This is a genomic window from Methanothermobacter sp. K4, assembly GCF_022014235.1.
Lineage (GTDB): Archaea > Methanobacteriota > Methanobacteria > Methanobacteriales > Methanothermobacteraceae > Methanothermobacter.
In genome coordinates this window covers 134,834-221,903 of the sequence record NZ_JAKLTD010000002.1, presented here as the reverse complement: position 1 = coordinate 221,903, position 87,070 = coordinate 134,834, and the positions used below count along the sequence as shown (strand labels likewise).

General features: G+C 49.6%; 61 protein-coding genes and 1 pseudogene. 30 read left to right on the top strand and 32 right to left on the bottom strand.

Annotated elements, in window-relative coordinates:
• Positions 1-435, bottom strand: a 435-nt coding sequence (locus L5462_RS04790; RefSeq protein WP_237779676.1) for a hypothetical protein, incomplete at its 3' end; no start/stop codon positions are given.
• Between the two features lie 216 nt (positions 436-651).
• Complete coding sequence (locus tag L5462_RS04785; RefSeq protein WP_237779675.1) at positions 652-3,045, bottom strand: UvrD-helicase domain-containing protein; 2,394 nt, start codon at positions 3,043-3,045, stop codon at positions 652-654.
• Between the two features lie 302 nt (positions 3,046-3,347).
• On the opposite strand from L5462_RS04785, the gene L5462_RS04780 reads away from it, so the two are divergent.
• Complete coding sequence (locus L5462_RS04780; RefSeq protein WP_237779674.1) at positions 3,348-5,000, top strand: helix-hairpin-helix domain-containing protein; 1,653 nt, start codon at positions 3,348-3,350, stop codon at positions 4,998-5,000.
• A 10-nt stretch (positions 5,001-5,010) separates the two neighbouring features.
• Positions 5,011-7,122: a response regulator gene (locus L5462_RS04775; protein ID WP_237779673.1), complete on the top strand. Its 2,112-nt coding sequence runs from the start codon at positions 5,011-5,013 to the stop codon at positions 7,120-7,122.
• A 214-nt stretch (positions 7,123-7,336) separates the two neighbouring features.
• Here the strand turns inward: L5462_RS04775 and L5462_RS04770 are convergent, their stop codons facing one another.
• On the bottom strand, positions 7,337-8,614 hold the full coding sequence (locus tag L5462_RS04770; protein ID WP_237779672.1) for an amino acid permease: 1,278 nt from the start codon (positions 8,612-8,614) through the stop codon (positions 7,337-7,339).
• Between the two features lie 63 nt (positions 8,615-8,677).
• Here L5462_RS04770 and L5462_RS04765 point away from each other — a divergent pair, with 63 nt between their 5' ends.
• The 3 genes from L5462_RS04765 (at position 8,678) to L5462_RS04755 (ending at position 17,382) form a co-directional block, all read left to right on the top strand.
• A complete protein-coding gene (locus tag L5462_RS04765) occupies positions 8,678-11,968 on the top strand; it encodes a helicase-related protein (RefSeq protein ID WP_237779671.1) in 3,291 nt (1,096 codons plus the stop codon).
• Positions 11,969-11,970: 2 nt separating this feature from the next.
• Positions 11,971-14,628: a DUF1156 domain-containing protein gene (locus L5462_RS04760; RefSeq protein WP_237779670.1), complete on the top strand. Its 2,658-nt coding sequence runs from the start codon at positions 11,971-11,973 to the stop codon at positions 14,626-14,628.
• 63 nt (positions 14,629-14,691) lie between these two features.
• Positions 14,692-17,382, top strand: a complete 2,691-nt coding sequence (locus L5462_RS04755; protein ID WP_237779669.1) for an ATP-binding protein — start codon at positions 14,692-14,694, stop codon at positions 17,380-17,382.
• A 98-nt stretch (positions 17,383-17,480) separates the two neighbouring features.
• Here L5462_RS04755 and L5462_RS04750 read toward each other — a convergent pair whose 3' ends face one another.
• On the bottom strand, positions 17,481-18,803 hold the full coding sequence (locus L5462_RS04750; RefSeq protein ID WP_237779668.1) for a hypothetical protein: 1,323 nt from the start codon (positions 18,801-18,803) through the stop codon (positions 17,481-17,483).
• Here L5462_RS04750 and L5462_RS09305 point away from each other — a divergent pair.
• From L5462_RS09305 to L5462_RS04715, 7 genes and pseudogenes are all read left to right on the top strand, one after another.
• A pseudogene (locus L5462_RS09305) lies at positions 18,685-18,984 on the top strand (zinc ribbon domain-containing protein); the annotation flags it as partial. The gene L5462_RS04750 and the pseudogene L5462_RS09305 sit on opposite strands and share 119 nt — an antisense overlap.
• A 48-nt stretch (positions 18,985-19,032) precedes the next feature.
• Complete coding sequence (locus tag L5462_RS04740) at positions 19,033-19,356, top strand: heavy metal-binding domain-containing protein (RefSeq protein ID WP_237780020.1); 324 nt, start codon at positions 19,033-19,035, stop codon at positions 19,354-19,356.
• A 119-nt stretch (positions 19,357-19,475) separates the two neighbouring features.
• Positions 19,476-20,525 (top strand): DNA double-strand break repair nuclease NurA, encoded by a 1,050-nt coding sequence (locus L5462_RS04735; RefSeq protein WP_237779667.1) that lies wholly within the window; start codon positions 19,476-19,478, stop codon positions 20,523-20,525.
• A complete protein-coding gene (locus tag L5462_RS04730; RefSeq protein WP_237779666.1) occupies positions 20,525-22,042 on the top strand; it encodes an ATP-binding protein in 1,518 nt (505 codons plus the stop codon). The genes L5462_RS04735 and L5462_RS04730 overlap by 1 nt, the downstream gene beginning before the upstream one ends.
• 10 nt (positions 22,043-22,052) lie before the next feature.
• Complete coding sequence (locus tag L5462_RS04725) at positions 22,053-23,309, top strand: DNA repair exonuclease (protein WP_237779665.1); 1,257 nt, start codon at positions 22,053-22,055, stop codon at positions 23,307-23,309.
• A gap of 72 nt (positions 23,310-23,381) precedes the next feature.
• Positions 23,382-25,895: an AAA family ATPase gene (locus L5462_RS04720; protein WP_237779664.1), complete on the top strand. Its 2,514-nt coding sequence runs from the start codon at positions 23,382-23,384 to the stop codon at positions 25,893-25,895.
• A 510-nt stretch (positions 25,896-26,405) separates the two neighbouring features.
• On the top strand, positions 26,406-26,894 hold the full coding sequence (locus L5462_RS04715; protein WP_237779663.1) for a hypothetical protein: 489 nt from the start codon (positions 26,406-26,408) through the stop codon (positions 26,892-26,894).
• Positions 26,895-27,008: 114 nt separating this feature from the next.
• Here the strand turns inward: L5462_RS04715 and L5462_RS04710 are convergent, their stop codons facing one another.
• From L5462_RS04710 to L5462_RS09300, 5 genes are read right to left on the bottom strand one after another with little or no spacing between them, the layout of a single operon-like run.
• The gene (locus L5462_RS04710) at positions 27,009-27,353 is read right to left on the bottom strand and encodes a hypothetical protein (RefSeq protein WP_237779662.1); all 345 of its coding nucleotides are present in this window, start codon (positions 27,351-27,353) and stop codon (positions 27,009-27,011) included.
• Positions 27,354-27,403: 50 nt separating this feature from the next.
• Positions 27,404-28,270 (bottom strand): thiamine pyrophosphate-dependent enzyme, encoded by an 867-nt coding sequence (locus tag L5462_RS04705; RefSeq protein WP_237779661.1) that lies wholly within the window; start codon positions 28,268-28,270, stop codon positions 27,404-27,406.
• A complete protein-coding gene (locus L5462_RS04700; protein ID WP_237780019.1) occupies positions 28,267-29,940 on the bottom strand; it encodes a 2-oxoacid:acceptor oxidoreductase subunit alpha in 1,674 nt (557 codons plus the stop codon). The genes L5462_RS04705 and L5462_RS04700 overlap by 4 nt, the downstream gene beginning before the upstream one ends.
• Before the next feature lie 49 nt (positions 29,941-29,989).
• Positions 29,990-30,481, bottom strand: a complete 492-nt coding sequence (msrA, locus tag L5462_RS04695) for a peptide-methionine (S)-S-oxide reductase MsrA (protein ID WP_237779660.1) — start codon at positions 30,479-30,481, stop codon at positions 29,990-29,992.
• Between the two features lie 9 nt (positions 30,482-30,490).
• Positions 30,491-31,054 carry a class III signal peptide-containing protein gene (locus L5462_RS09300; protein ID WP_370637012.1) on the bottom strand — a complete coding sequence of 188 codons (564 nt, stop codon included), beginning with the start codon at positions 31,052-31,054 and terminating at the stop codon, positions 30,491-30,493.
• A gap of 47 nt (positions 31,055-31,101) precedes the next feature.
• On the opposite strand from L5462_RS09300, the gene L5462_RS04685 reads away from it, so the two are divergent.
• From L5462_RS04685 to L5462_RS04670, 4 genes are all read left to right on the top strand, one after another.
• Positions 31,102-31,341 carry a hypothetical protein gene (locus tag L5462_RS04685; protein WP_237779659.1) on the top strand — a complete coding sequence of 80 codons (240 nt, stop codon included), beginning with the start codon at positions 31,102-31,104 and terminating at the stop codon, positions 31,339-31,341.
• Positions 31,342-31,359: 18 nt separating this feature from the next.
• Positions 31,360-32,571 carry a Mur ligase family protein gene (locus L5462_RS04680; RefSeq protein ID WP_237779658.1) on the top strand — a complete coding sequence of 404 codons (1,212 nt, stop codon included), beginning with the start codon at positions 31,360-31,362 and terminating at the stop codon, positions 32,569-32,571.
• 168 nt (positions 32,572-32,739) lie between these two features.
• On the top strand, positions 32,740-35,736 hold the full coding sequence (locus L5462_RS04675; protein ID WP_237779657.1) for a Mur ligase family protein: 2,997 nt from the start codon (positions 32,740-32,742) through the stop codon (positions 35,734-35,736).
• Positions 35,714-37,534: an NTP transferase domain-containing protein gene (locus L5462_RS04670; RefSeq protein WP_237779656.1), complete on the top strand. Its 1,821-nt coding sequence runs from the start codon at positions 35,714-35,716 to the stop codon at positions 37,532-37,534. The genes L5462_RS04675 and L5462_RS04670 overlap by 23 nt, the downstream gene beginning before the upstream one ends.
• Positions 37,535-37,636: 102 nt before the next feature.
• Here L5462_RS04670 and L5462_RS04665 read toward each other — a convergent pair whose 3' ends face one another.
• The 9 genes from L5462_RS04665 to L5462_RS04625 form a co-directional block, all read right to left on the bottom strand.
• Positions 37,637-37,852, bottom strand: a complete 216-nt coding sequence (locus L5462_RS04665) for a hypothetical protein (protein ID WP_237779655.1) — start codon at positions 37,850-37,852, stop codon at positions 37,637-37,639.
• Positions 37,853-37,876: 24 nt separating this feature from the next.
• The gene (locus L5462_RS04660) at positions 37,877-38,566 is read right to left on the bottom strand and encodes a DUF169 domain-containing protein (protein ID WP_237779654.1); all 690 of its coding nucleotides are present in this window, start codon (positions 38,564-38,566) and stop codon (positions 37,877-37,879) included.
• Positions 38,567-38,575: 9 nt separating this feature from the next.
• Positions 38,576-38,758, bottom strand: a complete 183-nt coding sequence (locus L5462_RS04655; RefSeq protein ID WP_147671907.1) for a hypothetical protein — start codon at positions 38,756-38,758, stop codon at positions 38,576-38,578.
• 185 nt (positions 38,759-38,943) lie between these two features.
• On the bottom strand, positions 38,944-39,630 hold the full coding sequence (locus L5462_RS04650) for a hypothetical protein (protein WP_237779653.1): 687 nt from the start codon (positions 39,628-39,630) through the stop codon (positions 38,944-38,946).
• A 111-nt stretch (positions 39,631-39,741) separates the two neighbouring features.
• Positions 39,742-40,296: a pseudomurein-binding repeat-containing protein gene (locus L5462_RS04645; RefSeq protein WP_237780018.1), complete on the bottom strand. Its 555-nt coding sequence runs from the start codon at positions 40,294-40,296 to the stop codon at positions 39,742-39,744.
• 1 nt (position 40,297) lies between these two features.
• Positions 40,298-40,993: a PsbP-related protein gene (locus tag L5462_RS04640; RefSeq protein ID WP_237779652.1), complete on the bottom strand. Its 696-nt coding sequence runs from the start codon at positions 40,991-40,993 to the stop codon at positions 40,298-40,300.
• A gap of 33 nt (positions 40,994-41,026) precedes the next feature.
• Positions 41,027-41,341 (bottom strand): DUF4064 domain-containing protein, encoded by a 315-nt coding sequence (locus L5462_RS04635; protein ID WP_237779651.1) that lies wholly within the window; start codon positions 41,339-41,341, stop codon positions 41,027-41,029.
• A 15-nt stretch (positions 41,342-41,356) separates the two neighbouring features.
• Positions 41,357-41,833 (bottom strand): hypothetical protein, encoded by a 477-nt coding sequence (locus L5462_RS04630; RefSeq protein ID WP_237779650.1) that lies wholly within the window; start codon positions 41,831-41,833, stop codon positions 41,357-41,359.
• Positions 41,834-41,864: 31 nt separating this feature from the next.
• On the bottom strand, positions 41,865-42,191 hold the full coding sequence (locus L5462_RS04625) for a DUF2085 domain-containing protein (protein ID WP_237779649.1): 327 nt from the start codon (positions 42,189-42,191) through the stop codon (positions 41,865-41,867).
• Between the two features lie 435 nt (positions 42,192-42,626).
• On the opposite strand from L5462_RS04625, the gene L5462_RS04620 reads away from it, so the two are divergent.
• Together L5462_RS04620 and L5462_RS04615 are read left to right on the top strand one after the other, a co-directional pair.
• A complete protein-coding gene (locus L5462_RS04620) occupies positions 42,627-43,220 on the top strand; it encodes a CRISPR-associated transcriptional regulator Csa3 (protein ID WP_237779648.1) in 594 nt (197 codons plus the stop codon).
• A gap of 48 nt (positions 43,221-43,268) precedes the next feature.
• The gene (locus L5462_RS04615) at positions 43,269-44,135 is read left to right on the top strand and encodes an ATP-binding protein (protein WP_237779647.1); all 867 of its coding nucleotides are present in this window, start codon (positions 43,269-43,271) and stop codon (positions 44,133-44,135) included.
• Between the two features lie 29 nt (positions 44,136-44,164).
• On the opposite strand, the gene L5462_RS04610 is transcribed toward L5462_RS04615, so the two are convergent.
• From L5462_RS04610 to L5462_RS04600, 3 genes are all read right to left on the bottom strand, one after another.
• Entirely contained in the window at positions 44,165-48,622 is a 4,458-nt protein-coding gene (locus tag L5462_RS04610) for a cobaltochelatase subunit CobN (protein ID WP_237779646.1), read from the bottom strand.
• Between the two features lie 293 nt (positions 48,623-48,915).
• Positions 48,916-50,055, bottom strand: coding sequence for an ARPP-1 family domain-containing protein (locus L5462_RS04605; protein ID WP_237779645.1), 1,140 nt, complete (start codon positions 50,053-50,055; stop codon positions 48,916-48,918).
• A gap of 267 nt (positions 50,056-50,322) precedes the next feature.
• Positions 50,323-51,162, bottom strand: a complete 840-nt coding sequence (locus tag L5462_RS04600) for a hypothetical protein (RefSeq protein ID WP_237779644.1) — start codon at positions 51,160-51,162, stop codon at positions 50,323-50,325.
• Positions 51,163-51,768: 606 nt separating this feature from the next.
• On the opposite strand from L5462_RS04600, the gene L5462_RS04595 reads away from it, so the two are divergent.
• On the top strand, positions 51,769-54,570 hold the full coding sequence (locus L5462_RS04595) for an ATP-dependent DNA helicase (RefSeq protein WP_237779643.1): 2,802 nt from the start codon (positions 51,769-51,771) through the stop codon (positions 54,568-54,570).
• 3 nt (positions 54,571-54,573) lie between these two features.
• Here L5462_RS04595 and L5462_RS04590 read toward each other — a convergent pair whose 3' ends face one another.
• Both L5462_RS04590 and L5462_RS04585 read right to left on the bottom strand, forming a co-directional pair.
• Positions 54,574-55,035 (bottom strand): hypothetical protein, encoded by a 462-nt coding sequence (locus L5462_RS04590; RefSeq protein WP_237779642.1) that lies wholly within the window; start codon positions 55,033-55,035, stop codon positions 54,574-54,576.
• Positions 55,035-55,586: a PsbP-related protein gene (locus L5462_RS04585; protein WP_237779641.1), complete on the bottom strand. Its 552-nt coding sequence runs from the start codon at positions 55,584-55,586 to the stop codon at positions 55,035-55,037. Before L5462_RS04585 ends, L5462_RS04590 begins: the two co-directional genes overlap by 1 nt.
• A 73-nt stretch (positions 55,587-55,659) precedes the next feature.
• On the opposite strand from L5462_RS04585, the gene L5462_RS04580 reads away from it, so the two are divergent.
• Both L5462_RS04580 and L5462_RS04575 read left to right on the top strand, forming a co-directional pair.
• Positions 55,660-55,986: a YbjQ family protein gene (locus L5462_RS04580; protein WP_237779640.1), complete on the top strand. Its 327-nt coding sequence runs from the start codon at positions 55,660-55,662 to the stop codon at positions 55,984-55,986.
• Entirely contained in the window at positions 55,987-56,649 is a 663-nt protein-coding gene (locus L5462_RS04575; protein WP_237779639.1) for a heavy metal-binding domain-containing protein, read from the top strand.
• A 171-nt stretch (positions 56,650-56,820) separates the two neighbouring features.
• On the opposite strand, the gene L5462_RS04570 is transcribed toward L5462_RS04575, so the two are convergent.
• Complete coding sequence (locus L5462_RS04570; RefSeq protein ID WP_237779638.1) at positions 56,821-57,582, bottom strand: potassium channel family protein; 762 nt, start codon at positions 57,580-57,582, stop codon at positions 56,821-56,823.
• Positions 57,583-57,840: 258 nt separating this feature from the next.
• Here L5462_RS04570 and L5462_RS04565 point away from each other — a divergent pair, with 258 nt between their 5' ends.
• Together L5462_RS04565 and L5462_RS04560 are read left to right on the top strand one after the other, a co-directional pair.
• Entirely contained in the window at positions 57,841-58,866 is a 1,026-nt protein-coding gene (locus L5462_RS04565) for a H(2)-dependent methylenetetrahydromethanopterin dehydrogenase-related protein (RefSeq protein ID WP_237779637.1), read from the top strand.
• An 11-nt stretch (positions 58,867-58,877) separates the two neighbouring features.
• Positions 58,878-59,225 (top strand): roadblock/LC7 domain-containing protein, encoded by a 348-nt coding sequence (locus L5462_RS04560; protein ID WP_237779636.1) that lies wholly within the window; start codon positions 58,878-58,880, stop codon positions 59,223-59,225.
• Positions 59,226-59,248: 23 nt separating this feature from the next.
• On the opposite strand, the gene L5462_RS04555 is transcribed toward L5462_RS04560, so the two are convergent.
• Together L5462_RS04555 and L5462_RS04550 are read right to left on the bottom strand one after the other, a co-directional pair.
• On the bottom strand, positions 59,249-60,838 hold the full coding sequence (locus L5462_RS04555) for a DUF2357 domain-containing protein (protein WP_237779635.1): 1,590 nt from the start codon (positions 60,836-60,838) through the stop codon (positions 59,249-59,251).
• A gap of 113 nt (positions 60,839-60,951) precedes the next feature.
• On the bottom strand, positions 60,952-63,090 hold the full coding sequence (locus L5462_RS04550) for an McrB family protein (RefSeq protein ID WP_237779634.1): 2,139 nt from the start codon (positions 63,088-63,090) through the stop codon (positions 60,952-60,954).
• A gap of 49 nt (positions 63,091-63,139) precedes the next feature.
• Between L5462_RS04550 and L5462_RS04545 the strand changes: the two genes are divergently transcribed.
• Entirely contained in the window at positions 63,140-64,915 is a 1,776-nt protein-coding gene (locus L5462_RS04545) for a DUF4007 family protein (RefSeq protein WP_237779633.1), read from the top strand.
• Here the strand turns inward: L5462_RS04545 and L5462_RS04540 are convergent.
• The 6 genes from L5462_RS04540 to L5462_RS04515 all read right to left on the bottom strand — a co-directional run bounded on the left by L5462_RS04540 (position 64,908) and on the right by L5462_RS04515 (position 75,804).
• Complete coding sequence (locus tag L5462_RS04540; protein ID WP_237779632.1) at positions 64,908-67,820, bottom strand: hypothetical protein; 2,913 nt, start codon at positions 67,818-67,820, stop codon at positions 64,908-64,910. The two genes, L5462_RS04545 and L5462_RS04540, sit on opposite strands and share 8 nt — an antisense overlap.
• Positions 67,821-67,855: 35 nt before the next feature.
• Positions 67,856-69,586, bottom strand: coding sequence for a DrmB family protein (gene drmB, locus L5462_RS04535; RefSeq protein ID WP_237779631.1), 1,731 nt, complete (start codon positions 69,584-69,586; stop codon positions 67,856-67,858).
• Positions 69,587-69,588: 2 nt separating this feature from the next.
• Complete coding sequence (gene drmA / locus L5462_RS04530) at positions 69,589-73,314, bottom strand: DISARM system helicase DrmA (RefSeq protein ID WP_237779630.1); 3,726 nt, start codon at positions 73,312-73,314, stop codon at positions 69,589-69,591.
• A complete protein-coding gene (locus L5462_RS04525; RefSeq protein ID WP_237779629.1) occupies positions 73,295-73,843 on the bottom strand; it encodes a DNA glycosylase in 549 nt (182 codons plus the stop codon). The genes drmA and L5462_RS04525 overlap by 20 nt, the downstream gene beginning before the upstream one ends.
• Before the next feature lie 122 nt (positions 73,844-73,965).
• Positions 73,966-75,210: a DNA cytosine methyltransferase gene (locus L5462_RS04520; protein ID WP_237779628.1), complete on the bottom strand. Its 1,245-nt coding sequence runs from the start codon at positions 75,208-75,210 to the stop codon at positions 73,966-73,968.
• Positions 75,211-75,327: 117 nt separating this feature from the next.
• Entirely contained in the window at positions 75,328-75,804 is a 477-nt protein-coding gene (locus tag L5462_RS04515) for a thermonuclease family protein (protein ID WP_237779627.1), read from the bottom strand.
• Between the two features lie 141 nt (positions 75,805-75,945).
• Here L5462_RS04515 and L5462_RS04510 point away from each other — a divergent pair, with 141 nt between their 5' ends.
• From L5462_RS04510 to L5462_RS04485, 6 genes are all read left to right on the top strand, one after another.
• Positions 75,946-78,423: a DEAD/DEAH box helicase gene (locus L5462_RS04510; RefSeq protein WP_237779626.1), complete on the top strand. Its 2,478-nt coding sequence runs from the start codon at positions 75,946-75,948 to the stop codon at positions 78,421-78,423.
• 14 nt (positions 78,424-78,437) lie between these two features.
• Entirely contained in the window at positions 78,438-79,352 is a 915-nt protein-coding gene (locus tag L5462_RS04505) for a ribonuclease H-like domain-containing protein (protein ID WP_237779625.1), read from the top strand.
• A gap of 86 nt (positions 79,353-79,438) precedes the next feature.
• The gene (locus tag L5462_RS04500) at positions 79,439-79,750 is read left to right on the top strand and encodes a hypothetical protein (protein WP_237779624.1); all 312 of its coding nucleotides are present in this window, start codon (positions 79,439-79,441) and stop codon (positions 79,748-79,750) included.
• Positions 79,750-80,076 carry a hypothetical protein gene (locus L5462_RS04495; RefSeq protein WP_237779623.1) on the top strand — a complete coding sequence of 109 codons (327 nt, stop codon included), beginning with the start codon at positions 79,750-79,752 and terminating at the stop codon, positions 80,074-80,076. Before L5462_RS04500 ends, L5462_RS04495 begins: the two co-directional genes overlap by 1 nt.
• A 96-nt stretch (positions 80,077-80,172) precedes the next feature.
• On the top strand, positions 80,173-84,975 hold the full coding sequence (locus L5462_RS04490; RefSeq protein ID WP_237779622.1) for a DUF3320 domain-containing protein: 4,803 nt from the start codon (positions 80,173-80,175) through the stop codon (positions 84,973-84,975).
• 39 nt (positions 84,976-85,014) lie between these two features.
• Complete coding sequence (locus L5462_RS04485) at positions 85,015-86,982, top strand: histidine kinase dimerization/phosphoacceptor domain -containing protein (protein WP_237779621.1); 1,968 nt, start codon at positions 85,015-85,017, stop codon at positions 86,980-86,982.
• The last annotated feature ends 88 nt before the right edge of the window (positions 86,983-87,070 follow it).

Genomic DNA, 87,070 nt, shown 5'->3' with positions numbered 1-87,070 from the left:
TTCTTTTTCGTCTGGTTGGTCCTGTTCTAGTTGGTTTAGTAGTTCCAGTATTTCTTTTTCGTCTGGTTGGTCCTGTTCTAGTTGGTTTAGTAGTTCCAGTATTTCTTCGTCGGGGTTTTTCTTCCTCTTTATGTATTCTTCATAAAATTCGTATTCCTCATCAATGTATTCATCCATATACTCTGGATCCATCAGGTATTCCTCTGGAGCGAGGTCAGATTCATCATAATCAGGTTCGGGGTCCATCACGTCGTCAGGTTCATCCATCATTCTTGGCATCGGTTCTTCATAAGATTCGTCATCTTCCACATAACATTCGTCATCTGAAGTCTCCGGCTCGTTCAGATCCCAGACTGGCATTTCTGAGTTATCCAGGCAAGGTGCTCCAATACTTTCAAAGAAGTCTATTAACTCACCGAGGTTCAGCATTCTCATAAAACACCCCCTTTTATACATTTCAAATATTGGTATTTATCTTTTATTTTTTAGTTGCAATATGCAAAGTTTTTATATCAGTTTGGGGGTGGTAGGTTGATGTTATGACTTTAAGGAACATGTTTTAATTACACGTGATCCTCTGAAATGAATACTGGAATACCTGAATAAAATAATTGAAGAGCTGGCTTAAATTGAATGCCATTACTGAGTGAATCACCCTTCATGGGGTTCCAGTATTTTCTGAACAGTTTCAAGTCCATCAAATGGCACCAGGAGTTCAGCCCTTTCTGTATGGTGGTAGGAACAGTAACGGGCCTGACCTGTTTCATCATCCCTTCCATTGTAGAAGTAGCAGATGTCATCAACGTTGATTATAAGAGGTAATAGCTCCATGTGATCCCTCTTGTGCTCTGTTACAAGATAGATCCTGCTGCTGTCCATGGGCTCATTGCTCTTTATCTTCACTGCCCTGAACGGAAATTTTGTTGACATGTACCTCTTAACGGTGTATTCATAGACCCCACCATTCAGGACGCCCTCACCTGGAATAACAAGAGATGTTCTACTGTAAATATCACCCATAATATCCCTGAGTTCCAGCAGATAACCTATCAGTATACTGTAACGTTTCCTGTACTCATCCTCAGATACACGGGGCCCATGACCCTCCCATGTGTTCCGGTATCTTGAAACTTTCCTTAGAATTGTCGGGATATCAGGATCCGAGAGTACCCTGAGGAACTCATCATCAGGTTTTCCGAAGGATTTGCGGATCTGATTCCTTGTGTAATTATCATTAAGAGCCATTCTAAGTATTCTACTTAATTTAAACAGTTTTGTTGTCCAGTTCCCAAAGGTCGGCCTGTAAAACCACTCTTCCATTGAATCACTTAGAGATTCCCTCAATTTTTCCTGGAAGAGTATACCATAGGATGAAAGGCCACTCAGTATAAGATTGAAATTGAACTCCGATAGCACCTCAAAGAATTGCAGAAGATATTTGACCCGGGTCTCGTACTTATCAGATGCCAGACCCGCCCATATAACTGATGCAAGTGGAAATGGAAGTTTTTCAGCCCATTTTTCAACTTCAAAGTCGCTTTCATCCTCTGAAACATCCTGGGGGATGTCAATGTTCTCCTCCATGTCCTCGCCGAGGTGATGGTATCTTTCAGCGGTGTTAAGTATTATGAGGTTCTGCATGGTCCTTGTTATGGCGGTATATATCACCGAGTCGAGGTTTTCACCGTGACTCCACTTTTCAGGAATCCAGATTATCACGTTTCTCGCTTCCCAGCCTTTAAAGCTGTGTATGGTACTTATCTTCATTCTATTATCTGAGGCAAATATTCTCTTATTGGAATTTTTATCATTCTCCCTAAATAGGTGATCTGTTTTCTTATTGTATGCTCTGAAAAATTCTGCAACCCGCAAGCCCATCTCATTTGTGGGTACAAGTACCACTATGTCAGAGTCATTGGCACCTTTGTTCTTAAGTGACATGTAGGCCTCAAATATCTCAGCGTCCCAGTCATCGGGATTCACATTCTTCCATATGACGGAGCTTTCACTGAAGAGTGTTTTCTGGCTGACGTCAAACTGGCTTTTATTCAGTTGAAGGAATGATTCCCCAAATTTACATGCGAATTCAGATATTTCTGGCGGTAACCTGTGGATGGTTCGAAGCTCCCTCCATTTACCCCTGAATTTCACCCTGCCTGCACCGGACATATCATCAACCCATCCAAGGTCCCTTTCATAGATATTCTGTGTTTTATCACAGACAAAAAAAAGCTCGTCCCTGTCTGTGAGGAAATTTGATAGTAGATCATACCATTCCCATTCAAAATCCTGACCCTCATCAATCAGTATTGCATCAAACCTGTAATCTGATATGTCATAATCCCAGATTGACTCAAGGAGGCATTCGACGGGGTCCTGGGAGTCGCAGGGGATTCTAAGCTCATTTATAATGTCTGAACAGAAACCATGAAAGTGCCTGAATGTGAGGAGTGACCAGTCAAAGTTGTAGGGGGTCTTATCCACCATCTCCCTTATGTGGTACCATAATGTGCGGTTGAATGTGACTATGAGGACCCTGTGACCTTCTGCAGCGAGTTTCGCTGCTCTATGGGCTATTACAAGAGTTTTACCACTTCCCGCGACACCTTTGAGTCTTCTATGGCCTGGTTCTGGGTTTGCATGCCTCTGCTGCTCTTCTGTAAGATGGATTCCTGTTCTTTTGTCCCTGTGGTATGGTGGTATTATCCATGATTCAAGTTCCGAAGCCCATTCTGGTCTCATATATCTACTTTTCTTGTACCTTAATGCTGGTATTATGAGTTCAAGGCAGTCTTCAGAGAGGGAGTCATATCCAGCGCAGCTTACATATCTCTCATAACCGTTGAATGTTTCCTCAACATCATCAGTTTTCATCCCATCAACATATATTCCCATCCTTACGATACCGTAAATTTTCCGGTCTTCATCTGTCATCTCCCCCATGGATGGGATTAGCTGCTGTATAATCTTCTTTTTGTAGTATTCAAGGCGCTTTATTTCGGTTTCAGGGTCTCCATCTGCATCATCGAGGACACTGTAAACCATGATCCCCACCATGGGATTAACGAGAATAAGGTCGGGTCTGGAACCATTGAGGTGGGGTTTAAAATACAGCTTCCAGTCATCTGGAAGTTTTTCCCTGAGAAAAGAGATGAATCTTTCTTCACCAGAGCTCAAGTTCCTCGTCTTCTCCTGTGGAATATAAACCCTCCCTTCACTCAACAAACAACCCCCTGTTTATTGAAGAATATTCATGTTTCATTTTCACATTCATAGGTTAAATACTTGCTACCATTGACGCCATCAATCTAAACGGTTAACTAATAATTCACAATACATATATTCTTATGAAGAACCATCTGGTGGCCCATATTCTGAACCGTGTTGCTGACTACATGGAACTCAGGGGCGATGAATTCAGGACAAAGGCCTACAGGAGGGCCGCGAGGACAGTGGAATTTCTAGGGGAGGACATAGAGGATGTGGCAGCCCAGGGGAGACTTAGGGAACTCCCGGGTATAGGGGAGAACATCGCTGCAAAGATAGAGGAGATACTATCCACGGGTTCACTCTCACTCCTTGAGAGACTGGCTGGGGAATACCCGGTGGACCTTGACTCCCTCCTCTCGGTGGAGGGTGTGGGTCCCAAGACTGTTAAACTCCTCTACGAGGAACTGGGGATAAAGACACTGGACGACCTTGAGGAGCAGGCAAGGAGGCACCGTATAAGGAGGCTCAGGGGGATGGGTGAGAAGAGGGAGGCCATGATACTCCGTAACATTGAACTTGCAAGGTCAAGGATCTCCAGGAGACCCCTAGCCTACGTGGTCCCCCTTGCATCCAGGATAAAATCAGAGCTCCTTGAACTTGAAGGTGTCAGGAGGGTTGAGGTGGCAGGCTCCATAAGGAGGGGCCGGGAGACCGTAGGGGACATCGACATACTGGTGACAGCCACCAACCCGGAGGGTGTCATGGACCACTTCACCTCCATGGACCTGGTTGAGGAGGTCGTGGTTAAGGGCCCCAGGAAGTCAACCGTCCGCCTCAGGGAGGGCCTTGACTGTGACCTCAGGGTCTTCGATGACGAGGTCTTTGGCTCGGCACTCCTCTACTTCACAGGCTCATGGGAGTTCAACGTGGAGCTACGGAGGATAGCAATCTCCTCCTCAATGAAGCTCAGTGAATACGGCCTATTCAGGGGGGATGAGAGGGTCGCCGGGAGGACAGAGGCCGAGGTCCTGGAGGCACTTGGCCTGACGTACATTGAACCTGAGCTCAGGGAGAACCGTGGCGAGGTGGCCGCAGCATTAGAGGGGAAACTCCCTGACCCTGTAAACCTCTCAGATATCAGGGGAGACCTCCACATGCACAGCCTGTTCAGTGACGGCATCGATGCAATGGAGTACATGGCAGAGTACGCATCCATCCTGGGGAGGGAGTACATTGCCTTCACTGACCATGCAAGGTACATCGATGACATTGATGCTTACATGAGGGCCGCCGATCGTATCGAGGACGTGGAGGTCCTTGCAGGTGTTGAGGTCAACATACTCCATGATGGAAGCCTCGAGGTCCCGGATAGAATCCTGCAGGACTTTGACCTGGTGGTTGCAAGCATCCATGACCCAGGGAACATCACAGAGAGGCTACTCAGGGCAATGGAGCATGACCCTGTGAATATAATAGGCCACCCCACCGGCCGCATACTCGGGTCACCCGAACCAGTCGTTGACATGGAGAGGGTTGTTGAACGTGCCTCTGAACTTGGAGTTGCCCTGGAGGTGAACTCCAACCCCCTCCGACTGGACCTAAGGGACACCCATGTCAGGATGGCGGTTGAGGCAGGCTGCAGGATCGCAATAAACAGTGACGCCCACTCAAGGGGGGCCCTTGAGAATATCAGGTGGGGTGTTATAACCGCAAGGCGCGGCTGGGCAGAGTCAGACGATGTAATAAACACCATGGGTATCAGAGGGCTCAGAAGGTGGCTTCGCGGGTAGGGTGAGGGTTATGACATCAATTCTGATCGTGGAGGACGAGGCACTCATAGCATCAGACCTTCAGATGAGACTGGAGGATATGGGTTATGATGTGGTGGGTGTTGCAGCTACAGGTAAAGGGGCCCTCAAGCTGATAGCAGAGAAGAGACCCGACCTTGTGCTCATGGATATAGTTCTGAGGGGTGAGATGGATGGTGTGGATGTGGCCCGTAGGATAAGGGACCTCAGGGTCCCGGTGGTGTTCCTCACAGCCTACTCTGACCCTGAGACCATAGGGAGGGCCAGGAGGGCCGGGGCCTACGGTTACCTCCTCAAACCCTACGATGACCGCACACTTAAGGTGACAGTTGAAACAGCACTCAAACGTTACCGGGCGGATATAAGGGACCTCCTGAAGGTTCCCAAGGAGAGGAAGACCGGGGCAGTCCCGGGGGTCCTTGTGGTGGAGGATGAGGCTATAGTCGCAGCCGACCTTTCACATAAACTGGAGGAGGCAGGGTTCAGGGTAGTTGGTGTTGAGGATACAGGTGAGGGTGCTATTTCAGCGGCCTCAGAACTCGAACCTGACGTTGTGATCATGGACGTCTACCTCAGGGGTGAGATGGATGGTATAGAGGCCGCGGAGGTGATACAGGGTGAGCATGGCATTCCAGTAATATACCTCACAGCATACTCCGATGACTCAACCCTCTCCAGGATACTCGAGACGGAACCCTACGGTTACCTCCTCAAGCCCTTCAGCACCGAGCAGCTGAGGGCCGAGATCGAGGTGGTCCTCCAGACCATAAGGGACATGGAGGATTACTCAAGGAGGATGCATGAGGTCATCGTCACCAAGGCCGAGGAGATGAAGATAGAGAAGACCGGTGTCTTCTTTGTATCCTCGGTGATACTGGGACTTGCAGCCTACGGCTTCATAACATGGAGCATGACCTGGCTCATGTACACACTATTCATCCCCGTAGTTTACAGCCTCCTGCACCTTACCTTCAGCTTCAGGGACCCTGAAATACCCCTTTCTGATTCAATGCCCATGGTGAGCATCATAGTCCCCGCCAACAACGAGGAGAACACAATTGAGAGGTGTGTTGAGACCCTCTCATCACTGGACTACCATGTTAACGGGAGGAGGAACTATGAGATCATAGTTGTGAATGATGGTTCAACGGACCGTACCGGTGAGATACTCGAGGATCTCGTGAGGAGGTACAGGCACCTGAAGGTTGTAACAAGGAGGGCCCCCTTTGCATTCAATGGTAAGGGGTACGCCCTTAACGATGGCGTCACAATGGCCGAGGGAGACATCATAGCGGTCTTTGATGCCGATGCAAGGGTTGAACCGGACTTCCTCAGGAACATAGTACCCTACCTTGATGGGGATGATGTGGCCGGCGCCCAGTCCCGGGTGAGGATGTACAATGCAGATGAGAACCTCCTCACCAGGATGCAGGACATTGAGTTCGCCATATTCGGCAACGTGATAATGAGGTCAAGGATGAACATGGATGTCCCGACCTTCCTTGGGGGTAACGGCCAGCTGGTCAAGAGGAGGGTGGTTGAGGAGATAGGGGGTTGGGATGGCTACGCTGTCACAGAGGACCTCAACCTCAGCGTCAAGCTGATGCTCAGGGGGTACCATGTCAGGTACTCCCCTGAGGCTGAGGTCTTCCAGGAGGCTGTGAGTGAGTGGCCGGCCTTCTTCAGGCAGAGGACCCGCTGGCTCACAGGTAACCTTGAAACCCTCTTCGTATACCTTGCACCGATGATCGATGCCCCCATAGGACTTCACAGGAAGCTCGACGCAATCTTCTACCTCTTCTCAATGTTATTCATAGGATTTGTGATGCTGGGGTACGTTGTGTTCATCCTGAACCTGGCAGGCTTTGGATTCAGGATGGAGGCTCCCTTCATAATTGGACTCATATCCACCATAGCATTCTTCCCCCTCGCAGTGAGCGGTATAAAGATGGACGGCTACAGCGTCCCCCGCACCCTTGTACTGGCCATTGAGTACTGGGCTTACTGCCTCTACCTCCTGCCCCTCTTTGTCATTGCAGCACTTCACATGCTGCGGAGGCGTGAGAGGCGCTGGGCCAAGACGGTACACAGGGGTGAGGGCTGACCATGTCATGGTATCGCAGGTATAGAAGCTTAACACACCCCTGAGCATCCCTGGATATTGAGCTGCTTTACGCAGCCCCCATCAAGCTGACTTTATGATTAAGGTCGTTTATCTCCTTCCAATAAGCAATTCACCACTCCTCCCATCAAGCTGACTTTATGATTAAGGTCGAAAACCACTGGACCTCCGCGGTGATCTGTGTGATAAAATCCATTCAGTCCCGCTTCAGGTTCTTCCTCCCGAAGACCAGGTACAGTGGCACACCCCCCATGATGAGGAGCAGCCCTGCGAAGATTGTCCAGGTCGTGGTGTTCAGAAGGAGGTAGATACAGATAAGGACGCCCAGAACACTCTTCATGGGAACAGGACGCCCCTCCCTCCTTTTGAGTACACCCAGGGAAATACATGTAGCAGTATAGGGAATCAGCAGAGTCAGAACAGAGAGTTCAATGAGCCCCGAAGCTGTGCCGGTTAGCGCCGCCAGGAGGGCTGTGAGGTTCTGGACAAGGATGCTGATGTGGGGCGTCCCGAACCTCCCATGCACCCTGGAAAGGAAACCCGGAAGGAAGCCGTCAGAGGACATTGCAAAGAGCAACCTTGCAGTTGTGAGCATCCCGGCCTCCTCTGAACCTGCAATTGAAAATACAGCACCTGCGGTAAGTATGAGGGCCCCAAGACCACCAAGGAGACTGTAACCCGCAACGGTGAGGGGTGCGCTTGAGGCTGCAAGCACCCTCCATGGTACAAGGCCAAGTATAACAGCATTGGTGAGGAGGTAGAATAGCATCACAAAGACCATACCCAGTGTTATGGCGAGGGGTATGTTTCTCTCGGGATTTTTAACCTCATCTGCAGGGACCGTCACAAGCTCAAACCCGACGTAGGCCCAGAACACAAGTACGGTGACACCGCCAAGGGCACCGAGGCCCATGGGTGCCAGGGGAGTGTAATTACCTGTAAGGGTTGTCGGGTGGAGGGCGAGGTACACCACCCCCAGGATGGCAAAGAGGAGCACAGGCGCCACCTTGAGGACCGTCAGGATATCATTCACCTTACCCGCCCTCCCAACCCCTGAAATGTTTATGAGGGTGAGTGAGACGATGAACAGGACCTTTATCAGGGCCTCCCAGATGGCATTCAGGGGGATGAAGTATTCGAGGTAGTAGACGAAAGCTATGGGGAACACCGCTATGGCGATCCACGAGGAAACCCAGAGCGACCATCCGGTTATGAAACCCGCGAAACGTCCAAGGGTTTCACCTACATAGGTGTAGGGGCCCCCGGTCACAGGGAGGATCCTGGAGGCCTCAGAGAATACAAGTGCAATAACCACTGCCATGAGGCCGGCCAGGAACCAGGCCAGTATGGAGGCCGGGCCAAGGCTACCTGCACCATAGGCAGCCACGATGTAGATGTCGGCCCCCACTATGGTCCCGATTACAAGGTTGATGGTGTCAAAGAGGGTGAGTTCCCTCCGCAGCGGGTTCTTCATGGATTAAATTAAGTGAGATAACCTTAATAGTTGTTCCCGGGGACCGGATGGAAACATTTATAGATGCAGGGAATAAATGAAAAAATTGGACACTCTAACCTTGAGCTTAAGGTATTAAGAGATTACATTTACAGGGGTGGTAGTCTGATAGAGGAGGGATCTGTGATAAGGGGCCCCTTCTGGCCGGAAACGGTCAGGGTGCTGAAGGCAGTGGATGGTGGAGAAAGCATAATAATCTACGGTGTTACAGTCAATACCGGGTCCCCTGTGAGCACAATACTGACCATGGAGGACCTTGAAAGGGTTGAATTCGTGAGAACGGCAGACTTCAGGGCTGATCCACATGAATTCTTCATGGGCATAGAGGCATACCGCCTCAGAAACGCCTCCCTCTTTGACGGCTACCTTGCAATGAACACATCCCGGATAGACCCCCTCCCATTCCAGCTTGAGGCGGTGTACCGCTACGCCCTCAGCATGCCCCGCATGAGGTTCATGATAGCCGACGACCCGGGCGCAGGTAAGACCATAATGGCCGGGATGATCATAAAGGAACTGAAACTCCGGGGAGCCGCCAGCAGGGTCCTCATAGTAACACCTGGCCACCTCAAGGCCCAGTGGCAGCGTGAAATGAGGGAGAAATTCCAGGAGCACTTCGTTGTCGTGGACCGATCATATATGAGGTCAAGGCAGGGTGAAAACCCATGGATGATTGAGAACAGCTACATAACCTCCATTGACTTTGCAAAGCAGGATGACGTGATGGCATCACTATCATCAACAAGGTGGGACCTTGTGGTTGTTGATGAGGCCCACAAGATGAGCGCAAGGGTCAGATCAGAAAACAAAACAGATAAAACAAGGAGGTACAGGCTCGGCCATATACTCTCCAGGACATCAGACCATATGCTCCTTCTCACAGCCACCCCACACAGCGGTGACCCCGATGCCTTCAGGCTTCTCCTGGACCTCCTCAGACCCGGATTCTTCTCAAACCCGGAACTCATACAGGAGGCAAGGAGAAACAGGGACAACCCACTCTTCATAAGGAGGGTGAAGGAGGAACTCAGGGACTTTGATGGGAAGCCCATATTCCCCAGGAGGTACACCCACACCCACAGCTTCAACCTCAGCGACAGGGAGATGGAACTCTACAATAAGATCTCACGCTACATAACAGAACAGTACAACCGGGCCATCTCAACCGACAGGAGGGCCCATGTATTTGCAATGATGCTCCTCCAGAGGAGGATGGCATCAAGCATATACGCGGTTATGATGTCCCTCAGGAGGAAGAGGGAAAGATGCCTCCAGCTAATGGAGGACCTTGAATCCGTGTCCCGGATAGAGGTTCCCGGTGACTACAGCGACCTGGAGGAGAGGAAGATCTGGGAGATCGAAAGAATCCTCGAGGGAAGCACACTGGCGGAGTCCCTCCCTGAACTCAAAGCAGAAGTGAGGACCCTGGAGGGACTTATAGAGGATGCAGAGAGACTCCTGGAATCAGGGACCGAGACCAAGCTCGGGGAGCTTCAGAGGATCCTGGAGGAGATAGGTGATGAGAAGATACTCATCTTCAGCGAATCAAAGGACACCGTCGACTACCTCCTTGAGAGGATAGAGTCCTGGGGGTACAGCGTGTGCACCATTCACGGTGATATGGGCATGGATGAGCGCATAGCCGCCGAGGAGGACTTCCGGAGGAACCGGCAGGTTATGGTTGCAACCGAGGCCGCGGGTGAGGGTATAAACCTCCAGTTCTGCCACATAATGGTCAACTATGACATCCCCTGGAACCCCAACCGCCTTGAGCAGAGGATGGGGAGGATACACCGGTACAAGCAGAGGAGGGACGTCCACATATACAACCTGGTGGCCGGGAACACCAGGGAGGGCCTCGTGATGAGGAGGCTACTTGAGAAACTTGACAGCATCCGCCAGGACATAGGATCAGATAAGGTCTACGATGTGATCGGTGAGATATACACCGAACGCGACATTTCAGGCATAATAGAGAAGACCCTCAGGGGTGAATTGAGGGACGACGAGATAGATGAACTCCTCAAACCATCCGAGGATATCCTTGAGAGGATAATGGATGAGCAGCTTGCAGTTGAGGTCGACTACACCCGCATGAGGGACATAAAGCGCATAATAAAGGAGCGGAAACTCGCACCGGAGTACGTTGAGGAATTCTTCAGAACGGTATTCAGAAGGATGGGGTGGAAGTACACCGAAAGGAAGGGCCTCTACACCATCAGGACACCCCATGAACTGCTTCGCATCTGGAACGATGAACTCAGAAGGAGGTACGGGACACTGAGGAGGGAGTACAGGAACCTCACCTTCAACCCGAGGACAGATGAACACGAGTTCATATCCTTCGGCCACCCCCTCCTCGAGGCCACCATAAGGTACACAGGTAAGAGGTTTGGAGACGCGCTCCTCCAGGGCTCAACCTTCAGGGACCCATCAGGGAGATACAGGGGAACCATATGGTTCTACAGGGGAAGGGTCACAGATGGGAGGAACGAACCCGCAGGTGAAAGGGTCTTCGCCCTCCAGGACACCGGAGAGGAGGTGGTGGAGGTGAGTCCAATGATCCTCTGGGACCTTGTACCCGACAGCCACCCGGTCGAGGATGATGTGAGCGAGGATCGGGCCAGTGCAGCCGCAACCAGGGCCTTGATGAGGTACATGGATAAACTGAGGGATGAGAGGAAGAAGAGAACCGGCATAAAAAGGAAGTACGGCTTGAGATCCATACAGTACCTCATAGACACCTCCCAGGCAAAACTCATCGAATACTACAGGCGCCTCGATGAGGGGGAGGACATGGGCATAGCCATAAGAAATGAGGAGGAAAGACTCGAGGAGTACAGGCACAGAAAGAGGGAACTCGAAAGGGAGATGGAGATGGAGGAGACCCTCACAGCATCACCCCCCGAACTCCTTGGAATGATACACGTGGAGGCCCCTGAGATCCCCGGCAGGGAGGACATAGAGATGATAGGAATGAAGGTCACCATGGACCATGAGAGGAGCAATGGAAGGATACCCGAGGACGTATCAGGGGAGAACCTTGGATTCGATGTGAGGTCGACCTCAGAGTCAGAGGTCAGGTACATTGAGGTCAAGGCGAGAAGCGGAAGGGATAATATTGAGCTTACACAGAACGAGTGGCTCAAGGCCAGGAGGTTCAGGGAGAACTACTGGCTCTACGTGGTCTACAGTGCCACTGAGGACCCTGAACTCATCACCATCCAGGACCCATACGGTAAACTTGAACCGGTGAGGAGAGAGGAAGTGAGGTACATCGTACCCGGTGAACAGATAAGGAGAACGGAGGAATAATCATGGATGAGAGATTTATCGAGAGGACCTTCCCTGTTGCCAGGGTGAGTGAGAACTCTGCACGTGAGAAGAATATAAGGCATGGTCATATTTCCACCCTTCATATCTGGTGGGCCAGGCGACCCCTTGCGAGCAGCCGGGCCACCATCTACGCCAGTCTGATCCCCTCAGCGACGGATGACCTGGAGGAGGTCCGGGTTAAGGGGTTCATTGAGGAGTTGAGTGAATGGGAGAACAGCTTGAATCAGGGGATGATTGAGAGGGCCCGAAGGGATATAAGGGATTATCATGGCCGGCCACCCCGTGTACTGGACCCCTTTGGGGGTGGTGGCAGCATACCCCTTGAGGCCCTCCGTCTGGGGTGTGAGACCTACAGTATGGACCTTAATCCGGTGGCTGTCCTGATACAGAAGTGCACCCTTGAGTACCCCCAGAGGTATGGAGCTGATGAGTCATGGGCTGATGCTGAACCCAGGCTTCTGAGGGATGTTAAGAGGTGGGGGGAATGGGTCCTCAGGGAGGCTGAAGAGGAGCTTTCACGTTTCTACCCGGAGGATGATGATGGTTCAATCCCCGCGGCCTATATCTGGGCCAGGACACTACCATGCCAGAATCCTGACTGTGAGGCAGAGATACCCCTTATGAGACAGTACTGGCTTGCCAGGAAGAAGAACAGGAGAATAGCCCTTAAACCTGTGGTATCAGGTGGTGGGGTTGAATTTGAGATCATGGAGGACCCTGACTTTGACCCGTCTAAGGGGACCATTTCAAGGGCCATCGTAGAATGTCCGGTCTGCGGTTCAACCATACCCGCCAATGACACGAGGCGCCTCTTCCAGGAGGGTAAGGCGGGTGAGAGGCTCATCGCCGTGGCACTCACACATCCCAAGCGGAGGGGTAAAACCTATCGCCTTGCAACTGAAAAGGACCTGCAGGCCTACCTGGAAGCCAGGGAATACCTGGAAAAGAAAAGAAGTGAACTCATGGAGGAGTGGGGAATAGACCCGGTCCCTGATGAGCCAACACCCCTAGGGAAGGGTAGTGGGGCTGAAAGAGCATTTTCTGTTAGAAATTATGGTCTTGACACATGGGGTGATCTTTTCAATGCCCGGCAGAAACTTGCCCTCATCACCTTCACCGAGAAAATCCGCCAGGCCCATCAGAAGATGCTGGGGGAAGGATACCCGGAAGACTACGCAAAGGCAGTGGTGAGCTACCTTGGATTAGGACTGGACAGGATGGCTGATAGAAATGGTTCTCTCTCTATATGGAATAACATAGCTGAAAAACAAGAACACACATTTGGCAGACAAGCTTTGCCAATGGTTTGGGATTATGCCGAAACTAATGTTATAAAAGGCGTTCAAGGCTGGGTAAAACAGTTTTCATATACTATAAATACATTAGAAAAAATTTCAAGATTTTTTTCAAGAAGTTCCAACCCCATTTCTAATGTTGTTCAGGGTTCTGCGGTTTCTCTTCCCTTTGATGATAATTATTTCGACGCGGTTTTCACTGATCCCCCATATTATGATAATGTCCCCTATTCGTATCTTTCAGATTTCTTCTATGTATGGTTGAAGAGGGCGCTGGGTGATCTTTACCCTGACCTCTTCATGACACCCCTCACCCCTAAGAGGGGTGAGATGGTTGCCTACACCAATAATAAGAGTATGGATGAGGCCCGGGAGGAGTTCGAGTCCATGCTCAGGAACTCCTTCAGGGAGATACACCGCGTCCTCAGACCCGGCGGCATAGCCAATATCGTCTATGCCCATAAGACCACACATGGCTGGGAGACCGTTATAAACTCCCTCCTGGATTCTGGTCTGATGGTGACCGCGTCGTGGCCCATATTCACTGAGATGAGGGCGCGTATGCGTGCTCAGGGATCTGCGGCTCTTGCCTCTTCAATTTACATCGTGGCTCGTAAGCCTGATTTTGAGAAGAGCACCGGTTATTATGAGGAGGTTCTGGGTGAGCTGAAGGAGGTTCTGGGTGAGAAGCTGGATTACCTGTGGGGTGAGGGCATAAGTGGCCCGGACTTTTTCATAGCAGCTATAGGGGCCGGCCTGGAGGTTATAGGCAAGTACAGTGAGATCCTCAAGTACAATGGTGAGGTGATCCGGGGGTCCAGGTTACTGGATGATATACGTGCGGTTGCAGCTGACTTCGCCATAAGGAGGATCCTGGATAATGGGTTCGCAGAGGGCCTCTCAGCCCTCACAAGGTTCTACCTATTCTACCGGTGGAACTTCGGAAACTCCACCGTGGAATTCGATGAGGCGAGGAAACTCGCCGGCAGCCTCGGCATAGACCTCCAGAACACCAGGGCAGGCTTCATAAGGATACAGAGGGGTAAGGTCACCGTCCTGGGCCCCGACAAGAGGGAAGAGGACCATGACACCACAGAACTCATAGACGGACTCCACCTGGCAGCCAGATTATGGAGTGAGGGCAGGAGGGAGGAACTCCAGGAACTGCTCCTTGATACCGGCTACGGTACCGATGAAAGATTCTACCGTGTCGCCCAGGCCATAATAGAATTCCTACCAGACTGCAAGGAAAAACAGTGGCTCGAAGGACTCACAGTGAACAGGGACACCATGATAAAAAATCTCAAAGAAAAAACCAGACAGAAAACACTCAGGGACTATTAAAACACAATAAAAACCCTCAAAGAAGAAAAACCAGGTATAAATCAAATTAAGGAGGAGGTTGAGATGAAACCATTTGTGAGAATTGCTGAACCCCATGAGGATATAATGAGGGAAAAACTTCCCCTGGATGTGTTCGCAGCCAACCTCTGGAGCGTCCACATGGGGGATGCTCCAGCCGAGTACAGGGACCCTGAGGTCTTCTTCAGGAAAACCTACATGACCCGTGGACTCAGGAACATAATGGATATCGTTGGTGACAGACTCGAGGGCAGAGGCGGCGACCCGGTGATACAGCTCCAGACACCCTTCGGTGGGGGTAAAACCCACACCCTCATATCCCTCTACCACAGGGCAGCGGAGATGGGGGCCAGGACGGTTGTACTGGCAGGCGACGCCCTGGACGCAAGTGAAACCACACTCTGGGCTGAAATGGAGAGGCAGCTCCGTGGAGAGGTGAGGGAACTTTCAGGGATGACCTCCCCGGGCATGGATAAGATAAAGAGGCTCCTGGATGAGAACCAGCCTGTCCTCATACTCATCGATGAACTCCTGGAGTACACCGTGAAGGCCAGCGGGGTCACCGTGGGCGAGTCCACACTGGCCGCCCAGTTACTGGCATTCATGCAGGAGCTCAGCCAGGCGGCATCATCCCTTGAAAGGGTTGCACTGGTGGTGACGCTACCATCAAGTTCCCTTGAACACTACGATGAATCAGCAGAGAGGATGTTTCATCAGCTCACAAAGATCCTGGGGAGGACCGAGAAGATCTTCACACCGGTGGAGGATGATGAGATCTACTCTGTCATAAGGACGAGGCTGTTTAGGAGGATAGATGAATCAGCGGCAGCTGAGGTGATAGAAACCTTCATTGAAAAGGCAGAATCTGAGGGGATACTCCCTGAGGGCATTGATGCAGCAGAGTACCGTGAGGTATTCAGGAAGAGCTACCCATTCCAGCCTGAGGTCATAGACGTCCTCTATGAGCGCTGGGGTTCATTCCCCGAGTTCCAGAGGACGAGGGGGGTGCTCAGACTCCTGGCAATGGTCGTGAACCAGCTCAGATCATTGAACATACCTGTCATAAGGTTATCTGATTTCCCACTCGATTCAGGTAACCTCAAAAGGGAGTTCCTCAGGTTCACAGGCAGCAACTTCCAGAGCATCATAGCCTCAGATATAACATCCCCTGATGCCGGCGCAAGGATCATCGACCATAAACTCAAGGGCTACGAGCCCTACAGGATAGGGACAAGGATAGCCACGTCAATCTTCCTGTACTCGTTCTCAGGTGGTGGAACAAGGAACGGGGCAACCATAAGGGATATAAAGATGGCCTGCCTTGAACCCGAGATACCCATGTCCATCATAGACGAGGCCCTCAACAGCATGATCGAGAGGCTCTTCTACATACACAGGCAGGTGGACCTCTACTACTTCTCAGGGGAGGCCAACCTTAACTCCATAGTACTCAGGAAGAAGGAGAACATAAAGGACGAGGATGTCACTGAGGAGGAGAGGAGACTCCTGGGTGAGATAACAGGGAAGAAGATATTCAGCGTCTACATCTGGCCTTCATCAACATCCGACGTCCCGGATGACATGAAACTCAAACTCGTGATACCCGTGGACTCCACAGAATGCAGCAGCTTCCTGGAGGCCAAGGGTGGAAATCCAAGGGTCTACAGGAATACCATGATATTCCTGGTGGAGGACGATGCCCACAGGCACCAGCTTGTTGACCATATAAAGACGAAACTCGCATGGATGGCAGTGGAGTCAGACAGGCAGCTATCCCTCACAGATGAACAGAAGAGGGAGGTCAGGGAGAGGATAAAGGCACTCTCAGCGGAGGACAGGGAGAAGATAAGGAACCTCTACAGGATAGTCCTTGTACCATCACGGGCAGGACTCGAGAGGCTGGACCTGGGAATGGCAAGCTACGGTGCAGACATCAAGGTGGACTATGAGATAAAGAGCAAGCTCATGGAGGAGGACAAGCTCCTCGAATCCATGGAGCCAGTGATAATCGAGAGGAGGTACCTTGAGGGTGACTACATTGAGACCGAGAGGATACTGAAGAGCCTCTACACCACACCAGGTGCCATGAGGATAACCTCCCCTGAGGTACTCGGGGCCGCAATAAGGCTGGGTGTGAGAAGGGGACTGTTTGGTCTCGGAGTCCTTGACGGCGAACCCAACTGCACACATCTCAATGAGGACTGCACTGTATCCCTGAAGTCACCTGAGATAATAGTGAATCCAGAGCTCTGCGAGAAGTGCCCCCCGGATACCATAGAAGTGGATGTCAGTGAACTTGAAAAACTGGCCCAGGAGGAAAGGGCAACACGTGAAATACTTGAGGAGTATACAGAGAAGTATAGGGAGAAGGGATGTGAACCTGAAAGGGTTGAGGAGAAACTCAGAGAGACAATAGCTGAGGGTGTGAGGGCAGGTAAGTTCAGGGTCGATGGCAGGGAGGTGCCAGAGTTCGCACCGGATGAGAAACTGCAACCCATGGAAGAAAATGGAGATGGACCTATCAGGGGAATTGAACTGGAGTTCAGAGCCCCCCTCGACAACATGTTCGATATCATCAAGATCAAGAGGACCCTCAGCGAGGACTTCAGCAACCTGGATGCGGTGGCAGAGATAAGGATAGTGGCCAGTGATGGGGAGATGAAAGAGGAGAAGTATGACAGGATCCTTGAAACCTTTGAACAGCTCGGAATCGAGTTGAAGATTATACGAAGGTAGATATCCTGGTGGATAGGGAAAATCCACCGATCCCTCCTTATCATGGATTTAAGGTTTATCTACTAGCATTCAGGGTCCTCTTTTCCATTTATCATGATTTAGAGTGGATTTATAACAGCCACGGTTCTGTTTTTCAGGTCCCTCACAACAAACATTCCATTCTCATCATAGATATTCACCTCGTGAAGGGTCTCCCTGAATCCTGGGGGGGGACCGTAGTGTCCATTGGAGACCCTCCTACCTGTCATCCAGGCGACCTTATCGGCAACTGAACTTGAGGCCCATACCACATCATGGGGACCCGTATGTGTATCCAGGTACTCCTTAAGGGGGTAGTAGCGGTTTTCAAAGGGTATATCAATATCTGACCAGCCTATATCTGTGAGCAGGAGCTGCTCAGTGAAGACCGCTGCAGATGAGACTATGAGAATCCCGGTAACCAGCCTCACAGCCCCTGAGGGGTTCTCAAGTAACCGTGAGCCGGTGTATCCCCCCACAACCGCCAGGGGGAGTGCCACGTACTGCAGCCCCCTCGATAGATCATCAAAGATGACCTCAGCAAGGAGTACTATGAGAATGTAGGCCACCAGGGGCCTGAACTCCCTCCGCCCCTTCACAAGGTAGATCCCAGGGACCCCGAAGTATAGAAGTATGAGGAACACAAGCCAGCCGATACTGAAGTAGCCACCATTCACGGGCTCAGATGGGGCCCCCCGAGATGTGAGGAAGTATGCCCCCCATAATATGAAGGATGGGAGGAGCAGGAGGAGCACCCTGAGGTTCCTCCTCACACCATCTGCCAGCACCGCGGGGACGACTGTTATGAGTGCTATGAAGTGGGTCCAGAGTGCAAGGGTCCCTGTAACCGCTGCAGAGAGCCGGTTCTCTGACAGGAGGTAAACTGTGAGTACCAGAAGGACCGGTATGTAGGCTGCCGGCATTATAACTGAAAGGGTGTCTGGACGGGGAGATGCGAGTACCAGGGCACCTGCTATGAGCCCGGCCCTCTCACCGTACCACCTGGAGGCCACAAAGGATGCTGTAAACACTGTGAGGAGTATCTGCAGCATGCACATGATGGAGTGGGCAAACCTGACACCACCCAGTGTCCAGAAACCTGCCAGTATAACATGAAGCAGCGGCGGATGACCCAGGGGCCTCCCCATGGGATGGTAGACCAGGTAGTCCCAGATGAGGCCCTGGAATGGGTCAATCATTATTTCCCTTGCCCTAACGAGGTGGAAGTCCAGATCACCATGCGTGGGGAAGAGATAGTATGGTTTGATGATTAAAAGCAGTGCTATGATGACGAGGGGAATGTATGGTAGAATCGATGGGGGGATGCGTGCCCTGAGCATCTCCCTGATCCCACCGGCCCCTGAATCATGGATGGCGGATTTCATGGTAACCTTATTATACATCTGCAATAAAAATAATTATGGTGTTATTATGGTTACAAGTGAGGAGATGAAGAGGAGACTGGCTGAGAGGAGAGGTGGCGCTGTTTCAGCTTCCCCAAAAGAGTCATCAGCAGAGAAATTCTGTCCAAACTGTGGGAAGGAGTATGGAGCTGACTCAAACTTCTGTGACGAGTGTGGTACGAGGCTTGAGGAGCGAAGAGAAGCGCCTGCAGTTGAAAAGCATGGTGACGTGGTATACGTTACAAGCAACTACGTCCCGGGATACAGGGCTGTTGAAACACTTGGATTTGTTTATGGGCTGACAGTGAGGAGCAGGGGACTCGGGGGTCAGATAGGCGCAGGCTTAAGGTCCATTGTGGGTGGTGAGATCAAGGAGTACGTCACCATGATGGAGCACTCAAGGCAGGAGGCCCTTGAGAGGATGCTTGACCATGCCCGTGAACTCGGGGCCAATGCGGTTATAAGTGTCCGGTTCGACTCAGACTCCATCTCTGACATAATGCAGGAGATCCTGGCCTACGGCACAGCGGTCATAGTTGAACCGGAGGAGTAGGTAAGGCCTGGGATATCCCCGGACCGCTCAGATGACGGAACCATTCAATTAAAAACCACAAGCTATTTATAACATTTATTTCTTATTCAATATTAAACATTTACATGGGGGATTTTTTGTTGGACATTTTTGACAGGATTGCACAGACCCTTGAGAATAGAGTGAGGTCGGGGATTGGAAGACCCTACTTCAGGTCAGCGAAATACAGGGTGCATGAATTCAGCACCACTAACTTCACACCCATCGAGGGGGGAGATAAGCGGCTAGTGGCCTTCATAGACGGCGGAAACAGCCCCATACTGGAGGGACCAGGCATCTCGGTCCAGCTCAACAGGGTTGCCCTGGGTCTCTTCAGGGGAGGCCAGAGGGTCCAGCCAGAGATGCCATCGAGAATTGAGTTCTTCTCTGTCATGACCATGAACCCGGAGGAGGAGATGTGCATATTCCAGATACACCCCATCAGGGAGGAGTACCTGGAATTCCTCCCGGATGAGGATGACATGCACCTTGAACTTGAAGACACGGATACCGTTGAGGAGTCAACCCTCAAGGGCCTTCCCAGGCGGTTTGCAGAGTGGAGCATGGCACTGGCTGCCCTTGATGAACTTGATGCAGGGGATGTACTGGTTAGGGACGGTTCACTACAGGCGTCATTCGAGAAGGAAAACAGCTACATCAACAAGCTCGGGGATAGGGCAGGTGAGATCCATGTGACGGGGCTCTCAAAGACCTGCACCCTCTACACAACCACTTCAATTTCACTCCTCTCAGCCATCGGAAGGCTCGCATCAGAGCGGGGCCTTAAGGGGGCATGGTGCTACCATCCCATAGCCATCAGGACAGACAGGCCCACCACCCTCACGGCGGTTAAACTGAACCCTGCAGGGAGGATATTCCGCATGGACATACTGGGGGAGTATGATGGGGATGAGACACTGGACGTGGCATCCACCCTCTCACTGAACGCTAGGGACGCATGCTTCCCGGGCTACCCCTACGGGCTGGTGGACGTGGACATGAGGGCCCGTGTCTCAGGGGATGAAGTTGAAATCTACAGGAGAAGAGTCCTATCACAGATCAGGGATGGTAAAGTCCTTAGGGGCATAAAATATGAGACAGAAAGTCTCGACTACCACGATACACTTAACAGTTATGCAGGTGAGGATTGATGGAAATCGCAGGGCAGATAATAGGCGGCGAAACAGCCGCGGTACTCATAAGGCAGAAATCGGATGAACCAGTGGAACTCGGTGACCTCCTTGTCGCTGAGGGGGAAGGCTACACGATACTCCAGGTCAAGGACCTCAAATACAGGTCCCAGATACCCCAGGGGATGAGGGAACTTGCATCAGGTTTCAACCTTGAGGGTTACAGGGGGGACGTGGAGTTCCTTGAACCGGAACTACGTAACTACATCATCGCAGAGGCCCGCCCCATACTCCATGTGAGGGATGGGGAGCCAATGCTACCCAAACGCCTGCCGGGCTTCTTCAGGGAGGTCCGGAGGATAAGGGATGGGGACCTGGCCTTCCTTGAAAAGCCCCGCAACCCTGTATTCCTGGGGAATGTGAGGAGCGGTTCAAAGGTCCTTGAGACTCCGGTCTACATCGACGCACTGGACGCCATAACCCACCACATTCTCATACCTGCAACAACTGGTAGGGGTAAGAGTAACCTGGTGAAGGTCATGCTCTGGAGCCTGGCAGATATGGACCGTGTGGGCATGCTGGTGCTGGACCCCCACGACGAGTACTATGGCAGGAACGAGGCGGGGCTCGGAAAGCACCCATCAGGTAACGTGGTATACTACTCCCCGGATGCACCGGTCGGCGGAAACACCCTCGCAATAAACCTGAAGTCCCTGAGACCTGAACACTTTGAAGGTATAGTTCCCTTTTCAGATCCACAGGAGCAGGCAATTGCAAAGTACCACAGTATGTATGGAGAAGAATGGATCATCAAAATCGTTTCCGGTGACGGCGTTAAAAACGTGGATCCCAGGACACTGAGCGTCCTTCGAAGGGTCTTTGATGTGATACTCGGCGTCTACCTGGATGAGGACACAGGCGAGATAAAGTCCCGTGGAGGAGTATTCAGGGATGTGGGTGGCGAGTCAACCATAAAGGACATAGCAGGACACCTCGAAGATGGAAAGATAGTTGTGGTGGACACATCCCGGCTCATGGGTGAGGCGGAACTCCTCGTTGGGAGCGTGATATCCGGTGAGATCTTCAGGAGGTACCAGAAGTACAAGTCCACCGGGGAGCTCAGGAGAAAACCCGTCATAGGGATAGTGATAGAGGAGGCCCCCCGTGTCCTTGGAAAGGAGGTCATTGAGAGGCAGGGAAACAACATCTACAGCACCATCGCAAGGGAGGGACGTAAATTCAACATAGGCCTCGTCGCCATAACCCAGCTCGTAAGCCTCATCCCCAGGACAGTCCTTGCAAACATGAACACCAAGATAATCCTGGGGAATGAGATGGCCCAGGAGAGGGCTGAGATAATAGGAAGCGCATCCCAGGACCTCTCAGATGACAACAGGGCAATAGCAAGCCTGGATAAGGGTGAGGCCATAGTTAGCAGCATATTCACAAAGTTCGCGGTACCCGTGAAGATACCCCTCTTTGAGGATTTCACTGAATCCACGGATCATGATGATGAGGACATCGAATTCATAGGATGAGGTGAACCTGATGTACAGATTCGCGCACCTGTCAGACTGCCACCTGGGGGCCCAGAAACAGCCGGAGCTCAGGGAACTGGAATTCCAGGCCTTCAGGATGGCCCTGGATGATGCCCTGGAGAATGAGGTTGACTTCATGATAATAGCGGGGGACCTCTTCCACTCCAACATCCCAAACATGGAGACCGTCAAGAGGGCGACCCTGGAACTCAGAAGGGTCAGGGATGAGGGGGTCCCAATCTACGTCAACTATGGCAGCCACGACTACAGCCCATCAAACACCTCCATGATAGACATCCTGGAAACCGCGGGGGTCATAGAGAAGGTTGTGCGACCCATCCCCGGGAAGAAGCTGGGACTGGAGTTCACGGTGGATGAGAAGACCGGGGCAAAGATCACTGGACTGTCAGGGAGGTCAAGGGCACTGGAGGTCGACTACTTCAGGAGCCTTGACAGGGAGGCCCTTGAGGCCGAGGATGGCTTCAGGATATTCCTCTTCCACAGCGCCATAACCCAGTTCAAACCGGTTGATCTTGCAGATATGGAATCAGTGGACCTCAACCTCTTCCCACGTGGCCTTGAGTACTATGCAGGGGGCCACGTCCACAGGAAGGGCTGCTACATGGAGGAGGGCTACGGCCCCATAGTATACCCCGGGGCACTCTTCGGTTCATATGCAGGGGACCTTGAGGAGAACGCCAGGGGAGAGGATAGGGGGTACTACCTTGTTGAATTCAGTGAAAAGGCGAAAACCCCAGAGTTCAGGGTTATAAGGCCTGCTGACTTTGAGTACATGGAATGTGATGTGACAGGTAAGAATTCCCGGGACACAGCCCTCCTCATAGGTAGGGAAATGGGGGAACACGATGTTAAGGGAAAGGTTGTGATGTTCAAGATCAGGGGTGAGCTCAGTTCAGGGAGGACCTCGGACATAGACTCGGCATGGATAAGAAGGGAACTTGAATCCAGGGGCGCTCGTGTTGTCCAGATCAACAGACACGGCCTCAGCACCCGTGAGATACAGAAGGTGAGGGTCGCTGAGAGCGACATCCCCGCACTTGAGAGGAGGATCTTCAGGGAGAAACTCGCAGGACTTGACATCAGAAACAAAAGTCTCATGAAGAGGGGCGACTCATTGGCGGTTGACCTCCTCAGGAAACTTGAAAATGAGATGGCCCCCGGTGAGAAGAAGGAAGAATATGAGAGGAGGGTCATTGAGGAAGCAGAGGCCGTGATGGGGGTTAATCTGGATGATGATAACCGATAACCTCAGGAGAGATGATGGTGTTGACCTGCTCCGGGTGAATCCAGATAACTGATATGCTTGTGGTGATGCTCTTTGATTATCAATTCACTTGAAATCAGGAACATAAGGAGCTATGAATCAGGAACTGTCGAGTTTGATGATGGGGTGACCCTCTTTGAGGGTGATATAGGTTCAGGTAAGACGACACTTCTACTTGCAATAGAATTCGCGCTCTTCGGGCTGGGTGACCAGAGGGGTGACAGCCTTCTGAGGGCCACAGCAAATTCGGGTTCAGTCAAACTCACCTTCACTGTTGACGGTGCAGAGTACACCATCTACCGGGAACTTAAAAGGGCCGCCTCAGGGGTGCAGCAGGGGGAACTCTACATCAGAACACCCACAGGGAGAAGGAAACTCTCTGCAAAGGAACTGAAGGCCGAGGTACTCAGCATCCTGGGTTACAGGGAACCCCTGAATCCAAGGGCCAGGAGCAGGATATACCGTTACGCGGTATTCACCCCACAGGAGCAGATGAAGAGCATAATAGAGACCCGGAGCAGCGACCGGCTTGAAAGGCTCAGGAAGGCCTTTGACCTTGAAAAGTACAGCAGAGCAGCGGATAATGCAAAGCTACTCTCAAAAAAAATCAGAAGATCCGCACAGAGCCTCGAGGATAGATCCTACGACCTTGAGGATAAAAAAATGGAACTGGGGAATCTTATCAGTGAAAAGGGGGAACTGGAATCCACAAGGAAGGAGCTTGATGCTGAACTCAAAGTAATCGAGTCGGAGATCAGCAAACTCAGACTGGAACTTGAGGAACTCAAAAAGGAGGAAAACAGGATCAAAGCTGCCGAGGAGAAGATAGGATCTCTTCAGAATGAAATCGAAACTTTAAGTTTATCCTCAGAGAGGCTCAGGAGGAGAAACAGGGATATAGAGATGGATTATCAGAAATCCCTGGATGAACTTCAGAAGTGCCGGAAGATGAGGGATGAACTTCAGGAGGAATTCGATTCACTCAGAAAGGATATTGAGGAGATGGATAATGAAAGAGAATCCCTCAGAGAGGACTATGAAAGGTTCAGAGATGCTTCCACCAAACTTGAAGGTCTCAGGAATCAACTTGAGACCCTTTCAAATATCAGAGGTAGTATGGAACGTGAAATTGATGCGCTGCGTGTCGAGATTGACAGCCTCAAATCAGAGATAGGGGAGCTGGAGTCCCTCCAGGATCCAGGTTACAGCGAGGATGAAGTGAAATCTGAGATAAAAAAACTTGAGGGTGAGGTATCGAAGCTCCAGCAGGAGCTGGGTGCCATCTCCGGGAAGATAGATGACTACAGGTCCATCAGAGAGAGGAGTGTCTGCCCGACATGTGACCAGGAGGTTGACCCTGACTACATAAACGATAAACTCAGCGATGGCCTTGAGAGGAAAAGGTCAGTTGAATCCAGAATAAAGGAGCTTAACGCTGAGATAGGAAATAAAAATAAACTCTTTGAACGTATAAGGGAATACAGGAGGTCCCGGGAGGAACTCAGCAAACTTAGGGAGAACCTTAAGAGTAAGATGGCTGAATATGGGGAAAAGCAGAAGAACCTTGGGGATAATGGGAAGAGAATCAGAGACATTGAATCGGATATAAAAGAAAATGAAATGGTAATCAGTGATCTGAAGGGTGTGGAATCCAGTTTCAGAAAAATTGATGGTGATCTCAGAGACCTTCGTGAAAGGGAGAGGAAATGCTCTGATAGGCTCTCAAGGGTAAATTCAAAAATAGAGGGCCTTGAGGAAAGAATCCCTGAACTCAACCCTGAGACCAGCACTGAATACATGGAGAACCTCCAGAGGATTAATGAAAACGATGAAACCATCAAAGAAAAGGAAGCGGAGATAAAGAAAAATGAGGAGGCACTCAGAAACAGGGAGAAGGTGGAGGCCAGTATACAGGGTATCGGTGAAAAACTCCGTGAACTTGAAACCTTCAGGGATGAGAAAAAACAGAGGTTGGGATCAGTTGGGGGGAAAATCGAGGAAAAGGAGAAACAGATCAGGAACCTTGAGGCTGAAATTGATGAAAAGAAGAAACTCAGAAAACGTGCAGGTGAACTCAAGGACCATGTGACCTGGCTTGAATCATACTTCATCCCTGCACTCGCTGACATTGAGACCCATGTGATGGCACAGATAAACCATGAGTTCAATGAGAGGTTCCAGAAATGGTTCAGGGTCCTGGTGGATGACCCGGATAAATCGGTGCGGATTGACGAGGACTTCACACCCATCGTGGAGCAGGACGGCTACGAACAGAACCTTGAGTACCTCAGTGGTGGTGAGAGGACCAGCATAGCACTCGCATACCGACTCGCCCTCAACATGGTGGTCCAGAACCTCACAGATGTGAGGTCAGATATACTCATACTGGATGAGCCAACCGATGGGTTCAGCAAGGAGCAGCTCTACAAGCTCAGGGACATCTTCGATGAACTTGAGGCCAGACAGATAATCCTGGTATCCCATGAGGAGGAACTTGAAAACCTTGCAGACCACATATACAGGGTTGAAAAGTCCGATGGAGTATCCATCATCCAGAGGGCCGGCTAAATTTTTAAGGACCCATAGATAATTTTATTTCAATTTTTGACACTTTAAAGAGTTCTTCAGCTTCATATAAGTCTTTAAAATCATTTTAAATTCAAATTTTCATTTTAATGTTGCTTTTAATTTATTGAGCATTCTAGTTCTTCCTTTAACAGAAATAAGCTCTTTAAGTGGCCATTTATACAGGATTTATCTTCTGAATCTCCATTCTATCGGGGAGCCCCTCTGCCCCTAAACTCCGAATGGGATTCCATGATGGCCCCTATCTTCAAATAAAATGGGATGGATTCTCAGAGAATATCTGAATATTAGAAAAGGATTCTGGTGGCTTTTTTTGATTAAAGGAGCTCTCAGAGCTTTTATTTTATGGAAACATTTATATAGTATGATGATGTAACCATTGACTCAGTGTCCTAAGCGACCTGAAGGGTTAGTATTGGACATGGAGGCGATAGAATTACGCGATTCAAAGCAGTCACAGTGCTCTTTGCACTGATGTTCACTGTGGGTTCAGTGCCCATCAGTGAGGCAACAAATACTGGAACAGAAAACGCAAAAATAGTGTCAAAAACACAGACCATAAAGGCGGAACCTGTGAAGGTTGACGCCGCATACAAGTACAAGAAGTACAAGAAATATAAAAAGACCTACAGGAAAAAGGTCAGGGCTACATACCGTACCAGTGTGAAGAAAAGGTACTACAAGAAATATAAGTACTACAAGAAGAAGAGGGTACGGGCAGCCTACAGCACCAGCACATACCGCTATGATCCAGACATAGGGGACTGCTGGGCTATGAGTGAATACTTATATAAAAAACTCACATCAGCCGGGAAGAAGGTGCGTATAATACAGTACGCCACTAGCATGTCACCAAGACACCGCACAGTGCAGGTGTACAGCGGTGGATGCTGGGTTGACTATGACTACAGTGGCTACAACAGGATATACCACCCCACATCAAGGAAACCCGGCATGTTTGTGGTTAAATCATCGGCCTAGAGAGGCCAACCCCCTTTATTTTTTCATTCAGCTTTGATTCTTATTCTATGGATTCACCGTATCATGATTCCATAACTTGATTTTTTTATCCTTTGAATTCACGGCATCAATCATTCATCCTTGATTCGTATCCTCGGGATTAACTGCATCCTCAATGGCCTCCCCTATGCAGTGGGGATTCCATCCAACAATCTCAGAACTCACTTCTTCAAGTTCCACCGGCACATTCTCAAGGCCATAGGGCCTCACGGTTATTATGGGCTTGGAGAGTTTCACAGCCCTCTTCACATCATCCATTATTTTTTCCTTCATGGTTCCCCAGAGGCCAGCAAGGATTATCACAGCATCTGCATCCTCGAGGTCAGTCTGCCTCCACCTGAGACCCGAAAGACCTAGTTTCTCCCTGAAGACATGGTGGTCCTCAATGTCACCCTCTGTTATGTAAAGCCTGACTTCCATATCAGATTCTCCGGTGTAATAATTAAAAGCATGGTCAATTAAAATGCATACTAAAGCATCCTCTTTGATTCAATGAGGGCCTTCAGTTTAGCAGGGTCATGCCTCCTCCTCCAGAGGGGAGTTGCATCCCCACGGTATATACTGAGGTTCTCCTCAAAGGTCCCATCACCTTCAGCATGATAGATCACACCCAGGGGAAACTTCCCTGAACCGTAACCCTCAAGGGACTTCTCAAAGGCAACCATCCTGTCTGACGTGTCATGGTCACTGTAGTAGGTGTTCTCACGGAACCACTGGAACGTGTTGACACGGTTGAAGGTCACACAGGGCTGGAAGATATCCACCAGGGCATAGCCATGATGGCTGATGGCCTCAACAAGTATGTCCCTGGTCCTCTCAATGTCCCCTGCAAAGGCCCGGGCAACAAAGGTGGCCCCAAGGGCAATGGCCACTGCAAGGGGATTGAAGGGCTCCTCAAAGACACCATGAACCTGCACAGGGGTCCTGAAGCCTGGCTGACTGGTGGGGGACGCCTGCCCCTTTGTGAGACCATAGACCATGTTATTATGGACGATATTTGTTATATCAGGGTTCCTCCTTATGGTGTGCATGAAGTGGTTGCCTCCCTCACCGTACATGCAGCCATCACCGCTCACATCAATAACGGTGAGCTCCGGGTTCACAGCCTTTATAGCCACAGCAGCCGGGAGGGACCTCCCATGAAGGCCGTTGAAGTAGTTACATTTCAGGTACTGGGGGAGCTTCCCTGCCTGACCTATACCAGAGACAAGCACAAGCCTCTCAGGGGGTATATCAAGGTCTGCAAGGGCCATCTTGAGGGCCCGGAGAATCGAAAAGTTACCGCAACCAGGGCACCATGCCACGTCTGCCTCAAGGTCATAGTCCTCGGGTTTCATGCAAAAACCTCCCCTATGAATTTCCTTATCTCCTCAACACTGAAGGGCATACCATTGTACTTGTTGAGTCGATGGTCAACCTCAAAGCCGGCCTCAAGTTTAAGCAGATCAGCGAACTGTCCCCTGTAGTTGTTCTCAATGGTGGCTGTCACCTCAAATGACTCCAGAAGCTCACGGGTATCAGGTGCCAGGGGATAGACCTGACTGAAGTGCACCATGGTGACCTCGGCATCAGATGACCCGATGGCCTCCCTCACAGGCCAGTAGGTGGAACCCCAGCATATCACTGCACTGGAGTCGTCGCCCCACACCTCAGGTGCCAGTGCATCATCCCTGAGCATTTCAAGGCGCAGGTTCCGCTTCTCAACCATCCTGCTTCTTATATTGAGGTCCTCTGTTATGAAGCCGTCCTCGTCATGTTCATCTGAATCAACACGCACAAGTCCCTCACCGTAACCCGGAACCCCGCGGGGTGAGATACCATCCTCTGTGAACCTGAACCTCCTGTACCCGGCATCAGTCCCGCTAATATGATACTCCTCCTCCACACCGATTTCAGGTTCAGGGAGGTTGTAGTAGAGGTCCGCCAGGTACTGGTCTGATAGTATGAAGACGGGTACCTGGTACCTGTCTGCAAGGTTGAATGCATGTGCCGTTATCTCAGGAGCATCCTCCAGCTTTCCCGGGGCGAATATGGCCCTTGCAAACTCCCCTGGTCCCGAGTAGAGGGCCAGGTTCAGGTCCTCCTGGGCAGTTCTCGTGGGAAGCCCAACCGCAGGCCCCGGCCTTTGACCAATGTATATCACAACAGGCGTCTCTATCATCCCTGCAAGGCCAACGGCCTCCTCCATAAGGGCAAAACCACTCCCCGAGGTTGCAACAAGTGACCGGGCACCTGCATATGATGCTCCAAGGCACATGTTTATGGCTGCAATCTCATCCTCGGCCTGCTCGAATACCATGTCAAATTCATCGGCATTCTCTGCAATGAATATCTGGAGGGGACTTGAGGGGGTCATGGGGTAGGATGACATGAACCTGCAACCCCCTGCTATGCACCCTAAACCCACGGCCTCAGTGCCGTTAAGGATTACATGACCCCTGACAGATGGGTCAGGCTCAACAGAGACCCTCAGATGTTCCCTGAGTTTTTCGCCCAGTTCATAACCCTTCCTACCAGCCCTGAGGTCTGAATTGAGGATCTCAGGTCCCTTGCGCTCAAAGAGTGACCTCACGGCATTATCGAAGACATCCTCTCCGACCCTGAAGAGACGGGCTGCGGCACCTGCAGCCACAACATTGGCGAATATACGTCCCCCCAGCTTCTCAGCCTCCTCAAGTATGGGCAGGCCCACGGCATCATCCTCACCGAAGCTCTCATCTGCAATAATCAGTGTCCCGTTGATTCTCTCCCTCAGGTGGTCCACCGCCCCCGGGCTCAGGGCAAAGAGGACATCGATACGGTCCACAAAGGCCCTCACAGGCGCTGATGAAACCCTTATCAGCGTCGAATTTTCACCACCACGCACACGGGACATGTACTCCTTGGAGGAGAATATATGGTAGCCGGTGGCCCTGAAGGCCCTTATAAGGAGTGCCTCAACTGTCTGTATCCCCTGCCCTGCCTCACCGCAGAGGACCAGTGCAACATCATCCATGACCTCCTTCATGAACATCACCCCATTTTCTATTTTCACCTTCTCCTTCAGGGCGGCACCCTCAGAGGAGTCTCCTGAGGTAGCATCTCCCCTCGCGGTTCTTCTCAAGGTACTGCTGGTGGTACTCCTCGGCCTCATAGAAGGTACCTGCAGGTTCAATGGCTGTAACGATCCTCCCACTGAACCTTCCAGACTCCTCAAGCTTCCTCCTTGACTCCAGCGCCAGCCTCCTCTGCCCATCGTCATGGTAGAATATCACTGAACGGTACTGCTCACCCACATCCGGCCCCTGCCTGTTGAGGCTTGTGGGGTCATGGATGCTCCAGAAGACATCAAGGAGTTCCCTGTAGCTCACAAGGGCAGGGTCAAAGGTGACCTCAACAACCTCAGCGTGCCCTGTAAGACCGGTGCAGACATCCTCATAGGTGGGGTTCTCCACGTGGCCACCCATGTAACCCACACGGGTGGATACGACACCCCTGACTCTCCTGAATGCATCCTCAACTCCCCAGAAGCATCCGGCACCAAAGGTTGCCTTCTCATATCTTCCCATAAATCTCACCTACCCTGATACGTTACCCCGCACCCGGGCCTGGTCTGCGGTGAACCTGAAGGGGGAGCCGCCACCTCCAGCTATGGAGAATGACATGAGGACACTTCCAGTGGGGTTTCTGGTGTAATCAAAGGGGCCGCTGATGGTCCAGGAGTAGGTCTGGTTTCCTATGTTCAGTGTCCACCTTCCCCGCTGCCCGATACCCTTGAGGTCATCCGCACCTCTCCGGGGGTCACCAACACCACCCTCAACCGTGAAGCTGGTGCCGGCACTCATCCGGCCAAGGTTGAAGGTCCTGCTTGACCCTGGCTGGAGGAGGAAGAAGTAGTTTCCAGGGTCCCCTGATACGATGTGCCGGCTGCCGCCACCGGTGGTGTTATTGGCCTCATAGATGAAGACACTCTTTGATGGACCGATATTGGTTATTGTGAGCTTCACGTCAACTGTCTCATTACCTGAGACCTTAAAGTAGGAGCTGTATATGTAGAGGGCTGCAACTGCGATTATTATGATGGCTGCAAAAAGAAGTATGTACTCTGCACCCCCCTGTCCACCTGGATCCTTCATTATCATGTAAGATATATATTGTATGATTATTTATATAAAACTGAGGTGTGGCAATGGGACCCGGGGCAGCTACTGAAACTCCACCTGTGAGCATGGAGGTTATATTAACTGCGGTTGCCGTGACCCTTGCAGTTGCAGGGGTCATCCTGCTGATCGTATTCATCGGTAAACGCAAAAGGTCAAGGGAGGAGGAGGAAAAACCTCTCAGACCCGAGGTGTCAAAGAACGAGGATATAATAGCCCAGCTCAAGGAGGAATATGGGGTTTCTGATGATGATTCAGGAGAAGATTAACAGTTAATCGGTGAACCAATGAGGGTTGCGGTGCTGGGACTTGGAGCTGAGGGTTTAAGGGCAGTTGAGTCACTAAAGAGAAGGGGTCACAGTGTATATGCAAGTGACATAAGACGTGAAATTCCTTCAAAGCCTGAGGGGGTTGACCTTGACCTGGGCTTTTATGATACAGGGAAGATAGAGGCTGCAGATGCAGTTGTAATCAGCCCATCAATGATAAAAACCGAACTCATGGAGCGGTTCAGGGATAAACTCCTCTGCAGGGTCCTTGAGGGCCACAGAAAACCCACAACCATCGTGGTCACAGGGACCAATGGAAAGACCACAACCGCCACAATGATAGCACATGTACTTGAATGTGCAGGTGAAAGGGTGCTTCTTGGTGGAAACGCTGGAGGGGGATTTGGGGGCTACACAGAACTCTTTTTAAGGGCATCTGAGGAGGAATTCGATTACCTTGTGGTGGAGGTCTGCGACATGACCCTGGAATTTGCATCAGAGTGCTTCGACATTGACCTCGTGGTCCTCACAAACCTTGGAGAGGACCACATGGACTTCCATGGATCCATTGAGAATTACAGGAGGGCGGTGGCAGAATTCCTTAAGGGGAGGAACGCCGTGATCGACCCCAGCGAGTCAGATGGGGAACTCATGGAGGCCCCCCGGGTTCTCAGGACCTACAGCGAGTACACAGGGCCCCTGAGGGTTGAGGGCGGATTCAACAGACTGAACGCAGGGGCGGCATCAGAGGCCCTCAGGTATCTTGGGGTTCCGGAGGATATCATAAAGGAGGCTCTTGCCAGTTTTGAGCCTGTAAAGGGCCGTATAAGGTCGTTCATCATCAACGGAGCATCTGTCGTTGCAGGTAAAACCGACAATCCCCATGCCATGAGGGCGGTACTCTCTGAATCAGAATTCGATGTTATGTTCATGGGGACACCCAGGAGGTCAGAGAGGTGGCGCCTCCATATCCTGGATGAGGTTGCAGAGTCACCCCCCAGGGTCCTTGTGATATTCCCTGGCCTTGAGGACACGGTTGACATGGTACTGGAATACCTTAAGGGCCTTGAAATCCACTCAGAGGTCATAACAGTTGATGACACTGAGGAAATCCCCCGCATGGTCCTTGAGTTTTCCAGGAAATACAGGAGAGTCTTTGTGGGTGGAAACGGCCAGGATAAGATAATCAGGGTCCAGGAAGAACTCGAGAAACTATCCTCCTGTGAATGAAGCCCATCACCTGCGTAACTGGTATATAGGAATAACCAATAATAATAAATGGACTGCATATTTCTTTACCATCCGGGAACTCCCGGTTGATCATAAACTTATTACTTATGACAATGCATACCTTTCACTTATAAAACAGATCTACGGGTGCATAAATTGATCAGGAACATGAACGTGCTTGTGCTTGGAGATGGAAACGCTGGCAGACCCGCCGCAAGATTGCTGAGACACCTTGGAAACAGTGTGCTTGTAAATGACCTCAGGGAACTGGATGAACTGCCCCCCAAGGCCAGGAGGAGAATAGCTGAGATGAAAAAGGAGGGTGTGAGATTCAGGTTTGGGGGTCACAGGATTGAGGACATGCTCTGGGCCGACGCCGTCTTCGTATCACCCAACATCCCCCACGATGCACCTGTACGTGAGATGCTGGGGAGGGTGGAGAAGGATCTGGTCCACATAACAACCTCAGACATAGGGAGGATCCTCAACCAGCTCATAGGCATCCCCATGGTTGGAGTTGCAGGTACAGACGGGAAGACAACAACCACCAACATGATAGACCACATACTTTCCTCAAGCCACAGGACAGTGTCATTCTCATCAATCCAGGACTCACTGGTCATTGAGGGTCTGGTAGAACTTGTGGTGAACGGTGATGTGAAAAACAGGGACATTGCCGTGTTTGAACTCCCACACGGGACCATAAGGATGGCCGACGGCCTTGAAATAGTGGCTGGTGTCGTGACAAACCTCACACCCGACCACATGGATGAGTTCAGGGACTACGACGAATACATTGAGAGGAACTTCTCAATAAAGAACCTCATAGCCCCGGGAGGTGTTCTGGTACTCTGTGGAGACGACCCTGTTATCGCGGGGCTCCTGGATGACCTTGAGGTTAAAAGTGTAGTGTATGGTCTGGGGAACGAAAGGAAAGTTGAGTTCATGGATAGAACCTTCACCGGCTCAGCTGAACCCCAGGTCAGCGCATCAGATATAGACCTCATGGGCCTTGAGGGATCAGAGTTCACCCTGAAGGTCTCAGAGATACCAACGGCCCTCTGCAGCACCTGCGGATCTTTAAACTGTGAGGAACATGAAGGGCTGGTCCATGCCGGGCCCCTCACCGAGAGGATAAAACTCAGGGTACCGGGCCTCTTCAACGTGGAGAACGCCCTTGCAGCCATAACCGTTGCACTGGTACTTGGATTTGACATTAAGGATATCAAAAATGCAATAGAGGAATTCAGGGGTATAAAGGGTAGATTTGAGTTCATAGATGAGGTTGATGGTGTCCCGGTTTACATGGACGCAGCCCACAACCCTGAGAGTATGGAGAAACTCTTTGAGGGCATTGAATTTAAGGGGAGGCTGATAATAAGCCTTGACAACCCCGACACCCTCACAGTGAGGGACAAGTACAGGATAGGTCAGATACTTGGTGAGAAAGCCGATATATTGATTGTAAGCGCCAAGAATGAGACAACAGGTAAGATTGACATGGAAGCAGCCTCTGAGGTTGAAGGGGGTGCCGGCAGGGATAAAACCATAAAGACCGGGAGCGTATATGATAGCATAAGGAGGGCCCTTGAAATCGCAGAAAAGGGGGACACGGTACTCCACCTGGGCCCGGGGGTTGTCAACGCATATGATAACGTGAGGAATGATATTGAGAGGGCCATAGAGTCAATGAGGGACTTCACAGTTGTCCTTGGAGGCTGCGGGAATGTGGGAAGCCTCATGGCAAGGAACCTCCGGGCAAGGGGTTACCGGGTGATCGTCTCGGATCTGAAGGAGAGTACACCCCTTGAGGATGTCTTCAGGGAGGAGGGAATAGAACTTGACCTTGGGGGTCACAGCATGGAGTTCCTCAAGCGCGCAGGCACCATAGCCATCACACCAGCCCTCGAAAATAACAGGAAGGTTCTTGATCTGATCAGGGAACTTGACGCTGATGTGATAGGCGTTGAGGACGTCCTGAACATGTGCCCTGTTGAAAAACCTGTGGTGGGGGTTACAGGGACCAATGGAAAGACCACAACCACAGGTATCCTCAAATCCATAATGAGGGCTGCCGGAAAGACTGTGCCAGAGCACCACCTCAGCATACAGGGCAACACGGAACTGGTACCGGCCCTCCAGGCAAGACTCCCGGGGGACGTGGCGGTTGTTGAGATAGGGACATTCGGGAGGAGGGGTGAGATAAGGCAATCAGCCCTCCTCTCAGGGGTCTCAGTGGGTGTCATAACCAACATATCAAGGGACCACCTATCAGGTGGCAGGCGGTTCTCTGATTACATTGAATGCAAGAGGGAGATCATTGATACAGCTGAGGTCATGGTACTGAACGCCGATGACCCCATCGTAGCATCATTCGCAGAGGAACTGAGGGAGGAGAGAGTGGTTCTCTATGGTATCCAGGGTATAGAGTCGGCGCCGGTCATGCCTGAGGGCAGGGAATGCCCCAAATGTGGCAGCACCCTCAAATATACACGCAGAACCATGGGGCACCTGGGGGACTACCAGTGTGTCTGTGGCTACCGGAGACCCCAGCCAGAGGTTATGGCACTGGAGGCATCAGGCACTGGCTTCAAACTGGTAATAGGCCCCGAGATGAGGGATGTTAAACTTAAGGCCCCAGGGATCTTCAATGTTTACAATGCACTGGCAGCAGCTGCCGCTGCATGGTCCCTTGGCGTGGATATTGATAATATAGTGAAGGGTATTGAGTCATTCAGTGGTGTGAGGGGAAGGTTCCAGAAACTGTTGGACTCACCACGGGTTATACTTGACTACGCCCACAACCCGGCCGGTGTGAGGGCTGTGATGCAGGAACTTAAGGGGACCGATGGAAGGCTTATAGTCGTAAATACCGTGGCCTCTGAGAGTGGAATGGATGGTGATCTGGAAATCGCATCGCTCCTGAGGGACGCCGACACCGTTATACCGGCATCCTATGCTGCAAGGAGAGCCTCAGGTATCCTGGGTAAGAGGGTGGTCCATACAGAATCCAGCAGGACCAGGGCAGGGGCAGGGACCCTTGGGGCGAGCCGCGAGCAGGTTGAGGAGGCTGTCAGCAGGGCCCTTGAAATTGCAGAACCATATGACACCATACTCATAATTGGTGAGGGGGGATTCAGATATGCAGAGGATCATATCAGGTAAGCACATCATTGCACTGCTTATTGTTGCAGCCATCATAACAGCATCAGACGCATACATCGAGGGAAGTGCTGAACCCCAGCACCCTGGCGAGATAGCCGCCCTTGAGCCTGGAAGCACGGTACTGAAGGGTCAGGATGTCATCGATGAGTCCCGGGTGAGGAGCGTCCCCCTGATACTGCACCCAGACTACATCCTTGATGAATTCAACTACATGGACCCCGGGAACCTCCTCCAGGCGCTCCTCACAGGGGCAGTGCACGTCCCGATATCCAGGATGACCTCAGGGATAGACCCATCAGGAAGATCCACTGTCGATGGTCCTGGAGTACTGAGGATTTCAGGGGATAAACTGGTGGTCCAGGAGCCACCGGTCTTCCTCTGGGCCTACAAGACACCCTACACCTATGGTGTCAAGAGAGAGAAGGGTATAGATATCATTGAGAACGGGAGGAAGGTCAGATTCGTCCCTGCAGATAGTATAAGTAACAGCACAGTCCCCCACAGGTACAAATCCGTTAACAGGATAAAAAGGTGGTTCAGAAGGGCCGATGATGGCGACGAGATAGTCCTGGACTACCAGCTATCCAACTTCAGCGACGGCAGACTCCCTGTTCCACCCGGCAGGATAGAGGAGCTCTTTGGGGGGGAGGTTATTGAGTACATGGAGAACTACCCCTCAGGGGCGCCTGTCATGGTGTACACTGGAGGCTACAGGAGGGTTCTGGTATCAACTGCAGTGAGCTACCTGGGCTCATACCCCCAGTACGATGATAACAAGAGGGCCTTCAATGCGAGGGCATTCGCCGCGGCATGGAATGGCACAGTGATTCCACCGGGAAGTGAGGGTTCAGGTAAGGAGACAGTCAGGTTCACGGCATCAAGGGACCCGGAGGCCCCCGGCGGATACGCGTCCCACGGCTCATGCCCACCTGCAAGGGCCCTCAGGGCCGTTGTCACTGATGCAGGGATGCCACTCCCCAGGGGCATGACCTGGGAGTTCCGTGCGGTCCTGTTCGGCTTCAACCCGGCAACCGGAATAAAGGTCAGGAACACAGGGAGGTACCGGTACTCATTGAGATGTGGACGACAGGGTCAGGTGCGGGTACAACAATATACGCCAGGATCTACAGGCTTGAACCGGCATAGGGTGGTGGAGTTGATCTCAGCGGTTATTACAGCGGCAGGGCGTGGCAGCCGAATGTGTAGGGACATGCTGAAACTCGGCCTTGAGCCTGTCCATAAACTCCTCCTCCCCCTCAACTCAGTTACTGTAATAGAGAAAACAGTGGATTCAGTCCTCAGGGCGGGTGTGGATGAGTGCATCGTCGTAACAGGCCACCATGCAGGGGAGGTTGAGGAGGCGATATCAGGTCTGGATGTGGAGATTGTGAGGAACGATCCACCTGATGTTCCACTCTCGGCATCACTCCTCAATGGTGTTCTTTCTGCTTCAGGTGAAGTCATACTCTGCGTTGCCGGGGACCAGCCGGCGGTATCCCCTGAGACCATGGGGAGGATCACTGAACAAGCTGACCCTGAGACGGTTTCGGTACTTGCAAGGGGGAGGAGCGGATGGCTTGAGAGCGCTGAGGGCCTAGGCATGCCCCTTGCAGCTAGCTCAGATCTCCTTAAAAGATACCTCCCCCGGGGTGATGGAAACATAAATCCTCTGCTCCATCTGATGGTGGATGATGGCATCAGGCTGTACGGTGTTGAGGCATCGGATCCCATTGAACTGGTGAATGTAAACCACTACAGTGATTACATTAGAATAAGGGAATTTTTTGGTAGATATTGAACCACTGCAGTGATTACATTAGAATAAGGGAATATTTGGAGTCAAGGGGAATAGCTGGAGACCGGAGTCAGCAACTAAAAGAAAAGAGGTGGAGACCCCAATCTAGAATTCCTTTTCCTCGGTCTCCTCTTCAAGAAGATCCAGTCTATCCTCAATCTCCTCAAGGAGCTTACCCACACTCCTGAGGATCTCAAGGGTATCATAGATCCAGTTTATAACAAGCTCCTGGTCTGCCTCACCCTCATATTTCCTTATCTTTTCCTCGAGGTCAGCAACATCCTCAAGGATCCTGAAGGTCTTTGTCTCAACCACAACCATCACCCCACGTTTTATCAGGTGAGCCTACTGGCTTATGGCCTCAAGGGCGTTGACAACACACCCTATGTTCTCGCCGTTGAGGCCCACTATGAGTTCATCATCCCTCACACCGGCGTACTGCCTTGAACCACTGCACCCCATGGTTATGTTTGCCCTCTTCCTCATGTAGGGACCTGCAACTGCGTCTGCACAGAGTGACTGTATACCTGAGAAGTCTGCCTCAACGCGGCCACCCAGCGTGTAGACGAGGGCCTGTGAGATCTTCATTGCCTGGGCAGGGTTGCAGATGATCACTATGACGTCAGGGTCAAAGGTTGCATCCTCAAGGGGCGCGTATACTGCAGCGTAAAACCTGAGGTCAACGGATGGTATCTCATCAAAGGTTCTCTTGGCTGATGCAAAGCTTGCGAAGCGGCCAAGGTTGTAGTAGAACTCCCCTGTTTTGACCTTCTCTGGTGCCTCATCTATTCCAAGGGCATCTGCACCACCCTTGCATGCCTGGGCCTCAGCCGTCGCATAGAATGATTTCCCTGCAGCGGCCATCTGGACCATTTCACAGTGCCTTGCAGGCTTCTCTATTTTTTCAACGCCCTCAGGAAGGTCATCCTCCCTTAGAACGAGTTTTATCGCCACCGGGGACTTTTCAAGTCCAAGGAGGTCCTTCAGTTTTCCTGATATCACATCATATCCATTCGCAGCGCATACATCAACCACAAGATCACCTCAATCTATAATCTTCACGGGTTTACCGTACTGTCGTTTCTCGAGATGGCCACAGTCGCGGCATCTGTAGATCACCAGGATGAAGTTCCCTGATTCAGGGTATGTCTCCTCCACCTCATCTGCAACTCCACCGCAGACACTGCACCTCACCCTCTCTGGCTGATCCATTCTGTAGTGTATCATCAGAACCACACCTTAATATTATGTAAAAAAGAGTATATTAATTTCTCTGCAGTGTATCATCGGGACCACACTGTAATATATGTGAAAAAGAGTATATTAATTTCTCGGTTTCGGTGGTTCTGTTTCAGGTTTTCACTGCTTTTCCAGGTTGCTGCAGCTGGTTGTGGCGGGTCTCTCTTAAGTTTTTATGGGATGTCAGTGGAGTCCAGGGTTATTATGAACTCCCTGGCATGTTGCAGGGTTTGTGAGTAGTCCTGGTACATGTAGTTCTCATAGAGTATGGCGGGTGTTCCCCCCTGAATTATGGGTTCTGTTACATAGGCGGGGCTTGTCTGTGACTCAGGGAGGTAGTAGGATAGCCAGCTGATCCTGGATGCAAGTTTCAGGGCTATCAACCTGCTCCTATCATCAGGAAGTGGGGTGAAAACGAACCTCCTCATACCATAGTTGCCCCTGTTGGAGTGCACATCAACTGCGAGGCTGTAGTTACCCCGGGATACATCGGAGACCACGTATCTTCGTGCAAGGAGCTGCCCTGCCATTCTCCCCTTTTCGTAGTCCTCCGGGTTAAATGTGACGTTGACCCGGTATACGAAGTACATGTACCTCAGTTTGTCCTGGTTCTCCTCAAGGGCCTGCATTACTGCCCTGTGGGAGTTCCCCTCAAGGGGGTGGACCCCTGTTATGTAGGCTATTTTCACCTCTGAGTTTCTGTTCCCGTAGGGTCCAAGTTTCTCAACTGTGCCCATCTTATCTGAGCCCAGAACCACAGCTTCCTTCCTGTTATCTGTGCTGTGGAGGGAGGGGTTCAGCAGGTAAACCGTGATTAAAGCCCCGGTGATTATGAGTGATATGATCAGTTTTCTCTGCATACTGAACTTCCATCAGTACACTATTTTCCCATTTGATAGTTTGAGGATAAAGGTTTGCTCATTCAACAATTTAATAGTTAAGTTAGATTTCTATAAAAAGAAAAAAGGTATTCAGGCACTCACCACTTCTGGTAGAGTCCCTGTCCTCCTGTATTCAACCAGAACCTGTCTGAAGATCTTCCTTGCAAGGGATGGGGTTATATCGGGGGATCCCTCAACATAGATACCCACGTGGTTGGGGCTTCTGCCATTGGCGTCCATCCAGTTGTATGTGCGCTCCGCCATATCGGTGTATTCACTCCTTGTAAGGGTAACGGTATCCATGAATCCATAGGGGTCCTCAGGGCCACCGTATTCACCCACATGGATCTTTCCTGTCTCATTGAGTTCCAGCATCACAACCCCCCTTGCAAAGATGTAGAGTAACTGGGGGCCTGTGAAGTTGAATCCCCTGTACTTCACGGTCCCGTTACCTGAGTCCATCTCTGCAAGTTCAAGGACAGCCTGAAGGTTCAGCCGGTATCCATCTGAGGTTTTTTCAACCGTTGCCGTTTCAACTTTATCTTCCTGGACACTGCCGCCCTTGAGTAGCTGCAGTGCACCGGCTGTGAACAGAAGAGCCAGCATAACCGCTGCAATAACCGGAATCATTCTATCGGAATCCATATCACTCAACCCTGAAACTCCTTATAATTGTGTTTATATCATCCTGTATAAGTGAGATGTCATCAGATGTGAAAAGCAGGGAGTATTCATATTTGCCATCGGTGAATACAATGTACTCATGGTCTCCGCATCCATCTGAATAATACGATGATTTGATGGCATATGCCCGGTTACCATCAACCTCGATTTCCTTCACGTATTCAACGCTATCCCCTTTTTCATAGCATACTTCAAGCCAGATTTCCTTCAGGGTTTCAGCACTAAGGGTGTAGGGTTTTTTATAGACGGTCATGATTGAGTTTATACCCATATCGTAAGATTTGAGATCAACTACGGTATCTGAGCTTCTATTTTCCGGTGTGTAGATATTCCATGTCTCGGGGTAACTGAATGAGATTCCATTGCCCTCGAATTTATTGATGTATGATTCTGTTAACGCTGACCCACCAGTAGCATCCAAAGTATCATAACTGTAATCATCGCTGTAATCAGTACTATGGTCGGTAAAAAACGTGGCTGCAACTGCAATGAAGAGTATTATTATCATTGGGAGTCCAGTAGCTATTAGAAACTTTGATGTCTGGCTCTGCTTTTTCCACCAGCTGTTACTCCCCCCAGAGTTAAGTTCAAACCCGCAGCTGGAACAGAAGATTGCATCTCTCCTGTTTTCTGATCCACAGTTTGAGCACCTTTTCAAATGCACACCTCCATTAAAAAAATAAAATGGGGACTATCTTATTAGCCCGAGAATACCTGCAATACCAAGGAAAACTGTTCCGGGGATTGCATAGGCAGATATGCTTATGAGAAGCCAGAGGGCACTGACTATGAGGATCACACCACCCCTTCTGGGGTTGTTCCTTACATATACTGATCCTATGATCCCCACAATTGAGGCCAGTATCGCACTGATACCCAGATAGAGTAGCTCGGAACCAAAAACCGAAAGTACAATGGCAAAAAGGCCTCCCAGCAAACCGAAGATCGCCCCGATTATTCCAAGCACAAGTTCAAGTGTCCTTGATGTTTCTACAGCATCACTCATTACAACTCACCTCCATCAGACATTCAGGGTTGTTCTGTATATGGCAGAGTCATCGTCAGTCGCCAGGTCGGTGAATATCAGCACTTCAACCTTCACAGGGGTTCCTGAGTCGATGATGTCCATGGTGCTGAATTTAACTGGCTGACCTGCTTTTGCGTCATTGATGTTCCATGCGAGTGGATTGTCATATAGCAGGTTTCCCTCTGAGTCATACCACTTGAGGCGTATCTCAAGGTAGGAGAAGTCCCTGAGTGGCGTGATCTTTCCCTTCACGGAGTAACTTCCATAGCCCTCTGAGACGACTTCAATATCCTCAACCCTGATTTCAGATTGGGTCTGTGTATTGGATTTTTCTGCAGTGGATGCCTCGCTCCCGGTGTTATCCGGAGACATCATCCCGACTATTGCAACAACAAGTATAAAACCAAGACACAGTGCTCCAATGATAACACCTGCCCTGGTTGTTGAACTCTGTTCATCCCACCAGCTCATTTTATCAACCTCCTTTTTTTTCCTGAATTGTTCAGAGATGGATTATGAAGTACTTCACCGCCTTTGTGAGTATACCCAGCCCCACACCTGCTGCAAAGCCGGTTGAAAATCTCAGAATATTGTTGCTTTCCCTGTAACCAAGCAGCTGTGTGAATCCATCAAGGAATGTTGGAACTATCATAAGGACTCCTATGATTATAAGGGTGATATCATATTCAATCACTGTGAAGTAGGCATATATAAAGTATGCAAATGCACCAGTGTAAATTCCAGTACACCTTGAACATACAGGAAAATAGTGGCCTCTTACTGAAAATGTTCTCTCTGGTTTTCTGTGGCACAGATACTTCAGTTTCATATGGACAACACCATCTCTAAAATGTCAATCAGGACAATTACTTAATGAGTATTTTATTATATTTAAATGTTAATGTTTTTCATTTACATTAATAAATTTTACAGGGATTGTGGGATAATTTTTCATCATGAATTCTCTGCCACTCATCCATTAACTTCATTATACCTTCCACATATTATGGGCCACCCATGATAGAGGAGCAATCATCTGATGGTATGAGCAAATTCATTTTAATGTAATGTGGAATACCCCCATTTTCACTGACCCCCTTCACCATATCAGTGGATTAAGAATAAAAAAGGGGTCACTTCTGAATGTCAATCTGTATAGAGGAAAATATATATAGAATGATCAGAATAAGATAACACCATATGTAATGGATTGTTTTCCCTGAACAAATCTTTGTGATAGGAAAACTTAAGGGACGTGATAATAATGGATACAACGCTGATATCCACAATATACTCCATTGAGCCGGTGATGTTCTGCATAACACAGTTCTCACCAAAGAAGGTCGTACTGCTCAAGGAGGATAAGGCGCCAAGGGAGAAGGAACAGGTAGAACAGGTCCTCAGAGACACCCTGGGTAACTTCGTTGAGATAACGACCTTCGAGACAAGTCTTTATGATGTTGTCACCATTGCAAAGGACATGGTTGAGATCATAGATGAGGAAAGGGCCAATGGAAGGCGTGTTGTGGTTAATATAAGCGGGGGCAGGAAGACCCAGGCACTCGGTGCACTCTTCGGCTGCTATGCCAGGAACCATGATGTCCAGCGCATAGTGTATGTGACCGAGGAGGACAGTGAACTCATAGACCTCCCCATACTGAGCTTCGGGATCTCCAAGACCAAGAAACAGGTCCTTGAGGAACTCAAAGCAGGTGAAACTTCGGTTAAGAACCTTGCAATCAAGATAGGTATAAGCAGGGGAATGACCTACAACCACATAAGGGAACTCCGTGACATGGGGTTCATAGACCGTGAAAAACTTGAGATAACCTCTGCAGGTGAACTTGCAGTGCTTTAAATCATCTTAAGGGGCACATGTTTATTTAAATGAATTAAAGTGTCCTCAATGCCCATAATCTCTTTAAACAGAACAGATAATTTTTTTGGAAGGGAAAAGGAAATCAGAAGAATTAAGGAAGCCCTCAATGACCCTGGCTTTGTGATTTTGACGGGTAGGATGGGCTCAGGAAAAACCGCTATTCTCAGAAGGTTTCATGGGGAGAACCCAAATAGGACCACCTTCATTGATATGAGGTGTACCGATATCAGGAGGATCCATGAGGGCATACCTGACTTCAGGAGGATAACTGTTCTTGCAAGAACCGTGGAGTGGAACGTGCTCCTTGACAGCATGTCCCCCGAAAGATCTGCCTTCACTGAGGCATGGAAGATGTCACAGATGCACTCCATGAGCTGTGCTGTGGCGGTGAGGTACAGCGAGCAACTTATCAGGGATATTCAGGGGGAACTCCCCCTGGCGGCTGTTGTTGAGGTGCCACCCCTCACAGAAAGAGAAACAGAGATGTACATCAGGCTCAAGGCACCGGGTTTCAGGGCTGTGGGTGCTGGGATAGCATACATCCATGAGGTCACAGAGGGAATGCCCCTGTTCATTGACAGCTTCCTGAATGTGCTCTCAGATGGAATCATATACGGTCCAGCGCTCCTTGAGGAGAACTTCCAGGCAAAGTTTCAGCAGATAGCATTTCCATGGATCGCTGAACTTAACTGTTTAACGCAGAGGGAAAAGGGTATACTGAGTCTTTTAAAGGACGGCCCCCTTAAAAGTGATGAAATACCCGCAGAGAGTAGCGAACTTGATGAACTTGAACTCAGGGGCTTCATTGAGCTTCATGGGGATGAATGGAGTATAGGCTCCGAGCTCCTCAGAAGGGTTATAGTTGAACTTGAGAATCAGACGGGATGTATCTAGTTTTATTCAATAAAAAAATAAAATGGGGGTTATCTACCCCTCCAGTAACCGAATCCCACAAGTAAAACAAGGCTCACAACACCCAGAAGCGCGTACAGTGGCACCTGACTCTCTGATGATCCACTCCGGGTTGAAGCTGAAACCTCATAGGCCTTTCCTGATTCAGAACCTTTTACTGTTTCACCGGGGGTCGCTGTATCTTGACTTTCATCCACTGAACCGGATGATCCACTGTGTGATTCACCTGGTGAACCTGAAGGTTTCTGTCCGTTTCCTGCGCTTTCACCGTTACTTTCTGAACCTGAATGGCCTGGATTCTCTGAACCTCCCCCCTCTGGTATATTGACTGATGCGCCTGTTGCAGCTGCAAGGGCAGCGGCGAACCTTTTAAGGTCGGCCTGGTTGACCGAGGAGACCTTAACAAGCCAGTTATTGAAGACTATATTTGCACAGGTATGGTGGCAGCACACAACCCCGTACTGCCCGGCAAGTTCAATGTAGCGGTTTGCAAGGTCCCTCATGACAGCCCTATCTGCATTCCAGATGTTCCGCCTTGCAGCCTCAAGGACCCAGGCGATCATTGACTGGGCTGCAACAGCCTCATAGTCCCTTGATGCCCTGAACCTGTCACTCAGAAGGTTCACTGCGAGCTGGTTCCATAGCTCATTGCTCACTGCACCTGTTGTAACGGCCACGCCGAAGACATTCTTGTACCTTGAGGCGTATTCCAGCCAGCCACTTGGTGAGCTGAGGAGTGAGTCCATGTAGCGCGGGTTGAGCAGCTGGGATCTCACCTCAAGTTCAATCTCCTCTGTAACGGTCCTCACTGTGACCGTGTTCCTGTTCCGTATATCCACCAGTGCAGTGTCGGGGTTGCCGCCTAGGTGGCGTGATGCAAGGACCATCCCACCGAACCAGTCATAGTAGTCGTCTGTGTCAATGAGCCTCCAGGTACTGTCTAGGTTCTGGGTTACAAGGTTCACCCTACCCAGGAGGTACTGGAAGGTGCCCCTGTTCTGCTTTATATCCACGCCTCCAGGGGTTGACCTCCAGGCATAGGAGACCCTTGAGAGGTAGACATCTGCAAGTTCAGCGCTGGTATTCCATCTTGAGGTTGCGGGTGTCATATCTGATACACCTGTACCCTCAAGTACAAGGCCCCTGAGTCCGAAGACACGGTCCAGTGAGCCGCATTCACTGTAGTGCCTTTTAATATGGTTTTCGGTGTCATTTGCCTCTGCAGCCATCTTAACAGCGGCGTTCATAAGGTCTATCCAGAGCTGGTTACCGGTAACGGCAGTTACAAATACGTCGATGCGCGGCCGTGGTATCTCAACGCCGTTCACTGTGATCTTGAGTTCTGATGCGTTCATGAGGGCAGGTTCCGGTTTAACGTCGCCATTGGTATTCCACTGGGGCTTAACCCCGAGGAGGTACATGAACTCTGCAATGGCGACTCCATCGGTCCTCAGAAGCTCGGTACCCCACATCACCATTCCGATGAGTTCAGGGAATCTGCCGTGCTTCGTGTAGTACTCTGCAAGGAGGGTGTCTGTGATTCTCTTCGCGGTCTCCCAGGCGGCCCTTGTTGGCATCTTCTTGGGGTTGGTGGCGTAGAAGTTGACGCCGGTTGGGAGCACATCACACCATGCAGGGTCACCTGCAAGCCCTGGCCTCACAAAGCCACCACCAAGGGCTGAAAGGAGGCTCTGCCATTCGGTGTTTCCGCGTATCCTTCTGATTGTCTCATTGATGAATTCAAGGTCCGTAAGGTTTATACCTGCAGGGACCGTGCCGTTTATGATGTTCCTGATCCATGTCCGTGCAAGGTTCTTAACCAAGGCTATCTCGTCACTGTATCTGAGGGGATCCTTCAGCATTTCACTGTAGGCGGGCTTTGAGGGGTGAAGGGTTTTCCTGATGTTCTCCAGGAACTCTGACCTTGATGATGCTATGGTGAGAACCTCCTCAACCAGCTCATCACCCTCAAGCACCCTTCCAAGGCTGTGGAGTCCCAGGGGGATTATGTCTGATTCTATCTCATGGAGACTGAGGTGAAGCCTCTCAAGGGCATCTGTGAAGTTTCCTGACATGTTGAATCCCATCTCTGAAGCTCTGGATCTGATCTGGGACTCAAGGGCCGGGAGTATCTGGCTGTTGCCAACCTTGAGGGCGTTCTCGTACTGGTGGATGAGGTCGTGTATCTCAATGAGTTTACCGTACAGTCCGCTCTCAACCATTGCAGGGGTCATGTGGTCGATTATGAGCGCCCCGCTCCGGTCCTTTGCAACCATGCCCTCCCCTGGATTTGAGACGATGTATGGGTAGATGTTTGGGATTCCTGTGAGCTGGAATGGCCAGTCATCCTCCATGAGCCCTATCATCCTCCCGGGGAGGAACTCCAGTGTCCCGTGGGTTCCAAGGTGTATCATTGCATTTGCCCTGAATACGTTCTCCATCCACCTGTAGAATGCTATGTACTGGTGGTGTGGTGGCAGGTAGGGGTTGTGGTAGTCTGTGACCTCGTCCCAGCCACGTGCCGGCTGGACCGTTACGAAGATGTTCCCCAGCATTATACCTGGTATCACGATGCTGCCGTTCACCGTCATTATCCTGCCTGGTGCGGATCCCCATTTTGATATGACCTCTGACCTGAGTTTCTCAGGGAGTTTGCTGAACCATGCCAGGTATTTCTGCACATCAAGGAGCTGCCCGCTGGCCTGCAGTTCTGCCCTGTGCTCACTCACGTACCTTTCAAGGAGTGGCTGGGCCCAGGTACCCCTGTTACCAAACTCTGAGACCATCCTGTAGAGTTCCTCCACGTCGGGTATTCTTTCAACCCTGTATCCTGTCTCGTTGAGCTTCACCAGGAGGTCGTGGAGGCTCCTGAAGACGTCCAGGTATGATGCCGTGAACCCATCCTTACCTGGCGGGTAGCTGTAGAGTATCACCGCGATTTTCTTATCTGAATTACTGAGTTCCCTGAGCCTTGCCCATCCATCGGCCAGTTTGACGATCTTCTCAACACCGGGCTGTACCACAACCTCATTCCATGATGCGTCGGTGTAGGATACAACGATTGGTGAGAAGACACCCTCAAATCCGGGTATCGTGACCTGCCATGTCCACTCATACTGGGCGCCCAGCGGGTTTGTGAGGCTTGAGTTGCTGTAGAGCTGCACCCCCTTGATCACAGGGATGTTGATCCTCTCAAGCTCTGCAAGCGCCCCACCTGATGGCAGGTTGGCGTAGTTGAGTGACCATGAGTAGAGGGATATCACCGCGTCTATCCCCCTTGTGAGGGGCCCCTTACCGTTGACTCCAAGGGCGAGTTCCTCAAGTAGTGAACTCACAGCAGGATTTGTGGCCCCCTGGTAGAGGTTGAAGACGGCCCTTCCCTGTTTCTCTGCCTCACGTATTATCGCATCCACTGTTGTTGATGGATTGTAGCTCACAACGACGATGAAGGGTCCTGTTATGTTTTTGTTTGCCGTGTACCAGTTCTCGAATTCCCTGTAAATATCTGCCCTCTGACCTTCCGCCCATACCGAGAAGTTCTGGTCTATCCATCTTAGGCTATCATATGGTGGTATGAATCCAGGGTTGCCCTCTATCCATGCCTTTATCCTGGATCTCTCTGCAACCACACTCATCACTCCACGGTCAGGGTGGTAGAGTCCCCAGTCAGGTGCTGCCATGACCGGCCCCTGGTTGTTCTCCACAGGGTTGAATGTGGTCTCACCGAGGAGATACTGGATGTACTTTATCATGTTCTCCAGGTTCTCCCTGGCTGCCCCTCCTGATGCAAGGGCGTAGTAACTTGCAATGTAGGTGTTCTCCACTGTATCAGGTGTGTCATTTCCTGGTGTTCCCCCGAGGAGGTTCAACCCGGTTCCACCGTAGGGGTCGCTGTCTGTGTCTGTGGGGTAACCGAAGCCCGCCGCTATCATGTTCCTCTGGTTCGCGGGACTCCTCAGGAGATATGGATACCAGGAGTCACCCCATCCTGTCCCGGGCATTGCCATGTCCAGGTAGGCGAAGTTCACGTGCTCCATGATCCAGTCACTGGCTGCTGAGGATGGGTCCCACATGTCATGGTAGATTATCCTCCTGTTACCCATCGACTTCAGTATGCGTCCCTTCTCAGGGACCGAGCTTATGATGGCTATATCCGGCATGAATGTGTGGTTCAGTTTTTGGCTTGAGTTTACGGTGTATGTCACTGGCCGGTAGGTTTGGTAGCTTATCCTCACCTCAACAGGGAATCTGTCACTGAATGTGACCCTGTAGGATCCGTCTGATGCTGTCCCTGTTTCATTGATAACCGAACCATTGTATATCACGGTGATGGTGGCATTCTTCACTGGCAGCGCGTCCTGGAGTGTGGTGTATCCTCCTGATGTTTCATTGTAGATCTCCTTTATGTGTCCTGAAACCTCCGCTGCGCTGGCTGTGCCTGTCAGTGCAACTGCGAGTATCACCGCCATTACTGTGATGAATCTTTTAATATTTTCACCTCCCTTTAATTTTATTCAGGTTTACTTTAAGGGAGGCGATATTTAAAATTAACTTTAATTATTTTAAAACAAATTTTAAATATGGTCACTCAGATGGTCACGTTAAATGCCTCTGGTGATAATAAATAGGTTGATGGGGGTTTCAGTTATTTTGCAGGGCTTTTTGCCTGTTCAGTGACAATAAAAAAGTTAATGGGGGTTTTTCAGGTTATTCGGCAGGGATTTTTTAGTTGTTCATTGATAATAAAAGAGGTTGATTGGAGTTAAATGTTGTTGTTTCTCCTCATGGTCTCGGCCCTCTCCCTGTAGCCTCTAATTCGCCCGCTCTCATCCTGTAGGTTGAAGAACACAGAATGTATGACCTCACCTGCATGTGTCAGGGCTGAGCCCACAAGACCCTCAGAGGTGTACCGGTGGTCTATCCCATAGCCCGGGGATGGGTAACGGTGTTCATCTGCGTTCATGATCCTCTCAATGAAGCCCTCAGGGTCCACAGGTTCGTATGTGGCCGCATCATGGAGCATGGCCTCGATTGCATAGCTCTTTATGATCTTATCATGGAGTTCCCTGTAGGCCGAACTTCTTGATACAAGTTCAAATCCTGCAATTCTACCGTTGATTGCAACAAGCACTCCGTTCTGCCCCTTCACTGGTTTGAATGGTTTTTTGAATTCCTCCAGTGTCTTTCTCTTCTTTCTGTAGGCATCTGCCATCGCACCTGTTTTTGAGGTTGAGCCGGTCCTCCTGTGTAGCCTGTTAACCTCATCCCATACGCTGCTCTGGCGTGAGCAGTACGCCGTCAGTAACTCTTCCTGGTTCCTGATGTTGATCTCCCGGATATCCTCAAAGGTGTCACGGATGACATGCTCATCTGCGGGTGTATCATCTATTTCAGCGCTTCTGCCAATGTTCTCAAGGTTCTCTTCATCCGCAGGTGTATCATCTATTTCAGCCCCTCTTCCAAGGTTCTCAAGGTTCTCTGTCACGGTTCTTGTCTTGGTAACCCTGACGTTGAGTGCAGCGACCCTTTCAGGGTCCCTGAACTCCTTTGAGGTATAGGACCATCTGCCCTGCTCCACGCAGCTTACAGGTATCATGGTTTCTGACTTCTCAGGCACCAGAACGGTGGCGTTGGCCACACGGTTCTGCTTGGCACCCTCCAGTTCCTCCCCGTCAATTATGAGTACGGGTTCAGCAGCCCGGTTAACTGCAAGTACCCTGGGTACTGAGCCATATTCGTCAACCTCACCTATACTTATGAGGTCATTGCTCATGGCCTCTTTGAGTGTAAGGTAGTTCTGGCTCCCCTCAGGCGCCCTAACAGGGATGACCTCCATCTGATCTGAAACCTGGGGTTTGAGGAACTCCAGGCTTCCCAGCCAGCTCTCAACTATCTCATTCAAAACATCACCTCTCAAGGTTAACAGCCAGATAATTCACTCTGGCTCTAGAATAGTATATGTAAATTATTGAATATAAATATTTTTACTGAATAATTGAAAATATTTTATTCAAATATGAGTGAAATATCTGTTTAATGAAAGAATTTAATTTAAAATGTGGTATTCTGAAAGATTTTAAGTGTTCACATGGACGCCCTTTGATTCTGGATTTATTCTCTGAGAGCTTCTAAGCATTTAATAAAAAAATAAAGGTATTCTGAGGGCGTATCAGCTGTTATCCCTTAGGGCGGCCCTCAGGTCCTCAACAGGCACATCGTATGTTTCACAGGCCCTCTGAAGCCATGCCATTGTCGATTCAGGTGTGAGGGACATGGCAACCCTTAATAGCTCTGCAAGCACCTGAGACTGTGGTGAGGTGGTATCAAGGATTTTAACAAGTGATCTGAAAAGTTTAAAGCATTTCCTGGCGTCTGATATGAATGAGCTCAGGGTCTCCTGGTATTCAAGGGCATCCACGTCCCTCTCATCATCCATCATAACCGTGGGTGTGAAGATGTCGTACTCCCACTTGAAGAGTCCAAGGATGGAGCTCCTCTTATCCTCTGCCCCCTCAAGGTAGTCTGATATGAGGGATAGAATACCGTGGGATACTGCTGAGGGGCTCGCCCTCATGTTACCTGTAATTCCGAGGTTTGCCTCCAGCAGTTTCTTCAGGGAGGTCTTCATCCAGCCGCTCTGGGGGTCTTCGAGGTCGTTCAGCGTCGCCTCCACAACCTTCCTAACCTCAAAGGGCTTATCGGTTAGGTCAAAGAAGTGGGGGTACCTGGATTTCATTTCCATCTTCAGCTCCTCTGTATCATGTTTCCCCGGGTCTTCACGGGTCTCCTGGAAGGCCTCAAAGAGGATAATGTCCCTTAACCGTATGTGGGACGTCCAGTCGGTGAAGTATTTTATCCGGATATCCTCGGCGGTTTTACGCCCCAGAGGGGTGTTCAGGAGGGATGGATGGTATTTCAGGAACTCCTCCCACCCCTCAAGGCCTGTGTATCCTGATTTCAGGATTCTCTCTGCAGCCTCATTATATTTTATGCCTTCAAATATGTCCAACATACCACCTCTAAAAGAGAGAGGGAGATCACCAAGCCTCCCTATACACAAATATCCTGAATAAAACAACTGTATATGTAGCACTGTATATGTATTTTATTGAATATAAAGGTTGCGGTTAAGTTGATTAAAAATGTTTATTTATAAAAGCATATAATAGAAAGTATAACAAAATTTTCCAGGATTATAAAAATAAACGTGGATGCCACACCGCACTTGTCTGTAACCAGGGGTAACCTGCTTCAAGGAGTGCCAAGATCTAAACTATACCATATATGGAGTAGAGCGAGTTTCCTTGGATCATAATTTGCTTTTACTTGATTTTACGATATTATATGACTCACATAATCTTTAAAAGCCTTAAATCTAGATTAGACATCTGTTTTCACCATATGTACTGTTGATCGCTGATAAAGGTGCTGTTAGTGCATAACATTACCGGAAATAGCGTCGCCGCTATGTGTTTTCTGACAGTCATCTTTCACTGAAAATTAAACACCTAATTTTTTTAATTAATTAAAGTAAATTTGTAATACGTCATCATTCAACAGAAAAACTATAAAAGTAAAGGGATAGCATAGAAATAACATTCAGGTGGTGCAGTGAATGGGAGGGGAGATCCAGCTCACAGATGAACAGCGCAGGGCTGTTGAACACTTCACCGGGCCCATGCTGGTTGTTGCAGGGCCAGGGGCCGGGAAGACAAGGATCATAGTTGAGAGGGTGGCCCACCTCACAGAGAGGAAGGGGGTTGACCCAGGAAGCCTAGTGGTGATAACCTTCACAAAGAAGGCTGCTGATGAGCTTAAGGAGAGGATACTCAGGCGCGTGGGTTCAAGGGCAGAGGAGATGCAGATATCCACCATACACTCATTCTGCAACCGCATACTCCGCATGTACCCGGATCACCACCCCCTGGGTTCCCACTTCCATGTCCTGGATGAGGAGAAACAGCTCATGTTCATCTACGACCACAGGGAAGAACTTGGATTAAGGCACACCCCCAGGGAACGCTTCCTCAAACTCCAGGCCTTCTTCAGCGAATGCCAGGAGAACATGATTGAACCGGATGCGCTCCTGGAATACCACCGCTCCCATGGTTCAAAAAGAATGCAGATCGTCGCTGCAGAGGCATATGGCAAATACATCAAACTCATGGAGGAGAAGAGGGTCCTGGACTTCTCAGGGATGCAGTGGCAGGTCGTAAAACTTCTTGAAAGTGATGATAGGGTCCTCGAGGACCTCAGGTCAAGGTACAGGTTCCTCATGGTTGACGAGTACCAGGACACAAACCCCATACAGGAGAGGTTCCTGGAGCTCCTTACAGGGGATGAAAAAAACATATTCGCAGTTGGGGATGAGGACCAGAGCATCTATGGCTTCAGGGGGTCCACACCAGAGAACTTCCTGGGCTTCGAGGACAAGTACGATGCAGAGGTTGTGATGCTGGAGAGGAACTTCCGATCGGTCCCCAGCATAGTGGACATCACCCAGAGGTTCATGGAGGGGTACAGGGACTACCCCAAGACCATAAGGCCGGTGAGGAACTCAAAAAACAGGGTCTTCATCCTTGACAACCCCACCCACCAGGACGAGCCACGCAACATAGTCAGCATAATAAGGGCCCTCGTTGATCACAATGTGATCCCCCACCAGGGGTACGTGACACTCCTCTTCAGGAGTGTTAAACACGATGCAGGCGAGATAATGAATGAACTCAGAAGGGAGGGCATGCCCTTCAATGTTTACGGTGAGGGCGGATTCTTTGACAGGGAGGAGATACTCTACATCATACAGCTCCTCCACCACACAAGGAGTATAAGGAGGAGGATAATCAAGAAACTGAGCCCTGAAAACACCGAGCATTTCGAGAGCGACTTCATGGATATAACGGGTGAAAGTATTGAGATAATCAGGAATATGGATGAAGAGGGCCTCAGATCATTCAGAACCCATGAAGAATTCAGGGAAGCTGGATTCACCCATCAGGATGACATCGAAAAACTCGTCGCCCTCAACAGACTCATAGACAGTGAACCCGGCGTCCTTGAGAGGTACTATGAGATCCTTGAGATCAGCAGGTACCCCCACAGGCTCCTTGAGAGGGCTGATGATGAGTCAAGGGAGAAACTCTACAACCTTGCAAGGTTCAGTTCAATAATCAAGGACTATGAGAGGGTATCCTCAGAGCCCACCGTGGAGGGCCTCATGGAGTTTGTGAGGATGGCGATGACAGGAAGCGTTAAGAAGTACGACCAGATACTCCTTGACAACCCGTACTCGGTCAATGTCATGACCATGCACAGGGCGAAGGGCCTTGAGTTTCCTGCTGTCATAATCTGCTCAGTTTTCAATGGTAAATTGCCCAGGAATAGGGGGAATCCTAAGGAAGCCTCCAATACTGAATTGCCCAGGAATGGAGAAGATCATGAGGACCTGTTCATCCCGAAGGAACTCAGAAAGGGCACAGAAAGGAAGGATTTCCTCGAGGAGAGGAGACTCTTCTATGTGGGAATGACAAGGGCCCAGGACATACTTATAATCTCTGCGACAGAGAACCACCGGGGAAGACTGGGGTATTCACCATTCATAGAGGACCTCATATCAGCTTCAAGGATAACAAGCGATAAACTGGGGAGGATAGACCCTGAATATGCCAGGATAGAGGTCATAAAGAACACCTGTGAGGTGGGGGATATTGAATCCATGGAGACCTTCAGGATGAGCTTCACAGAACTCAACACCTACCTCACATGCCCATTCAGGTACATGATGCTCTACGAGTACGGCTTCGATGTCCCGTCAACCATGAACCAGCTCTATGGTATGGCTGTCCATGAGTGCCTCAGGAGGATAAACAGGCGCCTCATGAGGGGTGAGGCCATAACCGATGGTTACATACACGAGCTGGCATCAGAGACCCTCAGGGATCTGAATTTAAGCAGGGAGGCATTTGATGCCTTTAAGTCCAAACTTAAACGCTACATTGAGGATATAAGGTCCCGCGCAGCCCGAATAATCTCTGCAGAGAAACCCTTCAGCATAATGAGGGATGGCTTCATGCTGACAGGTCAGACAGACCTCATCATAGAAAACTCCAATGGCGGACTGGAACTCGTTGACTTCAAGGCAATGACAGGGGAGGGTATAGAGTCAACGGATATCTCTCTTCAGCTTGGACTCTACAGGCACGCCCTTGAAGAGGACTTTGATGGCTTCCTTGCCTACACCTTTGAGGATTCAGAGTGGCATGAGATAGAGCCACTGGATGATGTTGAAGCGGTTCTCATTGAGGTTGCAGGCAGGGTGAGGAGGGAGGAATTCCCTGCAAGGAAGAACGATTTCTGCAGGTGGTGCACCTTCCACTCCATATGTGAGCATGTAGCAGGTATTTATGGGACCCTTTAGGTTTCACTGCTTCACCCTGAATGAGTATGTTACAAGGTCGAAGTTTTCCTTCTCCATTTCAAAGTCACTTTCATCCGCCCTGCATATCACCGCATACCGCCCCCTTGGCGTGTCCATTATGGTCACCCTCACCATGCCACCATTTTCAGGGTAAATGAACTCAACCCCACGGTAGCCGTTCACTGTGACGTTCCTTTTCCCTGTGAGATTTTCGGGTACAGGGAACCTGTAGTCAGCCCTGAGCTTCTCAACGGTGACCATGGTCCTGAGTTCCCCGCCGGGCTCTGCAACGGTGACGGCATACTCATAGCCCCGCTCCACCTCATATGGTGGGTGTATGAAGGACACCTGACTCCAGGATGCGGGGTAATGGAATATGATCTCATGGTTCTCAAAGACCCTGTAACCTGCTGTGCAGCATGATACAGATAGGATGATCAAAAAAAGGATGGGGATGAGCCTCATCACTTCACCTGGAAGGAGTAGGTGATAAGGTCAAAGTTCCTCTGTTCAGAATCGAACCTCTCAGGTGTTGTGCCGCATAGTATGACATAGATCCGCCCATTCTTCTCAAGCCAGGTTGCACGTTCCTGTTTCGTCACCCCATCAACATTGATGGTGTGTATATTCTCATATGCGGTTACACCGTCAACTGTGAGCGTCCTCTCAGAGATCAGCCTGTAACCAGGCTCCCCTGAGAAGGCCCGGTAGGTTTCATCATAGACGTCCTTCAGGGTCCTCCCTGATGGCAGCGGAATGCTCTGTATGATGACCAGGGTCTCAAGGTTACCAGCCTCATCAACCCCCGATGGGTCAGCGACCGCCGCGATACTGTTTGGACTTGCAACCGTCAGGTTCTCTGAGGTCCAGTTCGCAGGGTACCTGAATGATATCTCACTGTCAGAGTACGTCCTGTATGGTACATCCGGGACCGTATTGTTTCCCTCGGTTGTGACGGTGCAGCCTGAGACCGCAACGGCCACAACGATAGGGAGCAGAAGAAGATATCCCCTCATATAAAAACCCCCCTTTATCTGTACAGTTAATTATGTATCCCATTGTGGATATAACTATACATGGGTGTTAGTGATGCTCATGTTAACGTCGAATGTGATTGAGGGTAGGGTGATAGGGAGATACCATGGTATCGTGACGGGGGATGCACTCATAGGGGCCAACATATACAAGGACCTCTTCTCGGGTGTGAGGGACGTTGTTGGTGGCAGAACATCGGCATATGAGAAGGAACTCGCAAGGGCCAGGGAGCTCGCCCTATCCTCAATGAGGGAGGCTGCTGAGAAGCTGGGGGCTGATGCAATTATAGGGGTGAGGATTGACTACCACAACCTCGGGGGTACAATGGGGAACACAATCCTTGTATCCGCCACCGGGACAGCGGTGTCCCTTGATGAGTGAATGGGGGTGTTACCTGTGGGGAGGTACAGATGGGCCGTCCTTGCGGTGGCAGCTGGTCTTTCAGCGGGGCTACTGTCAGCCATCCTCTCTGTGAGGTTTCAGCTTGTGATTTTCGGCTTCAACATCATGTACATAGTATCCCCCCTCCTTGCAGGCTTCGTTGAGTCCTACATTGCAGGGAGGAAGTACGGGGCAAGTACCGGTGCTGTAAGTGCAATCCTGGTCTTTTTCGCTGTGAACATCTATGGCTGGTTCTTCCCGGCTGAACCCATCGAGTGGAATGTGTTCACGGTGGGTGGCCTGATGCTTGCCTTCCAGGCGGCCTTCCCCACAGCAGTGAACTTCCTCCTCGCGGCAATCATAACATACCTCCTGGGACTCGCAGGTAAGGGTGTGGGTGACCTTCTGGTGCCGAAAAACGGGACCATACCCCTTGAATATGATGCTGGAGGCGAAATGGTTGGTATAGCCGCAGGGGAGGCTGTCGGGAAACCCGATGAAATCACTGAACTCCGAAGGCAGGCTGTTGAGCGCATGCTGAGGGATGCTGAGGCCATGGGGGCTGTAGGGGTGGTTGACATCGATGTTGAGGTCACAGTGCTCAGTGGCCTCGGCGGGGAGGTTCTCGCCGTGACAGCCACAGGGACAGCGGTGAAGGGTTAACCCTCATCTTAAAGGGGATTCCAGAATGATGGGGGGGTAGCGGTGAAGGCTCAGCCTTTAACGTGGCATTATCTTTTCACACTAACTTATTCTTCTCCGGGGCAGCGGTGAATGGTTAGCATTCACATTTTTTATTTTAAGTGCCTGGTTTGAGGGATATGAGGTTAGCCTTTATCTGCGTTTTTCAAGCATATCCTCTATCCTCTCAAGTTTCATCTCGAGTTCATCCAGTTTATCACTGAGCCTCCTGAACTCATCCCTCCTTGTGGAGTCTATCCGCTCCTGCTCCCTCCTCAGGGTCTCAAGGAGTGTGGATGTGGCAGATGCGGTTATCAGGCTGGTGGATGCAATGGCACTGATCATTATGATCACACCTGTCAGCCTCCCCAGGGCTGTTACAGGTACTATGTCACCGTAGCCCACCGTTGTGATGGTCTGGAGGACGTACCATAATGAGTCCTCATATGTCCTCACAAGGGGGTTCACAGGACTCTCAACCAGGTAGAAGACGATTGTGAATACAAAAAGCACAGATACAAAGAGTCCAAGACCATAACCGAGCCTGCTGGTCCTTATGAATTCACCAACAGACCCCGCAAGGTCCCTGAATGCAATGAAAAGCCCAAACACCTTTATGAGGTTCAGGACTGCAAGTATAACTGAATCAGGGTTTACTCCCAGCAGATTCACACCGATGAAGTAGAAGGGCACCATCACAACGGGAATGTTCCACCTGTCACGGACAGCTGGCCGAAGTATGTAGGCTGTCACAACCGTGATGCTCGTGAGGAGGTCCAGGAGGACTATCCTTGAGAAGGTCCCGGGCTGAAGGGGGAGGAATATGCTGACAAGCAGTGATAGCCCATCGAGTCCAAGTAGAACAAGGATGATAACCTCATAAAGTATCCTGACACCCTTCTGAAGATCTTTCACATGTGGACCCCCCTCGAGGAAAGCATGAACTGGATACTAATTTATATCATGGATTATTTATAACCTTTCACACACGGAAAATGAAATCTTTCAGATTAAACCATCGTTTCATGTCCTGAATAAGTAATAACAGAATATCAATGTCCTGGATAAGTAATAACATGATATTATCCACCCATTCATGGAAAAACTTTAATAGGGTGAGATTCTATAACCTAATTTTTCTTCTGAAGACTTTCACATGAAAGAGTGATAACAATGAAGGTGACAGTTTACGGTGCTGGTAATCAGAAATTATATACTGAGGAACTGAACCTCCCTGAAAAGTACGGTGGGGAGGCTCCATACGGCGGAAGCAGAATGGCCATGGAATTTGCACAGGCCGGACACGAAGTTACACTTGCAGAACCTGTAAGGGATGTCCTGGAGGATGAACACTGGAACCTTGTTGAGGAGGCAGGTGTGACTGTCACAGATAACGATAAGGAGGCCGCGGCTGACGCCGATGTTGCGATTCTATTCACACCCTTCGGAAAGGGGACCGTGAGGATAGCCAGGGATATACTACCTGAGCTACCAGAGGGGGCGGTTATAGCCAACACCTGTACGGTATCACCGGTGGTGCTATACTACGTCCTTGAAAAAGAATTAAAAATGGACAGAACAGATATAGGTGTGTCCTCAATGCACCCTGCGGCTGTACCTGGGACACCACAGCACGAACACTACGTTATAGGCGGCAGGCCCACCGCGGAGCTTGACATTGCAACAGATGAACAGATCTCAAGGTGCGCTGAACTCGCAGAGAGCACAGGTAAGACAGCATACGTGGTCCCCGCGGATGTGACCTCAGCAGTTGCAGATATGGGATCCCTGGTCACTGCGGTGGCGCTTGCAGGTGTCCTGGACTACTACTATGTGGGTACCCAGATAATAAAGGCCCCTGAGGAGATGGTTGAGAAGCAGATACTCATGACACTCCAGACCATGGCATCCCTCGTTGAGACGTCAGGTGTCGATGGAATGGCCCGTGCCATGAACCCTGAACTCCTGGTGAAAAGCGCAAAGTCAATGCACCTCCTTGATGAACAGGAGGAACTGGACGCAGCCCTCAGGAAGATCTCCCAGCTCAACGATGATGTCATGAAGTGGATAGAGGGTGCCGATGTTAAACACACGGACCTTGTGGCTGCCCAGGCCCTCACAGGTGAACTCAAAACCGTCATGGGGGATCGTGCAGCTGAGGGTACAATAAGAAGGTGCATGAGGAAGATGTTTGAATAGGGGGTTTGAAGTTGATAGAGAGGATACTCAAGGACCTTGGAAGGGTGAACGGTGTTAACGGATCCCTGGTTGTTGGAAAGGACGGTCTCATAATCGAGAGTGAGGTTCCAGCTGACATCGACGCGGAACTCGTGGCCGCCATGGCCTCAGCGGTGTTCGGTACAGCCGAGAGGTCGGCCGAGGAGATAAAGCATGAGCCCCTCGAGCAGGTCATGATTGAGGGTAAACGGGGTAAAACCCTCATGATAGATGCCGGCGAGGGGATCCTCGTCGTGATAACCGATGTGGATGTGAACCTGGGAATGATCAGGATAGAGATGAAGAGGAGTTCTGAGAGGGTCAGTGACCTTCTTGCATGATCCTGTTTTTTGGATCAAATTCTTTATTTTTCTCCGGCTATTTTCATGATGGCCCTCTCCATGAAATCGCGGAGTCTCTTCTCATCCACAGTGGAGTCCCCGGGCCTCATGGGGAATGCACCCACAGATGGAACTTCTCCGGTTTCCTCATGGAATATCACCTTTTTGCTGCCAGGGTAGAGAATGTAGGCCCCCATGCTGTGGAGTATGGCGTCCTTGTAGGTGTGCATCTTGTATACATCCCCATCCCTGTACCGGCTTTCAAGTTCCTCCTCGGCATCCCGGAGGTCGATATCATAGAAGTCCTCAGGGTTAACCGTTGACCGGTACTTGGCATCAAGGTGGATGAAGTAGGTGCACTCCCCCACATTCACTAGGAGGGAGTAGTCTGGTTTGAAGGGGAGTGAATAGGAACTGCACCGGGTATTCCTGGTGAATCTCCCATTGTAGGATAGTGCGAGTTCCACATCCCCCATACTGAACCTGAGCAATGACATCCCCCTCCTGAGCCTCACACCCCAGTCGGTGAGGTCGAAGATATCACGGGGATTAACGGAGTCCCCGCTTATATCCTCGAGTATCCCTATGAGCCTGAAGTAGCACCAGTACTCGTAGAGTTCGCTGAGCTTCCTCTCAAATCCCCTGATGGTATCCTCCAGTTCATCCCAGGTGAACCTGAGTGAGAGGTCCAGCATGAAGAAGTACCTGAGTATATCCCTGTAGCCCTCCCTCTTCTGGAGTACCTGTGAGTTGAGGGGGAGGACCCTGAGTTCCCCCACATCCATGAGCCACCGGGCCGAGAGGAATCCCCTGGTATCATCAAGGAACCCCTCAAGGGAGTCCCTTATGTAACCCTCAGGGGCTGTTTCAAGTAGCCTCAGGATAAGGTCCTCAAGTGACTCAAGGAAGTACCTGTAGAAGCGGTTCTCGGGAATGTCAGGGGTCTCGCGGAGCCTCAGCTCAGGTAGTACCCTGGGGATACCCCCATCAATATTGCCGGGGGTGGAAATCACGGATATGATCTCCTCCGGGTCAACGGTGGCAGCCAGTCCTGCAGGCACCAGCTCCACCTCCCGCCGGAGGCCCGATGAGTACATCTGATTTATGTGCTCTGCCGCGGCATGGAGGTTCTCAGGCCTGAAGATGTGTTCAAGGATGAGGAAGTCCTCATAGAGTGTCCGTCCGGAGTGGTCATCCACGGTGAACCTCTGGAATACTGGTGAATCGGAGTTCAGTATGAGGGAGGTTATCCCATCTGAGAGGTCTGAGAGCATTGCAGGGTACTGTTCATGGTAGTTTATCTTCCTTGAGCGCACCTCAACGGGTACCGACTCATGGAGGTCACCGGAGGAAACATCAAGGAAGGACTTGCCGGCGTAGCTCCTGAAGTTGAGGAAACCCGCCGATTTTTCTTCTAAATGAAACCTGAGCTCCTGGAATACAGCATCCCTTTTCAGGGATGGGAGGACCTCACATTCACCTGAACCCTCAAAGAGCACATGGTATGTGGTCTCCTCCAGTAGCATGATCTCTGAGAGGTTATCATAGTATGGGCAGTGTTCTATGGGGTTGAGACCAGGCCTTTCAACCTCGGGGACGTTTATGAGACTCACAGGGTAACCGTTAACCTCGATGGTTCTCTCAGGTATCTCCCAGGGGCAGGGCCGCCCCGGATCCTCAGGGTGCCAAGCTGAAACTCTATGATAATCTCGGAGTCCATCTTCAACTACCTTATGAATGATACGTAGCGCTGGATCCTCAGTGTCTCAACCATTTCCCCTAGTTTATCCCGGGATTCAGGGAATCTCCCCTCACAGTGGTCCTTCAGTTCATTGAGGGTGTCCCTCAGGAGTCTCTCCGGGCCGTGGATCTTGGGCAGGATCTTCTGTTTGATCTGGGCGTCCAGGTAGCGCTCCCAGTTCTCCCATTCCACGGGTTTTCCCTCGTACACCCATGCGGCGTGCATGAATTCCAGGACCTCCCTGGTGACCCTGAAACCGAAGTCGAAGCCTGCCCTCTGAAGTTTTTCATGGAAGAAGCTGAGTTCATGGACAAGGTCATCCCTGATGCCACCCAGGTCCCCGGGGTCACTGGTGTCATGGTTGAGGGGGTCCTCCAGGAATTTCAGGTCCCCCGAAGGTTCTCCGGGTTCACCATCCTCCAGGAGGTATTCCCTGGGGTTCAGGGTCTTGAATTCTATGGTGTTTGCACGGTCAAGGACCTTGGGTGAGAACATGTAGGTCGTCTCATCCACGTTCACGGTACCGACAACCAGGAGGTTCTCGGGGATTGTTATCTCTGAGGGGAAGTCGCATTCAGGGTCATCATGGAGGGGTACGGGTTCACCACTCTCAAGGGCAGAGAGAAAGTCTGAGAAGTAGCGTTCGACGTGTGAAAGGTTCATCTCATCGAGTATGAGGATGTATGGATTTTCGGGGTCCTCTGAGGCCCTCATGATGAAGTCCAGTGCCGGGGTGCTCTGGTATTTACCTGTCATGATGTTGAGGTAACCGAATATGTGCCTCTTCTCGGTCCAGTTGGCACCCACAGGTACGATGAGGTATCTCTTCCTTTCAGGGGCTGAGATGTGCTGGCCGTAGAGCTGGGCGAGCTTAGTCTTACCCGTCCCTGAGTTACCTGTGAGGATCACGAAGGGCTTCACCTTGAGTGAGAGAAGGAAGTTCTCAACGAGTTCCGGTTTGAAGTGGTATCCCTTGTTTTTGAGATAATCGTGGTAATTAATTCCTTTACCTATTAAATTAGGGTCCGATGGGCTGGAAACATCATTATTATCATATTCTTCAGAAACTTTTTTTCTAATTTCGTTTAAAGTTTTATAAAAAACATCGTCTCCTAGGACTGGTTCAGCATTTTCAATGTCTACCTCTTTCGCTGTACTAGCATAAATGATTCCACCTGTTTTTCCCGTGAAAACAGGTTTTTTTAGCCTATAAACTCTAATAATCCATAAATAAGCGTTTGATTCAATAAAAGAGTTTACGTGCTTTGGATTCCATATATGATAGCTGTTGATTTTACCTAAAATTTTTTTTGGAATATTTATTACATCAACAACTTTAGCGAAATATTTTATGGCAGGCAGATTGTGCTGAGTTTCAGGAATACTCTTTTCAATGACAAAATCACGGTACTCTTTTTTGAAGGCATCTAAATAATTGTCATTCTTAGTATAGTTCACTGTCGGGTACAATAAAAATTCATTTATATTTGTGCCATATTTTCTTATAAGTATGGTTTGTTCTCCTTCTCCTAGAGCATCTACAATCGCTTTCCACTCATTGAGGCACTTGTTCAATTTCCTGGAAGTTACAGCTGTTTTTATCCTTTTAACATCATATACAAAGTCCCTTATATTTTCGGGGAGTGTATCGTCCAGGGGTCCTATGACCACGACCCTGCTTTCGCGGTCACCATCAGCCACCTCTGTCCACTCGCCATTATAATTATCCTCAAAAAATTTTTTACTGTAATTACCTCCGAGTTTGCCCCTGTGGACCACGTAATAGTTTCCGAGGGGGTCACGTGCAAAGGCAGCTCCTATTCTGCGATCTATGCCTTCGGGGGGAAAGTTTATCTCACAGACGATTGTATTGATTTCACCCTCAGCAGGTTCATCCGTCCCAAAACCGTTCCAGTACCTGCTTCCCTCGATGAAACGGGTCATGTACCATATCCTGAGGTCCGAGATCCAGTAAACCTTCCCCTCCTCCTCACCCCCCTGGAAACCTGCTCCCCCCTCAACGACTCTGTCAGCCCTTTCAGTAAGAATACGTTTCATTCGCTCCTGAAGCCCCTCTATCTCTTTCCCATCAGATACTATCCTCAAATTAACATATCTAACCAAGAAAGCCACCCCAAATTTATTTATTTTATCATCCACTATTTAATCTATGATGAATTCAAAAAGGGGCATTGACAGATACTCCACATTTGGTCTGCGGGATGAATGGCTACCATCCATCTTCCTCTGGGAGGAGAAGTGGACTGAAAGGAATAACCTCGGTCCCATCCAGGTTAAGGCCGTTGAGTCCTGGCTTGAGGGTGCCGGGCTCATCATAAGAAAAAGGGTAACACCCCTCTTCAGAAGAATCCGTGATATCTACTTCATGAAACCTGAATCAGCCTGGCAGATAATATGGACAGAACTGTACCATGGTTCCCCTGCAGTTAGAATATTCTGTGACCGTGTCGGGTTCGACGAGTACCTCGGTAAGGATGAGATCACAGGCATTCTGAAGGATGAAGAGCCTAACCTCACAGAATCAACCCTGAAAAACCCTGTCTCAGCAATCCTTAACATGTTTGAGCACTCCCATCTGGGGAAACTGGTTACTTTCAGAGGAAAGGGAAGGGGTAGACCGATTAAAAGGATTCACCTCAATGATCCTGACCCTCATGTTGTGGCATACTGCCTTTACAGGCTTTCAGAGGAGCTGGAAACAGAAAAAATAAAAATAAATGATCTTTTAACTGGTGAAGTTCCAGGATGTCCACTGAAGGTTTTTGGACTGGAGGAGAAACCACTGAAGCGTTTTCTTGAAGAACTCGAGGATTACGGACTCCTGAATATTGCCGAGGAGGTTATCTACCTTAAAAAAATACCATCCACTGAAGTGCTTGAAACCTATATAACCTCCCTCAAAACCTTCAACACCGAGAGACCAGACCTGAATCCTGATGAGATCAGATTAAGGGAGAAATTACGTGATTCGCTCATGGAGAACCCTGAGAGGCTATTCGGTGAAAGGATTCATGATCTTTATCATTTCATAAGGGGAGCCTCACTCAGAGAACTCATCACAGTGTGTGCGACCGCAGATGGAGGTTTAACATCAGAAAGGTTCAAAGGGCCCGGCTCATCCATACCTCTTCTTCTTTTACTTAGAATTGACGACATAGATTTTAAAATCAATTTTAATGATTTAAGGAACGTCATAGTCATCTGCCCAGATGTGGCCCTTTCAGGAGAGAGATTTGAGTTACTGCTTGATCATCTGACACTTGCAGAGACCAGAGATGGGGGTGAGCACAGGAGGATTGCTGAGAGAATAATCGCGACTTTGATCGGGGACATGATGCAGTCAGGTTTCCGCTGGTACCTCAACGGTGAATCAGGTGGTGGTGATATGCTCTACGGTGTCAGTGAGATGATAAACAGTGAACTCTCAAGAAGGATTTTCCCATTCGGCCCTGAGAATATACCCGAGATACGTGGAAACAGAAACCTCTGGAAAATAGGGAAGGACTATCCAAATGTTTTCAAGATATTCTTCCTCTCAAGGACCCTTGATGAGTTCAGGAGGAAGTCCACCAAGGGTTTATTCCGCTTTCTATCCTATCTTCTCCGTGATACGAATGGGAAATGGATCGTGGATGATGACCTCAACCTGAAGAACGGCACATACCATCCTGTTAAGGCAATGGTTGAGGTCACCGTTGATAGACTCTCAAAAAAGGAGAACGTTGATATTGTTGAGGAGTTGCGATTCCTCTTAGAACCACCATATGGCCTTAAGGGTGATATGATAGGGCATGCTGTGGTGTCATTTATATTGCGGACCCTGAGAGGTCATATCACGCGAAATGGAAGTATACTTAAGGATGTGGAGCTCATGGAAATTAAGAAGGAAATCCTTGAGAGATGGAAAGACCAGCTGCAACTCATCTGATGTATCTTTCATAATCTGAGAGTATCTTCATGGACGGTGCACGTATTTTAACCCTAACATTCCTTGCTTGATTTATTTTAAACTTGCGGGAACGTTTGAGAACGTGTTTTATTTCTTTCCAGAGGTCATCATAGAGTCTGTGATGTTTTAGAGGTAAAGATTGTTTTCCGTCGGTTAAGAATTTCCTTCTCATCTCCTGAAGTGTCAGTGAGGCGATGTAGGATCTCCTTGCCTGCTCCTCATCGAGTCCCATTTCAGGGAACAGCTCATTGAGTGCCATGTATATTTTTTCAACATCTGCAAGTCCCTTAGGATGTTCAACGTCGAAAATGGGAACATAACCCCTTGAAGTTTTTATAATCTCGGGCTCAGACAACCAGTGAGTTTTTATATATTCATGATTTCTGGCATTCAGATCAAATTTGACAAGATATTTAGAAAGGTAATCCTTTGCCCGCTCCTCATGGCAGCCACGTGTATCCATAAGTTTTTTCACAGCGGTTTTCATATTCTTGAGCCACTCATAGGAATCTTCAACCAGTTCCCCAAATCCGGTCCATGTATAATAGGATCTTTTTATCTGCAGATGAGGAGCAATTTCTATCATGAACTGCGTGAAGAGAATTTTGAATGATGCATAAAATCCATGTTCATCCAGCAGCAAGGATCTGTTCTGAAGGTTTTCTGCTTTGCTTCCTGCTCTGATGTGCTCTATTCTATCAGCATACTCATCCTTAAAAAACAGGATTCTGTGGGGAGGTATGAACATTCCCTCGTTCATTTCATTTATGGCAAGTACACATTCAGCACCTGGCTTTATGGTTCTTTTACGTCTTTCAGGGGTTCTTTCATGAAGCGATGATCTGTTATGCGATTTGGATCTAAGGATTTTCTCAAACTTCAGAATCTCCTCTTTAACAGTTTCCTGATCACTGATCTTTCCTGTGACATCAAATAGCAGTGCAGGCGCATTTTCATCTCTGGATGGAATATGTAGAGGTTTTTTTATCTGTTCTGTGATTCTGTTCTCGACTATTGATTTTATTTTCTTGAGATTGCTGGATCCCCCTATGAAGTAGAATTTAGCTACATATGTATCATTCATCGAGTAGTCTATAGGTGGATATGATGTTGTAATTATAACTGAATCATTCTTTTCGTAATGATTGGGGAGATCATTCCATGTGCATACCTCAACAGCTTTAAATATGGAATTCTCCTCATCAGTCTCAAAAATACTTTTCAGTTTTTTTGTTTCGTTCCATGACTTCAAGACGACAAATATGGATTGATTTCCATTTGCTGCCACTTCTGATTCAATGATGTCTTTCATTGAATTCAATATCGGATTTTGCTGTGAACTTGATGAAACTGAATAAACATCTTCGAATGTGTTTTTTACTTCATCAAATAAGGGCGTATCCAGAAGTTCATTGAGAATGTTATCAATGACCCATCCTTTCATTGAATACCTGTATGGCCCAGAAAGATGGAGTGGTGTTTCTGGAAGATGTCTTAGGTATTTGCGGAGAGTTCTGTCATTGTTCACTTTAAGAATCCTCTTGGATGTCTCTTCTATTCTATCAAGTTCATCAACATGAACATACTCTATTTTAGCATCGCGGGGGTTAAGAGATAGTTCACTTAATGATGATGAAAATGGGGATTGTATTGAATTATCTTTCTCTCTGAAAAGAATATCAAGGAGGGGTACACAGTCCCATGTGTGTGCCGTTAAACTGTCCATTAGATCCCTGTACAGGTGGCGGCTATCTGGTCTGCTGGAGAACATCAGAATAGTATGATCCGTTGAAAGAATAAATTCCTGAAATTTTCGCCATCTTCGTCCCCTGAAAAGCCTTTCGTTGACGAAAAAATCGGAATCGGTGAAGAATACAATATCTGGATTAAATTCTTCAATGAGACCAAAAAGATAATCAGGTTCCAGAAATTGCGAGACAAAAACCGCTGAATTTCCTGAGATGTCAGTATTTATGACTTCAGTTATGCAGTCATATTTAAATTGATCTTTAACCTTTATCAAGCTGTCAGAATGTAGTATTGCACTGAACATGTCAAATTTTGGAAAACGAAGCCTTTCCCCCGTCCATTCGCACCTTTCCTCAATCGTTATATTGATTATTCCATCATCGTTTATCATTTCCTTTTTTTTCTGTCCTTTTTCACTTTTTAGAGTAATACTTTTTACAGCGTCCATCCCATAGAGATTATTGTAATGTTTTAGAATGCGGTTTCTGCATTTTCTCAGGGTCATTTCAGGATTATAAAACGATATTTCTGTCACGTGTCTGTTTTTTAAATCCTTTATTCTGTAATGAATCTTTTTTTTCTTTTTGAAGATATTTTTTCTGTCTATTTTTGATATTATCCTTTTAAATTCTCTATAATCTCCTGAATTCAATTTAAAGGACATATTTTCAATGTAATGGAGGCTTTCAAATGCTGAAAAGGAGTCAGGTAGCCCAAACTCAGTTCTATCAGTTTTATCATGGATTTCTCCAACAACAATGATTTTCGCATTTTTCTTAATCCTGAGGTACTCGCATATCAGAAGGGGGATAAACCTGACGTCCTTCCAGGGCCATGTTATCAGGTACTTACCTGAACTAATTTGGGGAAGCCATTTCAGATACGATTTCTCAATTGGATTATTTTTTATTGACCAGAGTAAAGATAGATCCTTTTTTATGGATCCTTTTAACTTTTTCAGGAGATTATAGAGTTTTTCCTGCCTATGGAGATACATTGTCCTGCTGAAGAAAGCGCCGCAGGAGGAGCACATAAATGTTCCATCATCCTCCATCAGGAGAGGTGCTCCTGTAATCGCAGGTTCGTTACAGTTTGGGCATACAGGGTAGTCGTGATAGTAATATGCATTTTCCATATGTATTCACCATTTTTGACGGATCAGACGAATCATCAATCTCCAAGAACCACGTGCCTGTCCAGCCATCTATTTCTGTGTTCACAGGACGTCTCAGAGATCATTAAACAACTGTGACATGCTGAACCATTGTAATTTCCCTCTGAAATTCTGTTCTGATGGCATATTGGATCGTTGGAGCAGAATTCAAGATCTTTAATCGCCATTTTCCATATCTCATCAAATCTGGATTCTGAAGCACATCCCGAGAGGCCCCCCATACTGCACTCATCTCCAATGGATGATGAATAGAGGAGAATGCCTCCATGACACCCGTCTGAGTAGACCCTTTCCCTTATTGAGGCTGATGCATAGCCAGAATACAGCGATACGGCCCTTATAAGAGCATGTGAAAGTGTGTGCCACCATACAAATTCAGGGGTCACCCTTCTATTTTTTTTCAGAATTTCATCATGAATCAGATTTTTTTCATTCCACTCCTGCAGCACATCTGGAGATGAAAGGTCATCTGTACTTACATCAGCCGTTATGAACAAACCCTCCCCCGCACTCTCAAATGCAGGATACCACCAGGTCCCTGACAGTGCATCCTGTGCGCCTGTTCTTACAATCCTTGGTTGCAGCACCTCTGAATTTTCATTTTTTTTGAGATATGGACTCCTGAAGTAACCTATTTGAACTGTTGTGAGCTTCAATTTTCTTACAGGAATAATTTTAAGGGAAAGCTGAGAATCAACTGAAAAATCCACCGGTCTACCCATTGATAGGATTTCAGAGCTCTGCATATCTCTGAGGGCCTGAAATTCATCTGCAAGAGGATCTGCTGTTCTATTCTCAGTGAAGTTCAGCACATATTCACAGAATTCGCCGTATCCCCTTTCCGTTATAAAATGTTCAATGTCATGATAATATTCTCCTTTATTTTCTCTAACATATGAAAGCAGATTTTCTTTATCCACTCCTGTTTTTATCAGGGAAATCATACTGCCCCTGAATTCAGAATCCTCCAGTATTTCATCGAGTTTGTTTTTATAGGGAATTTTCACAAGGGTCAGTGTTACAGGTATCCTCAGTGAGGTTGACTGTCTCTGAATAGTTTTCATTTCAAGTTCGCATATCTCACTTCCACGATTCCCCTCTCCATTTTCAGGAAATCTGCCAGTGCATCGGAATTTTCTTCTGTAAATATCACGCAGGGATGATGACTGTCCACATTTGGGGCATTCAACCTTTATGTCTGCAATGGATGGTCCCTCAATTTTCCAGTAAAAATACCGCGAATTGCAGCCAGTCCTTTCACTGTGAACAAGATAGTGCCAGGGCACCTCATCAAGATGTCCATCAGGACATGCGGCAACAAATCGTGTTGCTGAAGCCTTATCTGATCCACAGATGGGACATTCGCCTCTCTCATCCTTGTAAAGGACCGGTGAATGATTCTTATCACTGTCTCTTCCATAACATATTTTCCAGCGAGGAAATGGATATGTGTTGTAGATGTAAAGGCTTTCATCACGGTTAAGGGCTGCGTTGCTAGGGATCGAAAATAGCCTTATCTTATTAATTTCTTCATTTTTCTTGAGGAACTCAGAAACCCTGCTGTCACTAACCTCAAATTTTTCGAGATACTCACCGGTAAATAAATTCCTTAGTCCCTGATTCAGTGAAGGGATTATCCGGGGTCCATTTTTTCCTTCCAGTATGGCTCCGGGTCCATAGGTAAATATGAACTGGGATCTCCTCAGATGCTGCACATCAGGACTCATTTTCACACCCTAAAACCTGTTGTTTCTTCAATATCCCGCAGTGAATTCGGGGCATTCCTGAAAACTGTTTTGAGTTTTTCATATTCATGTGCTGGCGTGGCTAGAACCACGTTGTGTTCTGGTCTTTTAAATTGCGTGTATTCCGAAAAATGGAGTTCATCGGATTCGTTAGCAACAGCTTTCCACAGCTTCATACATCCCTCAAGAGAAGTTTTAATGATCGAGGACTCCTCCCTGTCTTTAAATATTTTCTCAGCACGTTTCACCATGGATTCAATGAGTTTATGAACGTCTTCAGAGGCTTTTTCAGAAAGTATTATGTCACCTTCCTTGTTTTCTGTCCAGCTGGCGGCGGATAATGGCATATTCCTGAGAAATGCGACTGCTGCGGGTCCAAGGGCCCTGCTCATGGCTCCATCTGAATACGGTGAAACGGACACGGGTTCAACATTTTCATGAATCCTTGCATGATACTTCATGAACATCTCATAGTGATTCATATCACGTGGTCTTGCAGCATTCAGAAATGTCAGAACAAGACCTCCATATTTTCGCCCTATTCTTCCAGTTGCCTGTATGTAGGATCCGGTTGTCTTCGGCTGACCGTTGACAATCATGAGTGATAGATGGGGCACGTCAACACCGGTACCGAACATTGAAGTTGTGAATATGGCATCATACTCAGGAGTTCCTTCCTGTTCCCCATCACGTTCTATTCCGTCCAGTATAAGTGGCAGAGCAGTTGAATCAATCCTGCTTGAGAGTTCAAGGGGATCAGGCCCTATATCACGGAGATCATCACCTGAAATCTCCTTCAACCTTTCCACGACGTCCTCCCTGTAAAATGCAATTGCCCCTCCCAGTTCCCTTATTGAATTGTAGTACCCCACAACTGTCCAGTAATATCTGATGGTCTCCTCATCTGCCTTTTCTGCAGATGTTTTGAGAACACGGGCCCATAGCCTTATCTGGGGTGTTATTGGACCTCTTCCAGGTGCTGCGATTCCCATGTAAAGTCTGCCCCCCTTTTTTTCATCCCATGCGCTGGCGGGATCATCCTCCTTAACGAAAAATGAGTCCTCTATTTCAAGACCATTTGGGGGGAACTGGAACAGATCCCTTCCAAAGAGAAGTTTCGTCTGGTCACCTGCATTGTTTATCGTTGCAGTGGATGCAAGGTATTTTGGTCTCACCCCTCCACTGCACAGCAGTGACTCCACGACTGCCTCATAGATCCCGAACATGCTTCCAAGAGGACCGTCCAGGAGGTGAAGTTCGTCCTGGATTATCAGTTCGGGAGGCAGAAACCTGTCAACATCAGTATCATATCTTTTACTCCTTTCTGTAGCCTCTTCAGGATACAGTCCATCCCTGTGATAACCGTAAAATCTGTTGAATTTATCAACATTCCCGAAGATTGCAGCTGCCCTTGATTCAAAGGATAGCCTTGCAATCTTATCTGCCGTGCTTATGATAACCGTGGGGCATCTTGCATAAACCTGCTCATCGACTGTGTATGCGGGAACTGGAATTCTCCGGTTCTCTTTAAATGGACCCTCAAACCTCCTTAAGGTGTTCCCGTCAGGAAACTCTGCTTCTTCATCTGAGGGAATGCCCTCCATCCATTCAACTCCTTTATTAAGAGGACATTCAGGGTTGAGGCACCATATTTCAAAGTCAGAGTATCTTCTTTTTTTTCTGCCTTCATCATAGGAGCTTCCAAAGTATCCTGGTCTGCGCCAGTTCAGTGAAGAGAATTCAAAGTACTTTCCGATGCATTCCATGATTTCGGATATCCGGAAGAGATCAACATCCCCTTCATAAAATTTTATGGTGAGTGTTTCGTGGTCTTCCCTGAGGTTTTCTCTGGAACTTATAATATCCACAATTTCGGGAAACATCTCCCTGATTTTTGAAGGTTCGAAAATCACATCATCTTTCTTTTTTCTGACAACAATGATTATCGTGTTATCATGGGCGGGTAGTGAAGCATCTGAAGATGAGGGAAGGCTCAACCAGGCATTGCAGGCGGGACATTTGATGACCTGTGCTGGCTCACTTTCAGATCTGTCATCATCAGAGGATAACAGTATGTCCATGGCCCCTGTATTTCTTTTTCTGAGATGAAGTGGGGATACGCCTCCACCAACCCAGAGGCCTGCCGAAAACCTGACAGATCCATAAAGCCAGTCCTTTCTGATATCACAGACAGATGGTCTCCACCCCCGAAGACCATCCCTGCACACGAAAACTCTAAGATACTCCGCTGCAGTTATCATTCTAAGTGTTCTTCTGAACTGCTGTACTGTGAGGAGTCGCAGCGTGTATCTTGATATAACTGCTGTCCCATAGTATATGCCAGTGTTTCCTGAACCCAGAGAACCTCTGAGACGGCGAAGTGAGATTGTGAAGGCCATGATAGCAAGATAAGCTTCTGTCTTTCCGCCTCCTGTTGGTATCCACAGGAGATCCAGCACATCACGATCTTCAGATTGTGGATTGAATATCGCTTCGATGTTCATGAGGAAAAATGCAATCTGGAACGGTCTCCATAGGAAATCATCGTCTCTATCAGCCCATTTATGCTGAAGTGATATAACCTTATTTGCAAAACAGAAGGCCAGTCTTGCTTCATCATGGTCTATGAGAATTTCCAATCCTATTTTGATTCTTTGCAGTGCATGTTCCTGTCTTTCAATTATATCTGATGCAAATTTTTTCTTTTCATCATCCATGGACAGATATTCTTCTCTGTTGGATTCTATCCATTCTTCATATGAATCTATGAGCGGCTTTATGATTTCTGAAAGTGAAGCTGGATCCCATGCCTCTGAAAGTTCCGTTGCGGATAGTTCATCAACATTCTCTGTATCAAAGGATGGTATTGGGATAGAATAGAGGGGTACAAATTCTGTTCTGAAATCTGGTTTTCTGAAATTTTGAATTTCAGGGAACCTTTCAGCCAGCTCAACACCATCAGACCATATAACGCTTTCATTGATGTGCTGTGAATATTCACAGGATTTTGATACGGCTGAACATTGAATCCCCATAACATCAATTTTTCTGTTTCTGTAGATGAAATTCATCTCATTCTTGTAATCTTCGGCATGATCCGCAGCCTCCGGGCACCCATTCACATTAACGCGGATGCTCGGCTGAAAAATACAGGATGCTGTTTCCGGCCTGTAAGCATTTCTGGTGGTATGAAGTTTGTTTACAAGAATCACCCTCACATTCTTTTCGGAGTTTCCGTAGTTGCGGACCATAACACTGATCATTATGCGACCGTCATTCCCTTCATAGATGCATTCATGGGTGCTGTCACCTTCAAGTGAAATCTTTTTGATGCGGAAATGGCTTTCTCTTCTCCACATTTTCCTGTCTTCGTCCTTTGTGTATCTGCCCCACGTAACACACACATCCATTTTATCTGTGTTTGAGGGCACCATGAATGACATACCAAATGATCGGGGTCTGATAAATGGTTCCGAGGACGGTGATACTTGGTTATCCGAAAGATCGTCCTCTTCTGATGAATTCATGCCATCATTAACGCCTTCAGAATCAGGGTCAGCAGGGCCAGTTTCCATAACAGGATTCCATTCTTCTGGAATAATAACACCTGTTATGTATTCATCGTAGGGGTCACTCTTCAGAAGTTCCTGAGGACCATCGCGCGGTCCAAGAACCTCCTTTATTATTTCTTCAATCATTATCTGTCTCATCATGGGATCTCCTGTAAAAGCTGCATGAAAGTTTCAGGGGACATTCATGGCAGAGTGGACTGGAAGGTCTGCACACAGCCTCTGCGAGGTCAATCATGGAAAATGAAAAATGCCTGCAGTCACCAAATTCAAGAAGCCTCCTCATTAGCGTTTCAAAATCCTTTTTTCTGCGGGATGAATCGCTAATTTCAAGGTTGAATAATCTACCGATGATTCTTACGGTGTTTGTATCCAGCAGAGGTTCAGGAATGTTCTCTGAAAAACATAAAAACGCTGATGAAATGTAATTCCCTACACCTGGAAGTTCAAGCAGTTCACCCTTGTTTCTTGGAACCACGCCATCGTATCTGCGTTCGATCTCACATGAGAGTTTATGGAGATTTCTGGCTCTCCATCTGAGACCAAGTGATGAGAGTTCATTTTCTATGGCTTCAGGTTCTGCCTCGCACACAGACTTAAAATCCGGAAATCTTTCAACAAAGTCTTCATAGATCTCAAGAACCTGCTCCGCACGTGTTCTGTGAAGCATTATTTCAGCCAGGAGGATTCCATAATCATCATTTCGTTCACGCCAGGGAAATTTTCTTAAATTACTTTTTCCCCAATCACAGATTTTTGCATGGATATCAATGAGCTGGTTTTTTTCAGAGATCAGAGACCCCCCTTTAATATTTCATGGATCCTTCGGGCAATCCTCTCTGACATTAATGGTGGCACAGCGTTTCCTATCTGCTGATACTTCGATGTCCGGGACCCCTCAAATATGTAACTGTCAGGAAATGACTGAATCCTCGCAGCCTCCCTTACGGTCAGAGAACGGGCCTGTTTTCTGTCAGGATGGATGTAGTAGTGTCCGTCCTTGGATATGTGAGCAACAAGTGTATGTGAAAATGGAAGGTCACCTGCAACGACCTTGTAGCGGTCAAGAAATGAGCTGGTGTTCCTGTGAGTCCTGAGTTCCGGCGGAAGCTCAGTGTATTTCAGTCTTCTTCTTTCAGATTCCCATGCTTCAATCACTCTTCTGTAAATTTCACGATCTCTTGAGTTATGATTCCTCGCCTGATGATGGAGCAGCACATCCCCATCTGTCCTTATACCTGATTCTTTCAGAGGCTGTGCAGGCTTTTCTGCATAATGCTGCGGTCCATCGTAACCTTCTCCAGGTTCAAGAGGGGGCAGATCTGATAGTAAATCCCATACATTGCCCCTGTATCTGTGTTTTTCAAAATTTATTTCACCATCCATTTCCAGACGATGTCCTATAACTATGAGCCTTTTTCTTCGCTGCGGAACACCGAAATCCGAGGCATCACGAATTTTGACATCAAGATTGTAACCGAGATTGATGACCTTCTCCTGAAAATCAGATAAAATTAAACCCTCCTTTGCTGAAATCATTCCCGGGACATTTTCAAAGACAAAGAATTCAGGTCGAAATTCCTTCAGGAATGAGAGGTAGATGAGGTAGAGATAATTTCTCCTGTCATTCGCCATATTCTTACGCGCCCTTCCAGCATAGGAGTAGGCCTGGCATGGGGGACCGCCAATGATACCATCAACTGATTCAAATCCAAGAACTTCCATTTTTGACTTAATACGTTCTATAACACGATTCTTATTTCCCTCTGTGAGCTCAAGATTCATGTAGAGATCCCTGTTGAATTCAGGGTGTTCCTCAAAGAGTTCATCGCGGGTTATCTCATTCATCAGATATGCGCTGTAATCGTCAGAATTACCATCCCTTTTCAGGTAATGGTAAAGGCACCGGGTTTCAAGTGTTCTGATTGCGTTCACATCCATCTCAACATGTGATACAAATTCATAATCATTTCTTAAAAAACCCTCGGTGAGTCCCCCGGCACCTGCAAACAGGTCAATCAATGCTATCTCTGACATCAACAAACCTTCCCGATTAATTCAGTTACATCATGTTTATATCAAAGATTACATTTAAAGGTTGCATCTAAATTTCAAATGTTAAGCATCATCGTACCTGACACCATCCCTATCATTTCAGGTCCACTCATATGGGTTGAACTCTGATGGTGGAATGTACATGACCTCGGCATATCCCCTCCTGAGGAGTTCCCTGTTCATGTTGACCCCATCCACGTAGACCACAGCGAGGACCCTCCCATATTTATCATGCCTTTTTGCATCGTCTATGTCGAGCTGCACGGTTCTTGAGAGGCACATTGATTTCATGAAGTCCTTCGCCTCCCTGTAGCCTGGCTCCCCCCTCTCAGGGGTGTTGACACCCACAAGGCGTATCCTCCCTGTACCTGAAACATCAATGGTATCCCCATCAACAACGTAGGTGCAGACTCCAATGGCATCATATTCACCTGTCCCGGAGGCATTACCTGTATCTGAGGTTATGTAATCCTCTGGACTCACATCTGAGTAATTGCTGAGGTTCTGGTCCTGGTATTCTGATTCCTCTGAGACACAGCCCGCCATCGCAGTAACTGCAAGTACAAAGATAATCACAATTACCCTCTTAATATTAACACTCCCTCTCTGTACTGTTAAATAATATGTGTTTACATGTATATATTAATTTTGAATCATGAGGGGAGAGATCCATGAACTGAAAAACATTTAATAGGATCGTCCCCCAATTCTATTAACATGGTTAAAAGGGTGCTTGAGAGGTTCAGGAGGGACTGGCGCTTCAGGGATGCCGTGGAACACGTTGAAACGATCCCCGCAAGGCGCGCTGAATACGCGGAGGTCACCGATCTTCCTGAGAACATCACTGAGTACCTTGAGAGGCACGGCATCAGACTCTACCGTCACCAGGCAGAGGCCCTTGAGGCCATAAGGGAGGGGAGGAACATCCTCATAACAACCCCAACGGCCTCAGGGAAGACCCTCGCCTTCAACCTCCCCATAATGGAGACCCTCACCCTTGATGGGAGTGCAACGGCCCTCTACATCTACCCGGCAAAGGCACTCTCAAGGGACCAGCTGAAGGTTCTTGAACACCTTGAATCGGAGCTTGGAGTCACACTCAACCCTGCAACCTATGATGGGGACACCCCCAGGGAGAGGAGGCCATGGATAAGGGAGAACTCCCGTGTGGTGCTCACAAATCCCCACCAGCTCCACCGTGTCCTCCCATGGCACCACCAGTGGAGGAGGTTCTACAGTAACCTCAGGTATGTGGTGATAGATGAGGCCCACCAGTACCGGGGTGTCTTCGGATCCAGTGTGGCGCTCCTCATAAGGAGGCTGAGGAGAATCTGCAGGTATTACGGTTCAGACCCCAGGTTCATCCTTGCAAGCGCAACCCTCGCCAACCCTGAGGAATTCTCAGCTAAACTGACGGGACTGGATTTCCATGTCATCTCACAGGATACATCCCCCTCCGGCCCCAGGCACTTCGTACTCTACAACCCCTACAGTAAGAGGGGGGACCCATCGGCGCACCTTGAAACCTCATCCATACTCACCTACCTTGTTCTGAGGGGTGTTCAGACCCTCTGCTTCACCGTCTCAAGGAAGATGGCTGAACTTGTAACCCGGTGGACCCGTGAGCAGCTCGACAGGGAGAACAGGAAGCTCATTGACCGCGTAACATCATACAGGGCAGGGTACTTGGCAGAGCAGAGGAGGATGATAGAATCAGGGCTCAGGTCAGGGAGGCTCCTGGGTGTCACCACCACCAATGCCCTGGAACTTGGCATAGACATCGGTTCACTTGATGCGATGATAATATCCGGTTACCCTGGGACCATGATATCCACCTGGCAGCAGGCAGGGAGGGCAGGGAGGAACAGAAAGGATTCCCTTGTAATCATGGTAGCCTTCGAGAACCCCCTGGACCAGTACATCATGAAGAACCCCCACTTCATCTTCGCGAGGCCCCATGAGAACGCCATAATCAACCCTGAAAACAGGTTCATACTCAGGAACCACACGGCCTGCGCAGCCTCAGAGTTGCCCCTCACCCTCCAGGACTTCCTGGACCACGACTTCAGCATGACAGTGGCAGGGGAGATGCTGGGTGAGGGGGAGCTTGAAATCTCACATGAGGGACTGGTATGCACCACAGACCCCCAGTTCAGGTATGGACTGGATGATATCTCATCGGATACCTTCACGGTGATATGCGAGGGACGAACACTTGAGACCATGAGCCGGTCCCAGGCATACAGGGAGGCCCATGAGGGCGCTGTGCTCATGAACCACGGCAACACCTACATCGTACGGGACTTTGACCTGCAGAAGAGGAGGATAACCGTTGAGAGGAGGAACGTGGAGTACCATACGTCGGTCCTCAGGGAGACAGACCTCAGGGTGATCAGGAAACTCAGGAGGAGGAGGGTGGGAGGCCTTGAGGTTAACTTCGGCGAGGTTGAGGTTACAGAGCACTACACCGGTTACAGGGTCATGAGCTACAGTAAGGTCCTGGGGAAGAGGGACCTTGAACTTCCACCCATCAGGTTCAGGACCAGGGCACTCTGGTTCACGGTACCCGACACTCTCAGAAAGAGGGTTGAAGGGGAGTACGGGGATGATGAAACATTTGAGGGCGGACTCCACGGCGCTGAGCACGCGCTCATAGCACTCTTCCCCCTCCATGTACTCTGTGACAGGATGGACATAGGGGGACTGTCAACCCCATGGCACCAGGACACCCAGGAGGCAACCGTGTTCATCTATGACGGCTTTGAGGGCGGCATAGGGCTTGCTGAGAAGGGTGTTGAGGTCTTCGAGGACCTCCTCAGGTCGACACTTGAACTGGTATCATCCTGTGGCTGCAGTGACGGGTGTCCATCATGCATCTACTCACCAAAATGTGGCAACGACAATTCACCACTCCACAGGGACGCCACAGTGATGATACTTGAACACCTCATGGGGAGGGCATCGGGGGGTGCTGAGGAGGAGAGCAGTGAGGAGGCCCCAGGTGTCCTTGAGGAGGTTGAACTCCTCTGCAGTGAGGGCAGGCTCTCTGATGCCAAGCTGAAGCTGCATGAGATCCTCGAGGAGGAACCATCTAATGCGGGGGCATGCTACCTGATGGGGGCCATCCTCAGGGAGCAGGGAGAGGCTGAGATGGCAGATTACTTCCATGAGAGGGCCAGGAATGGAATGAATTGAACGGGGGATAGTGGATGTTTGAGAAACTCAAATGGGACCTCATGAGAGAATATGAGGGCATGGAACTGGAGGAGGCCATCGGGGCATCCCGGCTGACAGCGGCGGGTGCAGAGGCACTTGAGGTATCCTTCAGCAGGAAGATGAGGTTCAGGGTGCGGGAATCAGCGGATGACATCCTCTCTGACCTCAAGCTCCTCAGGGGCGTTGGGCCGGTCACCGAGGAGAGGCTGAAGTCTGAGGGGTACCTCACGGTTCCAGACCTCCTTGCACATGAGAGGTACAGCCATGAGGCCTCCAGGGTCCTTTCCATGATCCAGTCAGGGGATGTGTACAACCTGAGGTGTTACCTCAATGCATCCCCATCTGACGAGAGGGTGCTTGGTGCACTGGGGCTCCTTGATGGTGGGGCGTTCACCTTCCTTGACATCGAGACCCTCGGGCTCTCAGACGAACCCGTGATACTCACTGGCATGGCCTGGATTGAGGACGGTAAGATCCATGTGAGGCAGCGCCTCGCCCCCGAACCCTCCATGGAGGCCGCTGTCCTTGAGATATTCCACCACATCCCACCAGACTCGGTTCTTGTAACATTCAACGGGGCAAGCTTCGACATCCCATATATAAGGAGGAGGTCGGAGCTCCATAACCTGGGTAACCGGCTGGAGCACTGCCACGTTGACCTATACCATGTATCAAGGCGCCTCTGGGGCTGCAGCCTACCTGACTGCAGGCTCTGCACGGTGGAGAGCCACATCCTGGGGGTGGAGAGGGACCTTGACGTTCCAGGGGCATATGTGCCCGACTACTACCATACCTACCTCTCAACCGGTAACCCGGGGCCCCTTGTACCGGTGGTGGAGCACAACCGGGAGGATATAATCAACATGGCCCTCCTCCTCTCACACATCAACTCCGGGTCCACTGATTGAACGGTTAGGGTGCAGATGGGGATTCTGGAGGTGAAAAACCCAATAAATAAATATTTCCTTTAACATAGTATCTGGTGGTGTTTTACATGGATATCCTGATTCTTGTAAACCGCGTGGCGGGGCTCATCCTGGGGGTCATGATAATAGTCTCATGTCTCAGGATACTCTCAGAGTTGAGGTCCAGGGAACTTGCGGTCTCCATGCTCTTCCTTAAGAGGCGTGAGTCCAGGATCATATGTGCATCCATATTCATATCATCGATCTTCACGGTACTCGTGGGCCTCACATTCGTGTGGGGACAGTCAGAGTGCGTGGTTGAGGGTTTACTGAACCTGAACGCCCTCTTTCTCCTTGTAGCGGTGGGGCTCCTGGCCTCGGTGATGGGGGGTGATGCCTGATGGTCCCTGGCTGGCTCATAATAATACCACCCATCCTCACCCTGTACTTTGCAGCGAGGATACTCCTCAACAACCTGAGATACAGTGAGGCTGCCCTGGGAATGCTCTTCTCCAACATAAATGAGACCACACTCCTCCTGAGGGTATTCGCTGTTTCAATGATACTCTTCTCAGCCACGAGGGTGATGGACCTCATTGACCTCTTCCACCCGATACCCTGGAATGATGAGATAGTAGCCGCCCTCATATGGGTGGTTGACATTGTCCTTGTATATGTCTTCTACAGAGTTGCCGCCACAACAACGCCCCAGGAGAAGAAGATCTGATGGGATGAGTGCAGAACCAGTAGAGTGATCTGTATATAAACTGAATGGAGGGCTGCTGCCTTCAGTGCGGGATATAACTGTTGAGGGAGAATCTGAATGGATAAATCTGCAAGGAAGATCATCGAGAGGGAATTTGAGAATCTTAGGGAGAAACTCCTTGACCTCACAATGCGAAACCAGCTCCTGAACTTCAGGCCAAGGTCAAGGACGGTTGAGGTTGTGAACCACGACCCTGAATACATATACACCTACCTTGTCCTCAACGGGGCTAAGATGAAACTGGCCCCCAGGAGGGAACCTGAAGAGGAGACTGACCCAGGTAACGACATTGAGGACCCCGAAGGTGAAGTGGATATCGTTAACGAGCTGGAGGGCCCCGAAGGTGAAGGGGAGCTTGACCCCGGTGATGACCTGGAGGACATTAGACCCGATGATGAGAACATCCTCCTGACTGACCTCACAGAATCTGAACTCCAGAGGAGGCTCTTCTACATCAACCAGAGGGCCAGGACGATGATCCAGGAGCAGGGCTACAACATACTCTACCTCGCCCTGGGGTTCCTTGAGTGGATGGCTGCAGATGAACCTGACATCAGGAGGGCACCCCTGGTTCTCGTCCCGGTGGTCCTTGAGAGGCGCAGGGCTGGCTCATCATTCTCACTCCGATGGGATGGCAGCGAGATCATAACCAACATGTCACTCCAGGCCAGGCTCAGGGAGGAGGGAATCGAATTACCCGAGTTCAGGATGCCCCAGAGTCCTTCAGGGATCTCAGAGTACCTCAGAAAGGTTGAGGATGCAGTGAAATCCATGGATGGATGGGGGGTCACAGATGAGGTCCAGCTGGGTTTCTTCTCATTCACCAAGTTCCTCATGTACATGGACCTTGACCCGGCATCCTATTCAAACTGGGATGAGATAGTTGAACGCCCCCTCCTTAAGGCCCTCTTCTCCATTGAAATCGATGAGGACGATGGGGAGGTGGACATAGACAGCATCCCCTATGAAAACCTCTACCACGTGGTTGACGCCGACTCATCCCAGATCGCGGTTATAGAGGACGTCAAGGCGGGTAAGAACCTTGTGGTTGAGGGGCCCCCTGGGACAGGGAAGTCCCAGACCATAGTTAACCTCATAGCCGAGCTCATGGCCGCAGGAAAGACAGTCCTCTTTGTGAGTGAGAAGATGGCCGCCCTTGAGGTTGTGAAGAGCAGGCTGGACTCCATAGGCCTTGGCAGATTCTGCCTTGAACTCCACTCCCACAAGGCCCGGAAGAAGGACGTCCTCAATGAACTGGAGTCAACCCTCATGGAGGCCGAGGCAGAGAGGCCCGACGCTGAGAGGGAGTTCAGGAGGGTGGAGAAGCTGCGCGATGAGCTCAACGAGTACAGGAGGGCCCTCCATGAACCACTGTACAGCATACAGCTCTCACCCTTCCAGTTGTTCGGTATGAAGGAGAGTTCAGAGAGGTACTTCAATGGTGAGCTCCCATTTGTCAGGATACCCTCACCTGAGACCATAACCCCTGATGAGTGGGACGAGGCCCTGGTGGAACTTAGGAACCTTGCGAAGCTCGCCGAACTCCTCCCACCCCTCCATGAGAACCCATGGTCAGGCACCGACCCCGGGATGATGCTCCCCTCCGATGTGAGGGAACTCGAGGTCCTCCTGGAGTCAATAATGGATTTGAATGACAGACTCATGGCTGCACTCCAGGAATTTCAGGAGAAGTACGGCTTCAGCACCGTTAAGACTGCCGGGGACCTTGAGAGGCTCGCTGAGGTTGTCTCTGTGGTTTCAGAGTCACGGCCCTTCGACCTCGGTGTCCTTGAATCAGAGATATGGGATCGGTACAGGGCCGACGCCTTAACCCTCCTTGATAAGCTTGAGGCCTACACCCGCAGGAGGGAGATACTTGACAGGTTCCATGAATCCGTCCATAATGTGGACCTGGAGGCCCTTCTCAGGGAGTACCTGAAGGAGTCATCCAGCAGGATAAAATTCCTCAGCGGAAGGTACAGGAAGGTGAGGAATGAGATAGATGCCCTCTACGTTGGGAGGGCCCCTGAGAATGATTATGAGGTCGTGGAGGACCTTGAGAACCTGATTGATGTCATGAGCCTGAAGGGGGAACTTGAAAGGTACAGTGGTGTGGCTGAGAGGTTCTTCGGTTCAATGTGGAACCCGGAAAACCCATCCATCCAGGACCTGAGGGCCACTGCAGAGTGGATAGTGAGGTTCAGGGACCTCCACAGTGAGGGCCTCATATCAGAGAGGACACTTGAGTGCATCTCGGATGGCCTTGACGGTGATAGGCTTCTCTCTGAATTCCATGAAATCCTCAGAATCCACAGTGAACTTGAGGATAAACTCTCAAAGCTCCAGACAAGGATAAACACCCATGCCCATGTCATATTCAACTCCCCCCCAGAGGATGTCCCCTTCCGGGCCTGGAGGTCAAGGGTTAAGGCCTGGAGGGAGGCCCTCAACCTCCTCCCCCTCTGGTCCCAGTACCTTGAGAAGAAGAGGCTCTGCATGAAGACCCGTGGGGCAGCATTCATACCACTCATAGAGTCAGGGATAATCAGTATGGATGATATAAGGCCGGCAATGGAGGGTAACCTTGCAGATGCGCTCCTTGAGAGGGCCTTCAGGGAGATACCAGCCCTTTACACATTCATAGGTGACCTCCATGAGGCCAGGATAAGGGAGTTCAGGGAGCTTGACTCCAGGATAATCGAGCTCAACAGGAAGAGGCTCATACATCAGCTCAACAGTAACATGCCAGCAGTCTTCGGGGGGGCGGCCCCGGACTCTGAGGAGAGCATCCTGAGCGGTGAGTTCACACGTAAGAGGGGGCATATGCCCCTCCGGAAGCTCCTTAAACTTGCAGGTGGCGTTATAAAGAGGATAAAGCCCTGCTTCATGATGAGCCCCCTCTCCATTGCACAGTACCTCGACCCCAGGAGCAGCGAACTCCAGTTTGATGTGGTGATATTCGACGAGGCATCACAGGTTAAACCAGAGGACGCCCTCGGGGCATTCCTCAGGGCCAGAAATGCTGTCGTGATGGGTGACACCAACCAGCTCCCACCAACAAGCTTCTTTGATCAGATGATCACATCAGAGGAGGACTCTGAGGATGTGGCCACCGCCGCTGACATTGAGAGCATACTGCACCTGTGCAAGAGGAGCTTCCCTGTGAGGATGCTCAGGTGGCACTACAGGAGCCGGCATGAGTCCCTGATCGCGGTGTCAAACCAGGAGTTCTATGACAACAGGCTCCTGGTGTACCCTTCACCCTCAAGGGAGGATGAGGAACTGGGACTCCACCTCAGTTACCTCCCGGAAACTGTGTATGAGCGTGGGAGGACATCATCCAATCCCCTTGAGGCCGCAGCCGTTGTTGAGGCCATAGAGGAGCACTTCATGAGGTACGGCACATCAAGGAGTCTCGGTGTCGGCACATTCTCCGTCGCCCAGATGAACGCCATCCTTGAGGCCCTTGAGGAGAGGTTAAGGGAGAACCCTGAACTCGAGAGGCTCATAAACCAGGAAACCGATGAACCATTCTTCATAAAGAACCTTGAAACAATACAGGGGGATGAGAGGGACGTTATCTTCATCAGTGTGGGATACGGCTTTGATGAGAACGGGCGGATGTCCCTCAACTTCGGGCCCCTGAACCAGGAGGGTGGTGAGAGGAGGCTTAACGTCCTCATCACCAGGGCCCGTGAGAAGTGCGTGGTCTTCACCAACTTCAGGGCATCGGACCTTAAAACCGGACCAGGGACCCCCTTCGGTGTCAGGGCACTTAAAAGGTTCCTCAGGTACGCTGAGACAGGTGTGCTTGACTCGGATTCCACTGGCACCTCACAGGGCCTCTTTGAGGATTCAGTATATGAGTTTCTGGTTGATGAGGGCTTCGAGGTTGACCGGGGCGTTGGCTGTGCCGGTTTCAGGGTTGACTTCGCGGTTAAGGACCCGGATGACCCTGGAAGGTACATTGCAGGGATCCTAACTGATGGTGAAATGTACAGCAGGGCAGAGGTTGCAAGGGACCGTGACAGGCTCAGGGAGGAGATCCTCAGAAACCTGGGCTGGAACATCATCCACCTCTGGTCCTCTGACTGGTACCGCAACAGGGATGAGACACAGAGGAAGGTTGCAGATGGACTCTCTGAGATAGTTGAGAAAACCAGGAAATCCAGGGAGGCAGATGAGGTGACTGAACTGGAAGGCCAGGAGGGGACAGTTGAGGTGGATGAACCTGAACCCCCTGAGCTGGTTGAGGAAGGTTCCCCTGAATCCACCATAGAGGAGCAGGATGCAGTGGAATCAATGGATCTTCCCGGCGAATCCCGGGGGGAGTCTGTTGCCAGTTACGTTGAGTACAGCACCGATAAACTGAAAAAACCCGACGACCTCTACAAGAACCCCACACCCGTGATATCATCCGTTGTGAGTGAAATAGTATCAATGGAGGGTCCGGTACACGTTGAGGAGGTTATAAGGCGTATAAGGGAGTCCTGTGGACTTAGAAGAGCAGGGAGGAGGGTGAGAAGCATAATAAACTCTGCAATTGAGATGGCGGAGAATAACGGTAACATCAAGCGAAGCGGTGAATTCCTTCTCCTCACAGAGTCCATGCCGGTCACCGTGAGGAGGAGGAGTGGCAGGGTTGACATCTCGCTCATATCCCCCATGGAGATCGAGGAGGCTGTCAGGATTGCAATGAAGTCCACCTCAGAGATGGATGAGGTTGTAACACGGGTTTCAAGGATGTTCGGTTTCAGAAATACCAGCAGGAAGACTGCCACGGGTATCAGGAAAGTCATAGGGGAGATGGCCCGGAGGGGTGAGGTGGTGGTTGAGGATGATAGGATCAGACCCGGGTGATGCGAGCATACCGCCATTTAAATCCACATGGAGGCCTCTATGAACCCCTACTCAATCATATCCCTCCTGGCATCTGTGATTGCATTCTACACCTCAGTATTCATCTACTACCGTAACCCCCGGAACAACCTCAACTTGCTTGTATCCAACCTTGGTGTTGCTGTGTCATTCATGGCCTTCACCGAGTTCGTCTACCGGACGGTGGCGACACCAGGGGATGCCATGATATGGCTGAGGCTTAGTCTCCTCTGGCCAGTCATCCTGGCGATTCTCCTCCACATAGCCCTCAACTACACCGGGAAGGGTGCAGGTAAACTTGCAGTGGCCATAATCTATACGCCCGCGGTTATATTCATATTAACGGGACTCCTGACTGACCTCTTCATTTCCGGTCCACTCCTCACATATTATGGCTGGACCTACGCCCTCCCTGAACCCCCGGTGGTCTTTGCACTCTTCTCATTCTGGACCGTTACCGTGACACTGACGGCGGCAGCCATCACCTTCAGGGACTACCTGGGATCCAAAGGGTACAGAAAGAGGGAGTCCCTGTACATATTCACGGGTCTCTTCCTCCCCCTGATTGTGAGCTTCACAACTGACTTCATTCTCAGGGATCTTATGGGGATGGTCTTCCCTGAGTTCACCCAGACCATGCTGTCCCTTGGCCTGCTCTTCATCGCCTATGGTGTCTGGAGGTATGACTTCCCTGAACTCTCACCTGCCATCGCGGCGAGGAGCATAGCCGAGGTGATGCCCAACTTCCTCATCATAACGGACCTTGAGGGTAGGGTGACAAGCTTCAGCAGGAGCGTCCATGAGAAGCTATCCTACAGCTCCAGAGACCTCAGGGGTAAACCCTTCTGGAACCTCTTTGACCCATCTGACAGGGAGATACTGGGGGAGCTGGTCTCTGGTTTCAGCTCATCTGAAATGGAGACCAGGATAATCTCAGCGGATGGGAAGACAACTGATGTTCTCCTCACAGCATCCCCCATAAGGGGGCGCTTCAGGGAGCCCATTGGCTTCATATTCCTAGCAACTGATATAAGCCTCCACAGGAGGGCCACAGAGAGGCTCCGTGAGAGTGAGATGAGATTCAGGGGAGTTGCCGATAACATCTCAGATGGTATCGCCATAACCGATGAATCAGATACTGTAATCTACTGGAACCGGGCACTTGAGGAGATAACATCCACCGGAAGGGACGATGCTCTGGGAAGGAGGATGTCTGAGATATGCTCAGAGGTGATCCTTGAGGCCCGTGGGGATGATGAGTTCCTGATAGAGGGTGAAAGGGTGGTTCAGATCTCAAGGTTCAGTATCATGCCCGGCCTCGGGGCTGTCCTTGTGAGGGACGTTACAGAGGCCAGGCGCTATGAGGAATCACTGATAGCCGCCCTCAGGGAGAGGGAGACCCTTATAAGGGAGATACATCACCGTGTAAAGAATAACCTGCAGATAATATCAAGTCTTCTGAACCTGCAGAAGCCCTACATAAGGGATGCTGAAGACCTCAGAATATTTGAGGAGAGCCAGACACGTATAAAGTCCATTGCCATGATACACGAGAGCCTCTACCAGTCTGAGACCCTTTCAGAGATAAACATGAGGAACTACATCTCACGCCTTGTAACTGAACTGCTCTCAACATATGGCGCCTCAGGTATCATATCGGATATCAGTGTGGATGATGTGAGCCTTGATATTGAGGTTGCGGTCCCGGTGGCCCTCATAGTCAGTGAACTTGTCACAAACTCAATAAAGTACGCCTTCCCTGATGGTGAGGGGAGGATCATGATCAGCTTCAACCTGAGGGGTGGGGTGTACCTTCTGGATCACAGGGACACGGGTCAGGGGCTTCCAGAGGATTTCAGTTCAGGTTCATCGGATTCACTGGGGATGACCCTTGTGAGGGCCCTTGTTGATCAGCTTGATGGTGAACTTGAAGCCTTCAATGAGGGAGGGGCGGTTTTCAGGATAAGATTTCCTGAGAGAATTTCGTGAATCGTGTGAGGGATTAGGGTAACTTTCCTGAGAGAAGTTCATGACCCGTGAGAGGGAAAGGACTGGGATTAGGGTAACCTTTCCTGGG

Excerpts from the sequence above, each read along its gene's own strand:
- L5462_RS04785 (WP_237779675.1), bottom strand. The coding sequence starts at position 3,045 with ATGGTTTACAGTGTCCTCGATGATGCAGATGGAGACCCTGAAACCGAA.
- L5462_RS04780 (WP_237779674.1), top strand. The coding sequence starts at position 3,348 with ATGAAGAACCATCTGGTGGCCCATATTCTGAACCGTGTTGCTGACTAC.
- L5462_RS04775 (WP_237779673.1), top strand. The coding sequence starts at position 5,011 with ATGACATCAATTCTGATCGTGGAGGACGAGGCACTCATAGCATCAGAC.
- L5462_RS04770 (WP_237779672.1), bottom strand. The coding sequence starts at position 8,614 with ATGAAGAACCCGCTGCGGAGGGAACTCACCCTCTTTGACACCATCAAC.
- L5462_RS04765 (WP_237779671.1), top strand. The coding sequence starts at position 8,678 with ATGCAGGGAATAAATGAAAAAATTGGACACTCTAACCTTGAGCTTAAG.
- L5462_RS04760 (WP_237779670.1), top strand. The coding sequence starts at position 11,971 with ATGGATGAGAGATTTATCGAGAGGACCTTCCCTGTTGCCAGGGTGAGT.
- L5462_RS04755 (WP_237779669.1), top strand. The coding sequence starts at position 14,692 with ATGAAACCATTTGTGAGAATTGCTGAACCCCATGAGGATATAATGAGG.
- L5462_RS04750 (WP_237779668.1), bottom strand. The coding sequence starts at position 18,803 with ATGTATAATAAGGTTACCATGAAATCCGCCATCCATGATTCAGGGGCC.
- L5462_RS04730 (WP_237779666.1), top strand. The coding sequence starts at position 20,525 with ATGGAAATCGCAGGGCAGATAATAGGCGGCGAAACAGCCGCGGTACTC.
- L5462_RS04725 (WP_237779665.1), top strand. The coding sequence starts at position 22,053 with ATGTACAGATTCGCGCACCTGTCAGACTGCCACCTGGGGGCCCAGAAA.
- L5462_RS04710 (WP_237779662.1), bottom strand. The coding sequence starts at position 27,353 with ATGGAAGTCAGGCTTTACATAACAGAGGGTGACATTGAGGACCACCAT.
- L5462_RS04705 (WP_237779661.1), bottom strand. The coding sequence starts at position 28,270 with ATGAAACCCGAGGACTATGACCTTGAGGCAGACGTGGCATGGTGCCCT.
- L5462_RS04700 (WP_237780019.1), bottom strand. The coding sequence starts at position 29,940 with ATGAAGGAGGTCATGGATGATGTTGCACTGGTCCTCTGCGGTGAGGCA.
- msrA (WP_237779660.1), bottom strand. The coding sequence starts at position 30,481 with ATGGGAAGATATGAGAAGGCAACCTTTGGTGCCGGATGCTTCTGGGGA.
- L5462_RS09300 (WP_370637012.1), bottom strand. The coding sequence starts at position 31,054 with ATGATAATGAAGGATCCAGGTGGACAGGGGGGTGCAGAGTACATACTT.
- L5462_RS04685 (WP_237779659.1), top strand. The coding sequence starts at position 31,102 with ATGGGACCCGGGGCAGCTACTGAAACTCCACCTGTGAGCATGGAGGTT.
- L5462_RS04680 (WP_237779658.1), top strand. The coding sequence starts at position 31,360 with ATGAGGGTTGCGGTGCTGGGACTTGGAGCTGAGGGTTTAAGGGCAGTT.
- L5462_RS04675 (WP_237779657.1), top strand. The coding sequence starts at position 32,740 with ATGAACGTGCTTGTGCTTGGAGATGGAAACGCTGGCAGACCCGCCGCA.
- L5462_RS04670 (WP_237779656.1), top strand. The coding sequence starts at position 35,714 with ATGCAGAGGATCATATCAGGTAAGCACATCATTGCACTGCTTATTGTT.
- L5462_RS04665 (WP_237779655.1), bottom strand. The coding sequence starts at position 37,852 with ATGGTTGTGGTTGAGACAAAGACCTTCAGGATCCTTGAGGATGTTGCT.
- L5462_RS04655 (WP_147671907.1), bottom strand. The coding sequence starts at position 38,758 with ATGATACACTACAGAATGGATCAGCCAGAGAGGGTGAGGTGCAGTGTC.
- L5462_RS04650 (WP_237779653.1), bottom strand. The coding sequence starts at position 39,630 with ATGCAGAGAAAACTGATCATATCACTCATAATCACCGGGGCTTTAATC.
- L5462_RS04645 (WP_237780018.1), bottom strand. The coding sequence starts at position 40,296 with ATGGATTCCGATAGAATGATTCCGGTTATTGCAGCGGTTATGCTGGCT.
- L5462_RS04635 (WP_237779651.1), bottom strand. The coding sequence starts at position 41,341 with ATGAGTGATGCTGTAGAAACATCAAGGACACTTGAACTTGTGCTTGGA.
- L5462_RS04630 (WP_237779650.1), bottom strand. The coding sequence starts at position 41,833 with ATGAGCTGGTGGGATGAACAGAGTTCAACAACCAGGGCAGGTGTTATC.
- L5462_RS04625 (WP_237779649.1), bottom strand. The coding sequence starts at position 42,191 with ATGAAACTGAAGTATCTGTGCCACAGAAAACCAGAGAGAACATTTTCA.
- L5462_RS04620 (WP_237779648.1), top strand. The coding sequence starts at position 42,627 with ATGGATACAACGCTGATATCCACAATATACTCCATTGAGCCGGTGATG.
- L5462_RS04615 (WP_237779647.1), top strand. The coding sequence starts at position 43,269 with ATGCCCATAATCTCTTTAAACAGAACAGATAATTTTTTTGGAAGGGAA.
- L5462_RS04610 (WP_237779646.1), bottom strand. The coding sequence starts at position 48,622 with ATGGCGGTGATACTCGCAGTTGCACTGACAGGCACAGCCAGCGCAGCG.
- L5462_RS04595 (WP_237779643.1), top strand. The coding sequence starts at position 51,769 with ATGGGAGGGGAGATCCAGCTCACAGATGAACAGCGCAGGGCTGTTGAA.
- L5462_RS04590 (WP_237779642.1), bottom strand. The coding sequence starts at position 55,035 with ATGAGGCTCATCCCCATCCTTTTTTTGATCATCCTATCTGTATCATGC.
- L5462_RS04585 (WP_237779641.1), bottom strand. The coding sequence starts at position 55,586 with ATGAGGGGATATCTTCTTCTGCTCCCTATCGTTGTGGCCGTTGCGGTC.
- L5462_RS04580 (WP_237779640.1), top strand. The coding sequence starts at position 55,660 with ATGCTCATGTTAACGTCGAATGTGATTGAGGGTAGGGTGATAGGGAGA.
- L5462_RS04575 (WP_237779639.1), top strand. The coding sequence starts at position 55,987 with ATGGGGGTGTTACCTGTGGGGAGGTACAGATGGGCCGTCCTTGCGGTG.
- L5462_RS04565 (WP_237779637.1), top strand. The coding sequence starts at position 57,841 with ATGAAGGTGACAGTTTACGGTGCTGGTAATCAGAAATTATATACTGAG.
- L5462_RS04545 (WP_237779633.1), top strand. The coding sequence starts at position 63,140 with ATGAATTCAAAAAGGGGCATTGACAGATACTCCACATTTGGTCTGCGG.
- L5462_RS04540 (WP_237779632.1), bottom strand. The coding sequence starts at position 67,820 with ATGGAAAATGCATATTACTATCACGACTACCCTGTATGCCCAAACTGT.
- drmB (WP_237779631.1), bottom strand. The coding sequence starts at position 69,586 with ATGAGTCCTGATGTGCAGCATCTGAGGAGATCCCAGTTCATATTTACC.
- drmA (WP_237779630.1), bottom strand. The coding sequence starts at position 73,314 with ATGAGACAGATAATGATTGAAGAAATAATAAAGGAGGTTCTTGGACCG.
- L5462_RS04525 (WP_237779629.1), bottom strand. The coding sequence starts at position 73,843 with ATGCTTCACAGAACACGTGCGGAGCAGGTTCTTGAGATCTATGAAGAC.
- L5462_RS04520 (WP_237779628.1), bottom strand. The coding sequence starts at position 75,210 with ATGTCAGAGATAGCATTGATTGACCTGTTTGCAGGTGCCGGGGGACTC.
- L5462_RS04510 (WP_237779626.1), top strand. The coding sequence starts at position 75,946 with ATGGTTAAAAGGGTGCTTGAGAGGTTCAGGAGGGACTGGCGCTTCAGG.
- L5462_RS04505 (WP_237779625.1), top strand. The coding sequence starts at position 78,438 with ATGTTTGAGAAACTCAAATGGGACCTCATGAGAGAATATGAGGGCATG.
- L5462_RS04500 (WP_237779624.1), top strand. The coding sequence starts at position 79,439 with ATGGATATCCTGATTCTTGTAAACCGCGTGGCGGGGCTCATCCTGGGG.
- L5462_RS04495 (WP_237779623.1), top strand. The coding sequence starts at position 79,750 with ATGGTCCCTGGCTGGCTCATAATAATACCACCCATCCTCACCCTGTAC.
- L5462_RS04490 (WP_237779622.1), top strand. The coding sequence starts at position 80,173 with ATGGATAAATCTGCAAGGAAGATCATCGAGAGGGAATTTGAGAATCTT.
- L5462_RS04485 (WP_237779621.1), top strand. The coding sequence starts at position 85,015 with ATGAACCCCTACTCAATCATATCCCTCCTGGCATCTGTGATTGCATTC.